The sequence below is a fragment of the Citrobacter sp. S-77 genome (assembly GCF_963864895.1).
GTDB lineage: Bacteria > Pseudomonadota > Gammaproteobacteria > Enterobacterales > Enterobacteriaceae > Citrobacter > Citrobacter murliniae.
Map to the genome: position 1 here is coordinate 3,941,426 of NZ_CAWLWU010000002.1, position 100,142 is coordinate 4,041,567.

Annotated in this window: 93 protein-coding genes and 1 other RNA gene; 51 read left to right on the forward strand and 43 right to left on the reverse strand. The window is 51.4% G+C overall.

The annotated features are described in order from the left end of the window. Window positions 1–410: 410 nt before the first annotated feature. The 5 genes from ygeW to arcC are packed head-to-tail and all read left to right on the forward strand — an operon-like array spanning window position 411 to window position 6,537. Window positions 411–1,598, forward strand: a complete 1,188-nt coding sequence (gene ygeW / locus AACS05_RS19285) for a knotted carbamoyltransferase YgeW (protein ID WP_045447173.1) — start codon at window positions 411–413, stop codon at window positions 1,596–1,598. A gap of 56 nt (window positions 1,599–1,654) precedes the next feature. Further along, complete coding sequence (dpaL, locus tag AACS05_RS19290) at window positions 1,655–2,851, forward strand: diaminopropionate ammonia-lyase (protein WP_045447176.1); 1,197 nt, start codon at window positions 1,655–1,657, stop codon at window positions 2,849–2,851. 56 nt (window positions 2,852–2,907) lie between these two features. Continuing rightward, entirely contained in the window at window positions 2,908–4,119 is a 1,212-nt protein-coding gene (locus AACS05_RS19295; protein ID WP_045447179.1) for a YgeY family selenium metabolism-linked hydrolase, read from the forward strand. Between the two features lie 52 nt (window positions 4,120–4,171). After that, window positions 4,172–5,557 carry a D-phenylhydantoinase gene (hyuA, locus tag AACS05_RS19300; protein WP_045447182.1) on the forward strand — a complete coding sequence of 462 codons (1,386 nt, stop codon included), beginning with the start codon at window positions 4,172–4,174 and terminating at the stop codon, window positions 5,555–5,557. Between the two features lie 47 nt (window positions 5,558–5,604). After that, window positions 5,605–6,537 (forward strand): carbamate kinase, encoded by a 933-nt coding sequence (arcC, locus tag AACS05_RS19305; RefSeq protein WP_045447185.1) that lies wholly within the window; start codon window positions 5,605–5,607, stop codon window positions 6,535–6,537. A gap of 38 nt (window positions 6,538–6,575) precedes the next feature. On the opposite strand, the gene yqeB is transcribed toward arcC, so the two are convergent. Then, a complete protein-coding gene (yqeB, locus tag AACS05_RS19310; protein ID WP_045447191.1) occupies window positions 6,576–8,201 on the reverse strand; it encodes a selenium-dependent molybdenum cofactor biosynthesis protein YqeB in 1,626 nt (541 codons plus the stop codon). A 47-nt stretch (window positions 8,202–8,248) separates the two neighbouring features. Next, window positions 8,249–9,019, reverse strand: coding sequence for a selenium cofactor biosynthesis protein YqeC (yqeC, locus tag AACS05_RS19315; RefSeq protein ID WP_045447194.1), 771 nt, complete (start codon window positions 9,017–9,019; stop codon window positions 8,249–8,251). A 103-nt stretch (window positions 9,020–9,122) separates the two neighbouring features. Between yqeC and mocA the strand changes: the two genes are divergently transcribed. From mocA to ghxQ, 8 genes are all read left to right on the forward strand, one after another. Continuing rightward, the gene (gene mocA / locus AACS05_RS19320) at window positions 9,123–9,713 is read left to right on the forward strand and encodes a molybdenum cofactor cytidylyltransferase (protein ID WP_045447197.1); all 591 of its coding nucleotides are present in this window, start codon (window positions 9,123–9,125) and stop codon (window positions 9,711–9,713) included. A gap of 309 nt (window positions 9,714–10,022) precedes the next feature. After that, window positions 10,023–13,121, forward strand: coding sequence for a putative selenate reductase subunit YgfK (ygfK, locus tag AACS05_RS19325; RefSeq protein ID WP_045447201.1), 3,099 nt, complete (start codon window positions 10,023–10,025; stop codon window positions 13,119–13,121). Between the two features lie 2 nt (window positions 13,122–13,123). Next, window positions 13,124–14,452 carry a putative aminohydrolase SsnA gene (gene ssnA, locus AACS05_RS19330; protein ID WP_045447204.1) on the forward strand — a complete coding sequence of 443 codons (1,329 nt, stop codon included), beginning with the start codon at window positions 13,124–13,126 and terminating at the stop codon, window positions 14,450–14,452. A 50-nt stretch (window positions 14,453–14,502) separates the two neighbouring features. Continuing rightward, the gene (gene ygfM, locus AACS05_RS19335) at window positions 14,503–15,282 is read left to right on the forward strand and encodes a molybdopterin-dependent oxidoreductase FAD-binding subunit (RefSeq protein ID WP_045447207.1); all 780 of its coding nucleotides are present in this window, start codon (window positions 14,503–14,505) and stop codon (window positions 15,280–15,282) included. Further along, on the forward strand, window positions 15,279–18,149 hold the full coding sequence (locus AACS05_RS19340) for a molybdopterin-dependent oxidoreductase Mo/Fe-S-binding subunit (protein ID WP_045447212.1): 2,871 nt from the start codon (window positions 15,279–15,281) through the stop codon (window positions 18,147–18,149). Before ygfM ends, AACS05_RS19340 begins: the two co-directional genes overlap by 4 nt. Before the next feature lie 164 nt (window positions 18,150–18,313). Further along, entirely contained in the window at window positions 18,314–19,714 is a 1,401-nt protein-coding gene (gene xanQ / locus AACS05_RS19345; RefSeq protein WP_045447215.1) for a xanthine/proton symporter XanQ, read from the forward strand. A 17-nt stretch (window positions 19,715–19,731) separates the two neighbouring features. Next, a complete protein-coding gene (gene guaD, locus AACS05_RS19350) occupies window positions 19,732–21,048 on the forward strand; it encodes a guanine deaminase (protein WP_045447218.1) in 1,317 nt (438 codons plus the stop codon). Between the two features lie 35 nt (window positions 21,049–21,083). Beyond that, complete coding sequence (ghxQ, locus tag AACS05_RS19355; protein WP_045447221.1) at window positions 21,084–22,451, forward strand: guanine/hypoxanthine transporter GhxQ; 1,368 nt, start codon at window positions 21,084–21,086, stop codon at window positions 22,449–22,451. Window positions 22,452–22,486: 35 nt separating this feature from the next. Here the strand turns inward: ghxQ and AACS05_RS19360 are convergent, their stop codons facing one another. Continuing rightward, window positions 22,487–22,975 (reverse strand): 4Fe-4S dicluster domain-containing protein, encoded by a 489-nt coding sequence (locus AACS05_RS19360; RefSeq protein ID WP_045447224.1) that lies wholly within the window; start codon window positions 22,973–22,975, stop codon window positions 22,487–22,489. Next, entirely contained in the window at window positions 22,972–24,894 is a 1,923-nt protein-coding gene (gene ygfT, locus AACS05_RS19365; RefSeq protein WP_045447226.1) for a formate-dependent uric acid utilization protein YgfT, read from the reverse strand. Before ygfT ends, AACS05_RS19360 begins: the two co-directional genes overlap by 4 nt. A gap of 434 nt (window positions 24,895–25,328) precedes the next feature. On the opposite strand from ygfT, the gene uacT reads away from it, so the two are divergent. The 3 genes from uacT (at window position 25,329) to idi (ending at window position 27,575) form a co-directional block, all read left to right on the forward strand. Next, entirely contained in the window at window positions 25,329–26,777 is a 1,449-nt protein-coding gene (gene uacT, locus AACS05_RS19370; protein ID WP_045447229.1) for a urate/proton symporter UacT, read from the forward strand. Window position 26,778: 1 nt separating this feature from the next. Further along, entirely contained in the window at window positions 26,779–26,904 is a 126-nt protein-coding gene (yqfG, locus tag AACS05_RS19375) for a protein YqfG (RefSeq protein ID WP_136345252.1), read from the forward strand. A 122-nt stretch (window positions 26,905–27,026) separates the two neighbouring features. Further along, window positions 27,027–27,575, forward strand: coding sequence for an isopentenyl-diphosphate Delta-isomerase (gene idi / locus AACS05_RS19380; protein ID WP_045447231.1), 549 nt, complete (start codon window positions 27,027–27,029; stop codon window positions 27,573–27,575). Window positions 27,576–27,618: 43 nt separating this feature from the next. Here idi and lysS read toward each other — a convergent pair whose 3' ends face one another. The 5 genes from lysS to xerD all read right to left on the reverse strand — a co-directional run bounded on the left by lysS (window position 27,619) and on the right by xerD (window position 33,707). After that, complete coding sequence (lysS, locus tag AACS05_RS19385) at window positions 27,619–29,136, reverse strand: lysine--tRNA ligase (protein ID WP_045447234.1); 1,518 nt, start codon at window positions 29,134–29,136, stop codon at window positions 27,619–27,621. Window positions 29,137–29,145: 9 nt separating this feature from the next. Next, window positions 29,146–30,244 (reverse strand): peptide chain release factor 2 gene (prfB, locus tag AACS05_RS19390; RefSeq protein ID WP_136345251.1). Its coding sequence is split into 2 segments (ribosomal slippage): window positions 29,146–30,168 and window positions 30,170–30,244, totalling 1,098 coding nucleotides; the frame shifts between segments, so codons are not numbered across the junction. A gap of 90 nt (window positions 30,245–30,334) precedes the next feature. Further along, window positions 30,335–32,068 (reverse strand): single-stranded-DNA-specific exonuclease RecJ, encoded by a 1,734-nt coding sequence (gene recJ, locus AACS05_RS19395; protein ID WP_045447240.1) that lies wholly within the window; start codon window positions 32,066–32,068, stop codon window positions 30,335–30,337. Between the two features lie 5 nt (window positions 32,069–32,073). After that, on the reverse strand, window positions 32,074–32,787 hold the full coding sequence (dsbC, locus tag AACS05_RS19400; RefSeq protein ID WP_045447244.1) for a bifunctional protein-disulfide isomerase/oxidoreductase DsbC: 714 nt from the start codon (window positions 32,785–32,787) through the stop codon (window positions 32,074–32,076). Between the two features lie 23 nt (window positions 32,788–32,810). Beyond that, window positions 32,811–33,707 (reverse strand): site-specific tyrosine recombinase XerD, encoded by an 897-nt coding sequence (xerD, locus tag AACS05_RS19405; protein ID WP_045447247.1) that lies wholly within the window; start codon window positions 33,705–33,707, stop codon window positions 32,811–32,813. A gap of 113 nt (window positions 33,708–33,820) precedes the next feature. Here xerD and fldB point away from each other — a divergent pair, with 113 nt between their 5' ends. Then, entirely contained in the window at window positions 33,821–34,342 is a 522-nt protein-coding gene (gene fldB / locus AACS05_RS19410) for a flavodoxin FldB (protein WP_045447250.1), read from the forward strand. A gap of 45 nt (window positions 34,343–34,387) precedes the next feature. On the opposite strand, the gene AACS05_RS19415 is transcribed toward fldB, so the two are convergent. Beyond that, window positions 34,388–34,795 carry a protein YgfX gene (locus tag AACS05_RS19415; protein ID WP_045447253.1) on the reverse strand — a complete coding sequence of 136 codons (408 nt, stop codon included), beginning with the start codon at window positions 34,793–34,795 and terminating at the stop codon, window positions 34,388–34,390. Then, window positions 34,776–35,042 carry an FAD assembly factor SdhE gene (sdhE, locus tag AACS05_RS19420; protein WP_045447256.1) on the reverse strand — a complete coding sequence of 89 codons (267 nt, stop codon included), beginning with the start codon at window positions 35,040–35,042 and terminating at the stop codon, window positions 34,776–34,778. The genes AACS05_RS19415 and sdhE overlap by 20 nt, the downstream gene beginning before the upstream one ends. Window positions 35,043–35,298: 256 nt before the next feature. Between sdhE and ygfZ the strand changes: the two genes are divergently transcribed. After that, complete coding sequence (gene ygfZ, locus AACS05_RS19425) at window positions 35,299–36,279, forward strand: tRNA-modifying protein YgfZ (RefSeq protein ID WP_045447259.1); 981 nt, start codon at window positions 35,299–35,301, stop codon at window positions 36,277–36,279. A gap of 78 nt (window positions 36,280–36,357) precedes the next feature. Here ygfZ and trhA read toward each other — a convergent pair whose 3' ends face one another. Together trhA and yqfB are read right to left on the reverse strand one after the other, a co-directional pair. Beyond that, window positions 36,358–37,017, reverse strand: coding sequence for a PAQR family membrane homeostasis protein TrhA (trhA, locus tag AACS05_RS19430; RefSeq protein ID WP_045447262.1), 660 nt, complete (start codon window positions 37,015–37,017; stop codon window positions 36,358–36,360). Window positions 37,018–37,180: 163 nt separating this feature from the next. Beyond that, window positions 37,181–37,492 (reverse strand): N(4)-acetylcytidine aminohydrolase, encoded by a 312-nt coding sequence (gene yqfB, locus AACS05_RS19435; RefSeq protein ID WP_045447266.1) that lies wholly within the window; start codon window positions 37,490–37,492, stop codon window positions 37,181–37,183. A gap of 51 nt (window positions 37,493–37,543) precedes the next feature. Between yqfB and AACS05_RS19440 the strand changes: the two genes are divergently transcribed. Both AACS05_RS19440 and bglA read left to right on the forward strand, forming a co-directional pair. Then, the gene (locus tag AACS05_RS19440; protein WP_045449772.1) at window positions 37,544–38,272 is read left to right on the forward strand and encodes a MurR/RpiR family transcriptional regulator; all 729 of its coding nucleotides are present in this window, start codon (window positions 37,544–37,546) and stop codon (window positions 38,270–38,272) included. A gap of 121 nt (window positions 38,273–38,393) precedes the next feature. Then, window positions 38,394–39,827, forward strand: a complete 1,434-nt coding sequence (gene bglA, locus AACS05_RS19445) for a 6-phospho-beta-glucosidase BglA (RefSeq protein WP_045447269.1) — start codon at window positions 38,394–38,396, stop codon at window positions 39,825–39,827. A 59-nt stretch (window positions 39,828–39,886) separates the two neighbouring features. On the opposite strand, the gene AACS05_RS19450 is transcribed toward bglA, so the two are convergent. From AACS05_RS19450 to AACS05_RS19490, 9 genes are all read right to left on the reverse strand, one after another. Beyond that, window positions 39,887–40,789, reverse strand: coding sequence for a transporter (locus tag AACS05_RS19450; protein WP_045447272.1), 903 nt, complete (start codon window positions 40,787–40,789; stop codon window positions 39,887–39,889). A 407-nt stretch (window positions 40,790–41,196) separates the two neighbouring features. Then, window positions 41,197–41,940, reverse strand: a complete 744-nt coding sequence (locus AACS05_RS19455) for an SDR family oxidoreductase (RefSeq protein WP_045447275.1) — start codon at window positions 41,938–41,940, stop codon at window positions 41,197–41,199. Between the two features lie 72 nt (window positions 41,941–42,012). Beyond that, the gene (gene gcvP / locus AACS05_RS19460) at window positions 42,013–44,886 is read right to left on the reverse strand and encodes an aminomethyl-transferring glycine dehydrogenase (RefSeq protein ID WP_045447279.1); all 2,874 of its coding nucleotides are present in this window, start codon (window positions 44,884–44,886) and stop codon (window positions 42,013–42,015) included. Between the two features lie 117 nt (window positions 44,887–45,003). Then, window positions 45,004–45,393, reverse strand: a complete 390-nt coding sequence (gcvH, locus tag AACS05_RS19465; protein WP_045447282.1) for a glycine cleavage system protein GcvH — start codon at window positions 45,391–45,393, stop codon at window positions 45,004–45,006. A gap of 24 nt (window positions 45,394–45,417) precedes the next feature. Next, window positions 45,418–46,512 (reverse strand): glycine cleavage system aminomethyltransferase GcvT, encoded by a 1,095-nt coding sequence (gcvT, locus tag AACS05_RS19470; protein ID WP_045447285.1) that lies wholly within the window; start codon window positions 46,510–46,512, stop codon window positions 45,418–45,420. Window positions 46,513–46,964: 452 nt separating this feature from the next. Then, a complete protein-coding gene (gene ubiI, locus AACS05_RS19475; protein WP_045447288.1) occupies window positions 46,965–48,167 on the reverse strand; it encodes an FAD-dependent 2-octaprenylphenol hydroxylase in 1,203 nt (400 codons plus the stop codon). 70 nt (window positions 48,168–48,237) lie between these two features. Then, window positions 48,238–49,416, reverse strand: a complete 1,179-nt coding sequence (gene ubiH, locus AACS05_RS19480) for a 2-octaprenyl-6-methoxyphenyl hydroxylase (RefSeq protein ID WP_045447291.1) — start codon at window positions 49,414–49,416, stop codon at window positions 48,238–48,240. Then, complete coding sequence (gene pepP / locus AACS05_RS19485; protein ID WP_045447294.1) at window positions 49,413–50,729, reverse strand: Xaa-Pro aminopeptidase; 1,317 nt, start codon at window positions 50,727–50,729, stop codon at window positions 49,413–49,415. The genes ubiH and pepP overlap by 4 nt, the downstream gene beginning before the upstream one ends. Window positions 50,730–50,753: 24 nt before the next feature. Further along, window positions 50,754–51,332 carry a YecA/YgfB family protein gene (locus AACS05_RS19490; protein ID WP_136345249.1) on the reverse strand — a complete coding sequence of 193 codons (579 nt, stop codon included), beginning with the start codon at window positions 51,330–51,332 and terminating at the stop codon, window positions 50,754–50,756. A gap of 166 nt (window positions 51,333–51,498) precedes the next feature. On the opposite strand from AACS05_RS19490, the gene zapA reads away from it, so the two are divergent. The 3 genes from zapA to AACS05_RS19505 all read left to right on the forward strand — a co-directional run bounded on the left by zapA (window position 51,499) and on the right by AACS05_RS19505 (window position 52,669). Then, the gene (gene zapA, locus AACS05_RS19495) at window positions 51,499–51,828 is read left to right on the forward strand and encodes a cell division protein ZapA (protein WP_045447299.1); all 330 of its coding nucleotides are present in this window, start codon (window positions 51,499–51,501) and stop codon (window positions 51,826–51,828) included. Between the two features lie 41 nt (window positions 51,829–51,869). Next, a non-coding RNA gene (ssrS, locus tag AACS05_RS19500) (6S RNA) lies at window positions 51,870–52,053 on the forward strand. 19 nt (window positions 52,054–52,072) lie between these two features. Further along, window positions 52,073–52,669 carry a 5-formyltetrahydrofolate cyclo-ligase gene (locus AACS05_RS19505; protein ID WP_045447302.1) on the forward strand — a complete coding sequence of 199 codons (597 nt, stop codon included), beginning with the start codon at window positions 52,073–52,075 and terminating at the stop codon, window positions 52,667–52,669. Between the two features lie 101 nt (window positions 52,670–52,770). Here the strand turns inward: AACS05_RS19505 and AACS05_RS19510 are convergent, their stop codons facing one another. The 3 genes from AACS05_RS19510 to rpiA form a co-directional block, all read right to left on the reverse strand. Next, window positions 52,771–52,830 carry a type I toxin-antitoxin system Ibs family toxin gene (locus AACS05_RS19510; RefSeq protein ID WP_136345268.1) on the reverse strand — a complete coding sequence of 20 codons (60 nt, stop codon included), beginning with the start codon at window positions 52,828–52,830 and terminating at the stop codon, window positions 52,771–52,773. 322 nt (window positions 52,831–53,152) lie between these two features. Beyond that, window positions 53,153–54,385: a phosphoglycerate dehydrogenase gene (gene serA, locus AACS05_RS19515; protein WP_045447305.1), complete on the reverse strand. Its 1,233-nt coding sequence runs from the start codon at window positions 54,383–54,385 to the stop codon at window positions 53,153–53,155. A gap of 270 nt (window positions 54,386–54,655) precedes the next feature. After that, window positions 54,656–55,315, reverse strand: a complete 660-nt coding sequence (gene rpiA, locus AACS05_RS19520) for a ribose-5-phosphate isomerase RpiA (RefSeq protein ID WP_136345248.1) — start codon at window positions 55,313–55,315, stop codon at window positions 54,656–54,658. 159 nt (window positions 55,316–55,474) lie between these two features. Between rpiA and argP the strand changes: the two genes are divergently transcribed. From argP to AACS05_RS19545, 5 genes are all read left to right on the forward strand, one after another. Continuing rightward, window positions 55,475–56,368 carry a DNA-binding transcriptional regulator ArgP gene (argP, locus tag AACS05_RS19525; RefSeq protein WP_003825477.1) on the forward strand — a complete coding sequence of 298 codons (894 nt, stop codon included), beginning with the start codon at window positions 55,475–55,477 and terminating at the stop codon, window positions 56,366–56,368. Between the two features lie 212 nt (window positions 56,369–56,580). Further along, a complete protein-coding gene (gene scpA, locus AACS05_RS19530; RefSeq protein ID WP_045447315.1) occupies window positions 56,581–58,725 on the forward strand; it encodes a methylmalonyl-CoA mutase in 2,145 nt (714 codons plus the stop codon). Then, a complete protein-coding gene (meaB, locus tag AACS05_RS19535; protein WP_045447318.1) occupies window positions 58,718–59,713 on the forward strand; it encodes a methylmalonyl Co-A mutase-associated GTPase MeaB in 996 nt (331 codons plus the stop codon). The genes scpA and meaB overlap by 8 nt, the downstream gene beginning before the upstream one ends. Window positions 59,714–59,723: 10 nt before the next feature. Beyond that, on the forward strand, window positions 59,724–60,509 hold the full coding sequence (gene scpB / locus AACS05_RS19540; RefSeq protein ID WP_045447321.1) for a methylmalonyl-CoA decarboxylase: 786 nt from the start codon (window positions 59,724–59,726) through the stop codon (window positions 60,507–60,509). A 24-nt stretch (window positions 60,510–60,533) separates the two neighbouring features. Continuing rightward, on the forward strand, window positions 60,534–62,000 hold the full coding sequence (locus AACS05_RS19545) for an acetyl-CoA hydrolase/transferase family protein (RefSeq protein ID WP_045447324.1): 1,467 nt from the start codon (window positions 60,534–60,536) through the stop codon (window positions 61,998–62,000). Here AACS05_RS19545 and srsR read toward each other — a convergent pair. From srsR to epd, 7 genes are all read right to left on the reverse strand, one after another. Continuing rightward, on the reverse strand, window positions 61,997–62,893 hold the full coding sequence (gene srsR, locus AACS05_RS19550; protein WP_045447326.1) for a LysR family transcriptional regulator SrsR: 897 nt from the start codon (window positions 62,891–62,893) through the stop codon (window positions 61,997–61,999). The genes AACS05_RS19545 and srsR overlap by 4 nt on opposite strands. A 121-nt stretch (window positions 62,894–63,014) precedes the next feature. After that, the gene (locus AACS05_RS19555) at window positions 63,015–63,761 is read right to left on the reverse strand and encodes an oxidative stress defense protein (protein WP_045447329.1); all 747 of its coding nucleotides are present in this window, start codon (window positions 63,759–63,761) and stop codon (window positions 63,015–63,017) included. A gap of 240 nt (window positions 63,762–64,001) precedes the next feature. Then, window positions 64,002–64,637 carry an arginine exporter ArgO gene (argO, locus tag AACS05_RS19560; protein ID WP_045449774.1) on the reverse strand — a complete coding sequence of 212 codons (636 nt, stop codon included), beginning with the start codon at window positions 64,635–64,637 and terminating at the stop codon, window positions 64,002–64,004. A gap of 141 nt (window positions 64,638–64,778) precedes the next feature. Further along, complete coding sequence (locus AACS05_RS19565) at window positions 64,779–65,639, reverse strand: small-conductance mechanosensitive channel MscS (protein WP_045447332.1); 861 nt, start codon at window positions 65,637–65,639, stop codon at window positions 64,779–64,781. Window positions 65,640–65,827: 188 nt separating this feature from the next. After that, window positions 65,828–66,907, reverse strand: coding sequence for a class II fructose-bisphosphate aldolase (gene fbaA / locus AACS05_RS19570; protein WP_003027029.1), 1,080 nt, complete (start codon window positions 66,905–66,907; stop codon window positions 65,828–65,830). Between the two features lie 90 nt (window positions 66,908–66,997). Beyond that, on the reverse strand, window positions 66,998–68,161 hold the full coding sequence (gene pgk / locus AACS05_RS19575) for a phosphoglycerate kinase (protein WP_045447335.1): 1,164 nt from the start codon (window positions 68,159–68,161) through the stop codon (window positions 66,998–67,000). A gap of 48 nt (window positions 68,162–68,209) precedes the next feature. Beyond that, window positions 68,210–69,229, reverse strand: coding sequence for an erythrose-4-phosphate dehydrogenase (epd, locus tag AACS05_RS19580; RefSeq protein WP_045447338.1), 1,020 nt, complete (start codon window positions 69,227–69,229; stop codon window positions 68,210–68,212). Between the two features lie 374 nt (window positions 69,230–69,603). On the opposite strand from epd, the gene AACS05_RS19585 reads away from it, so the two are divergent. The 5 genes from AACS05_RS19585 to AACS05_RS19605 are packed head-to-tail and all read left to right on the forward strand — an operon-like array spanning window position 69,604 to window position 72,658. Next, a complete protein-coding gene (locus AACS05_RS19585; protein ID WP_045447341.1) occupies window positions 69,604–70,029 on the forward strand; it encodes a PPC domain-containing DNA-binding protein in 426 nt (141 codons plus the stop codon). 24 nt (window positions 70,030–70,053) lie between these two features. Further along, window positions 70,054–70,632 (forward strand): ECF transporter S component, encoded by a 579-nt coding sequence (locus AACS05_RS19590; RefSeq protein WP_045447343.1) that lies wholly within the window; start codon window positions 70,054–70,056, stop codon window positions 70,630–70,632. Then, window positions 70,633–71,340: an energy-coupling factor transporter transmembrane component T gene (locus AACS05_RS19595; protein WP_045447346.1), complete on the forward strand. Its 708-nt coding sequence runs from the start codon at window positions 70,633–70,635 to the stop codon at window positions 71,338–71,340. Next, on the forward strand, window positions 71,328–72,005 hold the full coding sequence (locus tag AACS05_RS19600; protein ID WP_045447349.1) for an ABC transporter ATP-binding protein: 678 nt from the start codon (window positions 71,328–71,330) through the stop codon (window positions 72,003–72,005). Before AACS05_RS19595 ends, AACS05_RS19600 begins: the two co-directional genes overlap by 13 nt. Then, a complete protein-coding gene (locus AACS05_RS19605; RefSeq protein ID WP_045447351.1) occupies window positions 71,999–72,658 on the forward strand; it encodes an ABC transporter ATP-binding protein in 660 nt (219 codons plus the stop codon). Before AACS05_RS19600 ends, AACS05_RS19605 begins: the two co-directional genes overlap by 7 nt. 52 nt (window positions 72,659–72,710) lie before the next feature. Here the strand turns inward: AACS05_RS19605 and tkt are convergent, their stop codons facing one another. Beyond that, entirely contained in the window at window positions 72,711–74,702 is a 1,992-nt protein-coding gene (tkt, locus tag AACS05_RS19610; RefSeq protein ID WP_045447353.1) for a transketolase, read from the reverse strand. A gap of 279 nt (window positions 74,703–74,981) precedes the next feature. On the opposite strand from tkt, the gene AACS05_RS19615 reads away from it, so the two are divergent. Then, on the forward strand, window positions 74,982–75,740 hold the full coding sequence (locus AACS05_RS19615) for a M48 family metallopeptidase (RefSeq protein ID WP_045447355.1): 759 nt from the start codon (window positions 74,982–74,984) through the stop codon (window positions 75,738–75,740). A gap of 150 nt (window positions 75,741–75,890) precedes the next feature. Here AACS05_RS19615 and speB read toward each other — a convergent pair whose 3' ends face one another. The 4 genes from speB to AACS05_RS19635 all read right to left on the reverse strand — a co-directional run bounded on the left by speB (window position 75,891) and on the right by AACS05_RS19635 (window position 79,300). Beyond that, a complete protein-coding gene (gene speB / locus AACS05_RS19620; protein ID WP_003027056.1) occupies window positions 75,891–76,811 on the reverse strand; it encodes an agmatinase in 921 nt (306 codons plus the stop codon). A 142-nt stretch (window positions 76,812–76,953) separates the two neighbouring features. After that, window positions 76,954–78,930, reverse strand: coding sequence for a biosynthetic arginine decarboxylase (gene speA, locus AACS05_RS19625; protein ID WP_071829027.1), 1,977 nt, complete (start codon window positions 78,928–78,930; stop codon window positions 76,954–76,956). 8 nt (window positions 78,931–78,938) lie between these two features. Further along, window positions 78,939–79,070 (reverse strand): acid stress response protein YqgB, encoded by a 132-nt coding sequence (gene yqgB / locus AACS05_RS19630; protein WP_071829029.1) that lies wholly within the window; start codon window positions 79,068–79,070, stop codon window positions 78,939–78,941. Window positions 79,071–79,162: 92 nt separating this feature from the next. Further along, window positions 79,163–79,300, reverse strand: coding sequence for a hypothetical protein (locus AACS05_RS19635; protein WP_269429419.1), 138 nt, complete (start codon window positions 79,298–79,300; stop codon window positions 79,163–79,165). Window positions 79,301–79,782: 482 nt separating this feature from the next. Between AACS05_RS19635 and metK the strand changes: the two genes are divergently transcribed. From metK to ruvX, 8 genes are all read left to right on the forward strand, one after another. Then, window positions 79,783–80,937 carry a methionine adenosyltransferase gene (metK, locus tag AACS05_RS19640; protein WP_020996311.1) on the forward strand — a complete coding sequence of 385 codons (1,155 nt, stop codon included), beginning with the start codon at window positions 79,783–79,785 and terminating at the stop codon, window positions 80,935–80,937. Between the two features lie 400 nt (window positions 80,938–81,337). After that, entirely contained in the window at window positions 81,338–82,732 is a 1,395-nt protein-coding gene (gene galP, locus AACS05_RS19645; RefSeq protein WP_045447364.1) for a galactose/proton symporter, read from the forward strand. Between the two features lie 77 nt (window positions 82,733–82,809). Beyond that, the gene (locus tag AACS05_RS19650; RefSeq protein WP_045447367.1) at window positions 82,810–83,307 is read left to right on the forward strand and encodes a SprT family zinc-dependent metalloprotease; all 498 of its coding nucleotides are present in this window, start codon (window positions 82,810–82,812) and stop codon (window positions 83,305–83,307) included. 94 nt (window positions 83,308–83,401) lie between these two features. Next, on the forward strand, window positions 83,402–84,109 hold the full coding sequence (gene endA, locus AACS05_RS19655; protein ID WP_045447370.1) for a deoxyribonuclease I: 708 nt from the start codon (window positions 83,402–83,404) through the stop codon (window positions 84,107–84,109). A 76-nt stretch (window positions 84,110–84,185) separates the two neighbouring features. Continuing rightward, window positions 84,186–84,917, forward strand: coding sequence for a 16S rRNA (uracil(1498)-N(3))-methyltransferase (rsmE, locus tag AACS05_RS19660; RefSeq protein WP_045447373.1), 732 nt, complete (start codon window positions 84,186–84,188; stop codon window positions 84,915–84,917). 158 nt (window positions 84,918–85,075) lie between these two features. Continuing rightward, the gene (gene gshB / locus AACS05_RS19665; RefSeq protein ID WP_045447375.1) at window positions 85,076–86,023 is read left to right on the forward strand and encodes a glutathione synthase; all 948 of its coding nucleotides are present in this window, start codon (window positions 85,076–85,078) and stop codon (window positions 86,021–86,023) included. A gap of 179 nt (window positions 86,024–86,202) precedes the next feature. Continuing rightward, the gene (locus AACS05_RS19670; RefSeq protein ID WP_045447378.1) at window positions 86,203–86,766 is read left to right on the forward strand and encodes a YqgE/AlgH family protein; all 564 of its coding nucleotides are present in this window, start codon (window positions 86,203–86,205) and stop codon (window positions 86,764–86,766) included. Further along, window positions 86,766–87,182: a Holliday junction resolvase RuvX gene (gene ruvX / locus AACS05_RS19675; protein WP_045447381.1), complete on the forward strand. Its 417-nt coding sequence runs from the start codon at window positions 86,766–86,768 to the stop codon at window positions 87,180–87,182. Before AACS05_RS19670 ends, ruvX begins: the two co-directional genes overlap by 1 nt. A gap of 43 nt (window positions 87,183–87,225) precedes the next feature. On the opposite strand, the gene AACS05_RS19680 is transcribed toward ruvX, so the two are convergent. Beyond that, window positions 87,226–88,206: a type IV pilus twitching motility protein PilT gene (locus tag AACS05_RS19680; RefSeq protein WP_045447384.1), complete on the reverse strand. Its 981-nt coding sequence runs from the start codon at window positions 88,204–88,206 to the stop codon at window positions 87,226–87,228. Window positions 88,207–88,223: 17 nt separating this feature from the next. On the opposite strand from AACS05_RS19680, the gene AACS05_RS19685 reads away from it, so the two are divergent. From AACS05_RS19685 to hemW, 5 genes are read left to right on the forward strand one after another with little or no spacing between them, the layout of a single operon-like run. Next, on the forward strand, window positions 88,224–88,928 hold the full coding sequence (locus tag AACS05_RS19685; protein WP_045447388.1) for a YggS family pyridoxal phosphate-dependent enzyme: 705 nt from the start codon (window positions 88,224–88,226) through the stop codon (window positions 88,926–88,928). Between the two features lie 18 nt (window positions 88,929–88,946). Beyond that, window positions 88,947–89,513 (forward strand): YggT family protein, encoded by a 567-nt coding sequence (locus AACS05_RS19690; RefSeq protein ID WP_045447391.1) that lies wholly within the window; start codon window positions 88,947–88,949, stop codon window positions 89,511–89,513. Then, window positions 89,510–89,800, forward strand: a complete 291-nt coding sequence (gene yggU, locus AACS05_RS19695; protein ID WP_003027101.1) for a DUF167 family protein YggU — start codon at window positions 89,510–89,512, stop codon at window positions 89,798–89,800. The genes AACS05_RS19690 and yggU overlap by 4 nt, the downstream gene beginning before the upstream one ends. Window positions 89,801–89,807: 7 nt before the next feature. Beyond that, complete coding sequence (locus tag AACS05_RS19700) at window positions 89,808–90,401, forward strand: XTP/dITP diphosphatase (RefSeq protein ID WP_045447394.1); 594 nt, start codon at window positions 89,808–89,810, stop codon at window positions 90,399–90,401. Continuing rightward, on the forward strand, window positions 90,394–91,530 hold the full coding sequence (hemW, locus tag AACS05_RS19705) for a radical SAM family heme chaperone HemW (protein ID WP_045447397.1): 1,137 nt from the start codon (window positions 90,394–90,396) through the stop codon (window positions 91,528–91,530). The genes AACS05_RS19700 and hemW overlap by 8 nt, the downstream gene beginning before the upstream one ends. 82 nt (window positions 91,531–91,612) lie before the next feature. Here hemW and ansB read toward each other — a convergent pair whose 3' ends face one another. From ansB to trmB, 4 genes are all read right to left on the reverse strand, one after another. After that, window positions 91,613–92,659, reverse strand: a complete 1,047-nt coding sequence (gene ansB, locus AACS05_RS19710; protein ID WP_045447400.1) for an L-asparaginase 2 — start codon at window positions 92,657–92,659, stop codon at window positions 91,613–91,615. 188 nt (window positions 92,660–92,847) lie between these two features. Then, window positions 92,848–93,567, reverse strand: a complete 720-nt coding sequence (locus AACS05_RS19715; protein WP_045447403.1) for a YggN family protein — start codon at window positions 93,565–93,567, stop codon at window positions 92,848–92,850. A gap of 49 nt (window positions 93,568–93,616) precedes the next feature. Continuing rightward, window positions 93,617–93,943 (reverse strand): YggL family protein, encoded by a 327-nt coding sequence (locus AACS05_RS19720; protein ID WP_045447406.1) that lies wholly within the window; start codon window positions 93,941–93,943, stop codon window positions 93,617–93,619. Further along, window positions 93,943–94,662, reverse strand: a complete 720-nt coding sequence (gene trmB, locus AACS05_RS19725; RefSeq protein ID WP_045447409.1) for a tRNA (guanosine(46)-N7)-methyltransferase TrmB — start codon at window positions 94,660–94,662, stop codon at window positions 93,943–93,945. The genes AACS05_RS19720 and trmB overlap by 1 nt, the downstream gene beginning before the upstream one ends. A 160-nt stretch (window positions 94,663–94,822) precedes the next feature. On the opposite strand from trmB, the gene mutY reads away from it, so the two are divergent. The 4 genes from mutY (at window position 94,823) to AACS05_RS19745 (ending at window position 98,827) form a co-directional block, all read left to right on the forward strand. Then, the gene (gene mutY, locus AACS05_RS19730; protein WP_144243084.1) at window positions 94,823–95,875 is read left to right on the forward strand and encodes an A/G-specific adenine glycosylase; all 1,053 of its coding nucleotides are present in this window, start codon (window positions 94,823–94,825) and stop codon (window positions 95,873–95,875) included. Window positions 95,876–95,902: 27 nt separating this feature from the next. Further along, window positions 95,903–96,178: an oxidative damage protection protein gene (locus tag AACS05_RS19735; RefSeq protein WP_045447415.1), complete on the forward strand. Its 276-nt coding sequence runs from the start codon at window positions 95,903–95,905 to the stop codon at window positions 96,176–96,178. A gap of 94 nt (window positions 96,179–96,272) precedes the next feature. Further along, entirely contained in the window at window positions 96,273–97,358 is a 1,086-nt protein-coding gene (mltC, locus tag AACS05_RS19740; RefSeq protein ID WP_136345243.1) for a membrane-bound lytic murein transglycosylase MltC, read from the forward strand. A 212-nt stretch (window positions 97,359–97,570) separates the two neighbouring features. Beyond that, window positions 97,571–98,827, forward strand: a complete 1,257-nt coding sequence (locus AACS05_RS19745; RefSeq protein ID WP_045447421.1) for a nucleoside permease — start codon at window positions 97,571–97,573, stop codon at window positions 98,825–98,827. Window positions 98,828–98,883: 56 nt separating this feature from the next. Here AACS05_RS19745 and speC read toward each other — a convergent pair. After that, a partial coding sequence (gene speC, locus AACS05_RS19750; protein WP_045447423.1) for an ornithine decarboxylase occupies window positions 98,884–100,142 on the reverse strand: 1,259 nt, incomplete at its 5' end.

Genomic DNA, 100,142 nt, shown 5'->3' on the forward strand with positions numbered 1-100,142 from the left:
GATATTAACTCAGGCAAATTTTGCTTTGATAAGAACATAAGATTTTTATCACTTTCTAATGAAATTATGGAAGAGATATCACATTTCTATATCAATATGAGAATTACATGGGTGAATTTATCAAACTGACGAGGGATAAACTGTTCTGTTATCTTATTCCTGATAATTAGCAGCAAATAAATAACGCCACAAAAAAGCCAAACGTTTTCGTATATTCTGAACATTCAGCAACAGTCCCCAATTCGTGATCCAATCCACATATTACCCGTCAAATTAGCATTTCACTCCCTGTTAGATAATTCTGGCATGTTTATTGTTAGTCCCAGGTATAGCTGTGAAAACACCAACCATTTGGCACGTCACAGTGAAATAAACCACTTTGCCTGTCATTCCACTACCGGGATTTTATGATGAAAACTGTTATTGAGCTGATAAAGGATATCAATTCGCTGACCTCTCACCTGCACGAGAAAGATTTTTTGTTGACGTGGGAACAGACACCCGACGAATTGAAACAAGTACTGGACGTTGCTGCAGCGTTAAAAGCATTACGTGCTGAAAACATCTCGACCAAAGTCTTTAATAGTGGATTAGGTATTTCCGTATTCCGCGACAACTCCACCCGTACTCGCTTCTCTTATGCTTCCGCGCTTAACCTGCTCGGCCTTGCGCAGCAAGATCTCGACGAAGGTAAATCACAAATTGCCCACGGCGAAACCGTTCGCGAAACCGCCAATATGATCTCTTTCTGCGCCGATGCTATCGGTATTCGTGACGATATGTATCTGGGTGCGGGTAACGCCTATATGCGTGAAGTTGGCGCTGCACTCGACGATGGCTATAAGCAAGGCGTACTGCCGCAACGTCCGGCATTAGTTAACCTGCAATGTGATATCGACCACCCAACCCAGTCTATGGCTGACCTGGCATGGTTGCGTGAACACTTTGGTTCACTGGAAAACCTGAAAGGTAAAAAAATCGCCATGACCTGGGCGTATTCCCCAAGCTACGGCAAACCACTCTCTGTACCACAGGGCATCATAGGTCTGATGACCCGTTTCGGTATGGATGTCACCCTGGCACATCCAGAAGGTTACGACCTGATCCCAGATGTGGTTGAAGTGGCTAAAAACAATGCTAAAGCGTCTGGCGGTAGCTTCCGTCAGGTAACCAGCATGGAAGAGGCATTCAAAGACGCGGATATCGTATATCCGAAGTCATGGGCGCCTTACAAAGTGATGGAACAGCGAACTGAACTGCTGCGCGCTAACGATCATGAAGGTCTGAAAGCCCTGGAAAAACAGTGTCTGGCACAGAACGCACACCACAAAGACTGGCATTGTACCGAAGAGATGATGGAACTCACTCGCGACGGTGAAGCCCTGTATATGCACTGTCTGCCGGCTGATATCAGCGGCGTATCCTGCAAAGAAGGTGAAGTGACTGAAGGCGTATTCGAAAAATACCGTATCGCGACCTACAAAGAAGCCAGTTGGAAGCCTTATATCATCGCCGCGATGATCCTTTCACGTAAATATTCAAAACCTGGCGCACTGCTCGAACAACTGCTGAAAGAAGCGCAAGAACGCGTGAAATAACCCCTCGAGCCGATCGACAGGTCGGCACTCTATTTCCAGAGGCCAAAGGATAGGATATGTCCGTTTTCTCATTGAAGATTGATATCGCCGATAACAACTTTTTCAACGGCGAAACATCATCGCTCTTTTCGCAAAGCCAGGCAAAACTGGCGCGCCAGTTCCACCAAAAAATCGCTGGCTATCGCCCAACACCACTTTGTGCACTGGACGATCTGGCAAACCTTTTTGGCGTGAAGAAAATTCTCGTTAAGGATGAATCAAAACGATTCGGTCTGAATGCATTCAAAATGCTCGGCGGCGCCTATGCCATCGCTCAGTTACTGTGCGAAAAATATCATCTTGATATCGAAACACTGTCATTTGAGCATCTGAAAAATGCCATTGGCGAAAAAATGACGTTCGCTACGACTACCGACGGCAACCACGGGCGCGGTGTGGCATGGGCTGCCCAGCAACTCGGCCAACATGCGGTGATTTATATGCCGAAAGGTTCTGCTCAGGAGCGTGTGGATGCCATTCTGAACCTCGGCGCCGAATGCATCGTCACCGACATGAACTATGACGACACCGTTCGGCTGACCATGCAGCACGCTCAGCAACGTGGCTGGGAAGTGGTACAGGATACCGCCTGGGAAGGCTACACAAAAATCCCAACCTGGATCATGCAAGGCTACGCCACGCTGGCGGATGAAGCCGTTGAGCAAATGCGCGACATGGGCGTAACACCGACGCACGTTCTGTTGCAAGCTGGCGTTGGCGCGATGGCTGGCGGCGTGCTGGGTTATCTGGTGGATGTCTATAGCCCACAAAATCTGCACAGCATCATTGTTGAGCCTGATAAAGCTGACTGTATTTATCGCTCTGGCGTCAAAGGCAACATCGTCAACGTTGGCGGCGATATGGCCACTATCATGGCTGGCCTGGCCTGCGGCGAACCTAACCCACTGGGTTGGGAAATCTTACGTAATTGCGCGACCCAATTCATCTCCTGCCAGGACAGCGTTGCCGCATTAGGTATGCGCGTGCTGGGTAACCCATACGGCAACGATCCGCGCATCATCTCCGGTGAATCTGGTGCTGTCGGTTTGGGTGTTCTCGCGGCTGTTCATTATCACCCGCAACGTCAAAGCCTGATGGAAAAACTGGCGCTAAACAAAGATGCCATCGTGCTGGTGATCAGCACTGAAGGCGACACCGACGTGAAGCACTACCGCGAAGTTGTCTGGGAAGGCAAACACGCTGTAGCACCTTGATCCCCCTATTGGAACAACTCCCTGCCAAACAGGGAGTAAAAAATCTGGAGAAAATAATGGCTAAGAATATTCCATTCAAACTGATTCTTGAAAAAGCAAAAGATTATCAGGCAGACATGACTCGCTTCCTGCGCGATATGGTTGCGATTCCCAGCGAAAGCTGCGACGAAAAACGCGTTGTGCATCGTATTAAAGAAGAGATGGAAAAAGTCGGTTTCGATAAGGTTGAAATCGACCCGATGGGTAATATTCTCGGTTATATCGGCCATGGTCCGCGCCTGGTTGCTATGGATGCTCATATCGATACCGTGGGTATTGGTAATATCAAAAACTGGGAATTCGACCCATACAAAGGCATGGAAACCGATGAACTGATTGGCGGTCGTGGTACTTCCGACCAGGAAGGCGGCATGGCATCAATGGTTTATGCCGGTAAGATCATCAAAGACCTGGGTCTGGAAGATGAATACACTCTGCTGGTAACCGGTACTGTACAGGAAGAAGACTGCGACGGGCTGTGCTGGCAGTACATTATTGAACAATCCGGCATTCGCCCGGAATTTGTGGTCAGTACTGAACCGACTGACTGCCAGGTATACCGTGGTCAGCGCGGTCGTATGGAAATTCGCATTGATGTACAGGGTGTTAGCTGCCATGGTTCTGCGCCAGAACGCGGTGATAACGCCATCTTCAAAATGGGCCCGATTCTTAGCGAATTACAAGATCTGTCTCAACGTCTGGGCTATGACGAATTCCTCGGCAAAGGCACCTTGACCGTTTCTGAAATTTTCTTCACCTCCCCAAGCCGTTGCGCCGTTGCAGACAGCTGTGCCGTTTCCATTGACCGTCGCCTGACCTGGGGAGAAACCTGGGAAGGCGCACTGGACGAAATCCGCGCCCTGCCAGCGGTACAGAAAGCGAATGCTGTCGTTTCTATGTACAACTACGACCGTCCGTCCTGGACTGGCCTGGTTTACCCAACTGAATGCTACTTCCCGACCTGGAAAGTGGAAGAAGATCACTTCACCGTTAAAGCGCTTGTTAATGCCTACGAAGGCCTGTTTGGTAAAGCGCCGGTCGTTGATAAGTGGACCTTCTCTACTAACGGCGTATCCATCATGGGTCGCCACGGCATTCCGGTTATCGGCTTTGGCCCGGGTAAAGAACCTGAAGCCCATGCGCCAAACGAAAAAACCTGGAAAGCTCACCTGGTGACCTGCGCCGCCATGTACGCCGCAATCCCGTTAAGCTGGCTGGCAACAGAATAATTACTCTTCACCTAATTCCCTCCGGTTCGCCGGAGGGTTTCTGGAGTTTGCTATGCACGTATTGATTAAAAACGGCACTGTCGTTAACGCAGATGGACAAGCAAAACAGGATTTGCTGATTGAAAACGGTATTGTTCGCCAGTTGGGTCGCGATATTTCGCCGCAGCTCCCATGTGAAGTAATTGATGCCACTGGATGTTACATCCTCCCTGGCGGCGTGGATGTTCACACGCATTTCAATATTGATGTCGGCATCGCGCGCAGTTGTGATGATTTTTTTACCGGTACCCGCGCAGCCGCGTGTGGCGGTACAACAACCATTATTGACCATATGGGATTTGGCCCGAGTGGCTGCCGGTTACGTCATCAACTGGAAGTGTATCGCGGTTATGCCGCCCATAAAGCAGTCATCGACTACAGCTTTCATGGTGTTATCCAGCATATCAATCATGCCATCCTCGACGAAATCCCGATGATGGTTGAGGAAGGGCTCAGTAGTTTTAAACTCTATCTAACCTATCAATACAAACTCAACGATGATGAAGTTTTGCAAGCGTTACGCCGTCTGCATCAGTCTGGCGCACTGACTACTGTACACCCAGAAAATGACGCCGCTATTGCCAGTAAGCGTGCCGAGTTTATCGCCGCTGGGTTAACTGCGCCGCGCTATCACGCGATGAGTCGCCCTCTGGAATGCGAAGCGGAGGCCATAGCCCGCATGATTAACCTGGCGCAGCTTGCCGGTAACGCCCCGTTATATATCGTCCACTTGTCTAACGGCTTAGGCCTGGATTATTTACGTCTTGCCCGCGCAAATCACCAGCCAGTCTGGGTGGAAACCTGCCCGCAATATCTTCTGCTGGACGAGCGCAGTTACGATGCAGAAGACGGCATGAAATTTATTCTTAGTCCGCCGCTGCGCAACGTTCGTGAGCAGGACAAACTGTGGTGTGGCATCAACGATGGCGCGATTGACGTGGTCGCTACCGATCACTGCACCTTCTCAATAGCTCAGCGCCAGCATATTTCAAAAGGCGATTTCAGCCGTTGCCCAAATGGCTTACCCGGCGTGGAAAATCGCATGCAGTTACTGTTCTCCAGCGGCGTAATGAGCGGTCGTATTTCACCGGAGCGTTTTGTCGAATTAACCAGCGCGATGCCTTCACGGCTGTTTGGTCTGTGGCCACAAAAAGGATTACTGGCACCCGGTTCAGATGGCGACGTGGTGATTATCGACCCCAATAAACGCCAGCAAATTCACCATCGTCATCTTCATGACAACGCCGACTACTCTCCCTGGGAAGGATTTACCTGCCAGGGCGCAATTATCAGAACCCTATCCCGTGGTGAAACGATTTTCTGTGACGGCACCTTTACAGGCAAAGCCGGACGGGGACGTTTCCTGCGACGCAAACCGTTTGTCCCTCCCGTGTTCTAACCACTGCCAGGGATCTATACACAATCATGAATGATGAGTGAGGAAAAATGAGTAAGAAAATTGTTCTCGCCCTGGGCGGGAATGCGCTGGGCGACGATCTGGCCGGGCAAATGAAAGCGGTCAAAATTACTGCTCAGGCAATTGTAGATTTAATTGCCCAGGGACATGAGGTCATCGTCACTCACGGTAACGGGCCGCAGGTGGGCATGATTAACCAGGCCTTCGAAGCCGCAGCTAAAACTGAAGTGCATTCACCAATGCTGCCGATGTCTGTCTGTGTCGCCTTAAGTCAGGGATATATTGGTTACGACCTGCAAAACGCCCTGCGCGAAGAACTGCTCTCCCGAGGCATTCATAAACCCGTTGCGACTCTGGTCACGCAGGTCGAAGTCGACGCCAACGATCCGGCTTTTCTTAACCCGACTAAACCGATCGGTTCGTTCTTTACCGAGCAGGAAGCAGAACGACTGACAAAACAAGGCTATACTCTGAAAGAAGACGCAGGTCGCGGCTATCGTCGTGTAGTTGCCTCACCTAAACCGATTGATATTATTGAAAAAGAGACGGTGAAAGCACTGGTAGACGCCGGCCAGGTAGTGATTACCGTTGGTGGTGGCGGTATTCCTGTCATTCGTGAAGGTAACCATCTGCGCGGCGCCAGCGCCGTTATCGACAAAGACTGGGCAAGTGCACGTCTGGCAGAAATGATTGATGCAGATATGTTGATAATCCTTACCGCAGTCGAAAAAGTGGCGATTAACTTTGGTAAAGAAAATGAACGGTGGCTGGACCGTCTGTCATTGAGCGATGCTGAACGCTTTATTGAAGAAGGACATTTCGCGAAAGGTTCCATGCTACCTAAAGTGGAGGCCGCCGCGTCATTTGCTCGCTCACGTGCGGGTCGCGAAGCACTGATTACCGTGTTGAGTAAAGCGAAAGAAGGAATTGAAGGTAAAACCGGAACGGTGATTTGTCAGTAATTCAAAGGCCGGATGCGATGTCATCCGGCCAACTTGATTTAAGCAACTTCAAGCACTTCTTTCGTCGCTTTTACGCCCTGATGCATCAGCATCATCAACGCTTCCAACACTCCACCACCAATTGCTCTGGCTTTATCAGAAACACTGGTGAAATCAGCCGTTTTGCCACGAGGGTCGATATCACCGATTTTAAAACCACCGACCACAGCCAGTCCATCGTTCAGCAAGCCACGCACCATGCCCGTCAACGGCGCTTTAACTTCATGCTCGCCAATCCAGGCTATGACATCCCCCTCCTCCACCAAATCGCCTAATTTAACGTTCGAACGCATCATGCCCGCACCCGGAGCGCGAATAACCCGCCGGGTGGTATGTCCCATAATATTGCCAGGAACGCCGGTATTCTCCTGCGCACAACCAGAATAAATGACTTGCCCGAGCCAGTGTCCGCGATTTGTTTCAATCACCGCATGACAATCTACTCCTGCGGTAAAACCAGGCCCAAGTGCAATTGTCACTGGTGCCATATCAGCACGCATACCCAAATTCTGTTTCGCCAGAATGGCGTCCACCACGCAGAGCGGTTTAAGTTCATCGAGCTGCGCACAGGTGGGATCGACCATCACCGGAATAAACCCACGCTCAGTCAGCTTCGTTGCCTCCGCAGAGCTGGAGACCAGCCGAGCAGTGACACCTTCAACCGTCATTTCGCCATCAAATACGGCCTGGGCAAACGCCACGCTGCAGCGAATCACCGTCGGTTTTTCCACTTCCAGCATGATCACTTTGAAGCCCGCATGATACAGCCGCAGCGCCACCCCAGTAGCGATGTCTCCCGCCCCGCGAATCACCACTAATTGATGTCCGGAAGGATGTGAAGGTTTCATCATCAGCCCACCAGGCGCGTTATTTTTGACTTGTAAGATCTCTGCCAGCACGCTGATGGCGATCTCCTGCGGTGTTTCGGCACCGATGTTGTAGCCCACCGGCGCATGCAAACGGGCAATATGGTCTTCTGACACACCTTTCTCACGCAACTGGCGCAGGAATAGTTGAACCTTACGGCGGCTTGCCAGTAATCCAAGCCATGCGACTGGCTGTTCAATGAATTTATCGAGAACTTCACGATCCTGATTATTGGTGGCAATAAGAACAAAATTATCAGGTCGAATTTCCAGCGCCTCCACCGCTGCGCCAAACGAATCTGCATGCAGTAATGTTGTTGATGGCGGGAAAAGTTCAGGATTCAGACTTTCACGATAAATATCGGCAACGGCGATATCAAACCCCAACAGAGCCGCACTCTGGGCAATGGCCCGGTTGACATGCCCCGCGCCGATTAATACCAGCCGTGGACGCATACCATGTACGCTAATAAATACTGACATTGCACCTCCGCAATCTGACCCGACAGCATCCGCTCCGTTACGGGCCATGCGTCCATGGAATAAACGCGGCTTACGTTCCTGCAATGCCTCCAGCGACTCTTCAATCACCTTACGCTCAACCATTCCTCCACCAATCGTACCGATGATGGAACCGTCTGCACGCACTAACATTTGTGCAGAATGGCGAGGTGTAGAGCCTCGGCTATCAACAATTTGCGCTATCACAAACGGACAATTTTGCTCTTCTAGTTTTGCAGCCTCTGTGAAAATATTCATACCAACCTCAATGGATATCCTTTCAGTTACCCGGAATGCCCGGGCTGCTATTTCACAAATCTGCGCGCGATTGCAGGATTTTCTTGTATATCGCCCAGCCAGATTGCCTCTACGTCATGTTGTTGCAGTGGCTTGAGTAGCTCACTTTGTACGATCACATTCTCACATTGAGAAAAACGGTTAATAAACCAGACTCGCCGACAACCTGAAGGCACGTTTTTAAACGCGCCCAGAGGATGACGAACCAGCGAAACGAGATCGCTAAATTGCAAGGTCGACCCCGGCGTCAGCCCGGTGATGTCGGCAAACTGCGGCCAGCGATGGATATTTTCTGCGTCAATTATCGTGCCCAGTAAATGCCCACTCATCACAGCAATCACGCAACAACTGCTTTGTGGTATGCAAGGTTCGTGCTCATCCGGCGCTTTTAACGGCAATCCACGCGAGCCATCTGCCTCAACGAGAATCACATCACATTCCGGACGTTGCGCCAGCGCATCAATGACGTCTGGTGCAAACCCCTGGGCTTTCCCTGACTGCGCTTTCCAGCGGTTAAAACAAAATGAAACAGGCGACGTGAGAGACACATGAGGAAGCATTACGGGATCGCGGCAGAAAATCACAGGCCAGCAGGAATCGGGCAAAAACATATGTGTGGTCGTAGTGATTAAAACGCGCCTGCCGCTGGACTGAAATAACTGCGCCAGCCAAAAAAGCAGGCTGGTTTTTCCCCCTGCACCAACAACAGAAATGACTGCGGGGTGTTTCTTTGCGCCTAAATCAATGAATAACATTGCCGGGTCAATTATACTTTTCACGAGCCTTCTGGGACCTCTCTGAGGTAAATTAGCCCCATCACTTTATTTGTAGGAAAGTGACACAATTTTCAGGTATGACTTGCCAATAAATAATGGAAACTCTATGTCAGCCATCGACTGTATAATTACCGCTGCCGGATTATCATCAAGAATGGGGCAATGGAAAATGATGTTACCCTGGCAACAGGGAACAATTCTTGATGCAAGTATCAAAAATGCGTTGCAGTTTTGTAGTCGAATTATTTTAGTAACCGGTTATCGTGCTGATGAACTGCATAATCGCTACGTAAACAATGCCAATATCACTATTATTTATAACCCTGATTATGCGCTGGGCTTGCTGACCTCGGTGAAAGCCGCAGCCCCCTCGGTTGAAACAGCGCATTGTTTTATCACCCATGGCGACATGCCCAATCTGAACACCAATATTTTCCGAAAAATCTGGGCATTACGTAACAATGGCGCAATACTCCCTCAGCACAACGGCATACCTGGACATCCGATTTTAATGTCGAAATCGTGCCTGATGCAGGCGGTCCAGCGACCTAATGTTAGCAATATGCGTCAAGCATTGCTGATGGGTGAACACTATTTCGTCGAAATGGAAAATAAAGAAATAATTTTAGATATTGATACTCCCGAAGATTTTATTAATGCACAAAAAAGCATGCTTAAATTTAGAAAACCCAGTTAAACGATTGCGTTCAAATATTTAACCCACTCACTACGCCTTTATCATAATGATAAGGAATCACTGTTTTTGAGAAACGAGAAAAGGTGATAAAAACCCTGGCAATAATAAACCTCAGGAGTGATTTTAATTCTCATTTGGCTACTGTGAGATAATTCACAAAAAGCGTTTAACTTTCGAATCGCCTCACATTTTTTTATATTACCAGGCAAAGTTGGCAAGAGTGGTGCGATTGTTGCTCTATCCCTCTAAACCACCGGATTTCTCAATACCGGTCACTCAATGATATCTGTGTAAGCTAAGGAGAGGGTTATGGGGGATATTATGCGTCCCATTCCGTTTGAGGAACTTTTGACGCGCATATTTGATGAATACCAACAACAACGCTCTATCTTTGGTATTCCTGAGCAGCAGTTTTACTCACCCGTAGAAGGTAAATCTGTCAACGTATTCGGTGAAACCTGTGCTACCCCCGTCGGCCCTGCCGCTGGCCCGCACACGCAACTCGCACAAAATATCGTCACCTCATGGCTGACCGGCGGACGATTCATCGAACTAAAAACGGTACAAATTCTTGACCGTCTGGAGCTAGAAAAACCCTGTATCGACGCAGAAGACGAGTGTTTTAACACCGAATGGTCTACCGAATTCACTCTGCTTAAAGCATGGGATGAATACCTTAAAGCCTGGTTTGCCTTGCATCTGCTTGAAGCCATGTTCCAACCTTCCAACTCCGGTAAATCGTTCATCTTTAATATGAGCGTCGGTTACAACCTCGACGGTATTAAACAACCACCAATGCAGCAATTCATCGACAATATGATGGACGCATCTGCACATCCGAAATTCACCCAATACCGCGATACGCTTAATAAACTGCTCCTGGATGATGCGTTTTTAGCCCGCCACGGTTTGCAGGGTAAACGCGCGCAGTTACAGGCACTACCGGCACGTATCCCTACCAGCATGGTGCAAGGCGTAACCCTCTCCACTATGCACGGCTGCCCTCCACATGAAATCGAAGCCATTTGCCGCTACATGTTGGAAGAAAAAGAGCTGAACACTTTCGTGAAACTTAACCCGACTTTGTTGGGCTACACACGGGTACGTGAAATTCTTGATGGCTGCGGGTTCGATTACATCGGCTTAAAAGAAGAGTCTTTTGATCATGATCTGAAGCTGACACAGGCGCTGGAGATGCTGCAACGCCTGATGGCGCTGGCTAAAGAGAAATCGCTCAGCTTTGGCGTCAAACTGACTAACACTCTCGGCACTATCAACAACAAAGGCGCCTTGCCTGGTGAAGAGATGTATATGTCCGGGCGTGCGCTGTTCCCGCTCTCTATCAATGTTGCAGCAGTTCTGTCCCGCGCCTTTGATGGCAGACTGCCTATCTCTTATTCCGGCGGCGCCAGCCAACTGACTATCCGCGATATTTTCGATACTGGTATTCGCCCGATCACCATGGCAACTGACCTGTTGAAACCCGGCGGCTATCTGCGTTTAAGCGCCTGCATGCGTGAACTGGAAGCGTCAGATGCCTGGGGTCTCGACCACGTTGATGTTGAACGGCTGAACAAGCTGGCGGCAGACGCGTTAACCATGGAGTACACCCAGAAACACTGGAAGCCCGAAGAGCGTATTGAAGTGGCGGAAGATCTGCCGCTGACCGACTGCTACGTTGCACCATGTGTCACCGCTTGCGCCATCCAACAGGATATCCCTGAATATATTCGCCTGCTGGGCGAGCACCGCTATGCCGACGCGCTGGAACTTATCTATCAGCGCAACGCCCTGCCCGCCATTACCGGTCACATTTGCGATCATCAATGCCAGTACAACTGTACCCGCCTGGACTACGACAGTGCGCTGAATATCCGCGAAATGAAAAAAGTCGCGCTGGAAAAAGGCTGGGATGAGTATAAACAGCGCTGGCACAAACCAGCGGGTTCCGGTTCACGCCACCCAGTCGCCGTGATTGGCGCGGGCCCGGCGGGTCTGGCGGCAGGTTACTTCCTTGCCAGAGCCGGTCATCCGGTCACGCTATTTGAACGCGAAGCCAATGCGGGCGGCGTGGTGAAAAATATCATTCCCCAGTTCCGTATCCCGGCGGAGTTAATTCAGCACGATATCGATTTTGTCGCTGACCATGGGGTGAAATTTGAGTATGGCTGTTCATCGACTTTAACCGTCGAACAATTAAAAAATCAGGGCTTCCATTACATTCTGATCGCTACCGGCACCGATAAAAACAGCGGTGTAAAACTGGCGGGCGACAATCAACATGTCTGGAAATCTCTCCCCTTCCTGCGCGAATACAACAAAGGTGCAGCGCTCCACCTGGGCAAGCATGTGGCGATTGTCGGAGCTGGTAACACCGCGATGGACTGCGCGCGCGCCGCATTACGCGTACCTGGCGTCGAAAAAGCGACCGTCATTTACCGTCGTTCACTGCAAGAGATGCCAGCGTGGCGTGAAGAGTATGAAGAAGCACTGCACGATGGTGTAGAGTTCCGTTTCCTGAACAACCCGGAACGTTTTGATGCCGACGGTACCTTAACACTGCGCGTCATGTCGCTTGGTGAACCTGATGAGAAAGGTCGTCGCCGTCCGGTTGAAACCAGCGAAACAATGACGCTGCATGTAGACAGCCTGATTACCGCCATTGGCGAACAGCAGGACACTGAAGCCTTGAATGCTATGGGCGTACCACTGGACAAAAACGGCTGGCCAGATGTCGATCACAACGGTGAAACTCGCCTCGCTGACGTCTTTATGATTGGTGACGTTCAACGCGGGCCGTCCTCTATTGTCGCAGCGGTTGGAACCGCACGTCGGGCAACGGATGCCATCCTTAGCCGGGAAAACATCCGTTCACACCAGAGCGATAAATACTGGAACAACGCCAACCCTGCGGAAATCTATCTACGCAAAGGCGATATCTCTATCTCCATGGTAAATAGCGACGATCGTGACGCATTTGTCGCTCAGGAAGCCGCACGCTGCCTTGAATGTAACTATGTTTGCAGCAAGTGCGTCGATGTCTGCCCGAACCGCGCCAACGTCTCTATTCCGGTTCCAGGATTCCAGAACCGTTTCCAGACACTCCACCTCGATGCCTACTGCAACGAATGTGGTAACTGTGCCCAGTTCTGCCCATGGAATGGCAGACCATACAAAGACAAAATCACCGTCTTTAGCCTGTCGCAGGATTTTGATAACAGCAGCAACCCTGGCTTCCTGGTGGAAAATGACCGGGTGCGCGTACGTCTGAATAACCAAAGCTGGAATCTGAACATCGACAGCGAAGGGCTGTTTAACAACGTGCCACCGGAGCTAAACAATATGTGCCGCATTATCAGCCATATCCACCAGCATCATCATTATCTGCTGGGCCACGTGGAGGTGTAATCATGTTGATTCTGAAGAATGTCACCGCAGTTCAGCTACACCCGGCAAAAGTACAGGAAGGCGTCGATATCGCCATCGAAAATGATGTCATCATCGCTATCGGCGACACCCTGACGCAACGCTATCCTGACGCCCGCTACAAAGAGATGCATGGTCGAATTGTGATGCCAGGCATTGTCTGCTCGCATAACCATTTTTACTCGGGTTTGTCCCGAGGAATTATGGCGAATATCGCCCCCTGTCCGGATTTCATCTCGACGCTGAAAAATCTCTGGTGGCGGCTCGATCGCGCTCTTGATGAAGAGTCGCTCTATTACAGCGGGCTAACTTGTTCACTGGAGGCTATCAAGAGCGGATGTACCACGGTTATCGATCATCATGCTTCCCCTGCCTATATCGGAGGGTCGCTCTCTACACTGCGCAACGCATTTTTAAAAGTTGGTTTGCGTGCGATGACCTGTTTTGAAACCACCGATCGTAACAACGGCATCAAAGAGTTACAGGAAGGGGTAGAAGAAAACATCCGTTTCGCCCATCAGATTGACGACGCGAAGAAATCCGCAACGGAGCCGTATCTGGTGGAAGCACATATCGGCGCTCACGCACCATTTACTGTTCCAGATGCAGGTCTGGAAATGCTTCGCGAGGCGGTAAAAGCAACGGGACGTGGTTTACACATTCACGCAGCGGAAGATTTGTATGACGTCTCTCACAGCCACCACTGGCACGGCAAAGACCTGCTGGTACGCCTGGCGGACTACGATCTCATCAACAGTAAAACGCTGGTCGCTCATGGGTTGTATCTGTCGAAAGAGGATATCGATCTGCTTAATCAGCACGATGCGTTCCTGGTGCATAACGCCCGTTCTAACATGAACAACCATGTCGGCTATAACCATCACCTTAGCGATATCCGCAATCTTGCGTTGGGAACTGACGGCATCGGTTCAGACATGTTTGAAGAGATGAAATTCGCCTTCTTTAAACATCGTGACGCTGGTGGTTCGCTGTGGCCTGACAGTTTTGCCAAAGCCCTGGCTAACGGCAACGAACTGATTAGCCGCAACTTCAGCGCAAAATTTGGCCTTCTGGAGGTCGGTTATAAAGCCGATTTAACCATTTGCGATTACAACTCACCGACACCACTGCTGGCAGACAATATCGCCGGACATATCGCCTTCGGTATGGGTTCAGGCAGCGTTCACAGTGTGATGGTCAACGGCGTGATGGTTTATGAAGACCATCAGTTTAACTTCGACTGCGATTCCATTTATGCGCAAGCCAGAAAAGCTGCCGCCAGTATGTGGCGTCGGATGGATGCGCTGGCATAAATGACAGATCCCCTCTTCTTTCAGAGAAGAAGGGAAATTAAGGAAAGAAGATGATTGAACAATTTTTCAGACCCGACTCGGTAGAACAGGCGCTGGAACTAAAGCGCCGCTACCAGGATGAAGCTGTCTGGTTTGCCGGGGGCAGCAAACTTAACGCTACACCAACCCGGACGGATAAAAAAATTGCCATTTCTTTGCAGGATCTGGAACTGGGCTGGGTTGACTGGGATAACGGGGCACTGCGCATTGGCGCAATGTCGCGCTTACAGCCTCTGCGCGATGCACGCTACATTCCAGCGGCGCTGCGGGAAGCGCTCGGTTTTGTCTACTCCCGCCATGTCCGTAACCAGTCCACTATCGGTGGCGAAATCGCCGCCAGGCAGGAAGAGTCCGTGTTACTTCCGGTACTGCTGGCACTGGATGCTGAGTTGGTTTTTGGCAACGGCGAAACACTGTCGATTGAAAACTATCTTGCCGATCCACGCGACCGACTGCTGACTGAAATTATCATAAAAGATCCGTATCGCACTTGTGCTACTCGAAAAATTAGCCGTTCCCAGGCGGGGTTAACCGTGGTTACCGCAGCAGTTGCATTAACAGATCACGACGGTCTGCGGATCGCGCTGGATGGTGTCGCCAGCAAAACATTGCGCCTGCACGACGTAGAAAAACAAAATCTGGAAGGTCGCGCACTGGAGCAAGCCGTCGCCAGGGCGATTTTCCCCGTGGGGGATATTCGGGGTAGCGTCGCGTATAAACGCTATATCACGGGAGTTGTAGTAGCCGACCTGTATACCGACTGCCAACAGGCTGGGGAGGAAGCCGTATGATCATCCACTTGACTTTAAATGGCGCTTCCAGGGAACTAAAGGTTAATCCTGCTGAAAACGTACAAAAGCTGTTGTTTAACATGGGCATGCACTCTGTACGCAACAGTGATGATGGTTTCGGTTTTGCCGGTTCTGATGCGATTATTTATAACGGCAACATCGTCAACGCCTCCCTGCTTATCGCTGCTCAGTTAGATCAGGCAGAAATCCGCACCGCTGAATCCTTAGGCAAATGGAACGAATTAAGTCTGGTTCAGCAGGCAATGGTTGATGTCGGCGTAGTCCAGTCCGGTTATAACGATCCGGCAGCATCTCTGATTATCAGCGATCTACTCGATCGCGTTGCAGCACCAACCCGCGAAGAGATCGACGACGCGCTTTCTGGCCTGTTCAGCCGCGACGCTGGCTGGCAGCAATATTATCAGGTCATTGAACTGGCGGTTGCGCGAAAAAATAACCCACAGGCGACGATTGATATCGCCCCGACTTTCCGCGACGACCTTGAGGTCATTGGTAAGCACTATCCGAAAACCGATGCCGCTAAAATGGTGCAGGCAAAACCCTGCTATGTTGAAGACCGCGTGACTGCTGACGCCTGCATCATCAAAATGTTACGCAGCCCTCACGCCCACGCGCTGATTACACATCTGGATGTCAGCAAAGCCGAAGCTTTGCCAGGCGTCGTTCACGTTATTACTCACCTGAATTGCCCGGACATCTACTACACCCCGGGCGGTCAAAGCGCACCAGAACCTTCACCGCTCGACCGTCGCATGTTCGGCAAAAAAATGCGTCACGTTGGCGATCGCGTTGCCGCTGTTGTAGCCGAAAGCGAAGAGATTGCGCTGGCAGCACTGAAACTCATCGACGTTGAATATGACGTTCTCAAGCCGGTGATATCAATTGACGATGCGATGGCGGAAGATGCCCCAGTAGTACACGACGAACCGGTGGTTTATGTCGCTGGCGCACCAGATACGCTGGAAGAAGACAATAGCCATGCAGCCCAGCGTGGCGAGCATATGATCATTAACTTCCCAATCGGTTCACGCCCACGCAAAAATATCGCGGCCAGCATTCATGGCCATATCGGCGATATGGACAAAGGTTTCGCCGATGCCGATGTGATCATTGAGCGAACCTATAACTCAACTCAGGCTCAGCAGTGCCCTACTGAAACTCATATCTGCTTTACCCGTATGGATGGCGATCGTCTGGTGATCCACGCCTCTACTCAGGTACCGTGGCATTTGCGCCGTCAGGTAGCGCGCCTCGTCGGTATGAAACAGCATAAGGTTCATGTCATTAAAGAACGCGTTGGCGGCGGCTTTGGTTCCAAACAGGACATTCTGCTGGAAGAAGTATGCGCATGGGCAACTTGCGTGACCGGACGTCCGGTTCTGTTCCGCTACACCCGCGAAGAAGAGTTTATTGCCAACACCTCGCGGCACGTAGCGAAAGTCACCGTTAAACTGGGGGCGAAAAAAGATGGTCGCCTGACGGCAGTGAAAATGGATTTCCGCGCCAATACAGGACCTTACGGAAACCATTCACTCACCGTACCGTGTAACGGACCGGCCCTGTCGTTGCCGTTATATCCGTGCGATAACGTCGATTTCCAGGTCACCACCTACTACAGCAACATTTGCCCAAACGGTGCTTATCAAGGTTACGGCGCGCCAAAAGGTAACTTCGCCATCACCATGGCGTTAGCAGAACTGGCGGAACAGTTGCAGATTGACCAACTGGAAATTATTGAGCGTAACCGGGTACACGAAGGGCAAGAACTGAAGATCCTCGGCGCTATCGGCGAAGGCAAAGCGCCAACCTCCGTCCCTTCTGCCGCCAGTTGCGCATTGGAAGAGATCCTGCGACAGGGACGTGAGATGATCCAGTGGTCTTCGCCGAAAGCGCAGGAAGGTGACTGGCGTGTGGGGCGAGGCGTCGCCATTATCATGCAGAAATCGGGGATACCAGATATCGATCAGGCTAACTGCATGATCAAACTGGAATCTGATGGTACGATTATTGTCCATTCCGGCGGTGCAGATATTGGCACCGGCCTGGATACCGTGGTGACAAAACTGGCGGCAGAAGTGCTACATTGTGCGCCACAGGACGTACATGTTATTTCTGGCGACACCGACCATGCGTTATTTGACAAAGGCGCATATGCCTCGTCCGGCACCTGTTTCTCCGGGAATGCAGCACGTATGGCGGCGGAAAATCTGCGCGAGAAAATCCTCCTCCACGGAGCCAACATGCTGGGTGAACCACTGGAAGATGTCCAACTGACCACTCCGGGCATCGTCCGCGGGAAGAAAGGAGAAGTCAGTTTCGGAGAAATCGCTCATCAAGGAGAAACCGGTACTGGCTTTGGTTCACTGGTGGGAACCGCCTGCTATATCACACCTGATTTTGCCTTTCCGTATGGGGCAAACTTTGCCGAAGTTGCCGTAAACACCCGTACGGGTGAAATCCGTCTGGATAAATTCTACGCTTTGCTGGACTGTGGCACACCGGTCAACCCAGAGTTAGCGCTGGGTCAGATCTACGGCGCCACCATGCGTGCTATCGGTCATAGCTTGAGTGAAGAAATCATTTACGACGCCGAGGGTCACCCATTGACACGCGATTTGCGAAGTTATGGTGCGCCAAAAATTGGCGACATTCCGCGTGATTTCCGCGCCGTTCTGGTACCAAGTGACGATAAAGTCGGCCCATTCGGTGCTAAATCGATCTCAGAAATTGGCGTAAATGGCGCAGCTCCGGCGATTGCAACTGCTATTCACGATGCCTGCGGCGTCTGGTTGCGCGAATGGCATTTCACTCCGGAGAAAATACTCACCGCACTGGAAAAAATATAAACCATAACTGGCCGCTCCGGCGGCCATTTTCCCTGTTTTATAGATAACTAAATAGTGACTGCGAAAATGAGATAAGCCGTTCTCAAGGCGTCCTGCGCCCCAAATTCGTGGGAATTTATTTTACTGATTCAGATGATCAAATTTACTTTAAAAGGAGTGAAGGGATGTCTGATATAAACCGTGCAGGCTCCGACCTTATATTTGAACTGGAGGACCGCCCTCCCTTTCATCAGGCAATCATTGGCGCAATTACTCATCTACTGGCAATTTTCGTTCCGATGGTGACACCCGCGCTAATTGTGGGTGCGGCATTACAGCTTTCCGTAGAAACCACTGCCTATCTGGTTTCCATGGCGATGATCGCTTCCGGCATTGGCACCTGGTTACAGGTAAACCGTTATGGCATCGTGGGTTCCGGTTTACTCTCTATTCAGTCAGTCAATTTTTCATTTGTTACGGTCATGATTGCTCTGGGCAGCAGCATGAAAAGCGACGGTTTCCACGAAGAATTAATCATGTCGTCGCTACTTGGCGTCTCCTTCGTGGGCGCATTTCTCGTGGTCGGTGCTTCATTTATTCTCCCTTATTTACGCAGAGTGATTACTCCCACCGTCAGCGGTGTCGTCGTGTTGATGATTGGCTTAAGTCTGATTAAAGTCGGCATCATTGATTTTGGTGGCGGCTTTGCCGCCAAAAGTAGCGGCACGTTCGGCAGTTACGAACATCTTGGCGTCGGATTGCTGGTTCTGATTGTGGTTATCGGTTTTAACTGCTGCCGCAGTCCGCTTCTGCGCATGGGCGGTATCGCCATTGGTTTATGCGTTGGCTATATCGTTTCGTTATGCCTGGGCATGGTTGATTTCAGCAGCATGCGCAATCTGCCGCTCATCACCATCCCACATCCATTCAAATACGGATTTAGTTTCAGCTTTCATCAGTTCCTGGTTGTCGGCACGATTTATCTACTTAGTGTGCTGGAAGCGGTAGGCGATATCACCGCCACAGCGATGGTTTCCCGCCGCCCGATTCAGGGGGAGGAATATCAGTCGCGTCTGAAAGGAGGCGTGCTGGCGGATGGACTAGTCTCTGTCATTGCCTCCGCGGTCGGTTCATTGCCATTAACCACCTTTGCACAGAACAACGGCGTGATTCAGATGACTGGCGTCGCCTCACGTTATATTGGACGGAGCATCGCGATAATGCTGGTGATCCTCGGGTTATTTCCAATGATCGGCGGCTTCTTCACCACTATTCCCTCAGCGGTTCTGGGTGGCGCAATGACGCTGATGTTTTCCATGATTGCAATTGCCGGTATCCGCATCATTATCACCAACGGATTAAAACGACGTGAAACATTGATCGTCGCTACCTCTTTGGGTTTGGGTCTTGGCGTTTCATATGACCCCGAGATTTTTAAAATCTTACCCGCCTCTATTTATGTATTAGTTGAAAATCCTATTTGTGCCGGAGGGTTAACCGCAATTGTTTTAAATATCATTCTCCCAGGAGGCTACCGACAAGAAAACGTTTTGCCAGGTATTCCCTCAGCGGAAGAGATGGATTAACAGTAAAGGAGTTAATGATGTCAGGCGAACACACGTTAAAAGCAGTTCGAGGCAGTTTTATTGATGTCACCCGTACGGTTGATAACCCGGAAGAGATTTCCTCTGCGTTGCGATTTATCGAAGATGGATTGTTACTGATTCGCCAAGGGAAAGTGGCATGGTTTGGCGAGTGGGAAGAGGGAAAATATCAAATCCCTGACTCCATTCGTGTCCGCGACTATCGCGGCAAGCTTGTAGTCCCGGGCTTTGTCGACACGCATATCCATTATCCGCAGAGTGAAATGATCGGCGCCTATGGCGAGCAGTTGCTGGAATGGCTGAACAAACACACCTTCCCCACCGAGCGTCGTTATGAAGATTTAGAATACGCACGCGAAATGTCGGCGTTCTTCATCAAGCAGTTATTACGTAACGGCACTACCACGGCGCTGGTGTTTGGTACTGTTCATTCGCAGTCGGTGGATGCATTGTTTGAAACCGCGAGTCATATCAATATGCGAATGATTGCCGGCAAGGTAATGATGGATCGCAACGCGCCAGATTATCTACTCGACACGGCAGAAAGCAGCTATCAGCAAAGTAAGGAGCTAATCGAACGCTGGCACAAAAATGGCCGCCTGCTGTATGCCATTACGCCACGTTTCGCCCCCACCTCAACGCCCGAACAGATGGCGATGGCACAACGCCTGAAAGAAGAGTATCCCGATACGTGGGTACATACTCATCTGTGTGAAAACAAAGATGAAATTGCCTGGGTGAAATCACTTTATCCTGAACACGATGGCTACCTGGATGTTTATCATCAGTACGGTCTGACAGGTAAAAACTGCGTCTTTGCTCACTGCGTCCATCTGGAAGAAAAAGAGTGGGACCGCCTGAGCGAAACAAAATCCAGTATCGCTTTCTGTCCGACCTCCAATCTTTATCTTGGCAGCGGCTTATTCAATTTACAAAAAGCATGGCAGAAAAAAGTGAAAGTCGGCATGGGAACTGATATTGGCGCAGGAACCACCTTCAACATGCTGCAGACGCTGAACGAAGCGTACAAAGTGTTGCAGTTACAGGGGTATCGCCTCTCAGCTTATGAAGCGTTTTATCTTGCCACCCTGGGCGGTGCGAAATCATTGGGGCTCGACAACCTGATCGGCAACTTTATGCCAGGTAAAGAAGCCGATTTCGTGGTGATGGAACCGACAGCAACGCCGCTTCAGCAACTGCGCTATGACAACTCTGTTTCTTTAGTCGACAAATTGTTCGTGATGATGACGTTGGGCGATGACCGTTCTATCTACCGCACCTACGTTGATGGTCGTCTGGTGTACGAACGCAACTAATAATAAAACCTTAACATCCTCGTGAGGACATCATTATGTCTGGAGACATCCTACAAACACCGGACGCACCAAAGCCCCAAGGCGCGTTGGATAATTATTTTAAAATTACAGCTCGTGGCAGTACCGTTCGTCAGGAAGTGCTGGCGGGTTTGACCACCTTTCTGGCCATGGTTTATTCCGTTATCGTGGTTCCCGGCATGCTAGGAAAAGCGGGGTTTCCTCCTGCGGCAGTTTTTGTCGCCACCTGTCTGGTCGCAGGTTTCGGCTCCCTGTTGATGGGGTTATGGGCTAATTTGCCGATGGCGATTGGCTGCGCCATCTCACTGACCGCATTTACCGCATTTAGCCTGGTGCTCGGGCAACAAATTAGCGTGCCTGTCGCGCTGGGCGCGGTCTTTCTGATGGGCCTCATCTTCACTGCCATCTCCGTAACGGGTATTCGTACCTGGATATTGCGTAATTTACCAATGGGTATTGCACACGGTACAGGTATCGGTATTGGTCTGTTCCTGCTGCTGATTGCCGCCAACGGCGTCGGTATGGTCATCAAAAATCCGATTGAAGGCTTACCTGTGGCGCTTGGTACGTTTACCTCTTTTCCGGTGCTGATGAGTTTGCTGGGATTAGCGGTTATCTTCGGTCTGGAAAAGCGCCGCGTTCCAGGCGGGATCTTGCTGGTCATTATCACCATCTCGATCATTGGCTTAATTTTCGATCCAACGGTGAAATACCACGGTCTGGTAGCCATGCCCAGCCTGACTGGCGAAGATGGAAAATCCCTTATATTCAGCCTTGATATTATCGGTGCGCTTCAGCCAACCGTGCTCCCGAGTGTACTGGCACTGGTGATGACCGCAGTGTTCGATGCCACTGGCACCATCCGTGCGGTCGCTGGTCAGGCGAATCTTCTGGATAAAGACAATCAGATTATTAACGGAGGTAAAGCACTAACCAGCGATTCAGTAAGCTCGATATTTTCAGGCCTGGTAGGCGCAGCCCCTGCAGCTGTCTATATCGAATCTGCGGCTGGGACTGCTGCCGGCGGCAAGACAGGTCTGACAGCGACTGTTGTAGGCTTTCTATTCCTGTTGATTCTGTTCTTATCACCGTTGTCGTTTCTGATCCCCGGTTATGCCACAGCCCCCGCACTGATGTACGTTGGTCTGCTGATGTTAAGTAACGTCTCGAAACTGGACTTCAATGACTTTATTGATGCTATGGCAGGACTGGTTTGCGCGGTATTCATCGTCCTGACCTGCAATATCGTTACCGGTATCATGCTGGGCTTTGTAACGCTGGTGGTGGGCCGCGTCTTTGCGCGCGAATGGCATAAACTGAATATCGGTACTGTTATCATTACCGTCGCCCTGGTCGTGTTTTACGCAGGTGGTTGGGCAATCTAAGAGAAGCTCCGCGCCATACAAGCGCGGGGGTTTTATTAGAGAAGATTCTCGCCGCTGGCAGCAATACGCTGCTGGCGGATCCGCTTAAGTTCTCCCTCCGTCATCAACTGTAACGCCTGTGTCGGGCAGGACTCGACACAGGCAGGCCCTTCAACCCGATGTTCGCAAAGATCGCATTTCACGATCAATGGACGTACATTTCCCGGCAACATCTGAATGGTGATCATGCCAAACGGGCATGCACAGGCACAACTCTGACAACCAATACAACGGTCGGCGTTTGCCTCCACTAGCTGCTCCCCCATGGTTAGCGCCTGTACCGGGCAAGCCCCTACACACGGTGCATTTTCACACTGGTGACACATCACCGGTGCGCTTACGCTATCCAGACGCTGTACCTTTAAGCGCGGTAGAAAAAAACTGGCATTCAACTCCAGTTCTAACGGATGAGCAACCACGCAAGCCACTTCGCAAGTGCGGCAACCAATGCAGTCATTTTGATTGACAATAATTAACGATTTCATTGCGATGCCTTCGTATCAAACATAGCTAACATATCGCGCGCCGCCTGCCTTCCTGCCGCCATTGCGGTGACCACCAGGTCTGCGCCATGAACGGCATCACCACCCGCAAAGACTTTTTTCAGATGCGTTTGGGTAGATAAATGTCCCGCGGCGCCGGCTTTAATCAGGCCATATTTATCGAGTTTAATACCGCTACCTTGCAACCACGGCATCGCATGCGCCTGAAAACCAAATGCCATAATCAGGACATCGGCGGGCAGCTCAAATTCAGAACCAGCCACCGGGCAAGGACGACGTCGACCATCTGGCCCCGGTTCTCCCATTGCGGTGCGGATCAAACCAACCGCAGTTAAGTGCCCGTCATCATCACAGGCGATATATTGCGGCTGAACATTAAACTGGAATTCAACCCCTTCTTCGCGTGCATTGACTACCTCTTTGCGGGAACCAGGCATACTGACTTCATCACGACGATAAGCACAAATCACGCTGGCGGCATTCAGACGAATGGAGGTACGCAGGCAATCCATTGTCGTATCTCCGCCACCCAGCACCACAACCCGTTTACCTGCAACATCCGTCTGCGGATACTCTTCAGATTCAGGCAGCCCCATCAACTGGCGGGTATGCGCAGTAAGGAACGGCAATGCCTGAATCACACCGGGTGCATCTTCATTCGGCAACTCCGCACGCATCATGCCGTAAGTACCAACACCAAGGAAAACGGCATCATATTCCGCCGTTAAATCGCTAAAGGAAATGTCGCGGCCAATTTCACAGTTGAGATGAAAGTCGATCCCCATCGCCGTGAAAATCTCCCGCCGTTGGCTTAATACCGTTTTGTCCAGCTTGAAGGACGGAATACCAAAAGTCAGCATACCGCCGATTTCGGGATGCCGATCAAACACATCCGCATGCACGCCAGCACGCGCAAGAATATCGGCACAGCCCAGCCCTGCGGGCCCTGCGCCAATCACCGCCACTCTTTCCATGCGAGGTATAACCTGGCTGACATCGGGGCGCCAGCCCATCGCCAGCGCGATATCAGTGATGTAACGTTCCAGATTACCGATAGAGACTGCGCCGGTGTGATCTTTCAACGTACATGCCCCTTCACAAAGCCGGTCCTGTGGGCATACCCTGCCACAGATTTCTGGCAAGGAGCTGGTCTGGTGGCAACGTTCTGCCGCTTCGATAATCCGTCCTTGTTGCACCAGTCGAATGTAGTCTGGAATGGCGTTATGCAGCGGACAATGCCAGTTACAGTTAGCTTTTTCGGCGCACCAGACACAGCGGTCACTTTCATAAGCAGCTTGTTGTTGATCCAGCCCACAATAAATTTCGCCAAAGTGCGTTTTCCGCTCGCTCGCTGAAATTTTATCTGCACCTTTGCGCGGATTAACAGGGAGTAACGCCGCGCGGCGGGATGATGGTAGTTCCTCTGCTGCTTTTCCCTCTGCGGTTCTACGCTGACGCCTCATTTTTATCTGCTGTAACCCTTTGCCATCCATCAGCCGTAACGCCTGCGTTGGGCAAACTTCAACACAAGCTTGCGCGCCAGAATCTCGCTGAAAACAAAGGTCGCATTTCAATGCGACCACGTTATTCATCTCAATGACACCAAAGGGGCAAGCGATTGCGCATCTTTTACAACCAATACACTTTTGTTCATCCAGCTGTACGCTATCTGGTTGAAAAGTTAGAGCATTAACGGGACAAGCCGTAACGCAAGGGGCATTATTGCAATGATGGCAAGCAACGGGATTTGCGGCCAGTCCTTTCCCAACAACATGGAGACGAGGTCGAAAATCACTCTGACTCTGTGGCCAGTTTTCATGATTATGCGCCACCGCACAGGCAATTTCGCAGGCATGACAGCCTATACATTCCGCAGCATCAGCAGCGATAAACTTATTCATTCGTATCCCTTTCACTTGATGAGTTTTTGTCTTCTCAAATGTTGCGATGCAATAAACGGGCATATATTAGGTAGCGTATCTGTATTAATTGCAATTTTGGAACTTAGATCAAATTATTGCGCCGCAATCTATGCCGCTTTCATTAATTGATCATCGTAACCAAAAATAGGGACTTCAGGATTAAAAGTAATAAATGCGAGAGCTCGGTATGCCAGAATGATTAAAGAAATATCAATATGAGAAAATTAGAGATAATTTCACTACCCATTTATTTTCTCATCTATTCTGTTTAACTACGATTATGTGATTACCTCCGCATTTCCACCTTATAACCTCGCCTCCTCGCTAAAACTGGCATCCCACGAGCATGTCTTTATTCAGTTTTATGAAGGTAAACGGTTGCTTTTTAATTTGGCGAGCTTAAGGAGAGACGCATGAGCGCCATAGATTCTCAACCTCCCTCATCTTCAGGGCTAGAGCGCCCCACTGATGAAGTTGACCGCATATTATCACCAGGAAAGCTGATCATACTCGGTCTGCAACACGTGCTTGTTATGTATGCAGGTGCGGTCGCTGTACCGCTGATGATTGGCGACAGGCTTGGCCTCTCCAAAGAGGCTATCGCAATGCTCATAAGCTCCGATCTCTTTTGCTGCGGTATCGTCACGTTGTTGCAATGTATCGGCATCGGTCGTTTTATGGGCATTCGCCTGCCCGTCATTATGTCGGTGACCTTCGCTGCCGTGACACCGATGATTGCCATCGGGATGAACCCAGATATTGGTCTGCTGGGGATTTTTGGCGCGACCATCGCAGCGGGTTTTATCACCACATTATTAGCACCGCTCATCGGCCGCTTAATGCCATTGTTCCCACCGCTGGTTACTGGTGTGGTAATTACCTCTATCGGTCTTAGTATCATTCAGGTTGGCATTGACTGGGCCGCAGGCGGTAAAGGTAATCCGCAATATGGTAATCCCGTCTATTTGGGGATCTCCTTCGCCGTTTTAATTTTCATCTTGCTCATCACTCGCTATGCGAAAGGATTTATGTCCAACGTCGCCGTATTACTGGGGATTGTATTTGGTTTTTTCCTGTCGTGGATGATGAACGAAGTTAATCTGTCCGGATTATATGATGCGTCGTGGTTCGCGATTGTCACGCCAATGTCGTTTGGCATACCGGTGTTCGATCCCGTCTCTATTCTGACCATGACCGCTGTGTTAATCATCGTGTTTATTGAGTCTATGGGGATGTTCCTGGCCCTGGGGGAAATCGTCGGTCGAAAACTCTCTTCACAAGATATTATTCGCGGGCTGCGCGTAGATGGCGTCGGGACAATGATTGGAGGTACGTTTAACAGCTTTCCGCATACTTCATTTTCGCAAAACGTCGGTTTGGTCAGCGTAACGCGCGTTCATAGCCGCTGGGTGTGCATTGCTTCTGGCATCATTTTGATGTTATTCGGCATGGTGCCAAAAATGGCGGTGCTGGTGGCTTCTATTCCGCAATTCGTTCTTGGCGGCGCGGGGCTGGTGATGTTCGGCATGGTGCTGGCAACCGGGATTCGTATTCTGTCGCGTTGTAACTACACCACCAACCGTTACAACTTGTATATCGTCGCAATCAGTCTTGGCGTGGGTATGACCCCGACACTTTCTCATGACTTCTTTTCTAAGCTGCCGGCCGTACTGCAGCCCTTACTACATAGCGGCATTATGTTGGCAACCTTTAGCGCCGTTGTACTGAACGTCTTCTTTAATGGCTACCAGCATCATGCCGATCTGGTTAAGGAATCTGTTACTGATAAAAATTTGAAAGTCAGAACAGTCCGTATGTGGCTTCTGATGCGCAAGCTAAAGAAAAATGAGCATGGAGAATGATATGAATCTTTTAATACGCGCAATATTCAGTCTGCTGTTGCTCTTTCTGATTTCTATTCCTGTCATTTCTGACTGCGTTGCAATGGCCATTGAAAGCCGTTTCAAATATATGATGCTGCTTTTTTAATTACCTTTCCCTGTCGGCATCCGCATTGCTACCGTCGGATGCCGATAAACACTCACATGGTTAATCATTTCACTCTTCTGTTATCTATAATGACGAGTGACTAGAATTAAATGTGAGAAATCATGCAAACGGAACATGTCATTTTGCTGAATGTAAAGGGAATTCCCTCGGGTACGCTGGAAAAATATACCGCGCACACGGCTGATACCCCATTACATCTGGCATTTTCATGCTGGCTTTTTAACCGTGAAGGCCAACTATTAGTAACCCGCCGCGCATTGAGTAAAAAAGCGTGGCCCGGCGTGTGGACCAACTCGGTTTGTGGTCACCCACAGCAGGGAGAAAGTAATGAGGAGGCGGTGATCCGTCGTTGTCGCTTTGAGCTGGGTGTGGAAATAACGCCTCCCGTGTCGATCTATCCTGATTTCCATTACCGCGCCACCGACCCGAATGGCATCGTCGAAAACGAAGTGTGCCCGGTTTTTGCCGCACGAATTACCAGTGAATTGCTGCCAAACAGTGATGAAGTGATGGATTATCAATGGTGCAATTTATCGCGTGTTTTGCGTGGAATTGATGCTACGCCATGGGCGTTCAGTCCGTGGATGGTAATGCAGGCGACGAATAGCGAAGCGAGAAATATGTTGTCTTCTTTCGCGCAGCAAAAGTAAAAAACCCCGACAAATGCCGGGGTTGCGTGCTTTCGCGTAATGCTTATTTTACCGGACGCATAGCCGGGAACAGGATCACGTCGCGAATGGTGTGGCTGTTAGTAAACAGCATAACCATACGGTCAATACCAATACCCAGGCCAGCTGTCGGCGGCAGACCGTGTTCCAGAGCGGTTACGTAGTCTTCATCGTAGAACATCGCTTCGTCATCACCAGCATCTTTGGCGTTAACCTGATCCTGGAAACGCTGCGCCTGATCTTCTGCATCATTCAGCTCGCTGAAGCCGTTACCGATTTCACGTCCACCAATGAAGAATTCGAAGCGGTCAGTGATTTCCGGGTTTTCGTCGTTACGACGCGCCAGCGGAGACACTTCTGCCGGATACTCAGTAATGAAGGTCGGTTGAATCAGATGCGCTTCCGCAACTTCTTCAAAGATCTCAGTTACGATACGACCCAGGCCCCAGCTCTTCTCAACCTTGATACCGATAGATTCAGCAATAGCTTTAGCTGAGTCGAAGTTGTCCAGATCCGCCATATTGGTTTCCGGGCGGTATTTCTGAATCGCTTCGCGCATGGTCAGTTTTTCGAATGGTTTACCAAAGTCGAAAACTTCATCGCCGTAAGGCACTTCAGTCGTACCCAGAACGTCCTGTGCCAGCGTACGGAACAGAGATTCGGTCAGTTCGATCAGATCTTTATAGTCCGCATAAGCCATGTAGAGTTCCATCATGGTGAACTCTGGGTTATGGCGAACGGAGATCCCTTCGTTACGGAAGTTACGGTTAATTTCGAACACACGCTCAAAGCCGCCAACCACCAGACGCTTGAGGTACAGTTCCGGCGCAATACGCAGGTACATGTCCAGATCAAGCGCATTATGATGGGTGATGAACGGACGCGCTGCGGCACCGCCTGGGATCACCTGCATCATCGGAGTTTCAACTTCCATAAAGCCGCGACCAACCATGAACTGACGAATGCCCGCCATGATCTGTGAACGCACTTTAAAAGTATTGCGGGATTCATCGTTGGAGATGAGATCCAGGTAACGCTGACGATAACGCGCTTCCTGATCCTGCAAGCCGTGGAATTTATCCGGCAGCGGACGCAGAGCTTTGGTCAGCAAACGCAGTTCGGTGCAATGAATAGACAGTTCACCAGTTTTAGTCTTGAACAACTTACCTTTAGCACCGAGGATGTCGCCCAGATCCCACTTTTTGAACTGCTCATTGTAGACGCCTTCCGGAAGATCGTCGCGTGCAACGTACAGCTGAATACGCCCACCAACGTCCTGCAGCGTAACAAAGGATGCTTTACCCATAATGCGGCGGGTCATCATACGACCAGCAACAGATACCTCGATGTTCAGCGCTTCCAGCTCTTCGTTTTCTTTCGCGTCGAAGTCAGCGTGCAGTTGGTCTGAGGTATGATCGCGACGGAAATCGTTCGGGAACGGGATCCCCTGCTCGCGCAGGTTGGCCAGCTTCTCACGGCGCGTTTTCAGTTCATTGTTAAGGTCGGCTACCGCGTCAGCGCCCTGTGCGTGTTGTTCAGACATTTTGGTTCCTCATAACCCTGCTTTCAAACTTGCTTCGATAAATTGATCCAGGCTGCCATCCAGCACCGCCTGCGTGTTGCGGGTTTCAACCCCGGTACGCAGGTCTTTGATGCGGGAGTCATCAAGGACATAAGAACGAATCTGGCTACCCCAGCCGATATCGGACTTGGTGTCTTCCATCGCCTGTTTCTCGGCATTCTTCTTCTGCATTTCCAGTTCATAAAGCTTTGCTTTCATTTGCTTCATGGCCTGGTCTTTGTTCTTGTGCTGGGAACGGTCGTTCTGGCACTGCGTCACTATCCCGGTAGGGATGTGGGTGATACGCACCGCAGATTCCGTACGGTTAACGTGCTGACCGCCCGCCCCGGAGGCACGATACACGTCAATACGCAGATCCGCCGGATTGATGTCGATATCGATATCATCGTCGACTTCCGGATATACAAATGCAGAGCTGAACGACGTATGGCGGCGACCGCCGGAATCGAACGGACTTTTACGTACCAGACGATGCACACCGGTTTCAGTACGCAGCCAGCCGTAAGCGTAATCGCCAGCAATTCTGATGGTCACGGATTTAATACCCGCCACTTCACCTTCAGATTCTTCAATAATTTCTGTTTTAAAGCCGCGTGCTTCAGCCCAACGCAGATACATACGCATCAGCATGCTTGCCCAGTCCTGGGCTTCAGTACCACCAGAGCCAGCCTGAATATCGAGATAGCAGTCGGCACTGTCGTATTCGCCGGAGAACATGCGGCGGAATTCCAGCTGCGCCAGTTTATCTTCCAGCGTATCGAGTTCAGCAACGGCTTCGTTAAAGGTTTCTTCGTCGTCGGCTTCTACAGCCAGCTCCAGCAGGCCGGAAACATCTTCCAGGCCCTGGCTCATCTGGTCGAGCGTGTCGACAATGGCCTCAAGGGAGGAACGTTCTTTGCCCAGCGCCTGAGCGCGATCTGGTTCATTCCAGACGTCTGGCTGTTCCAGCTCGGCGTTTACTTCTTCCAGACGCTCTTTCTTGGCATCATAGTCAAAGATACCCCCTAAGAACGTCAGAGCGCTCCGTAAGGTCCTGAATGCGGTTATTTACCGGATTAATTTCAAACATGGTCTGATTTCTTTTATTGGACTAGTCAAAATGCGGTGATAAGAGCGGGATTGTACCCAATCCACGCTCTTTTTTATAGAGAAGATGACGCTAAATTGGCCAGATATTATCGATGATGATTTGCAGGCTTCGGTTACCGCGAAACTCGTTGATATCCAGCTTATAGGCAAGCGTAACTTCACGAACGCCGTTGTCCGGCCAGCAACTGGTATCAACATTAAACGCAATACCGTCGAGCAGTGGCCCTCCGTCAACGGGTTCCACCATCACCTTCAAATGACGCTCGCCGACCAGGCGTTGCTGAAGCAAGCGAAAACGCCCGTCAAACAGCGGCTCCGGGAACATTTGTCCCCACGGTCCGGCATCACGCAACATTTGCGCGACCTCCATGGTCATTTCCGCTGCACTCAACGGGCCATCCGACACGACTTCCCCCTGCAGTAAAGCTGGGTCGAGCCATTCAGTCACCAGCTCACCAAAGCGCTGCTGGAATCGTTCAAACTGTGCTTCCTCCAGCGATAAACCAGCCGCCATAGCGTGGCCGCCAAACTTAAGGATCATGCCCGGATAGAGAGTATCCAGCCGCTCCAGCGCATCACGCATGTGCAGTCCCTGAATTGACCGACCAGAACCTTTAAGTGTGCCGTCACCGGCAGGTGCAAAGGCGATTACAGGACGATGAAAACGCTCTTTTATGCGCGACGCCAGAATCCCTACCACACCCTGATGCCACTCAGGATGATACATTGCCAATCCACCGGGCAACGCCTCACGACTACGCTCAAGCTTCTCGCACAACGTCAGCGCTTCCGTCTGCATACCCTGCTCAATTTCTTTGCGCGTCTGGTTGAGTGCATCCAGTTCATTGGCAAGCACTCGCGCCTCGCCAATGTTATCGCACAGCAATAGTGCAACACCGACGGACATATCATCCAACCGACCAGCCGCATTCAGGCGTGGACCCAGCGCAAAACCTAAATCGCTGGCGGCCAGCTTTTGCGGATCGCGGTTCGAAATCTCAAGCAGCGCCTTAATACCAGGACGACATTTTCCTGCGCGAATACGGCTTAACCCTTGCCACGTCAGGATGCGGTTATTCGCGTCCAACGGCACAACGTCGGCAACCGTGCCTAATGCCACCAGATCAAGCAAATCCGCCAGGTTTGGTGGTGCGATACCGCGTTCATCAAACCAACCTTTATCACGCAGGAAGGTGCGCAGTGCCAGCATCAGGTAAAAGGCAACTCCAACACCCGCCAGCGATTTCGACGGGAATTCACAGTCGTGCAAGTTAGGGTTGATGATGGCTTCTGCATCCGGCAGGGTATCCCCAGGCAGGTGGTGATCGGTCACCACCACCGGTATCTTCAACGTTCTGGCATGTTCAACACCAGCGTGGGAGGAGATGCCATTGTCGACAGTCACAATCAGTTGGGCGCCCCGGGCATGAGCCTGATCCACCACTTCCGGGCTTAAACCATAACCGTCTTCAAAGCGGTTGGGCACCAGGTAGTCAATGTTGCTACAGCCTAATGCACGCATAGCCAGGATGCTCAGCGCCGTACTGGTCGCGCCATCAGCGTCGAAATCCCCCACTACAATAATGCGAGTTCCCTCGCGAAATGCGTTATAGAGGATCTCAACCGCTTTTTCGACGCCGTTCAAATGCTGCCACGGCAACATCCCTTTCACGCTACGCTCAAGCTCCTGGGCACTGCATACACCACGACTGGCGTACAAACGACGTAGCAAAGGCGGTAATTCTGCAGGCAGTTCGGCTGTCTCGTCGGCTTCACGTCGACGAAGTTGTATCTGTTGTTTCACGCGAATTATTTACCGCTGGTCTGTTTTTGGTGCGCATCCAGGAACGCTTTCATCTCTTTTGGTCCCTGGTAGCCTGGAACAACATAGCCGTTGCTCAGGACAATCGCCGGAGTTCCACTCACGCCAAACTGCACGCCCAGCGCGTAATGGTTAGCAATATCCACATCGCAGGTCGCCGGTTTCACACTCTTGCCTGCCATAGCATCATCAAAGGCTTTGTTTTTGTCTTGCGCGCACCAGATAGACTTCATGTCCTGCTCGGCCTGGCTTTCCAGTCCCTGACGCGGGAAGGCCAGATAGCGCACGGTGATCCCCAGCGCATTGTAGTCTTTCATCTCTTCATGCAGCTTGTGGCAGTAGCCGCAGGTGATGTCGGTGAAAATGGTGATAACGTGTTTTTCCTGCGGCGCTTTATAGACGATCATCTCTTTTTCCAGCGCGTTCAGATGTTTCATCAGCAGCTGATTGGTGACGTTCACCGGACTTGCGCCACTTACGTCGTACATCGGTCCCTGAATAATATGCTTACCGTCTTCAGTGACGTACAGCACACCACTGTTGGTCAGTACGGTTTTCATTCCCGCAACTGGGGCGGGCTGAATTTCGGTGCTTTGTACGCCCAGCTTAGTTAATGACTGGCGAATCGCCGCATCGTCTGCATGCACCATGCCTGAAAACGCCGTAGCCAGCAGGGTGAGCATCATAAAACGTTTTTTCATAACCTATCCTTTCCTGTCAGCACTCACGCTCGCGGGTGATGCTGTTGATGTAATTGACGCAAGCGCTCCGTTGCGACATGAGTATAAATCTGTGTGGTTGAGAGATCGCTATGCCCAAGCAGCATCTGCACCACGCGCAAGTCAGCGCCATGGTTGAGCAAATGCGTAGCAAAAGCATGCCGCAACACATGTGGTGACAGCTTTTCGCTGTCTATCCCCGCTAACACAGCATAGTGTTTAATACGATGCCAAAAGGTCTGACGGGTCATTTGTTGTGCACGCTGGCTGGGAAATAACACGTCAATCGAGACGCCATTCAGCAACCACGGACGACCATGTTCCAGATAAGTTTCCAGCCAGTACACAGCCTCTTCACCCAGTGGTACGAGCCGCTCTTTGTTACCTTTACCGATCACGCGCACCACGCCCTGACGTAAGCTAACATCACTCATTGTCAGCCCCACCAGTTCTGAAACGCGCAAACCCGTCGCATACAATACTTCCAGCATGGCTTTATCACGTAGCTCCAGCGGCTGTTCAATCAGCGGAGCCTGCAACAACCGTTCTACCTGTGCTTCACTGAGATCTTTCGGCAGACGCTGCGGCAGTTTAGGTGAGGCGAGCGAGGCGCTGGGATCATCGTCGCGAAATTTTTCGCGGTACAAATGCTGAAAAAAACGCCGCATTGCACTCAATAATCGCGCGGAACTGGTGGCTTTATACCCGCCATCCATCCGCTCGGCCAGCAGTGCCTGCAGGTCATCACTTTGCGCTGTCGCCAACGATACACCACGATGGTGTAGCCATTCGACAAGCATGGTCAGATCGCGACGATACGCACTTAACGTATTCTCCGCCAGATTTCGTTCCAGCCACAGGGCATCAAGAAATTGCTCGATGCGCGCCAGATCCTGTTCCACTCGCGCCCCTTATATCATTCTCACTTTTGATGCATTATGCCTCATTGTGCCGCGATTGCGGCGATTCTGATACACTACCCGCAACGCTACAGCAGAATTGAGATGTTTACGTAATGAACATGGGTCTTTTTTACGGTTCCAGCACGTGCTACACCGAAATGGCAGCAGAAAAAATCCGCGATATCCTTGGTCCCGAGCTGGTGACATTACACAACCTCAAGGATGATTCCCCGACCTTAATGGAGCAGTACGACGTGCTCATTTTGGGTATCCCAACCTGGGATTTCGGTGAAATTCAGGAGGACTGGGAAGCGGTCTGGGATCAGTTGGATAACCTCAACCTGGAAGGCAAAATTGTCGCGCTTTACGGCATGGGAGATCAACTGGGGTACGGCGAATGGTTCCTGGATGCGCTGGGTATGCTGCATGATAAACTCGTCACCAAAGGCGTAAAGTTTGTCGGCTACTGGCCAACAGAGGGCTATGAATTCACCAGCGATAAACCCGTCATTGCCGATGGGCAGTTGTTTGTTGGTTTAGCGTTGGATGAAACCAACCAGTACGATCTCAGCGATGAACGTATCCAGGCCTGGTGTGAACAAATTCTCGGAGAAATGGCCGAGCACTGGTCCTGAGTTGCTTCTGACTGACGGTTAAGGTCTGTAGCCTTACCGTCAGTGTTATTTCTGCGGCGCCTGTTGCAACATTAACCGCCGTAAATCCCGCCACTCAGCGTCATCCATACTGTCCGCCGCCAGCCACAGATGCTGACGTTTTCCGGCCTCTGAACGCAATCGCAACATCATGCCTGTTTTAATCATCCAGGGTGCGCTGACAATAGTCCACTCTTGCCCTTGCCAGCGTAGACGACCATCCATCAAGAGTCTGATCTCTCCCTGACAGGCGTTAATACGACGCTGGCTGCGCACGCTGTCGAACACTACAAGAGAGAGCAACACCAGCCATAATGGGGTGTAGCTCAATGGCCAGGGCATCAATAAAATAAGCACCGCGACCAGCCCGTGAATAAGTAACGAAAGCCACTGTGCGCGCCATGAAACGCGTAAATCAGATTGCCACTGGACCACGTTCCCGATTCCGTGTCTGGATGAGCCGTACCATCTGCTCCAGCTGTGGATCAGCCGGTTTCCCATGATTCATCAACCAATTAAATAAATCCGGGTCATCACATTCCAGCAGACGGATAAAGATCCGTTTTTCGTCGTCACTCAAGTTGTCATACTCGTGTTCGAAAAACGGCATAATTGAAATGTCCAACTCACGCATGCCGCGACGGCATGCCCAATGAATACGTGCTTTGTTGTTAATATCCATGTTCTTCTCTCTGTCTCACGAAAACGAAGTACTCGGCTATTGTAACGTGTTTTTCACGCTCTTTTGCGGGAATATCAGTAATCGGAAGCACGAACGCAAAATAAAACCACATTAAGTTAAAGGGTTCACCATTTTTGGATGTCTCTTCGCAAAGCTTAATATATGGCACAAATAGGGTGTTTAAACCGCTTGCAATGGGCTATAGCTCTTTTACCATTAGTCATTATTACTGCGTTAAGCAAATCAGGACATTATTATGGCTTTTACATCTTTTCCTCCTCGCCAGCCTTGTGCGTCAACTCGTTTGCCTCTGACGCTGATGACGCTTGATGACTGGGCTCTCGCCACCATTACGGGTGCCGACAGTGAGAAGTATATTCAGGGTCAAGTCACTGCGGATGTCAGTCAGTTGACCGAGCACCAGCATGTGCTGGCAGCTCATTGTGATGCCAAAGGCAAAATGTGGAGCAACCTACGTTTGTTCCGTCACGGTGACGGATTTGCGTGGCTTGAACGCCGCAGTCTGCGCGACACTCAGCTTACTGAGCTGAAAAAATACGCCGTTTTCTCCAAAGTGGTGATTGCCCCTGACGACGAGCGCGTTCTGCTGGGCGTCGCTGGGTTCCAGGCACGTGCAGCGCTGACCGGCCTCTTTAATGAACTACCGGGCAGCGATAAACAGGTAATTACCGAAGGCACATCCACGGTATTATGGTTCGAACATCCAGCCGAACGTTTCCTGCTGATCGTCGATGTCGCAACGGCAGAAATGCTCGTCGAGAAACTTCGCGGCGAAGCAGAGTTAAATAACAGTCAACAGTGGCTGGCGCTGGATATCGAAGCAGGAATTGCGGTGATTGATTCCGTCAACAGCGGGCAGTTTATTCCGCAGGCTACTAATCTACAGGCTCTGGGTGGGATCAGCTTTAAAAAAGGCTGTTATACCGGCCAGGAGATGGTCGCCCGTGCTAAATTCCGCGGCGCCAACAAACGTGCGCTTTGGTCGCTGGCAGGCGCCGCCAGTCGGGTGCCGGAAGCCGGTGAAGACCTGGAACTAAAAATGGGTGAAAACTGGCGCCGTACGGGTACCGTTCTCGCTGCGGTGCAACTGGCAGATGGTCAGTTGTTGGTACAGGTTGTGATGAATAACGACATGGAAGCCGACAGCGTGTTCCGCGTTCGTGACGACGCCAAAACATTGCATATTGTACCGCTGCCGTATTCGCTGGAAGAATAAAAGAATAATGCCTGCTGGCACGCAGACTTATGGCCTACTATCCCGTAGGCCAGATGTGGCGTTAGCGGCCATCCGGCATTAAGCCTGCCCCACGTACAAGTAAATTGCCAGGAAGTGGCAAACGCTGCCCCCCAGCACAAACCCGTGCCAGATAGCATGGTTGTATGGGATACGTTTGCAGACGTAGAAAATGACGCCCAACGAATAAATCACGCCGCCTACCGCCAACAACGTCACGCCGCCTACCGCCAGTTTTATCGCCAGTTGATATACCACAATCAGTGATAGCCAGCCCATTGTCAGGTAGGTCACCAGCGACAGGATCTTAAACCGGTGGGCGATGGTCAGTTTGAACAAAATACCGAGCAGAGCAAGGCTCCAGATAACAACCATCAGCCCTCGCGCCAGCGGTGAATCCAGGCCCACCAGCAGAAATGGCGTATAGGTCCCGGCGATCAGCAGATAAATAGCGCAGTGGTCGAATTTTTTCAGCCAGACCTTCGCTCTCTGATGCGGAACCGCGTGATACAAGGTTGAGGCGAGGAACAGCAGGATCATACTGCCGCCATACAGGCTATAGCTGGTAATGGCCATAGCGCTGGCATTGGTATCCACCGCCTGAACCAGCAACAGCACCAGTCCAACGATCCCAAACACCAGCCCGATACCGTGACTGATACTGTTGGCTATTTCCTCAGCCAGCGAATATCCCTGCGCGATTAATGGTTTCTGAACCATAAGTTACTCCGGAGAAACGAACACTTTCGTGATTGCGCCTCTAGCGTAACTGAGAATGGTTCCAGTGAACACCTGTTAGCTAAAATATTTACCAGATAATAAATAATTAATATAAATCATATAATTAGTTTTTATTTTTCAGCTAACAGCCGTACCAAAACACTCAAAGACATTTAAAATCAATCACATAAAATTGCGTTTGATGCGGATAGATCTCTGCAATCACGCGCTTAAGCTCATCAAGCGTCATATTTTCCTGCCGGGCATGTTTTTCCGTCAGCGTATCAAGTGTGATAGTCGATGTACCGACAACTTCGATAGTGCAGAAATAGCCGTCATCTTCGAAGCGCCCAACTCGCAGGATGTCGCCCGTTTTGAAATGTGATTCGGACTCATCGCGTATAGTGATTGTTTTGCGTCCGGCCAGAATGTCATCCTGGAAACGCTGAAAAAAAGTGATGTCATTTGGCTGCATGTTATTATCCCTGTAAATGAAGTCTGATGAGTGAGTTTTGCCATTGTGAGTATGTTCTCCCACGCCGCCATCGCCAGTCTCAACAATCTTGAGATGCTGGTCTACAACTATGTCATCAAGAACCGTGACAAAGTCATGTACATGACCATCCGCGAACTGGCCGACGCTGCTGGAGTCTCCACCACCACCGTACTGCGCTTTTGTCGTAAACTGAAGTGTGAAGGTTACTCGGAGTTCCGCGTACGCTTTAAATTATATTTAGAACAGAATGAACCACAACAGAGTAATTTTGGTGCCAGCGAAATTATCAGCTTCTTTAAAGGCGTGAATAACGACGAGTTTGATAATCTACTCAATCAAGCTGTCGATATTATATTATCTTCCGAACGTATTATATTTGTTGGCGCAGGTACCTCAGGAGCCTTAGCAAAATATGGTGCACGTTTTTTCTCTAATGTAGGAAAATTCAGCAACCATATTGATGATCCTTATTTCCCGGTTACCAATGATATGGCCCGAAACGCACTGGCAATCGTCCTTTCCGTTTCCGGTGAAACAGAAGAGATCCTGCGTTTCGCCAGCCAGTTCAGCCTGCACAACTGTAAAGTGCTCTCTGTCACCAGCCATGAACACTCACGACTGGCGAAGCTGGCTGACTTTAATCTTTCCTGGCACGTCCCGCAGACCCGAATTGCGGGCGTATATGATATTACTACACAAATCCCCGTCATTTATATTCTGGAATCACTCGGACGAAAACTGGCGAAAAAATTAGTGTAAAAAAAACAATCTGTTTTTTTGATGTAACAAATCACATTGGCGCTATTTTGTTATATCGTGACATTTATCTTTCCTTTGTTAGACTCAAAATCAGATTGTATTAATTTGAGACTGAGCGCAGATGAAAAAACTTACCTTACCGAAAGATTTTTTATGGGGCGGCGCGGTTGCGGCGCATCAGGTTGAAGGCGGCTGGAACAAAGGCGGCAAAGGGCCCAGCATTTGTGACGTACTCACCGGCGGTGCCCACGGCGTTCCGCGCGAAATCACCCAGGACGTTGTACCAGGCAAATACTATCCGAATCATGATGCGGTCGATTTTTACGGTCACTACAAAGAAGACATTAAGCTGTTTGCCGAAATGGGCTTCAAATGCTTTCGTACATCCATCGCCTGGACCCGTATATTCCCGAAAGGCGACGAAACCCAACCGAACGAAGAAGGACTGAAGTTCTACGACGACATGTTCGATGAACTGCTTAAGTACAATATCGAGCCAGTCATTACCCTCTCCCACTTCGAAATGCCTCTACATCTGGTACAGCAATACGGTAGCTGGACCAACCGCAAAGTTGTCGATTTCTTTGTTCGGTTTGCTGAAGTCGTCTTTGAACGCTATAAGCATAAAGTCAAATACTGGATGACCTTCAATGAGATAAACAACCAGCGTAACTGGCGCGCTCCATTGTTCGGCTATTGCTGCTCAGGCGTGGTGTACACCGAGCATGAAAATCCGGAAGAAACCATGTACCAGGTACTGCATCACCAGTTTATTGCCAGTGCACTGGCGGTGAAAGCAGCGCGTCGCATCAATCCACAAATGAAAGTCGGTTGTATGCTGGCGATGGTCCCACTGTATCCTTTCTCCTGTAAGCCGGAAGATGTGATGTTCGCGCAGGAATCAATGCGTGAACGCTATGTCTTTACTGATGTTCAACTTCGCGGCTATTACCCGTCCTATGTGCTTAACGAATGGGAACGTCGTGAATTCACCATCAGAATGGAAGATGGAGATGAGCAGATCCTGCGTGAAGGCACCTGCGATTATCTTGGCTTCAGCTACTACATGACCAACGCCGTGAAAGCGGAAGGCGGCAGCGGAGATGCGATTTCCGGTTTCGAAGGCAGCGTGCCTAACCCACACGTCAAAGCCTCCGACTGGGGCTGGCAGATTGATCCAGTAGGTCTGCGCTATGCTTTATGCGAATTATATGAGCGCTATCAAAAACCCCTGTTTATCGTAGAAAATGGCTTTGGCGCATACGACAAAGTAGAAGAAGACGGCAGCATTAACGACGATTACCGTATCGACTACCTACGAGCCCACGTTGAAGAGATGATGAAAGCCGTTACGTATGATGGCGTGGATCTGATGGGATACACGCCGTGGGGCTGCATCGACTGCGTCTCTTTCACTACCGGCCAATACAGCAAACGCTATGGCTTTATCTACGTGAACAAGCACGATGACGGTACCGGCGACATGTCGCGTTCGCGCAAGAAGAGTTTTAACTGGTACAAAGAAGTAATTGCCAACAACGGTGAGAAGCTTTAACCACACAGGATAAAACGTACTTACCTGCGTGATGCCAGGTAAGTACGTAAACAAAGAGATCACCAGGTTTTACCGATTTTAAATTCCCAACGTACATTTTCCATTTTGGTCGCCGATTTGGCTTCTTGCATTACAGGGAAGAATGAACCAAAACCAAGCCATACATTTATTGAATCAATAGCAACATTAAAAGAGGGGCCGATAGCCCACTCGGTGGTACCTGAATGATTATTTATCACATGGCCCGTTGAGAGTTCCCGGGTACCTGAATCATTATGGCTATATGTACTCTCCACTCCAATATCCCACGGCATTTCGCTACACATATAGCGGAGTTGGGTATTCCATTGAAACTCATTTCCACGTTTAACCTCCTGATTTCCCCGTTCAAACGGACCCTGGAATATAAAATCCATATCACCTTTAATATTCGGGGTAAAAAACGTCGTTAAAGAAACTGATGCCCGAGCACCCCACGCCCCATTACCGGGTAAATGGTTATCTCCATCCTGTCCTGTCGGTAGCAACACCGCGCCACCAACTGTTAGCCAAAATGGCGCCCCCGCCCGCTGGCTCAATAATGCATAACTCAGACCAACTGACTGATCGCCTAACCCTTCTATGTGTTCGGGAGACATATTGTCGCGTCGATTGTTAATATAAGACCCAACAGTCACACCTTCGAGCCTGTCAGTAAAACCGTAACGAATTTTAAGTAGCCATATTTGTGAGTAGATATCAGGGCTTCCACTGCCTTTTATTTGATCATCCTTATCACGGAATGAACTGTTTACTGCTGTCAGTAACATTCCCTGCGGGAGTAACGCTCCTCCTGAAATTGCTGTATTAACAGGAGCACCTAACAACTTACTGGGGGGTGATGGCTTATCCATTATTTCCGCCCCCAGTGAATTCATAGATACAAAACATATTATTAATGATAATAAATTTAATCTCTTCATCATTCCTTCCTGAAATGAAAAATAAAAACACCGAAATAACCTCACAATAAATACATTTGAATCACTTATGGAATTTAATACGCTATAAATCAAAGAGGATTTAAAACCAAGCGAATTTAATGTACTGGAAATTATGCGGGAAAATTGAGATACAAATTCCGATTTAAGAGTTTATATGCTTCGCTGAAAGAGAATTTATTTACTTCCGTATCTCTGTCGCCAGATTCGGTATTTTCTCAGAGGGCTAATACTGGATGGCGTCCTTGTAAATGCAAATTATCAGGAAAACCAATTCATGGCACTGCCGGTTCAACACCTGTGGAGAACGGCAGTCCGTTGCATAAATCTACGGAACGGGTTGCGAACCTGTGGTCCGATTAGCGCAACGCCGTCCGGCAATGAACACATTACTTCCCTCCTGCCAGCTCCAGAAAACTCCCCGTAACATAAGATGCTTTCTCACTTAACAGCCAGGCGATCGCCTGAGCGACCTCTTCCGGTTGCCCGCCACGCTGCATCGGTAACATAGACTTCACACGATCAACTCTGCCTGGCTCACCGCCAGAGGCATGCATTTCGGTGTAGATAAGGCCAGGACGCACGCAATTCACACGTATCCCCTGTGCCGCCACCTCAAGTGCCAGACCGGTGGTGAGCGTATCTACCGCCCCTTTCGACGCAGCATAATCGACGTACTCAAAAGGGGCGCCAAGCCGCGATGCTGCCGAGGAGACATTAACAATTGCCCCACCCTGACCACCATGTTTTAAAGACATCCGCTTTACGGCCTCCCGACAACAGAGGAAATATCCAGTGACATTAGTAGCCAGTACACGATTAATACGCTCGGCGGATAAGTTTTCCACAGTACTCTGTTCAAACAAAATCCCGGCATTATTCACCAGTGCAGTTAGTGGTTCTCCTTCGCGGTCGATGGCTTCAAACATCGCCATAACCTGATTTTCATTACTGATATCTGCCCGCAGGGTAAACGCCTTACCACCCGATGCGATAATGCTATTCACGACTTCTGTTGCGGCAAGAATATTGTGGTGAAAGTTAACCGCGACCGTGTAGCCCTCTTCTGCAAGTTGCCGCGCAGTGGCGCGCCCAATACCGCGACTGCCGCCTGTCACTAATGCGATTGCCATTTCGTATTCTCCAGAAATAAAAAAGCCGGGTGGCGCATGCGCTTACCCGGCCTGTCGTTCATGCCTCAGGTATTACTGATATTCGCTCATCGGCACGCAGGAGCAGAACAGATTACGGTCACCGTAAACGTCATCAAGACGCTTCACTGTCGGCCAGTATTTATTCGCAACACCTGTCGGGAACACCGCTATTTCGCGGCTATAACCGTGATTCCACTCAGCAACCAGTTCGTTCTGCGTGTGCGGAGAGTTAACCAGCGGGTTATCTTCCAGTGACCACTCGCCTGCTTTCACGCGATCGATCTCTGCGCGGATTGCAAGCATCGCATTAATAAAGCGATCCAGTTCCACTTTACCTTCAGACTCCGTTGGTTCCACCATCAGCGTACCCGCCACCGGGAAAGACATAGTCGGCGCATGGAAGCCGTAGTCGATTAGGCGCTTAGCAATATCCAGTTCACTGATGCCGGTTTCTTCTTTCAGTGGGCGAATGTCGAGAATACACTCGTGCGCCACACGGCCATCGCGGCCGGTATACAGTACCGGATAGGCATCTTTCAGACGGCTGGCAATGTAGTTGGCATTCAGAATCGCCACCTGGCTCGCCTGTTTCAAACCTTCTGCCCCCATCATGCGGATATACATCCAACTGATTGGCAGAATAGATGCGCTGCCGAACGGTGCAGCAGAAACTGCGCCCTGACGGGTGAGCATACCTTCAATCTGTACAACACTGTGCCCCGGTACAAACGGTGCGAGGTGCGATTTAACACCAATTGGTCCCATACCCGGACCACCACCGCCGTGCGGAATGCAGAAGGTTTTATGCAGGTTAAGGTGCGATACATCCGCGCCGATAAAGCCCGGCGAGGTGATACCGACCTGGGCGTTCATGTTCGCGCCATCCAGGTAAACCTGACCGCCATACTGATGCACAATCTCACACACTTCACGGATGGTTTCTTCATAGACGCCGTGAGTGGACGGATAGGTCACCATAATGCAGGAGAGGTTTTCGCCCGCCTGCTCAGCTTTGGCACGCAGATCAGCCAGATCGATGTTGCCGTTTTTATCACAAGCCACTACTACCACCTGCATACCCGCCATCTGCGCGGAAGCAGGGTTAGTACCGTGAGCAGAGGCCGGGATTAGACAGATATCACGATGCCCTTCGTTACGACTTTCGTGATAATGACGAATAGCCAGCAGGCCCGCATATTCGCCCTGTGCACCGGAGTTCGGCTGCATACAAACGGCATCATAACCGGTCAGTTTTACCAGCCAGTCGGACAGCTGACCAATCATTTGCTGGTAGCCTTCCGCCTGTTCCGGGGGGCAGAACGGATGCAGTTCAGCGAATTCTGGCCAGGTAATTGGGATCATCTCGGCGGCAGCGTTCAATTTCATGGTACAGGAACCCAGCGGGATCATCGCCTGGTTCAGCGCCAGATCTTTACGCTCCAGCGAATGCATATAGCGCATCATCTCGGTTTCGCTATGGTAGCGATTAAATACCGGATGGCTCAGGATCGCATCATCGCGCAGCATGCTGTCCTGAATAGAACGGCTGTCGAGGGCCACGTCTTTATCCAGAGCATCAATGTTCAGACCGTGGCTGTCGCCCAGCAGGACACTGAACAACTGCACGACATTTTCACGGGTGGTGGTTTCGTCGAGCGTAATACCTACCGCGTTATGAATATCACTGCGCAGGTTGATTTCTGCCGCTTCAGCGCGCGCCAGTACGGCAGCTTTGTCGCTTACTTCTACGCACAGGGTGTCGAAGTAGTGTGCGTGACGCAACTTCAGCCCTTTCTGTTGCAGACCTGCCGCCAGAATATCGGTCAGGCGATGGATACGATTCGCAATGCGTTTCAGTCCAACCGGGCCATGATAAACGGCATACAGGCTGGCGATATTTGCCAGCAGAACCTGCGAGGTACAAATGTTGGAGTTCGCTTTCTCACGGCGGATATGTTGCTCGCGAGTCTGCATCGCCATACGCAGAGCAGTGTTACCCGCTGCATCTTTCGATACGCCGATAATGCGGCCTGGCATGGAGCGTTTGTATTCGTCTTTTGCCGCAAAAAATGCCGCATGCGGGCCGCCATAGCCCATCGGTACGCCAAAGCGCTGTGCAGAGCCAAACACAATGTCAGCGCCCTGTTTGCCCGGAGCAGTCAGCAGCACTAACGCCATAAAATCAGCCGCAACGCTGACCACGACTTTACGGGATTTCAGTTCAGCAATCAGTTTGCTGTAGTCGTGAACTTCACCGGTGGTACCAACCTGTTGTAACAGAACGCCAAACACATCCTGATGATCCAGCGCTTTTGCCGCATCATCAACAATGACATCAAAGCCAAAGGTTTCCGCACGGGTGCGAACCACATCCAGCGTTTGCGGATGAACATCAGAAGCGACAAAGAAACGGTTGGCATTTTTTAGTTTGCTGACGCGTTTTGCCATCGCCATAGCTTCCGCTGCGGCAGTGGCTTCATCCAGCAGAGAAGCGGAAGCCATATCCAGACCGGTCAGATCCAGCGTGACCTGCTGGAAGTTCAGCAGCGCTTCCAGACGACCCTGGGAAACTTCTGGTTGGTACGGCGTATAGGCGGTGTACCAGCCTGGGTTTTCCAGCATGTTGCGCAGAATAACCGGCGGCAATTGCACGGCGGTATAGCCCATGCCAATGTATGACGTGAAGCGCTTGTTACGTCCGGCAATGGCTTTTAATTCAGCCAGCGCAGCGTATTCGGTCGCCGCCTCGCCCACCTGCGGCGGGGTTGCAAGCTGAATGTCTTTCGGCACAATCTGGCCGATCAGCGCGTTTAAGGACTCGGCGCCAACCGCATTCAGCATCTCTTGCTGCTGCGCGGCGTCCGGTCCGATGTGGCGTTCAATGAAAGCGCCGCTGTTTTCAAGCTGGCTTAACGTCTGTGTCATGGGCGATGGTTCCTGAAACGTGCAGTGAATCGTAGGTGTATCTACTTACCTGAATACACGAAATAATTCTCGTTGCAGGACACAACGGCTTCCTGCAACGTGAAGAATGAAGCGTATTTACTCGTCTTCTAACAGTGCTTCATATGCAGTCGCATCCAGCAGCGACTCAATTTCGCTTTCATCGCTGGCCTTGATCTTAAAGATCCAGCCACCGGTATATGGCTCGCTGTTCACCAGTTCCGGGGAATCACTGAGCGCGTCGTTAACCGCAACAATTTCACCGCCCACCGGCGCATAAATGTCGGAAGCCGCTTTTACGGATTCTGCAACAGCGCAGTCATCGCCTGCGCTGACAGTCGCGCCAACTTCTGGCAGATCAACAAAAACCATATCGCCCAACAGCTCCTGAGCGTGTTCGGTGATACCAACGGTGTAAGAGCCATCAGCTTCTTTGCGCAGCCATTCGTGTTCTTTACTGTATTTCAGTTCTGCTGGTACGTTGCTCATCAATCAATCTCCAAAAAGGATGAATCACGCGACGGCTTTGCCGTTACGCACAAAAATAGGTTTAGTCACTTTTACCGGCATTTCACGGTTGCGGATCTGCACTATCGCTGTCTCGCCGATGCCTGCTGGAACGCGCGCCAGCGCGATGCTGTAGCCCAGCGTTGGAGAGAATGTACCGCTGGTGATAACTCCTTCCTGCAGGTTGCCCTGAGCATCAGTGAAACGCACTGGCAGTTCATTACGCAGTACACCTTTCTCCGTCATCACCAGGCCAACCAACTGTTCATGACCTTTTTCACGTTGCATTTCCAGCGCTTCGCGGCCAATAAAGTCACGGTCAGCAGGCTCCCACGCAATAGTCCAGCCCATGTTGGCCGCCAGCGGAGAAACACTCTCATCCATTTCCTGGCTGTACAGGTTCATACCTGCTTCCAGGCGCAGCGTATCACGTGCCCCCAGCCCGCAAGGCTTAACACCGGCTTCCACCAGCGCGCGCCAGAAATCCGCCGCTTTTTCATTCGGCATGGCAATTTCATATCCCGCTTCGCCGGTATAACCAGTGGTTGCGATAAACAAGTCACCAGCCTGCACACCGAAGAAAGGCTTCATGCCCTCTACCGCATGACGTTGTTCTTCATTAAACAGCGTGGCTGCTTTTGCCTGCGCATTTGGCCCTTGCACCGCAATCATCGACAGGTCGTCACGAACGGTAATGTCGATGGCATAAGGTTCAGCGTGTTGGGTAATCCAGGAGAGGTCTTTTTCGCGGGTGGCGGAGTTTACAACGAGGCGGAAGAAGTCTTCAGTGAAGTAGTAGACGATCAGGTCATCTATCACGCCACCCGAAGCGTTAAGCATACCGGAATAAAGGGCTTTGCCGGTTTTCGTCAATTTCGCGACGTCGTTTGCCAGTAGATAGCGCAAGAACTCCCGGGTGCGGCTTCCGCGCAGATCGACGATGGTCATATGCGAAACATCAAACATACCAGCATCGGTGCGGACAGCATGGTGCTCATCGAGCTGAGAACCATAATGCAGGGGCATCATCCAGCCATGGAAATCAACCATGCGCGCGCCACATAGCGTGTGTTGTTCGTACAAAGGAGTCTGTTGAGCCATCTTTTCCTCGTTGAATAAGCGGGGCTACCAACTCTTTCGTGGTGAAATCTTCGCCACGAAACCCAGCACCGCAGCCGCTCCGGGGGCTGCGACGCAAACGTTCTCTTTGCCTTGAACTTACCACCGAAATAGACGCTAAACCATAAGTCAAAATTAACCATCACATTAGCTTATGACTAAAAATGACAGGATCTGCATCAGAATAAAAAACCACATAAAGGCCATTAAATCAGCGCAATTGATATGAACATGTTGAAATAATCAGCATCAATCCATATTAAATATGGAAAAAATGTTAAAAATGGCGTTATGAGAAAATAGTAATATTAAAAAAACTAATGCGAAAAAAGGTGTGGAATTAGATTATTTCAAATGAGATAAGTGTCCCGGCGCGCAGGCCGGGAGAGGAAAGTGTGACGGGTCTCAAACTCTTAAAATTGTCCTTTCGGACGTTAACGTAGCCACTCAGGAAGGTCGTTTAATCCCATTGCCTGACGGAGGAGTTGTGGTTTTACGCCAGGGAGGGTATCAGCCAGTTTCAGACCAATATCACGCAGCAGTTTCTTCGCCGGGTTTTCTCCGGCAAACAGTTCGCGGAAACCTTGCATACCAGCAAGCATCAGCGCCGCGCTGTGCTTACGGCTACGCTCATAACGACGCAGGTAGAGATGCTGGCCAATGTCTTTCCCCTGGCGTTGCAGGCGCTTAAGCTCATCAATCAGCTCTGCGGCATCCATAAAGCCAAGATTAACCCCCTGGCCCGCCAGCGGATGGATGGTATGCGCCGCATCGCCAACCAGTGCCAGACGATGGGCGGCAAACTGGCGAGCATAGCGCCCCGTCAACGGGAACGTCTGACGTTCGCTTTCGAGTTGGCATAACCCCAGACGATTATCAAAGGCAATGTTCAGCGCCTGGTTAAACTCTTCAACGCTTGCCTGCTGCATACGCTCAGCTTCCTGCGGCGAGAGTGACCAGACAATGGAGCACAGATGCGGGTCACTGAGCGGTAAAAATGCCAGAATACCCTCACCATGGAATGCCTGGCGAGCAACAGCACCATGTGCTTCCTGCGTACGAATAGTCGCGACCAGCGCATGATGCCGGTAATCCCAGAAGGTCAGCGGGATATCTGCTTTATTACGCAGCCAGGAGTGAGCGCCGTCTGCACCAATCACCAGGCGTGCGGTCAGCATCGATCCGTCCTTCAGGGTCAGAAAAGCATCGTTCTCACCCCATGCCACCTGCTGCAGTTCTGCCGGGGCCATAAGCGTAATATCCGCCGACTGCTGTGCCTTTTGCCACAATGCGTAATGGACCACCGCGTTTTCTACGATGTGTCCCAAATGGCTGTACCCCATGCTTTGGTCATCAAATTCGATGCGCCCAAAACTGTCTCGATCCCACACTTCCATACCGTGATAACAACAGGCACGGCGGGCGACGATGTCTGACCATACGCCAAGACGGGTAAGCAGTTTTTCGCTGGCAGCATTAATTGCCGACACACGAAGCTGAGGAGGAGCATCCGTCGCCAGAGGGTGTGGAACATGTTGTTCTAACACTGCAACGCGTAACCCGCTGCCCTGCAAACCGCAGGCAACCGCCAGTCCTACCATGCCGCCACCAACAATTGCTACATCAACACTTTGCACTGTTTGCTCCTGAAAACGGGACGATCAAATACCGTAGGCCAGATAAGGCCTACTGGTCTACAGGCCATCATTAACGCGCAACCCACCCCAGGGTCCGCTCTGCCAGCGCATCTCGCGCGGGGGTAAATAATTCCATCGCCATTAATCCGGCATTACGCCCAACGATCAACGGAGCCCAGCGATTGGCAAACAGATACACCAAGCTATTCGTCACGCCAATCGTCGCTTCACGGTCAGTCTGACGACGTCGCTGATAACGTGACAACACCGCATAATCGCCTATATCTTCGGCGGTGCTATGTGCCTGAGTCAGCGTTTCAGCAAGACTCATGACATCACGCATTCCAAGGTTAAAACCTTGTCCGGCAATCGGATGAAGCGTTTGTGCAGCATTGCCGACCAGAACAGTACGATGGGTCACTGCCTTCACTGCTGTGGTTAATGAAAGCGGATAGGCACTGCGTTTACCCGCTTGCGTAATATGACCCAGCCGCCAGCCAAATGCTGTTTGCAGTTCACGGCAAAACCGTTCGTCGGACCAGGCCAAGATCTCATCACGCCGCTCAAGCGGATGACACCACACCAGCGAGCATCGGCCATCTGACATCGGCAACATTGCCAGCGGGCCATGTTGCGTAAAGCGCTCAAACGCCCGTCCGTTATGCGGAACGGAGGTTGTGACGTTGGCAATCACGGCCAACTGTTCGTAAGGTTGCTGTTGCCACTCAACACCGCACGCGGTAGCCAGCGCAGAGCGAGTACCGTCAGCCGCTACCAGCACGCGACCGGTAATCACTTCGCCATTCTCCAGCGTGACCTCAACGCATTCCTGGGTGCGCGACACGCTGGCAACCCGATCAGGACAATGCAGCGTAACACCACGCGCTTTGCGCAACAGTGCGAACAAACGCAGCCCAACATCATGCAGTTCCACCACCTGACCCAGTGCCGGTATACGGTATTCGTGCGCATCAAGCGTAACAAACCCGGCATGTCCACGATCGCTGACGTGTACTGTTTTAATCGCCGTTGCGCAATCGGCTATTGCCTGCCAGACGCCAATTCGCGCCAGCTGTTGACAGGTACCTGCCGCTAGCGCAATCGCCCTGGCGTCAAACCCCGGATGACAATCGCCCTCTGGATCGCTCACTTCAATCAGATGAACCGGTAGCGTCCCATGGGTAAGCTGAGAAATGGCCAGCGCCAGCGTCGCGCCGACCATACCACCACCAACGATAATTACGCTCATTGCAGTCGCGCCGCAGCCATTAAGGCTTCAATCTCATCCGCCCTCTTAACCACACCAGAAGTAAGGTTTTCATTACCGTCTTCGGTAATGAGGATGTCATCTTCAATACGAATACCGATACCGCGATAAGCGGGCGGTACGTCGGCGTCAGGTGCGATGTACAGCCCTGGCTCTACGGTAAGCACCATCCCCGGTTCAAGAATACGTGAGCGATCCTGACCATAAACACCAACGTCGTGTACATCCAGCCCCAACCAATGGCTAAGACCATGCATAAAGAAAGGACGGTGTGCGTTATCGGCTATCAGTTGGTCAATTTCACCATGCAGAATACCGAGCTTCACCAGACCGGTAATCATGATACGTACCACTTCACCTGTGACCTCCTGGATGGAAGTACCGGGGCGATACAGACGCAAGCTGGTTTCCAGCGATTCCAGCACAATGTCATAGATTTCGCGCTGTGCAGGGGTGAATTTGCCGTTTACCGGGAAGGTACGCGTAATGTCGCCTGCGTAGCCTTTGTATTCACACCCGGCGTCAATCAACACCAGATCGCCATCGCGCATTTCACTTTCATTTTCGGTGTAATGCAGGATACAGCCGTTTTCGCCACTGCCGACAATGGTGTTGTAGGACGGGTAACGCGCACCATGACGGGTGAATTCGTGGTGAATTTCCCCTTCAAGTTGGTATTCAAACATCCCTGGACGACATTTTTCCATCGCACGGGTGTGCGCAAGAGCAGTGATTTCTCCGGCGCGACGCATCACTGCGATCTCTTCTGGCGATTTAAACAGGCGCATCTCATGCACCATTGGGCGCCAGTCAATAATAGCCACCGGCGCTTTCAGATTTTGTCTGGAACCTTTACGCAATTTTTCCAGTGCAGTGAAGACTATCTCATCTGCATACGCATATTCGCCTTGTGCGTGGTAAACCACGTCCAGACCATTAAGCAGTTGGTGCAGTTGCTGGTTGATTTCGCTGAAGGCTAACGCCCGGTCAACGCCCAGTTTCTCCGGCGCAGCATCCTGCCCCAGACGACGGCCAAACCAGATCTCTGCGGTAAGGTCACGTACCCGATTGAACAAAACGCTATGGCTATGAGTGTCATCACTTTTAATCAGCACCAGCACAGCTTCAGGTTCGTTAAAACCAGTGAAATACCAAAAATCGCTGCTCTGGCGATATGGATATTCACTGTCCGCACTGCGCGTCGCTTCAGGGGCGGCGAAAATCAGTGCGGCGCTGCCGGGTTGCATTTGTGCCAGTAAAGCCCGGCGGCGACGGAGATACTCTTGCTGCGTCATAACACTCTCCTTGGCGTTTCGTTCTTAGTGCAAAGTCGGTTTACGTACTTCTGGTGCAGTCGGCTGCTGACGTGTAAATGTGTCATGACATAGCAGAGCCGCAACACGCACATACTCAATGATCTCTTCGAGCGACATTTCCAGCTCTTCCTGATCTTCGTCTTCGTCGTATCCCAACTGAGCAATATTACGCAGATCGTCGATAGCTTCGCCGGTTTCGCCGGTCACTTTATCGAGCTTAGGTTGGGTGACACCGAGACCAAGCAAAAAGTGGTTTACCCAACCTGCCAGCGCATCGGCACGTTCGAAGACGCTGACATCGTCTCCCTCAGGCAGATAAAGCTGAAAAAGAAAACCGTCGTCTTCCAGGGCATCACTGGTGGCTGAGTGCATTTTAACCAGAGCCTGGGCCAGCTCATGACCAAAGGCCAGGCCTTCATTCGTCAGGTCGTGCAACAGCGGCTGCCATGAGCTGTCGTTGTTACCGCCGCAAATCATCCCACTGATCAAACCGTGCATTTCGGCAGGGGTCAATCCAGCCCCTTGTTGGTTCAAAAACTGGCTAACTTCGTTGTAACCAGGCATTTCGTTCTGTATAGACATAAGCATTCGTCATCAAAGGGAGGATATTCATGATATGCTACCACTTTGGACCCTGGTGGACCAGAAAAGGGCTTGTATCTTGATACCAGGGTAGCTATAGTGTCGCCCCTTCGCAGACCCAAGGTCTGGAGACGAAGGCAGCGCAGTCAATCAGCAGGAAGGTGGCATGTCTGCACAACCCGTCGATATCCAAATATTTGGCCGTTCACTGCGAGTGAATTGCCCGCCTGAACAAAGGGATGCGTTGAATCAGGCTGCGGACGATCTGAATCAGCGATTGCAAGATCTGAAAGTTCGCACTAGAGTCACAAATACTGAGCAGTTGGTTTTCATCGCCGCGTTGAACATCAGCTATGAGTTAACTCAGGAAAAAGCGAAGACGCGTGACTACGCGGCGAGCATGGAACAGCGTATTCGGATGCTGCAACAAACCATTGAACAGGCGTTGCTTGATCAGGGTCGCATTACCGAAAAAACGCCCCAAAACTTTGAATAACACTTTTCGGTTTACTGTGGTAGAGTGACCGTGAAGACAAAATTTCTCTGAGATGTTTGCAAGCGGGCCAGTCCCCTGAGCCGATATTTCATACCACAAGAATGTGGCGCTCCATGGTTGGTGAGCATGCTCGGCCCGTCCGAGAAGCCTTAAAACTGTGACGACGCATTCACCTTGAACCAAGGGTTCAAGGGTTACAGCCTGCGGCGGCATCTCGGAGATTCCCTTCTACCTGGCTACAGCCATGACACTACTTCCTGAACTTCCATTATCCCGGCAAGAAATTCGTCAACTGATCCGTCAGCGTCGCCGTTCGCTTACTTCTGAACAACAAATCCAGTTCGGTCAGCAGGCTGCGACCAGAATGCTGAGCTATCCCCCTGTTGTACTGGCACACACCGTAGCGGTTTTTCTCTCCTTTGATGGTGAACTTGATACCCAACCGCTGATCGAACAGCTCTGGCGGGCTGGCAAGCGTGTCTACCTTCCGGTTCTGCATCCGTTCAGCCCCGGTAACTTACTGTTTCTGCACTATCATCCGCACAGCGACCTGGTGACAAACCGGTTAAAAATCCAGGAACCTAAACTGGATGTACGCGACGTATTGCCGCTGTCGAAACTGGATGTACTTATCACACCGCTAGTCGCATTTGATGAAGACGGACAGCGTCTGGGAATGGGCGGAGGTTTTTACGACCGCACATTACAAAACTGGCAGCAATATAAGATCCAGCCCGTGGGCTATGCACATGATTGCCAGTTAGTCGAAAAACTACCGGTCGAAGAGTGGGATATCCCACTGCCTGCGGTGGTGACGCCGTCAAAAGTGTGGGAATGGTAAGGGTGACAAAAACCAAATTACCTGGATTGACTTTGCTGATTCTTTAACCTAGTTTAGTGAGTAAGGGTAAGGGAGGATTACTCCTCCCCTGTGACTGACTGTTAATAAGCTGCGAAACTTACGAGTAACAGTACAATCAGTATGATGACTGACTTCATCATAACCCTTCTCCTTTAAGCCCTCCCTTCGGTGAGGGCTTTTACCGTTTCAGCCCCATGCTGCCCCGCTATCGTAAATTGTCACTGTATTGACACAATGCGCTATACAGCCTTTACTCTCCTTCTGCGGCAAGCTTCGCAAACGCTCTTGTGAATGATGTAAGCGGTAGAAAAGTTAACAGTATTGAGAAAAGGGGTTGTCAGGGAAGAGACGATGGGAGAAGTGATGTCAAAGCTAAAATGCAGCGATTGCCCCTTTTTGACCAAGCAGCGGCAACGCTGTATTAACAACAAGCAGGCCGCAGCCTGCTTGTCAAAAGCATAATTAGTACAGCATGCGCGCGCGAATTGTTCCTGGAATGGCTTTCATCGCCAGCAGCGCTTTCTCCGCCACATCTTCATCCGCCTCGATATCAATAACCACATACCCCACCTGCGCGGAGGTTTGCAGATACTGCGCGGCAATGTTAACGCCCTGCTCAGCGAAGATTTGGTTCAGCGCGGTCAATACGCCCGGACGATTTTCGTGAATGTGCATCAGGCGACGACCACCATGCAGCGGCAGCGAAACTTCCGGGAAGTTGACAGCAGACAGCGTAGAGCCGTTGTCGGAATACTTCGTAAGCTTACCTGCCACTTCCAGACCGATGTTTTCCTGCGCTTCCAGCGTTGACCCACCAATGTGCGGCGTCAGGATCACGTTATCAAAATCGCACAGCGGAGAGGTGAATGGATCGCTGTTGGTCGCCGGCTCTGTTGGGAATACGTCGATTGCTGCCCCTGCCAGATGTTTAGTTGCTAACGCATCGCATAACGCTGGAATATCGACCACCGTTCCGCGAGCAGCGTTGATCAACAGCGCCCCCGGTTTCATCAGTGCAATCTCTTTTGCGCCCATCAAATTTTTCGTTGATGCATTTTCCGGTACGTGAAGACTCACCACATCGCTCATATTCAGCAGATCGGAAAGATGCTGTACCTGTGTAGCGTTACCAAGAGGTAGTTTATTTTCGATATCATAGAAATAGACATGCATCCCCAGCGACTCCGCCAGAATGCCCAACTGGGTACCAATGTGGCCGTAACCGATAATCCCCAGTTTTTTACCACGCGCCTCAAAAGAGCCGGTAGCCAGTTTATTCCAGACGCCGCGGTGCGCTTTAGCATTGGCCTCCGGAACGCCGCGAAGCAGCAGCAACAGCTCGCCAATAACCAGTTCGGCAACAGAACGCGTGTTAGAGAATGGTGCGTTAAACACAGGGATCCCGCGTTTTGCCGCTGCGCTCAGGTCAACCTGATTGGTACCGATACAGAAGCAGCCAATCGCAACCAGTTTCTCTGCGGCTTCAATAACATCTTCAGTCAGATGGGTACGGGATCGCAGGCCAATGAAGTGGGCATCACGGATGGACTCTTTCAGTTGTTCTGTGTCCAACGCGCCTTTATGAAACTCGATGTTGGTGTAACCTGCCGCACGAAGGCTTTCCAGTGCTTTTTGATGCACGCCTTCAACCAGCAGAAATTTAATCTTGTCTTTCTCCAGCGATACCTTTCCCATTTACCCGACCCTGTCTTTTTTGTTCAAACTGATGTGTTGTGTGTGGGATTTTCATCCTCCTCTTCAACATATCAAAAAATAATATTGCGGCAATATGAACGTTTGCGTCGTCGTTCTGAAGAAGTGTCATTCAGTGGGAAATGTCAGAGTAAAATACTGGTGATAACTTTTTCTTTGGAGGGATCGGCAGGACAAGATTGAAAACGTGACAGATGTCACCAAATTTGCCCTGCCAAAATTTTTTTAACGGTAGAAGACTCTCCCGTCAGATCATTTTACGATAGTTTTCACGCCATCAGCCGTGCCAATCAGCGCCACATCGGCGCCACGATTGGCAAACAAACCTACGGTCACAACGCCTGGAATCGCATTAATGGCGTTTTCCATAGCAACGGCGTCGAGGATCTCCAGGCCGTGCACGTCGAGGATCACATTACCATTGTCCGTCACCACGCCCTGGCGGTATTCAGGACGCCCACCCAGTTTCACTAACTGGCGAGCAACCGCGCTACGCGCCATCGGGATAACTTCTACCGGCAGCGGAAAGTTACCGAGAATATCGACTTCTTTAGACGCATCAGCGATGCAGATAAATTTCTTCGCCACTGAAGCAATAATTTTTTCACGGGTTAACGCCGCACCGCCACCTTTAATCATCTGCATGTGGCCGTTAATTTCATCAGCACCATCAACATATACGCCGAGGCTATCCACTTCGTTAAGATCGAACACGTGGATGCCGAGGCTTTTGAGTTTTTCAGTCGATGCGTCCGAACTGGACACCGCGCCTTCAATCTGGCCTTTCATTGTGCCCAGCGCATCAATAAAGTGTGCGGCTGTTGAACCTGTACCTACGCCCACAATGGTGCCGGGTTGTACATACTGAAGTGCCGCCCATCCTACTGCTTTTTTCAGTTCATCCTGCGTCATGATCGTTTCGCCTGTGGTGTGAAAATTCACGCGCATTATAGAACATTGCGCAGAAAAATGTCCCCACACCCGCTCGCAGGCGGCGGATTTCGTCTTTACCCAACCAAAAATTGTGTCATAGTGCAGAACACGCAAAAATTTCAGGAGTACGTCAGAGCAATGAAACGTCCGGACTACAGAACACTACAAGCACTGGATGCGGTTATTCGTGAACGAGGATTTGAGCGCGCTGCGCAAAAGCTGTGCATCACGCAATCCGCGGTTTCACAACGCATAAAACAGCTTGAGAATATGTTCGGACAACCGTTGCTGGTGCGCACCGTACCGCCTCGTCCTACTGAACAGGGACAAAAGCTGCTGGCGCTTCTGCGCCAGGTTGAGCTGCTGGAAGACGAGTGGCTCGGCGATGAACAAACCGGCTCTACCCCGCTGTTGCTCTCTCTGGCGGTGAACGCCGACAGCCTGGCGACATGGTTACTCCCGGCGCTGGCACCAGTGCTGGCAAACTCACCGATTCGCCTGAATTTACAGGTTGAAGATGAAACGCGCACCCAGGAACGCCTGCGTCGCGGTGAAGTGGTCGGTGCGGTGAGTATTCAACATCAGGCGCTGCCAAGCTGTCTGGTGGATAAGCTAGGCGCGCTTGACTACCTGTTTGTGGGATCAAAGCCTTTCGCCGAGCGTTATTTTCCTAATGGCGTCACCCGCTCAGCCCTGCTGAAGGCGCCGGCGGTGGCGTTTGACCACCTTGACGATATGCACCAGGCCTTCCTGCAACAAAACTTCGATCTTCCGCCTGGCAGCGTTCCATGCCATATCGTTAACTCGTCCGAAGCCTTCGTACAATTAGCGCGCCAGGGCACCACCTGCTGCATGATCCCGCACTTACAGATAGAAAAAGAACTGGAAAGCGGTGAGCTTATCGACTTAACGCCGGGCTTATTCCAGCGCAGGATGCTGTACTGGCACCGCTTTGCACCGGAAAGCCGCATGATGCGCAACGTCACTGACGCACTGCTGGCATACGGGCACAACGTGCTGCGCCAGGATTAACCCTTTCATTTCATTGCCGGATGACGCTTCGTTTATCCGGCTTAACACCTCTCATATTATCTCCGTCATTTCTTTGAAATTCATCACAAAATAAAACACACCACGCGGCAAAAAACGACGCCCTGTTGGCTATTTTTTGCTGGCGACAAGCCCAATGAAAAAGCTCACCGTATTCGCAAAGATTCAACTAATTGCGTAATACGGAGCAAAAAATGGCAAACGTACAGGAGTGGCAAACACTCGCCAACAAAGAACTCAGCCGACGGGACAAAACCGTCGAATCGCTGGAACGACAAACGGCGGAAGGGATTTCCATCAAGCCGCTGTACACTGAGGCTGACCTCGATAATCTGGAAGTAACAGGCACACTCCCCGGCCTGCCGCCTTACGTACGTGGCCCGAGAGCAACCATGTATACCGCGCAACCGTGGACCATTCGGCAGTACGCCGGTTTCTCCACCGCTAAAGAGTCCAACGCTTTTTACCGCCGTAACCTCGCCGCGGGTCAAAAAGGGCTTTCCGTCGCCTTTGACCTTGCCACCCACCGGGGCTATGACTCAGACAATCCACGTGTAGCAGGCGACGTTGGGAAGGCAGGCGTAGCTATCGATACAGTAGAAGACATGAAAGTCCTGTTCGACCAGATCCCGCTCGATAAGATGTCAGTGTCGATGACCATGAACGGCGCGGTGCTGCCAGTGCTGGCGTTTTATATTGTGGCCGCAGAGGAGCAAGGTGTATCACCGGAGCTACTCACCGGTACCATCCAGAATGACATTCTGAAAGAGTACCTGTGCCGTAACACCTATATTTACCCACCGAAACCTTCAATGCGCATTATCGCCGACATCATCGCCTGGTGCTCAGGCAACATGCCGCGTTTTAATACCATCAGCATCAGTGGTTACCACATGGGCGAAGCCGGAGCCAACTGCGTTCAGCAGGTGGCGTTTACGCTGGCTGATGGCATTGAATACATCAAAGCCGCACTCTCTGCCGGGCTAAAAATCGACGATTTCGCCCCACGTTTGTCATTCTTCTTCGGCATCGGCATGGATCTGTTTATGAACGTCGCCATGCTACGCGCCGCGCGCTATCTGTGGAGCGAGGCAGTCAGCGGTTTTGGCGCGACAAACCCGAAATCATTAGCCCTGCGCACCCACTGCCAGACTTCCGGCTGGAGCCTGACCGAACAGGATCCTTATAACAACGTAGTCCGCACCACTATTGAAGCGCTCGGCGCCACACTTGGCGGCACGCAGTCTTTACACACCAACGCCTTTGATGAAGCGCTCGGTCTGCCTACTGATTTCTCCGCACGTATTGCACGTAATACGCAGATCATTATTCAAGAGGAGTCGGAAATCTGCCGTACCGTTGATCCGCTGGCCGGATCGTATTACGTCGAGTCGTTAACCGATCAAATCGTCAAACAGGCGCGCGCGATCATTCAACAGATTGATAAGGCGGGCGGGATGGCGAAAGCGATCGAAGCCGGATTGCCGAAACGCATGATCGAAGAAGCCTCTGCCCGTGAGCAGTCGCTGATCGACCAGGGCAAGCGCGTCATTGTTGGGGTTAACAAGTACAAACTGGATAAAGAGGATGAAACGTCGGTACTGGAAATTGACAACGTCAAAGTGCGCAACGAACAGATCGCGTCTCTGGAGCACATCCGTGCCACCCGCGATGATGCCGCAGTCAAAGCGGCGCTAAACGCGCTCACCCACGCCGCGCGGCATAATGAAAACTTGCTTGCCGCTGCAGTCTGCGCTGCCCGCGTTCGCGCCACGCTCGGGGAAATCTCCGACGCACTGGAAGCCGCCTTTGACCGTTATCTGGTGCCAAGCCAGTGCGTCACTGGCGTGATTGCGCAAAGTTACCACCAGTCCGATAAATCCGCCTGCGAATTTGATGCCATCCTTGCGCAAACCGAACAGTTCCTGGCAGACAATGGTCGTCGCCCACGCATTCTGATCGCCAAAATGGGGCAGGACGGCCACGATCGCGGCGCGAAAGTGATCGCCAGCGCCTATTCCGATCTCGGTTTCGATGTCGATCTCAGTCCAATGTTCTCCACCCCGGAAGAAATAGCCCGTCTGGCGATCGAAAATGATGTGCATGTGATCGGCTCATCTTCACTGGCGGCGGGTCATAAAACCTTGATCCCGGAACTGGTCACCGCACTCAAAGGCTGGGGACGAGAAGATATCTGCGTGGTGGCTGGAGGTGTTATCCCGCCGCAGGATTACGCTTTCCTGCAAGAGCGCGGCGTGGCGGCCATATATGGCCCCGGCACACCAATGCTCGACAGCGTCCGCGATGTATTAACCCGTATCAGTCAACATCATGATTAACACCACCACGCTTGAAGACACCATCCAGCGCTTGCGTATGGGCGATCGCACCACACTCGCTCAGGCCATGACGCTGGTGGAGAGCCACCATCCGCGACATCAGGCGCTAAGCACGCAATTGCTGGACGCCATTATGCCATTCACTGGTAACGCCCTGCGTCTGGGAATTACCGGCACTCCTGGCGCGGGCAAAAGTACCTTTCTGGAAGCGTTCGGCATGTTGCTGATCCGCCAGGGACTGCGGGTGGCAGTGATTGCCGTCGATCCCAGCAGTCCGGTCAGCGGCGGCAGCATTCTTGGCGATAAGACCCGGATGACGGAACTGGCACGCGCAGAGGCAGCGTTTATTCGCCCGGTCCCCTCCAGTGGCCATCTGGGGGGAACCAGTCAACGCGCACGTGAGTTAATGCTGTTGTGCGAAGCGGCGGGCTTCAACGTGGTAATTGTTGAAACCGTTGGTGTTGGACAGTCCGAAACTGAAGTGGCCCGCATGGTCGATTGCTTTATCTCGCTACAAATCGCCGGTGGCGGGGACGATCTGCAGGGGATCAAAAAAGGCATCATGGAGATGGCAGACCTGATTGTCATCAACAAGGACGACGGTGAAAACCGGGCCAACGTCGCCATCGCCCGCCATATGTATGAATCTGCCCTGCATATTCTGCGCCGTAAGTACGACGAGTGGCAGCCGCAGGCTCTGGCCTGTAGCGCACTGGAAAAACGAGGCATTGAGGAAATCTGGCAGGCGATAACCGACTTCAAAACATCTCTTACCGCCAGCGGCCGACTGGAAAAAGTTCGCCAACAGCAGTCTGTGGACTGGTTACAAAAACAGGCCGAAGAAGAGGCGCTTCACCTGCTGTTTGCGCGCGCTGATTTCGACCGTTACTTCCAGCAAACGCTACAGTCGGTCAAAAACCATGATCTTTCGCCGCGCACCGGCCTGCGGCATATCAGCGAATTTATCCAGCATCATTACTTTGAATAAAGAGAACATTATGTCTTATCAATACGTCAACGTTGTCATCATCCAGAAAGTCGCGGTCATCGAATTCAATTATGCCCGCAAGCTCAATGCGCTGAGTAAAGTGTTTATCGATGATCTGATGCAGGCGCTGAGCGACCTCAACCGCCCGGAAATTCGCTGTATTATCCTGCGCGCGCCGAGCGGGGCAAAAGTGTTCTCTGCCGGGCATGACATTCATGAACTCCCCGCCGGACGTCGCGATCCGCTCTCTTATGACGATCCACTGCGCCAGATCACCCGCATGATCCAAAAATACCCAAAACCCGTGATCTCCATGGTCGAGGGCAGCGTCTGGGGCGGTGCGTTTGAGATGATCATGAGTTCCGATCTGATCATCGCCGCCGAAACCTCCACCTTCTCGATGACGCCGGTCAACCTCGGCGTACCGTATAACCTGGTGGGTATTCACAACCTGACCCGCGATGCGGGATTCCATATCGTCAAAGAGCTGATTTTTACCGCCTCCCCTATTACGGCGCAACGCGCAATGGCGGTCGGGATCCTTAACCATGTGGTCCCTACTGATGAACTGGAAGATTTCACTCTACAAATGGCACACCACATCTCGGAAAAGGCGCCACTGGCAATAGCCGTTATCAAAGAAGAGCTACGCGTGCTGGGCGAGGCGCACACCATGAATTCAGATGAATTTGAGCGGATCCAGGGCATGCGCCGCGCAGTTTATGACAGTGAGGACTATCAGGAAGGGATGAATGCGTTTATGGAAAAACGCAAACCTAACTTTGTAGGCCATTAATCACACGGGGGAAAGGAGATCGCCATGAAACGGATGAGTGCCGAAAAAGCGGCAGAGATTATCCAGCACGATGATATGGTCGCGTTCAGCGGCTTTACGCCAGCAGGTTCACCAAAAGCGTTACCTGCTGCGATTGCCCGACGTGCCAGCGAGCTGCATCAGGACGGACAGTCCTTTCAGATCCGCCTGCTGACCGGGGCGTCCATTAGCGCGGCCGCTGACGATGCGCTATCAGAGGCTGATGCTGTTTCCTGGCGCGCCCCTTATCAAACCTCTTCCGGCCTGCGTCAGAAAATTAATCAGGGTCAGGTGAGATTTGTCGATCTCCATCTGAGTGAAGTCGCTCAGATGGTAAATTACGGTTTTTTTGGCGATATCGATGTTGCCGTCATTGAAGCCTCCGCTATCGCACCGGATGGTCGGATTTGGCTTTCCAGCGGAATTGGCAATGCGCCAACCTGGCTGCTGCGAGCAAAAAAAGTGATTATTGAGTTGAATCACTATCATAATCCACGCGTGTCAGAGTTGGCCGACATTGTTATTCCGGGCGCTCCGCCGCGCCGTAACAGCGTTCCCATCTTTCATACTATGGATCGCGTAGGCAGCCAGTGCGTTCAGATTGACCCGAAGAAGGTTGTCGCCGTGGTGGATACTGAGCTTCCCGATGCCGGAAATGCATCGGATAAAACCAACCCAGTCTGCCAGCAAATTGCTGATAATGTAGTGGCCTTTCTGCTGACAGAAATGGCGCACAAACGTATCCCGCCTGAGTTCCTGCCGTTACAAAGCGGCGTCGGCAATATTAACAACGCGGTGATGGCACGACTTGGTGAGAACCCGGATATCCCGCCTTTTATGATGTACTCAGAGGTGTTGCAGGAGTCCGTTGTACATCTGCTGGAAACGGGAAAAATCACTGGCGCCAGTGCCTCAAGCCTGACGGTTTCCGCAAATTCACTGGAGAAGATCTACGACAACATGGATTTCTTCAGCAACCGGATTGTGCTTCGTCCGCAGGAGATCTCCAATAACCCTGAGATCATCCGTAGACTTGGGGTGATCGCGCTAAACGTCGGGCTGGAGTTTGATATCTACGGTCATGCCAACTCCACGCACGTCGCAGGAGTGAACCTGATGAACGGCATTGGCGGCAGCGGTGATTTCGAACGCAATGCCTATCTGTCTATCTTCATGGCTCCGTCCATTGCCAAAGGCGGAAAAATTTCAACAATCGTCCCCATGTGCAGTCACGTTGATCACAGTGAACATAGCGTAAAAGTGATCGTTACCGAGCAAGGAATCGCCGATCTGCGCGGGTTATCACCGTTGCAACGGGCGCACACAATTATCGAAAACTGCGCGCATCCCCTTTATCGTGACTACCTGCACCAGTATCTGGAGAAAGCGCCTGGTGGGCATATCCATCACGATCTCAGTCATGCGTTTGATCTGCACCGCAACTTAATAGAGAGTGGCTCAATGCTGGGTTAATTTGCCATGCCGTCACGATCTTCAACAATGTGCTGTAGCATTGTGGCGGTATAGCGATGATTTTTCAGCGAATAGAGAAATTCCTGCATGTACATTGGACTACCGGGCGCATCGAAATATTTCAGCGTCGCCGGATTCACCAGTCGCCAGGCAAAATGGGGAATCACTGTCAGAAACTGCCCGCGCTCGACTGCGCTTATCTTGGCCATAAAGCTGTATGGACGGTAGATGATTGTCGGATGGATCCCACACGGGCGCATATATGCATCGATCATCGCCTCAAAGTTAGCCCGATTCTGAAAGCGCATTTGCAGCCAGGGTAACTCGCGCAGCAGATCCTGCGGCTGTTTTTCTTCATAACGTCGGGAAACCAGAAACCCCAGGCGCAGCGGTGGCAACTCGCTGACCGTCATATTTTCCAGTCCTTGCACACGAGGTGAAACGTGCTGAGGTGAAATAATAAAGTCCAGTTGCCTGTCGAACAGATTATCAATTACCCCATTCTCACTGAACTCAACAGCCTGAGCGGTCACGCCATCGTACTTGTCGCCAAGGCTAATCAGTTGGTCAAAAATAATGGTGGGATAGGTATTGTCGATGCCGATGACGACATCTCGCGAGCGACGAGAGGAATTATTAATTTCATTATCAATAGCAGATAGACGTTGATAGACGGGAAACAGTTTCTGATACAGCTCCTGCCCCGCTTTGTTCAGACTGATGTTGTTATCTTTCCGGGTAAACAACGTATAGCCGATTTGCTCTTCCAGTGCGGCAATGCTTTTACCAAAGGGCGATGCGGTCATGTGTATTTTTTCTGCTGCTCTGGCGATGTTATTGGTTTGCGCCAACAGAATAAAATTCCGCATCTTTTTCGAGATAAAAATATCCATAGTCACCTCATAAAATCACTATGGCATATCCTCATGCAGACAAATAAAAGACTCGCGACGCGGTCTCACTTTTACAGTTGTTCACAGAAAAAGCCCGGCTGATTAGCCGGGCCTGAAATGGTTATTGCGTCTTTGTTGGTGTTGCCGTTGGCTGGCTCGCTGCAGGCTCTATCTGAAAGACCACATCCACCTGATCGTCAAACTGAATGACCGGTTGTTCGTAGGTTTCCTGAGCTGATGGCGCAGGTGCCGCGTCAGCTTTCATCATCCGTACCATTGGGCTCGGTTGATAGTTAGAGACATGGTAACGCACGCTATAAACCGGGCCCAGCTTGCTGTTGAAGCCGGCAGCCAGCTCCTGTGCCTGATGAACAGCATCATCAATAGCCGCTTTACGCGCTTTGTCTTTGTAGGCATCCGGTTGGGCAACGCCCAGCGATACCGAACGGATCTCATTCAGACCTGCTTTCAACGCGCCATCCAGCAGTGCGTTAAGTTTATCCAGCTGACGCAGTGTGACTTCAACGGTACGCACCGCGCGATAGCCTTTGAGTACGCTTTTACCGTTCTGGTAATCGTAGTCTGGTTGTGTACGCAGGTTTGCTGAGCTGATGTCCTTCTTCGCTATCTGATTCTGCTCAAGGAAGGAAAGATATTGCGCCACACGATCGTCGGCCTGTTTCTTTGCTGATGCAGCGTCCTTCGCTGCCACGTTGACTTCGATCGCCAGAGTTGCGATATCAGGCGTTGCATCTACGCTTGCCGTTCCTGAAGTCACGATGTGCGGTCCGTTCGGCAATTCATTTGCCTGTACCGATAGTGCACTGAATCCGACTAATGCCGCCAGGGCCATCACTTTGAACTTCACTCTCGTTCCTCCATGTTACATTAATTACCCCGAAACTCAGGGCACATGCAGGCAAGCTTAGCGGATCTCAGCCTGTTGTCCATCAGACAACACTTAGAGTCTGGCCCATCAGGTGTCCTTGTTACAGCCAGTCTGGGCACAGACAACGCGGAAAAACAGGAGCTTATACATAGTAAGTGAGGATGTTGATCACTGCCCATGGTCAAAATGGCAAATAGAATAACCTAATGGGCCAGACTTTTAGTTGAACAGGGCGTGAACATGCCCAACCCCCTCTTTCGCCAGTTGAAAAGCGATAAACCACATCACTAATCCCACCAGCGTATTAATGATACGCTGAGCTTTAGCCGTGCGCAGTCGCGGCGCCAGCCAGGCTGCCAGCAGCGCCAGTCCGAAGAACCACAGGAACGATGCGCTAACGGTTCCCAGCGCAAACCAACGCTTAGGCTCAACGTCCAGTTGACCGCCCAGACTTCCCAACACCACAAAGGTGTCCAGATAGACGTGGGGATTGAGCCATGTCACTGCCAGCATGGTGGCGATAATCTTCCAGCGCCCTTGCTTCATTACCTCAGCACTGGCCAGTTCCAGATTGCTGCTCATTGCTGTTTTTAACGCCCCGAAACCGTACCAGAGTAAGAACGCCACGCCCCCCCAAGTCACCAGAGCCATCAGCCATGGCGACTGCATCAGCAATGCGCTACCGCCAAAAATTCCTGCGCAGATCAACACTAAATCGCTGATGGCGCAGAGTAAGGCAATCATGATGTGATACTGGCGGCGAATGCCCTGATTCATTACGAATGCGTTTTGTGGGCCAAGCGGAAGTATCATGGCTGCGCCAAGCACAAGCCCTTGAAAATAATACGATAACACGTTAATCATCCCGAACTGTTTCTCTTAGGAGCAGACTATAGCGCGGGAATATCATTAGCGGAAATTGATAATTTTAATTGGTGATAAGAGCAGCTAATAACGATAATTTAAAGAAAGGCCGGCAAACCGGCCTTGTACTGATTACTCTGCTGCGTTCTCTTTAACACGCTTGAAATTCACGTCCATCTGCGGATACGGGAAACTGATACCATTGGCATCAAATTCGCGCTTGATGCGTTCCAGCACATCCCAGTAGACGCTTTGCAGATCGCTGCTATTGCTCCAGACACGCACCACAAAGTTAATGGAGGACGCACCCAGTTCATTCAGGCGCACCGTCATTTCGCGATCTTTCAGGATACGATCGTCAGACTGGATGATATCGGTAAGGATTTTTTTCACCTGATCAATATCAGAGTCATACGCCACGCCAATGATAAATTCGTTACGGCGAACCGGTTCACGTGAGAAGTTAATGATATTCCCGCCGATAATCTTACCGTTCGGAATAACAACAATCTTGCCGTCTAAGGTACGCATGGTGGTTGAGAAAATCTGCACGTTGAGCACGGTTCCGGCGACACCGCCGAGATCAACATACTCACCAGCGCGAAAAGGACGGAACATCACCAACAACACACCAGCGGCAAGGTTAGACAGTGAACCTTGCAAGGCCAGACCTACAGCTAAACCCGCGGCACCGAGAACAGCAATCACCGAGGCCGTTTGCACCCCAACGCGCCCCAGAGCGGCGATCAGCGTGAATGCAATAATACCGTAGCGTACCAGTGCAGAGAGGAAGTCAGCAACGGTCGCATCAATTTGACGCGCAACCATCACACGGTTAATGGTGTTAGAGACAACACGCGCCACAATCATCCCGATGATGATAATAGCGATAGCCGCAACGATGTTAACGGCATAACTCAGCAGCAGAGCCTGGTTACGTACCAGCCAGGTGCCCGCACCATTTATGCTGTCGACAACATTCAAATCTTCCATTCAATATTCCTTTTATACTTACCCAATTGGGAGAACTAAAGCCGCCCCACAGGAGCTGGCAATCAGACAAGGTTAAACAAAAAACGTCATTGTTGCCAAATTGATCACAAAATTTTTGTCGTCAGCATATTGTAATCATAAAAAAGGCCCGCGTTTGCGGGCCTCATGTCACGTTGAGCAGGGGTCAATTACAGAACGTCAACCGCGTTCAGCTCTTTGAAAGCCTGTTCCAGACGGGTGATCATCGTTGCCTGACCAGCACGCAGCCATACGCGCGGATCGTAGTATTTTTTGTTCGGCTGATCTTCGCCTTTCGGGTTGCCCAGCTGGCCCTGCAGGTAAGCTTCGTTCGCTTTGTAGTAGTTCAGAACACCTTCCCAGGTAGCCCATTGGGTATCGGTATCGATGTTCATTTTCACTACGCCGTAGCTTACGGAGTCTTTGATTTCCTGAGCAGTCGAACCGGAACCACCGTGGAATACGAAGTTCAGGCTGTTGTGCGGCAGGTTATGTTTCTTAGAAACATAGTCCTGAGAGTCGCGCAGGATAGTCGGGGTCAGAACCACGTTACCCGGCTTGTACACGCCATGTACGTTACCGAAAGAAGCCGCGATGGTGAAACGCGGGCTGATTTTGCTCAGCTCGGTGTACGCGTAATCAACGTCTTCCGGCTGGGTATACAGTGCAGAAGCGTCCATGTGGCTGTTGTCCACGCCGTCTTCTTCACCACCGGTGCAACCCAGTTCGATTTCCAGGGTCATGCCCATTTTGGACATACGCGCCAGGTATTTGGAGCAGATTTCGATGTTCTCTTCCAGAGACTCTTCAGACAGGTCGATCATGTGAGAAGAGAACAGTGGTTTACCGGTTGCAGCAAAGTGTTTTTCACCCGCGTCCAGCAGACCGTCGATCCACGGCAGCAGTTTCTTCGCGCAGTGGTCAGTGTGCAGGATAACCGGAACACCGTAGTGTTCAGCCATCTGGTGAACGTGATGCGCGCCAGAGATAGCACCCAGGATTGCAGCACCCTGAGGAACGTCAGACTTCACACCTTTACCGGCGATGAAAGAAGCACCACCGTTGGAGAACTGTACGATTACCGGCGCTTTAACTTTTGCAGCGGTTTCCAGAACGGCGTTGATGGAGTCGGTACCTACGCAGTTAACGGCTGGCAGAGCAAAGTTGTTTTCTTTTGCTACCTGGAAAACTTTCTGTACGTCATCACCAGTGATTACGCCCGGTTTTACGAAATCAAAAATTTTAGACATGTTGCGAGTCCTGTATCTTCGGCCTTGGAAAGGGGGCGCGCTCTAAAAGCGCGCTAAAAATTGGGCAGGTTATCCCTGCCCATTAGTGTCTTACTTTTTAGCACGCTCTTCGAGCATTGCTACTGCTGGCAGTACTTTACCTTCCACGAATTCGAGGAATGCGCCGCCACCAGTGGAGATGTAGGAGATTTTGTCAGCGATGCCGAACAGGTCGATAGCTGCCAGAGTATCGCCGCCGCCTGCGATAGAGAACGCTTCGCTGTCTGCGATGGCGTTAGCCACAATTTCAGTCCCTTTGCGGAAATTCGGGAATTCGAACACACCTACCGGACCGTTCCACAGAATGGTTTTTGCATTCTTCAGGATTTCAGCCAGTTGCTGTGCAGATGCGTCACCGATATCCAGGATCTGCTCGTCTTCTTTCACGTCGTTAACGGATTTCAGCGTAGCAGGTGCGGTTTCAGAAAACTCGGTCGCAACACGAACGTCAGCCGGAACCGGAATATCACAGATAGTCAGCAGGCGTTTAGCTTCATCAACCAGGTCTGCTTCGTACAGGGATTTACCCACGCTGTGACCCTGCGCGGCAACGAAGGTGTTGGCGATACCACCACCCACGATCAGCTGGTCAGCGATTTTAGACAGGGAATCCAGAACGGTCAGTTTGGTAGAAACTTTAGAACCACCGACGATGGCAACCATCGGACGAGCAGGTTCTTTCAGAGCTTTACCCAGCGCATCAAGCTCAGCAGCCAGCAGCGGGCCAGCACATGCTACGTCAGCGAATTTCGCGATACCATGAGTAGAAGCCTGAGCACGGTGAGCAGTACCGAAAGCATCCATTACGAATACGTCACACAGTGCAGCGTATTTTTTGGACAGTGCTTCGTCATCTTTCTTCTCGCCTTTGTTAAAGCGAACGTTTTCCAGAACCACCAGCTCACCGGCAGCAACATCAACGCCGTCCAGGTAATCTTTCACCAGGCGAACCGGGTTAGACAGTTTGTCTTTCAGGTAGTTAACAACCGGCAGAAGAGAGAATTCTTCGTTGTACTCGCCTTCGGTAGGACGACCCAGGTGGGAAGTTACCATCACTTTTGCACCCTGCTTCAGGGCCAGTTCGATGGTCGGCAGGGAAGCACGGATACGCGCGTCGCTGGTTACTTTCCCTTCTTTAACTGGTACGTTCAGATCCGCACGGATAAAAACACGTTTACCAGCAAGATCCAGATCGGTCATCTTAATTACAGACATGGTGAATCCTCTCGTTGATTCTTAAAGTTTTGCAAGCGCTCACGCGCCTTACCTGAAACCAATAGCAGCCATAGCTAACGTTGTGTCGAGCATACGATTAGCAAAGCCCCATTCATTATCGCACCAGACCAATGTTTTGATCAGGTGAGCGCCACTTACGCGCGTTTGAGTACCATCAACGATGGCGCTGTGCGGGTCGTGGTTAAAATCTACAGAGACCAACGGTAATTCCGTATAGTCAACTATACCATGAAATGCACCTTGTGCTGCTTTTTGCAGCAACTGGTTGACTTCACTGGCTTTTACAGGTTTTTTCACCGTCACACTTAAGTCGATCGCCGTCACATTTATGGTCGGTACACGTACCGCAATCGCCTCAAAACGATCGTTAAATTGCGGGAAAATTCGCGTGATACCTGCTGCCAGTTTGGTATCGACCGGAATAATCGACTGGCTGGCTGCTCTCGTGCGGCGCAGGTCAGGATGGTAGGCATCAATAACCTGTTGATCGTGCATCGCAGAGTGGATCGTCGTGACAGTACCAGACTCAATGCCGTAAGCATCATCCAGCAATTTAATGACGGGAATTATGCAATTCGTGGTGCAGGAGGCGTTGGAAACGATCCGGTGTTCAGCGCGCAGCTGTTCCTGATTAACGCCAAACACAACGGTTGCATCGATGTCGTGACTACCTGGATGTGAAAAGAGCACTTTTTTGGCGCCAGCGGCGATATGCGCCTCGCCGTGTTCGCGGCTACCGAAGACCCCCGTACAGTCCAGCACAACGTCAACACCCAGTTCGCGCCATGGAAGCGCATCGAGTGTTCGCTCATGCAGGATGCGAATCGCGTCGTCGCCAACAATGAGCTGGTCACGCTCCTGGCGAACATCCCAGGCAAAACGTCCATGGCTGGTGTCATATTTCAACAAATGCGCCATGCCAGCGGCATCCGCCAGTTCGTTGATTGCCACCACGGTGATTTCCGCCCGACGCCCGGATTCGTACAAAGCACGAACCACGTTACGTCCGATGCGACCGAAACCATTAATCGCTACGCGTACGGTCATAGGTCTCCTGCAAGGATTTCTCAGAAACGATGTGGCTGACAGAGTAATGCAGCAAACCGCTCAGGAAAACCTTACCTGTCGCAAACTGCGACTGATTGATTAATTGTCGAACATTTAATCGACTGAAACGCTTCAGCTAGAATAAGCGAAACAAGGAATAAAAGGAATGATTGTCCAGCAACAGAACGCAGTTATCTGACTTACGTCACATTTTAAAGCCCTTCATCGCTAAATTTATTCCATATCCCAGAATTGTGAATAAGCGTAGCAAGATAATTTCGTTGCCGTATCACAAATCCTGATTTATATCAGAAAGCTCCCTTACCTGCGTCTATATTATCAGCGCTACGTCCGAGTCTCGGAGTCCCCAATCTATGGCCACATTTTACCCCCACTCATCTGAAGCTCGCTTCCACGCGTTGCGTTTATTACCCGGTCAGGAAGTTTTTGCCCAACTGCACGCTTTTGTACAACAGCATCAGCTCCAGGCTGCCTGGATAGCCGGTTGTACCGGGAGTCTGACCAACATAGCCTTACGCTATGCAGGGCGCGAAGAAACTACATTAGTGACCGGAACATGGGAAGTCATCTCCCTGAACGGTACGCTTGAGCTCACCGGAGAGCACCTTCATCTCTCGGTATCCGACCCACAAGGCGCGATGCTGGGAGGCCATATGATGGCTGGCTGCACCGTGCGTACCACGTTGGAACTGGTTATTGGCGAGCTGACAAGTCTGGCGTTTAGCCGTCAGCCCTGCGCAGTTTCCGGCTATGACGAACTGGTTATCTCATCCCGCTAACGCTTCACTTTAAAGAGGTCTTTTATGGCGCGTCGCCAATTTTCCAGCCAGTCACTGGTACTGATTGTCATTGCTATAGCGATCAATATGGTCGGAGGACAGCTAATCAGTATGTTGAAACTGCCTATTTTTCTCGACTCCATTGGCACCTTAATCAGCGCGGTGCTGTTAGGCCCGATTGTAGGGATGCTGACAGGATTACTTACCAATCTGCTCTGGGGTTTATTGACCGATCCTATCGCCGCAGCCTTTGCTCCCGTAGCAATGGTTATCGGACTGGTTGCCGGATGGCTGGCGCGGGCAGGATGGTTTCGTACCTTACCGAAAGTGGTGGTCAGTGGCGTGATTATTACCCTGGCCGTCACAATCGTCGCCGTACCTATCCGCACCACTCTTTTTGGTGGTGTCACCGGCAGCGGTGCCGATTTATTTGTCGCCTGGATGCATTCCGTCGGTCAGAACCTGGTGGAGTCCGTTGCCATCACCGTCATCGGTGCGAATCTGGTCGATAAAATTCTGACGGCGGTGATCGTCTGGATACTGTTGCGTCAGCTTCCGTTGCGCACAACGCGTCATTTTCCAACGATGTCTGCAGTGCGTTAAATGCATCCGTTTACCTCGTTGACCTTATGGGCGTTTGCCGCCTGCTCGACGTTACTGCTACCGGCAGGAATACCGCTTACCGTTTACAGCCTGGCGATGTTTCTCTGTTTGCTGAGCATAAAAGCAACGCGCCCCCGGGCGAAATATGTGGTCTGGCTGATGCTCCCCTTAGGGTTTGGGCTGTGGCTGGTACACGGAGGATGGTTGACGGAGTGGATCAGCGGTCAACCACGCACGCCAGAACGCTGGGCCGGAGCCGTCACGCTGTGGCTACGGATCCTGGCGATTGTATCAACGTCACAGATGTGGATGCAGTACGTACCGGTATCGCGGTTTATTCGCGCCCTGTTCGCCTCCCGCCTGCCCCCCGGCGTCGCCTATCTGTTCGCAGGTCCGCTACTGGTCGTCGAGCAGCTCAAACGGCAGTTGGCGATCATTCATGAGGCTCAACGTGCTCGCGGCGTACCGCTGGATGAGCGCTGGTATCAGCGCTTGCGTGCCATACCTGCACTTATTGTGCCGTTAACACATAATGCGCTAAACGATCTGGTTGTACGCGGCGCAGCGCTGGACATGCGGGCATTTCGCCTGCACCGCAGACGAACCACGCTTTGGGCACCAGAAGACAGTACATTACAGTGCATCGCCCGGTACACCATGGTGTTCGCCATGCTGACAGAAGCAGGAGTGTGGATATGGTTACGCTAGAGCAGTTTCGCTATATCCCAACACACGCCACGCGTCCGCCAGCCTGCTTTGACTTTCACTACTCAGCGCCTGGCATGATCGCGATTTTTGGGGATAACGGCAGCGGTAAAAGTACGCTGGCACAGCTGATGGCGGGCTGGTACCCGGATTTTCTTCCCGGAGAAATTGAGGGCAAAGGTACACTGCTGGGTAATCCCGTCGGGGAGGTGTCGCTCGTGGAGCAATCCTGCACCATCCAGCTTGTGCAGCAATCGCCTTATTTACAGCTTTCAGGGTGTACTTTCAGCGTAGAGGAGGAGGTGGCATTCGGCCCGGAAAACCTCAGCCTGGACGAAGCGGAGATAATGCGCCGAATTGACAAGGCACTTACGCTGACTGAATGTCAATCACTGCGTCATCGCCATCCAGCTACGCTTTCAGGCGGCGAAACTCAACGGGTTGTCATTGCCAGCGCCCTCGCGATGCAACCTAAGATATTAATACTGGATGAGGCTTTCAGTCGTCTGACGTCACAGGCCACCGACATGCTGTTGGAGCGCTTGCAACAATGGGCACAGATACAACATTCATTGGTCGTACTTTTCGAGCGTAATCACTCCCCTTTTCTGAGCCAGTGCCAGCGGGCCTGGCAATTGCGCAACGGAGCTTTATTCCCCTTATGTTAACGCTGAATCAGGTCACCTATCGCTGGCCAAACGCTAATGAAGACTGTTTGCGCGATGTTTCGTTAGTGCTTAGAGAAGGTGAATGGCTGGCGCTAACTGGCGATAATGGTGCAGGCAAATCCACGCTGCTGCGTGTAATGGCAGGGCTTTTGCCTCCCTCATCGGGTGAGATTACCCTGCAGAACATGCCCATTGCGCAACTAAAAAACCGTGAACGAGCCAAAATTCTCGGGGTACTGTTTCAGGAAGCAGAAAATCAAATTTTTCACAGCAAGGTAGCTGAAGAAGTGGCCTTTGGCTTACGGTTACAGAAGCGCCCTGCAACGGAGATTGCGCAACGCACCACAGCAGCACTGCAATTATGCGGGTTAGAGGACGTCGCCGACGCACATCCACTGGATTTGCACACAGCGCAGCGACGTATGGTCGCCGTCGCCAGCCTGGAAGCCCTCGCCCCCTCCATTTTACTGCTTGATGAACCCAGCCGGGATTTTGATACGCACTGGCTGAGCATATTTGAAAACTGGCTTTCAGTATGCCGCAAGAGGGGAACCAGCGTTGTCGCAATCAGTCATGACGCTGCCTTCACACAGCGCCATTTTGCCAGCGTAGTGCGTCTTGAATCCGGTCAATTAATCACGGAACTGCCCTGATGAGCAAAAAAAACGGGCCGCCTGAGCGACCCGTTTACCGTTGTAATCAGAATTACAGCAGCGCTTTCGCTTTCGCGACCACGTTGTCTACGGTGAAGCCGAACTCTTCAAACAGCAACTCTGCCGGAGCAGACTCACCAAAGGTGGTCATACCGACGATAGCACCGTTCAGGCCCACGTATTTGAACCAGTAGTCCGCAATACCCGCTTCGATAGCAACGCGAGCAGAAACGGCTTTCGGCAGTACAGATTCACGGTAAGCCGCGTCCTGTTTGTCGAATGCGTCAGTGGACGGCATGGAAACCACACGCGCCTTCACGCCTTCTGCGGTCAGTTTGTCCCACGCAGCAACAGCCAGCTCAACTTCAGAACCGGTAGCAATGAAGATCAGCTCCGGCTGACCTGCACAATCTTTCAGTACATAACCACCGCGAGCGATGTTCGCCAGTTGCTCTTCGGTACGTTCCTGCTGCGCCAGGTTCTGACGGGAGAGGATCAGCGCGGTCGGGCCATCCTGACGCTCAACGCCGTATTTCCACGCTACTGCGGATTCAACCTGGTCACATGGGCGCCATGTGCTCATGTTCGGGGTAACACGCAGGGAAGCAACCTGCTCTACGGGCTGGTGAGTCGGGCCATCTTCACCCAGGCCGATGGAGTCGTGGGTATAGACCATTACCTGACGTTGTTTCATCAGCGCAGCCATACGTACCGCGTTACGGGCATATTCCACGAACATCAGGAAGGTAGAGGTGTACGGCAGGAAACCACCGTGCAGAGAGATACCGTTCGCGATAGCGGTCATACCGAATTCACGTACACCGTAATGGATGTAGTTACCGGCGGCATCTTCGTTAATCGCTTTAGAACCAGACCACAGCGTCAGGTTGGAAGGCGCAAGGTCAGCAGAACCACCGAGGAATTCCGGCAGCAAAGGACCAAACGCTTCGATTGCATTCTGCGATGCTTTGCGGCTGGCGATTTTCGCCGGGTTAGCCTGCAGTTTAGCAATGAACTCTTTCGCTTTCGCATCGAAGTCAGACGGCATTTCACCGTTAATACGACGGGTGAATTCAGCCGCTTCCTGAGGGAAGGCTTTCGCATAAGCAGCAAACTTCTCGTTCCATGCAGCTTCTTTTGCCTGGCCTGCTTCTTTCGCATCCCACTGAGCATAGATTTCAGACGGGATTTCGAACGGCGCGTATTTCCAGCCCAGTTGTTCACGGGTCAGTGCGATTTCAGCGTCGCCCAACGGTGCGCCGTGAGAATCGTGCGTACCTGCTTTGTTTGGAGAACCGAAGCCGATGATGGTTTTGCACATCAGCAGAGACGGTTTGTCAGTCACTGCACGAGCTTCTTCTACTGCGCGTTTAATCGCATCAGCATCGTGACCATCTACGCCACGAACTACGTGCCAACCGTAAGCTTCGAAACGCTTCGCGGTATCATCAGTGAACCAGCCTTCAACGTGACCGTCGATGGAGATGCCGTTGTCGTCGTAGAACGCAATCAGTTTACCCAGTTTCAGCGTACCGGCCAGGGAGCATACCTCGTGAGAGATACCTTCCATCATGCAGCCATCGCCCATGAAAGCGTAGGTGAAGTGATCAACGATGTCGTGGCCTGGACGGTTAAACTGCGCCGCCAGTGTTTTTTCAGCGATAGCCATACCAACCGCGTTAGCGATACCCTGACCCAGCGGACCGGTAGTGGTTTCCACACCCGCGGTATAACCCACTTCCGGGTGACCCGGAGTTTTTGAATGCAGCTGACGGAAGTTCTGCAGTTCAGACATCGGCAGATCGTAGCCGGTGAGGTGCAGCAGGCTATAGATCAGCATAGAGCCGTGGCCGTTGGACAGCACGAAGCGGTCACGGTCAGCCCAGGATGGGTTATTCGGGTTGTGGTTCAGGAAATCACGCCACAGGACTTCGGCAATGTCAGCCATCCCCATCGGGGCGCCCGGGTGACCGGATTTGGCTTTCTGTACTGCGTCCATGCTCAGCGCACGAATAGCATTGGCAAGCTCTTTACGTGAGGACATTTTGACTCCAGATCGGATAATGAAGGCCATACCCTTAACGACTTGACGACAGCGCGTTTTGGGCTACGCCGGAAAAAAGTGCCAACAATGTAACCCAAGCCGCGTGTCATGTACATGGAGCATCCTTTTACCGCTTCAGAAATCTCCGGATCATGCTCGTAAGTTGCGCAATCTTCTCGCATGCTTATTGTTCTTTTCTTTATACTTAGGCCGAGCGTCGGTTTATCTGCAAGCCACGCATTTTTTAGAATAATCCTGACTTTGTGCGGAAGAGAAAAAATGAAAATTCGCGCTTTACTGCTTGCTATGAGCATGGCTACGGCATTGACCGGTTGCCAGAATATGGACTCCAACGGACTGCTTTCTTCAGGTGCGGAGGCTTTTCAGGCCTACAGCCTGAGCGATGCCCAGGTTAAAGCGCTGAGCGATCAGGCCTGTAAGGATATGGACAGCAAAGCGACCATCGCCCCGGCGGGCAGCGAATATGCGACGCGTTTAAGTAAAATTTCCGCTGCGCTTGGCGATAATATCAACGGCCAGCCGGTAAACTACAAAGTCTACATGGCGAAAGATGTGAACGCCTTTGCCATGGCAAACGGCTGTATCCGCGTCTATAGCGGTCTGATGGATATGATGACCGATAATGAAGTTGAGGCGGTCATTGGTCACGAAATGGGTCACGTCGCGCTGGGTCACGTGAAAAAAGGTATGCAGGTTGCGCTGGGAACCAACGCCGTACGTGCCGCGGCGGCCTCTGCGGGCGGGATCGTCGGCAGCCTGTCACAATCACAATTGGGCGATCTGGGTGAAAAACTGGTGAACTCACAGTTCTCCCAGCGTCAGGAGTCCGAAGCGGATGATTACTCGTATGATTTGTTGCGCAAACGTGGCATCAGCCCGGCAGGGTTAGCAACCAGTTTTGAGAAGCTGGCGAAACTGGAGGAAGGACGTCAAAGCACGATGTTTGACGATCATCCGGCATCAGCAGAACGAGCTCAACATATTCGCGATCGCATGAGCGCGGATGGGATTAAGTAGTTTTAGCCTTATTCTGCGATGATATCGGACGTTATTGGCGAAGCCAGTTTGGACACGGACAGCGCACAGCCACCGGAGCGTACACGCAGTACGTGAGGATGGCGAGCACTGCCCGGGTTCAAAATGGCGAGCAAAATAGTCCGATACCGGTTACTCGCCCTTTTTCGCTGCCTGGATGTAAAGCATTTCCAGAGCCAGCGTAGCCGCCGCCAGCGCGGTGATCTCGGACTGGTCATAGGCCGGAGCGACTTCTACGACGTCCATCCCAACGATGTTCAGATCCTTCAGACCGCGCACCAGCTTGATTGCACGATCGGAGGTCAAACCGCCGATCACCGGCGTACCGGTTCCCGGAGCAAACGCCGGATCAAGACAGTCGATATCAAAAGTCAAGTATACCGGCATATCACCCACAATCTGCTTAACCTGCGCAATGATGTCATCAACGCTACGATCGTTCACCTGGCAGGCATCCAATACGGTAAAGCCGTTGTCTTTGTCGAACTCAGTGCGGATCCCGATCTGTACCGAATGGTTCGGATCGATCAGACCTTCGTTCGGTGCGGTATAGAACATGGTGCCATGATCGAATTCGCAGCCGTTGGCGTAGGTATCGGTGTGAGCATCAAAATGTACCAGCGCCATTTTACCGAAGTGCTTAGCGTGGGCGCGCAGCAGCGGCAGAGTGACGAAGTGGTCACCGCCGAAGGAGAGCATACGTTTACCCGCGGAAAGCAGTTTCTCTGCATGCGCCTGCAGCTTTTCACTCATTTCACGAGCATCACCGAACGCATAAACCAGATCGCCGCAGTCCACTACGTTCAGGCGCTCACGCATATCGAAGTTCCACGGGAAGCGGTTATGTTCCCAGGCGAGGTTGGTGGAAACCTGACGGATCGCTGCCGGGCCATGGCGGCCACCCGCACGACCGGACGTTGCCATATCAAAAGGGACGCCGGTAATCACCCAATCGGCGTCGCTGTCGTATGGCATGAAATTCATTGGCAGACGCAAAAAACCAAAGGCGTTAGAAACCAGGGAGTTGTCGTATTGATGACCTAAGGTGCTCATGTACTGACCTCTTTTAAAATCGGTGAAAAAAAATCCCCTCCGCGTCGTTAAGCCCGACGAGGAAGGGATTGATTTACGTAGCTACTTATATGGGCGAATTATCGCCGTTAATTTGTCCCGGTTCAAGCGAACCGGGACAGCCTTACTCGTCTTCCAGGTATGTGTATCCGTAAAGACCTGCCTCGAACTCTTCGAGGAACTGCTGTTGCAGCGCATCATCCAGATCGGTCTGTTTGACCTGGTCACGGAAGTGCGTCAGCAAAGTATTTGGATCCAGCTGTACGTACTGCAGCATGTCCGCCACGGTATCCCCTTCGTCAGATAGCTCAACTTCCACGCTGCCGTCCGGGAAGACAAACACGTCAACCGCTTCGGTATCACCGAACAGGTTGTGCATGTTGCCGAGGATTTCCTGATACGCACCCACCATAAAGAAGCCCAGCATCGGCGGGTTCTCTGGATCGTACTCCGGCATCGGCATGGTGGTGGCAATACCATCCCCATCGATGTAGTGGTCGATAGCGCCGTCAGAGTCACAGGTGATATCCAGCAATACCGCACGACGCTCAGGCACTTGATCCAGCCCTTCCAGCGGCAAAACCGGGAACAGTTGATCGATGCCCCACGCATCCGGCATTGACTGGAACAGTGAGAAGTTGACGTACACTTTGTCCGCCATACGCTCTTGCAGTTCATCAATGATTGGACGGTGCGCACGGTTTTGCGGATCTAACTGTTTTTGCACCTCGTGGCACATGCTTAAATACAGTTGCTCCGCCCAGGCGCGCTCCTGCAGGCTGAACGTACCGGATGAATAGCCAACATGAATGTCGTGCAGATCCATCTGGCTGTCGTGCAGCCATTCACGCAGCGAACGACGGGTACCTGGTTCGTGCATTTCCTGCCAGGTTTCCCACATACTCTGCAACGCACGTGGAGCATCTTCAACCGGTGCGGTCGGCTCGGTATATTCGTTACGCTCCACACCAATAATGTTAGACACCAGTACGGTATGATGCGCGGTTACCGCACGGCCAGACTCGGTGATCACCGTCGGGTGCGGCAATCCGTTTTCTTCACAGGCGTCGCCAATCGCCCAGATGATATTGTTGGCGTACTCGTTCAACCCATAGTTGACCGAGCAGTCAGACTGCGAGCGCGTACCTTCATAATCCACGCCCAGACCGCCGCCCACATCGAAGCACTGAATATCAACACCCAGTTTGTGCAGTTCAACGTAGAAACGTGCAGATTCACGTACGCCGGTCGCGATATCGCGAATGTTCGCCATCTGCGAACCGAGGTGGAAGTGCAGTAACTGCAGGCTATCCAGACGCCCTGCTTCACGCAGCGTTTCAACCAGTTGCAGAACCTGCGTTGCCGCCAGACCGAACTTGGATTTTTCGCCGCCGGAGGACTGCCATTTGCCAGAACCTTGTGATGCCAGACGCGCACGCACGCCCAGACGCGGGATCACATTCAGGCGCTCAGCTTCATCCAGCACGATAGCGATTTCAGACATCTTCTCGATGACCAGATAGACCTTGTGGCCCATCTTCTCGCCAATCAGTGCCAGACGGATGTATTCACGGTCTTTGTAGCCGTTACAGACGATAACGCTACGGGTCATACCCGCATGGGCCAGAACAGCCATCAGTTCGGCTTTCGAACCCGCTTCCAGCCCCAGTGGCTCACCGGAATGGATCAGCGATTCAATCACGCGGCGGTGTTGGTTGACCTTGATCGGGTAAACAAGGAAGTAGTCGCCTTTATAGCCGTAAGATTCCCGCGCGCGTTTAAACGCGGCGTTAATTGAACGCAGACGGTGTTGCAGGATCTGCGGGAAGCAGAACAATGCAGGCAGGCGCTGGCCTTGCGCTTCACGGGCTTTCACCAGTTTAGCGAGATCGACGCGCGCTTCCGGTACGTCAGGGTCCGGGCACACGCTAATGTGTCCTAACTCATTGACGTCATAGTAGTTATTACCCCACCAGGCAATATTGTAAGTACGCAGCATCTTGCTGGCTTCCTGGGAACTCATTGCAACCTCCTGCATGGAGCGTAGTACACCCTGTCCGCCTGCTGACGAAGGCGAACCCATAGAAATGTCGTCAGACATAGCGAACCTCAGATTTTATTAACAAGTGTAAAACAGTTGACTACTATCGCAATCCGAAGACGCGATAACAACCCATAAACAGGCAGATTTTCCAGCAGATAGTGCTGACGCTCCGACTGTGCGACCGGTTTCTTTTTCATTTCATTGTAAACACGTAACCGAACTTAAAGATGACGGTTCGGCGAAACCACGAGAAAACTCTTGTTTTAACAAGAGCGCCCTTGTTCAGTCCTTAGTTGCCGTTACCGGCTCTGGAGTCCTGAGAAGCGCCGAGATGGGTATAACATCGGCAGGTATGCAAGATGCAGATTGCGGGGGACATATGTACACCAGAACGGTGTGACAGATTCAGCAGAATACAACGGTTCATTATCTCGTATCACCTCCATGGTCGCTCCATAAAGAACGAACCCACAAGCCAAAGCTAAAGTTTTAACCCGGCTGGAAGTGGCAACACGATGAAAACGTCGTGTGCTTTTTGTCTACCCTAAATAATTCGAGTTGCAGGAAGCCAATGCATATGCAACTTGAACTATGACGGATATTTGAGCCGCGCGTCGCGTTTTATACCGACAACAGTGCGAAAAAGCAAAAGATAAATGCACGCATTGCCAGCACCGTCAGGAAAAATTTCCAGTTACATTTTCAGTGCAATACGACTTTACTCAAAAAAAGCTGGAAATCGTGCGGAGAAGTAACCTAAAATAGACGTCCAGAAGTTAATCCATCTATACCGATTAACACTCAGACTGCCAGTGTCAGTAATATGCAGACTCATGGTAGAATCTTCTACACATGACTATTCCACGCAACAGTTTGAGCTAACCAAATTCTCCTTAGGTGAAATTAAATATGGCAAAACACCTTTTTACGTCCGAGTCCGTATCAGAAGGGCATCCTGACAAAATCGCTGACCAAATTTCTGATGCTGTTCTGGATGCAATCCTCGAGCAGGATCCGAAAGCACGCGTTGCCTGCGAAACCTACGTCAAAACCGGCATGGTTTTAGTTGGCGGTGAGATCACTACCAGCGCATGGGTAGATATCGAAGAGATCACCCGTAACACCGTTCGCGAAATTGGCTACGTGCATTCCGACATGGGCTTTGATGCTAACTCTTGCGCTGTCCTGAGTGCTATCGGTAAACAGTCCCCGGATATCAATCAGGGTGTTGATCGTGCCGATCCGCTGGAGCAAGGCGCGGGTGACCAGGGTCTGATGTTTGGTTATGCAACCAATGAAACCGACGTGCTGATGCCAGCTCCCATCACCTATGCTCACCGTCTGGTTCAGCGTCAGGCTGAAGTACGTAAAAACGGCACGTTATCCTGGCTGCGCCCGGATGCAAAAAGCCAGGTCACTTTCCAGTATGACGATGGCAAAATCGTCGGTATTGATGCAGTAGTTCTGTCTACTCAGCACTCAGAAGACATCGATCAAAAATCACTGCAAGAAGCGGTGATGGAAGAGATCATCAAGCCAGTACTGCCGACCGAGTGGCTGACTGCTTCGACCAAATTCTTCATCAACCCAACCGGTCGTTTTGTTATCGGCGGCCCGATGGGCGACTGCGGTCTGACAGGTCGTAAAATCATCGTTGATACCTACGGCGGCATGGCTCGTCACGGCGGCGGTGCATTCTCTGGTAAAGATCCTTCTAAAGTTGATCGTTCCGCAGCCTACGCTGCCCGCTATGTAGCGAAAAACATCGTTGCCGCAGGTCTGGCTGACCGTTGTGAGATTCAGGTTTCCTACGCTATCGGCGTAGCTGAACCAACCTCTATCATGGTGGAAACTTTCGGTACTGAAAAAGTACCTTCTGAACAGTTGACCCTGCTGGTTCGTGAGTTCTTCGACCTGCGTCCGTACGGCCTGATTCAGATGCTGGATCTGCTGCACCCGATCTACAAAGAAACCGCCGCTTACGGTCACTTTGGTCGCGAACATTTCCCATGGGAAAAAACTGACAAAGCGCAACTGCTGCGTGATGCTGCCGGTCTGAAGTAATTCACCGGCAACAGACAGCAAATTAGGACCAGCCTGAAGGCTGGTCTTTTTTTTTGCCTTCGCCTCGCCCACAACTCAGCCCACTGGCAATGCGTTTTACACGTGACTTTCACTACAAATGAAAGCGATTACATTCAGTTAATATCAACTCACACTGAATTCACATTGCCTTATTTCTATAGTTTCAATACTGTTACATATTTTTTCAGCATCGTCTTAATTCCAGGCAATCACTCACCAAACACCATTATTAAAAATCTTTATTTTCAATAAGATAATACATAATCAATATGAATGTTAGTGTAAGCGATTACACTAATGTGATGAAAATCGCATTTTTTTACTCCGTACTCACCTACCCTTAACATCAACAAAACTAGCTACCCAACCGGAGGGCATCATGCCTGACAATAAAAAACAGGGGCGTTCCAACAAAGCCATGACATTTTTTGTCTGCTTTCTTGCAGCCCTGGCAGGATTACTTTTTGGCCTGGATATCGGTGTTATTGCCGGTGCTTTACCTTTCATTACCGACGAGTTTCAAATTTCCGCACACACTCAGGAATGGGTGGTGAGTTCCATGATGTTTGGTGCAGCCGTAGGGGCTGTCGGCAGTGGCTGGCTCTCCTTCAAGCTGGGGCGTAAAAAAAGCCTGATGATCGGCGCCATCCTGTTTGTCGCAGGGTCGCTGTTCTCCGCAGCCGCACCGAATGTTGAAGTGCTGCTCCTCTCCCGCGTACTGCTGGGCCTGGCGGTTGGCGTCGCGTCCTACACCGCACCGTTGTACCTGTCCGAAATTGCGCCGGAAAAGATCCGTGGCAGCATGATCTCCATGTATCAGTTGATGATCACCATCGGGATCCTCGGCGCCTATCTGTCCGATACCGCATTTAGCTATAGCGGTGCATGGCGCTGGATGCTGGGCGTAATTATCATCCCTGCTCTGCTGCTACTGGTTGGCGTGTTCTTCCTGCCGGACAGTCCACGCTGGTTCGCCGCCAAACGTCGCTTTGTTGATGCCGAACGGGTGCTGTTGCGCCTGCGAGATACCAGCGCAGAAGCCAAGCGCGAGCTGGATGAAATTCGTGAAAGCCTGCAGGTGAAACAGAGTGGCTGGGCTCTGTTTAAAGAGAACAGCAACTTCCGTCGCGCGGTATTCCTCGGCGTGCTGTTACAGGTGATGCAGCAATTCACCGGGATGAACGTCATCATGTACTACGCGCCAAAAATCTTTGAACTGGCGGGTTACACCAACACCACTGAGCAGATGTGGGGCACCGTTATCGTTGGCCTGACCAACGTACTGGCTACCTTTATTGCCATTGGCCTGGTTGATCGCTGGGGCCGTAAGCCAACGTTGATCCTCGGCTTTATCGTCATGGCCGTTGGTATGGGCGTGCTGGGTACCATGATGCATGTGGGTATACATTCTGCTGCTGCCCAGTACTTCGCAGTGTTGATGTTGCTAATGTTTATCGTTGGCTTCGCAATGAGTGCCGGTCCGCTGATTTGGGTACTGTGTTCTGAAATTCAGCCGCTGAAAGGCCGCGATTTCGGGATTACCTGTTCTACTGCAACCAACTGGATTGCCAACATGATTGTCGGCGCAACCTTCCTGACGATGCTGAACTCGCTGGGAAGCGCCAATACCTTCTGGGTCTACGGTGGTCTGAACGTCCTGTTCATCTTCCTGACCTTGTGGCTGATTCCGGAAACCAAAAACGTTTCTCTGGAACACATTGAACGTAACCTGATGAAAGGCCGTAAACTGCGCGAAATCGGCGCACACGACTAATCATCTGAGGCTTCCTCCCCCACCGGGGGAAGCCTCCCTCTTGCAGTCCTTTTCCTGTCCCATTATCCTCTGGCGTTATGAAAACCTCCCGTCTACCCATCGCTATCCAGCAAGCCGTAATGCGCAGCCTGCGGGAAAAACTCGCCCAGGCAAACCAAAAGCTGGAACGTAATTACCCGGAACCAAAGCTGGTTTATCAACAACGTGGCACCGCAGCGGGTACGGCGTGGCTGCAAAACTATGAAATCCGCCTCAACCCGGTACTGTTGATGGAAAACGTCGAGGCGTTCGTTGAAGAGGTCGTTCCTCATGAACTGGCGCATTTGCTGGTCTGGAAATACTTTGGCCGCGTACCGCCACACGGTAAAGAGTGGAAATGGATGATGGAGAATGTGCTGGGCGTACCGGCCAGACGCACGCATCAGTTCGAACTTCAGTCAGTACGACGCAATACTTATACCTACCACTGTAAGTGCCAGGAGCACCAGCTCACTGTCCGTCGCCACAATCGCGTTGTTCGTGGTGAAGCGACTTATCGCTGCGTCCACTGCGGTGAACCGTTGGTTGCCGAATAATCCTGCGAATTATCAGGAACTTTTCTGATCCTGCTGATTGCATACAGGAACAACTTTCGCTACGTTGCGCGCTCGATTTGACACGGAGTTCGTGATGTACCGTAATCTCTCTTTTGCCGTGGCGTTGCTGGCCACAGCGCTATCTGGTCCGGTTTTAGCCGAAGGCATCAACAGTTTTTCACAAGCGAAAACGGCAGGAGTAAAAGTTAACGCCGATGCGCCTGGCGATTTCTACTGCGGATGTAAAATTAACTGGCAGGGAAAAAAAGGGGTCGTTGACCTGGCCTCCTGCGGCTATAAAGTGCGAAAAAATGAAAATCGTGCCAGCCGTATTGAATGGGAACATGTCGTGCCAGCCTGGCAATTTGGTCATCAGCGCCAGTGCTGGCAAGACGGCGGACGTAAAAACTGTGCCAAAGATCCGGTCTATCGCAAAATGGAAAGCGATATGCATAACCTGCAACCGGCGGTGGGTGAAGTGAATGGCGATCGAGCTAACTTCATGTACAGCCAGTGGAACGGCGGTGAAGGTCAGTACGGACAGTGCGCCATGAAGGTCGACTTTAAAGAAAAAGTGGCCGAGCCGCCTGTACGCGCTCGTGGTGCCATTGCTCGTACCTATTTTTATATGCGCGACCAGTACAATCTGACGCTTTCCCGCCAGCAAACCCAGCTTTTTAATGCCTGGAATAAGCAATATCCGGTGACGGACTGGGAGTGTGAACGCGACGAACGCATCGCTAAGGTACAGGGTAACCATAACCCATACGTGCAACGCGCTTGCCAGGCGCAAAAGAGCTAACCTACACTAGCGTCAATATTTTTAACCCATGCCCTGACCTTTAAGTTGCTCTGGGCCATGACGCGGATGGTTAACTATGCGCATTCCTCGCATTTATCACCCTGAACCACTCTCTTCCGGCAGCCAAATTTCATTGTGTGAAGATGCCGCCAACCATATCGGCCGCGTGCTGCGTATGGGCGCAGGCCAGGCGCTACAACTGTTTGACGGTAGCAATCAAGTATTTGACGCCGAAATCACCCATGCCAGCAAGAAAAGTGTGGATGTGAAAGTACTTAGCGCTGAGCATGACGATCGTGAATCACCGCTGCATATCCATCTTGGACAAGTTATGTCTCGCGGCGAAAAGATGGAATTTACTATCCAGAAATCGATTGAACTGGGTGTAAGCCTCATTACGCCACTTTTTTCTGAGCGCTGCGGCGTTAAACTGGATAGTGAACGCCTGAACAAGAAGCTCCAGCAGTGGCAGAAAATAGCTATTGCTGCCTGTGAACAGTGCGGTCGTAACCGGGTACCTGAAATTCGCCCGGCGATGGATTTGGAAGCCTGGTGCGCCGAACAGGATGAGGGATTGAAGCTAAACCTTCATCCTCGCGCCAGCGCGAGCATCAACACTCTGCCGCTACCCGTAGAGCGCATCCGGTTGCTGATTGGCCCGGAAGGTGGGTTGTCGGCAGATGAAATTGCCATGACCGCACGTTATCAGTTTACTGATATCCTGTTAGGACCTCGCGTTCTGCGTACTGAGACAACTGCGCTCACCGCCATTACCGCGCTACAGGTGCGTTTTGGTGATCTGGGCTAAGACCGCCCTATTAGGCGTAATTGTCGCAGCTAGTTTGAACACGGACAGCGCACAGCAACCGGAGCGTACACGCAGTACGTGAGGATTGCGAGCACTGCCCAGGTTTAAACTGGCAAGAAAAATAGCCTAAGAGGTTGGGCTTTTAACGGAGAAGAACAATGATCAAGCTCGGCATCGTGATGGATCCCATCGCAAGCATCAACATCAAGAAAGATTCCAGCTTCGCTATGCTGCTGGAAGCACAACGCCGTGGTTACGAACTTCACTATATGGAGATGGCCGATCTTTATCTGATTAACGGTGAAGCCCGCGCCCGTACGCGTACCCTGAGCGTAGAGCAGAACTACGACAAATGGTATGAGTTCAACAGCGAGCAGGATCTGCCGCTGGCAGACCTGGACGTCATTCTGATGCGCAAGGATCCGCCGTTTGATACCGAGTTTATCTACGCGACCTATATTCTGGAACGCGCAGAAGAGAAAGGGACACTGATCGTTAACAAACCGCAGAGTCTGCGCGATTGTAATGAAAAGCTGTTCACCGCCTGGTTTGCCGACCTGACCCCGGAAACGTTGGTCACACGCAACAAAGCACAACTGAAAGCCTTCTGGCAGAAACACAGCGATATCATTCTTAAACCGCTGGACGGCATGGGCGGAGCGTCTATCTTCCGCGTGAAGGAAGGCGATCCGAACCTGGGCGTAATTGCTGAAACGCTGACCGAGCACGGCACCCGCTACTGTATGGCACAGAACTACCTGCCGGCGATTAAAGACGGTGACAAACGCGTGCTGGTGGTTGATGGCGAACCCGTTCCGTATTGCCTCGCACGTATTCCACAAGGTGGAGAAACCCGAGGCAATCTGGCCGCCGGTGGTCGTGGCGAACCTCGTCCGTTAACCGACAGCGACTGGGAAATTGCGCGTCGCATTGGTCCCACCCTGAAAGCCAAAGGCTTGATTTTTGTGGGTCTGGATATCATTGGCGATCGCCTGACGGAAATTAACGTCACCAGCCCGACCTGTATTCGTGAGATTGAAGCAGAATTCCCGGTATCCATTACCGGTATGTTGATGGATGCTATCGAGGCACGTCTGCAGAAATAAAGCGTTTAATGCCGGATGACGACGCTAAAGCGTCTTATCCGGCCTACGTTTTTCGCCTCCTACAAACCGGAAAAGCGCTACTTTCCGGCAAAAGACGCCTTACATGAGTGACAATTAAGGGCTTTCCCCACATACTGCACACTGTTGCTTTTTTGAACCAGGAAACAGAACCTCTGACAATGAATTTACAGCATCACTTTCTTATTGCCATGCCTGCTCTCCAGGATCCGATTTTCCGCCGTTCCGTGGTGTACATTTGTGAGCATAATGAAAACGGCGCGATGGGGATTATTATCAATAAACCCCTGGAAAATTTACAGATTGAAGGGATACTGGAAAAACTGAAGATTACACCAGAGGCGCGTGACCCGGCTATTCGTCTGGATAAAGCCGTGATGCTTGGCGGCCCACTGGCAGAAGATCGTGGGTTTATTCTGCATACCCCGCCTTCGCGCTTCGCATCCAGTATTCTTATTTCAGATAACACCATTATCACGACTTCCCGCGATGTATTAGAAACCTTAGGTACACAGGAACAACCCTCCGAAGTACTGGTCGCGCTAGGTTATTCGTCCTGGGAAAAAGGTCAGCTGGAGCAAGAATTGCTGGATAACGCCTGGCTCACAGCCCCCGCCGATCTCAACATTTTATTTAAAACACCGATTGCTGATCGCTGGCGCGATGCAGCGAAACTTATCGGGATAGATATTCTGACCATGCCTGGCGTGGCAGGGCATGCATAATGAGCGAAACATTACTCTCCTTTGATTTTGGTACCAAAAGTATTGGCGTGGCTATTGGTCAGCGCATTACCGGTACAGCCAGACCGCTGCCCGCCATCAAAGCACAGGATGGCACGCCGGACTGGAGTTTGATTGAGCGCCTGCTTAAAGAGTGGCAGCCGGATGAGGTCATTGTCGGCCTGCCGCTGAATATGGATGGCACTGAGCAACCCCTTACCGCACGCGCACGCAAGTTCGCCAACCGAATTCACGGTCGTTTTGGCGTAACTGTGACACTTCACGATGAACGCCTCAGCACAGTGGAGGCGCGCTCCGGTCTGTTTGAGCAGGGTGGATACCGTGCGTTGAATAAAGGCAAAGTGGACTCCGCCTCTGCCGTCGTTATTCTCGAAAGTTATTTCGAGCAGGGTTACTAAAAGGTCATCGTTTCATTTTGCTCCAGCATAAACCCTCAGCCCATTACAGCCTGCCCTGCGCCTGACGCTGCTGCAGGCTCTGAGCGAAAGTCTGCATACCTGCCAGTTGCCCGGTTTGTATAACACCGGGGAGCTGGTGGTTTTTCCCCTCGCGGATCAGATTGCCGACAGCCGGAGTATTTACCAGCAACTCAAATAACGCCACTCGCCCTCCCTGCTTATCTTCTTCCAGCTTTTGCGAGAGCACCGCCCGTAAGCTACCCGCCAGTTGATTACGAACCGGATCTTTCTCCTGCGCGGGAAAAGTATCCACCAGCCGCTCCACCGCCTGCGCCGCACCACGCGTATGTAGCGTTGCCAGCACCAGATGCCCGGTTTCTGCGGCGGTTAACGCCAGGCGGATGGTTTCGCTGTCGCGTAGTTCTCCCAATAAAATAACGTCGGGATCTTCACGCAACGCAGCTCTTAATCCTGCGGCAAAAGAGCTGCAATGCGCCCCCATCTCGCGCTGTTGGATCAAACAGCGCTTGCTGGTATAGCGATATTCAATAGGATCCTCCAGCGTCAGAATATGTCCTTCAACGTTCAGATTAAGGTACTCCACCATCGCCGCCAGTGTTGTAGACTTCCCGCTCCCCGTGGCTCCCGTCACCAAAATCAGCCCATTTTCACTATGTAGCAGTTCAGATATAAGGTCAGGTGTCTGCAATGCCTCCAGGTTCGGACAGGCGGCCGGCAGCAACCTCAGGGCCAACGAAGTCCCTTGTTGGTGGGCAAATGCACTGGCGCGCAGACGACGAGAGTCCGCCAGCGCAATGGCAAAATCAATCTGTCCACTTTCCCGCCACTGTACCTGTTGTTGATCGCTGAGCCAGCCCATCAGCAGCTGTTCCACATCTGGCGCAGTAAACGGTGCAATTTCTATCCTCCCCCGTATGCGCCAGCGCGCAGGCCATGCATTGCACAGGTGTAGATCCGACACGTTATGCTTTACACTAAGGGCCACTATTTCTTCCATATTCATATGAACATCCTCGGAAAATGAACGATATCGCGCATAACCTGGCACATGTCCGGGACAAAATCTTAGCCGCCGCGACGCGTTGCGGGCGGTCTTCAGAAGAAGTTACGTTGCTTGCAGTAAGTAAAACCAAACCTGCGAGCGCCATCGAAGAAGCCATCGCCGCAGGGCAGCGTGCCTTTGGCGAAAACTATGTTCAGGAAGGTGTGGACAAGATCCGCTACTTCAAAGAAAGCGGCGTAGAGGGTCTGCAATGGCACTTTATCGGCCCGTTGCAGTCCAACAAAAGTCGTCTGGTGGCTGAGCATTTTGACTGGTGCCATACGATAGATCGTCTGCGTATCGCTACCCGTCTAAGTGAACAGCGCCCGACAGACTTACCACCGCTGAATGTTCTGATTCAGATTAATATCAGCGATGAGAACAGTAAGTCAGGCATTCAACTTGCTGAACTTGATACCCTGGCCGCTGAGATCGCCGCACTGCCACGCATTACCCTGCGTGGTCTGATGGCGATCCCGGCGCCAGAGTCAGATTATGTAAGGCAGTTTGAAGTTGCACAGCAAATGGCTGTAGCATTTGCCGGGCTGAAAACGCGCTACCCAAATATCGACACGCTCTCACTGGGAATGTCTGATGATATGGATGCTGCCATCGCGGCGGGTAGCACGATGGTACGCATTGGCACTGCTATTTTTGGTGCTCGTGATTACACAAAAAATTAAGGAAAACTAAGGAACACCATGAATACGTTGACCTTCCTGCTCTCAACGGTAATTGAGCTGTATACCATGGCGCTGCTATTGCGCGTGTGGATGCAGTGGTCCCGCTGTGATTTTTACAACCCGTTCTCACAGTTCATTGTGAAAATCACGCAGCCCATTATTGGGCCGTTACGCCGTATTATCCCTCCGATGGGACCAATCGACAGCGCCTCGTTAGTAATCGCGTTAATTCTCAGTTTTATCAAGGCAATAGTGCTATTCAAAGTGGTCACATTCCAGCCGATTATCTGGATCGCCGCCGTACTTATTGTTCTGAAAACCATTGGGCTGCTGATTTTCTGGGTGCTGTTGGTCATGGCCATCATGAGCTGGGTCAGCCAGGGTCGTAGCCCCGTGGAGTACGTGCTGATTCAACTGGCGGACCCACTGTTGCGTCCTATCCGTCGCATACTGCCAGGCATGGGCGGAATCGACTTTTCCCCGATGATCCTGGTACTGCTGCTCTATGTCATCAACATGGGGATTGCAGAGGTATTACAGGCGACAGGTAATATGCTGCTGCCGGGGCTGTGGATGGCGTTATGAGTGCCGTAACACCCTGCGATGACGGTCTGGTTTTACGGCTCTATATTCAGCCTAAAGCCAGCCGGGACAGTATTGTGGGTTTACATGGCGACGAAGTAAAAGTCGCCATTACCGCCCCGCCGGTCGATGGCCAGGCAAACAGTCATCTGGTTAAATTTCTCGGTAAACAATTCCGCGTGGCGAAAAGCCAGGTTGTTATTGAGAAGGGCGAGCTTGGCCGTCACAAACAGGTTAAAATCATTCATCCGCAACAAATCCCGCCAGAAATTGCGGCACTAACTGATTAGGTATCCCATGCAAAAAGTTGTCCTCGCAACCGGCAATGCCGGTAAAGTGCGTGAGCTCGCCTCTCTCCTGAGCGATTTCGGGCTTGATGTTGTCGCCCAAACAGATCTGGGCGTTGACTCCGCTGAAGAGACCGGCCTGACTTTTATTGAAAACGCCATTCTGAAGGCGCGTCATGCTGCGCAAATCACCGGACTGCCGGCAATTGCCGATGACTCGGGTCTGGCTGTCAACGCCCTGGGCGGCGCACCAGGCATCTATTCCGCTCGCTATTCAGGAGAAGATGCTACCGACCAACAGAATCTGGAAAAGCTGCTGCACACCCTGCGGGATATCCCTGAAGAGAAACGTCAGGCACAGTTCCATTGCGTGCTGGTGTATATGCGCCATGCGGACGATCCAACGCCAATTGTTTGTCACGGAACCTGGCCGGGCGTGATTACCCGCGAGCCTGTCGGAAACGGCGGTTTTGGCTACGACCCGATCTTCTTTGTACCGTCTGAAGGTAAAACCGCGGCAGAACTGACTCGTGAAGAGAAAAGCGCCATCTCCCACCGCGGACAAGCGCTGAAGCTGCTGCTGGATGCCCTGCGTAATGGTTAAGCTTCCACCACTGAGTCTTTATATTCACATCCCGTGGTGTGTGCAGAAATGCCCCTACTGCGATTTCAATTCGCATGCGCTGAAGGGTGAAGTTCCCCATGATGACTATGTTCAGCATCTGCTGAGCGATCTGGATGCCGACGTTGCGTACGCACAAGGTCGTGAAGTAAAGACGATTTTTATTGGTGGTGGCACGCCAAGCCTGCTCTCAGGGCCGGCAATGCAAACGCTGCTGGATGGTGTGCGCGCACGCCTGAATCTGGCGGCTGATGCAGAAATCACGATGGAGGCGAATCCCGGTACAGTAGAAGCCGATCGCTTTGTCGATTATCAACACGCTGGGGTGAACCGTATCTCCATAGGTGTGCAGAGTTTCAGCGCAACTAAACTTGAGCGCCTGGGACGTATACACGGGCCGGAAGAAGCCAAACGCGCCGCCAATCTGGCGAACGGTCTGGGGCTTCGCAGCTTTAATCTTGATCTGATGCACGGCTTGCCGGATCAGACCCTGGAAGAGGCCCTGGGCGATTTGCAGCAGGCGATCGCGCTCAACCCGCCTCATCTATCATGGTATCAGCTCACCATTGAACCCAATACTCTCTTTGGCTCACGCCCTCCGGTATTACCGGACGATGACGCGCTGTGGGATATTTTTGAGCAGGGCCATCGGTTGCTGACCGCCGCCGGGTATCAGCAGTATGAGACATCAGCCTATGCTAAGCCGGGTTATCAGTGTCAGCACAATCTGAACTACTGGCGTTTTGGCGACTATCTTGGTATTGGCTGCGGAGCTCACGGCAAAGTCACTTTTCCAGATGGACGCATCCTGCGCACCACCAAAACGCGACACCCGCGCGGATATATGCAGGGGCGCTACCAGGAAAGCCAGCGTGATGTGGCGCAGACCGACAAACCATTCGAGTTCTTTATGAACCGTTTTCGTTTACTTGAAGCCGCGCCGCGTGCTGAATTTACCCAATATACCGGGCTTACCGAAGACGTTATTCGTAAAGAGATTGATGAGGCTATCACGCAGGGGTATCTGACAGAGAACGAAGAGTTCTGGCAGATTACCCGACACGGTAAGCTGTTTTTAAACTCTCTGCTGGAATTGTTTTTAGCGGAATAACACTGAAAATAGCCAGGCCTGATGGCGCTGCGCTTATCAGGCCTGGGGGCTCAGAGACGATAAGCGCAGCTATCTTTATAGATTAATACTGATTAAACATCGTCTGGATCTGTTGCGGATCTTTGGTTTGCGTCAACGCCAGTTGCAACAGCACACGTGCTTTTTGCGGGTTCAGCGAACCTGAAGCGACAAATCCGTATTTCGCATCATCGATTTCAGCATCCTGCGTGGTGGCACCTGTTGGTACACGGGAAGAACGCACAACCACGGTACCTTTATGCGCGGCAGTCGCCAGGGTATCGAAAATCGTTTTATACAGGTTACCGTTACCTACACCCGCACTGACGATCCCTGCATAACCTGCGTCTACCAGCGCTTTTGCCGGCAGATCAGAAGCATTAGCGTAGTTGTAGATAATCCCCACTTTCGGCAGTTCTGTCAGCTTAGACACATCGAACGGCGTAGAAGTAGTGTGCTTACGGGCAGGCGTACGCTGGTAGTCAATTTTGCCGTTATGGATGTATCCCAGCGGGCCGTAGTTAACGGATTTGAAGGTAGCAACATCAGTGGTATTGGTTTTGGTCACATCACGACCATCCAGTACGGTGTCATTCATCACCACCAGCACGCCACGGTTTGCAGAGGCTTTATCTGCCGCCGTTACCACCGCGTTATACAGGTTAAACGGACCATCGGCGCTCATTGAAGTAGATGGACGCATTGCACCTACCAGTACCACCGGTTTGTTGCATTTGACTGTCAGGTCGAGGAAATATGCGGTTTCTTCCATGGTGTCCGTACCATGCGTGACTACGAAACCGTCGGTTTTATCACATTCAGCATTGATCTTCTTCGCCAGCGTTAACCAGACTTCATCGTTCATATCCTGGGAGCCGATATTCACAACCTGCTCGCCTTTGACCACAGCGATATCTTTCAGTTGCGGCACCGCATCTACCAGATTTTCTACACCGACTTTGCCTGCCGTGTAGTTGGATTTTGTTGCGGAATCACCACCGCCAGCAATCGTTCCGCCAGTGGCTAAAATGGTGATGTTAGGTAATGCCAGCGCCGCGCCGCTGAATCCCATAACCAGTGCAGCAAGTGCCGTTTTCCTGAAAAACTCCATGTTATTTCTCCAGTTACTTGAATTTGCCGCATTATGTCTATCTCACAGATGAATAATGTGACATTGTCCAATTAACCAGATTTATATTTCCATGAAATTGTCGTTCTTAGAGGTGGATATCAAAATAACAGGAAAATACAAAATAAAACGGCACAGAATGTTTCTGTACCGTTAAAGAGAAGTGAATGTTATTTCAGACCGTTAACTAATGCCTTACGGTCATCTTCCAGCGTTACGACGCGCGCGCAAACATCTTTGCCAAACTGCTGGAAATCTTGTTCCTGATTCTTCCATTCGTTCTGAATTGACGTTTGCAAGCCACCGAGGCTACCGAGCACGCCCTGCAACGGGTTACCGCCGCCTTTGAGCACGGCTTTCGCTCCCATTTCGTTAATGCTGTCTTGCAAAATGCCGCCCATCGCCTGGTTCACCAGCTGTTGCCCGTCAGCGCGGACCTGATCTATCGCCTTATAATGGAAGGTCAGACCGTCGGAGCGATGCTCGATTATCCGGTTCATCTGCTCTTTCAACTGAGCATCAAGCTTGGTTAAACGACCGCGCATATTACTGCTTTCGCCCACTTCTTTGGCGATGATTTTATCCAGTGCCACGCGACCTTTCTCAACGCGCGCTCTGGCACCTTCGTCAATCCACGGCAGACTGCTACGCAACGCCGCCTGATAATCTTTCGCCTGCTCACGCTGCGCAGCGCTCAGGGTGTATTGTTTACCGTTGAAGGTGACATTGCCGGTCGGCGTAATAACCAGATCGCCGTTTTCACCTTTCACCTGCACCGTTTGCGGACTTAAAATCACATCGTCTCGTGGAGTGACGCTGCACTTGTAATCAGCATGTGCGGCCATCGCCGTGAACGTTAGGAGTGCCGCCAGCAGCGTTTTGCGCATCATATCTATCCCTCAATACAAATCGGGCCGGCATTTGCCGACCCTTTGCTACTTAGTCCCACCAAACATCGAAAAGTTCGCTGGTACGCACGTCTTCAAGTTTATGCTCTTCCAGCCACTTACGGACAATCGCCTGATGTTCTTCAGTACATTTGCCAATTTCCTGCAGGCAGATCAGACCTTCCCAGGCCAGATAGCCGCTGCCGTCAAAGGCCAGTTTGTTCGGCTCGATAACTTCATTGATAAGGTCATCAACGATTTTATCAACCTGCTCTTCAGATGTGCCTTCCGGGAAACGCCATGCAACCGAAAATCCTAATTCCTGGAATTCGTCGATATGCATTTTTTTACGCAGACGACGGCTACGGTTCTTTGCCATTATTTCACCCTCTCGAACATTAAGTCCCATACGCCATGGCCAAGACGATGACCACGTTGTTCAAATTTGGTTACCGGGCGCGATTCCGGGCGCGGTACATAATCGTTACTCTCTGACTGGTTTTTATATCCGTCAATGGAGGACATCACTTCAAGCATGTGTTCCGCATAGGCTTCCCAGTCGGTCGCCATGTGGAAAACGCCGCCCAGTTTCAGCTTGCTTTTAACAAGCTCAGCAAATGGTACCTGAACGATACGGCGTTTATTATGACGTGCTTTATGCCACGGGTCAGGGAAAAAGAGCTGAACCATTGATAAAGAATTGTCAGGAATCATTTTGTGCAGTACTTCAACGGCATCATGGCACATCACGCGCAGGTTCTCGACACCCTCTTCATGAGCTGAGGCCAGACACGCGCCGACGCCCGGAGAGTGCACTTCAATGCCGAGGAAATTCTGTTCCGGACGAGCTTTAGCCATGGCCACCAGCGAAGCGCCCATACCAAAACCAATCTCAAGTGTCACTGGCGCTTCACGGCCAAACAGCGCGGCAAAATCCACAGGCTCTTCGCTAAACTCAACGCCCATCACCGGCCAGTAGTTTTCCAGCGCGTGTTCCTGCCCTTTGGTCAGTCGCCCCTGGCGACGAACAAAACTACGAATCCGGCGCAGAGGGCGGCCGTTTTCATCAAATTCCGGTGAAATGACGTCGTTCTTCATAAAAGTTTAGTCTGCTGTGTTTGAGTTCTGAAAACGGGCATTATCCAAAGTTAGTTGCCGGATGCAAGTAAAGGAAGAAAGTGAGCAGCGGAAAGTTCCGGTTTACACCCCGTTGCCGCTGTGCTGCAATCTTGCCCCCAGTCATTATGAAACGGTAACCATGCAAGCGTCTCAATTTTCAGCTCAGGTATTGGGCTGGTACGACAAATACGGACGGAAAACGCTGCCCTGGCAAATTGACAAGACGCCTTACAAAGTATGGCTCTCTGAGGTCATGCTGCAACAAACGCAGGTTGCGACAGTTATTCCTTATTTTGATCGCTTTATGGCGCGCTTCCCGACGGTTACTGACTTAGCACAGGCACCGCTGGATGAGGTCCTTCATTTATGGACCGGTCTGGGTTATTACGCCCGTGCTCGTAATCTCCATAAAGCCGCTCAGCAGGTAGCGACACTACACGGCGGAACGTTTCCGCAAACCTTTGATGAAGTAGCAGCCCTGCCAGGCGTCGGGCGTTCTACCGCTGGCGCGATCCTTTCGCTTTCTCTGGGTCAGCATTTTCCGATTCTCGACGGCAACGTTAAACGCGTGCTGGCTCGCTGTTATGCTGTCAGCGGTTGGCCAGGTAAAAAAGAGGTCGAGAAAAAGCTCTGGGATTTGAGCGAACAGGTTACGCCAGCTAAAGGCGTTGAGCGGTTTAATCAGGCAATGATGGATTTAGGGGCGATGGTCTGTACGCGTTCGAAGCCCAAATGTTCCCTGTGCCCGCTAGAAAATGGCTGTGTGGCTAGTGCCAACACAAGCTGGTCACTTTACCCCGGTAAAAAACCCAGACAGACATTACCAGAACGTACAGGCTATTTTTTACTGGTGCAGCATGATGATCAGGTATTGCTTGCGCAGCGCCCACCAAGCGGTTTATGGGGCGGATTGTACTGTTTTCCGCAGTTTGAAGATGAAGATGGGCTACGTCAGTGGCTGGCGCAACGGCACATTAACGCAGATAATCTGACTCAACTTAATGCGTTTCGCCACACCTTTAGCCATTTCCATTTAGATATTGTGCCTATGTGGCTTCCCGTGTCTTCATTCACCTCATGCATGGATGAAGGCAATGCGCTCTGGTATAACTTAGCGCAACCGCCGTCGGTAGGACTGGCGGCTCCCGTGGAGCGTTTGTTACAGCAATTACGTACCGGTACGCATGTTTAACGTGTCGGTTAATAGAGAGGATTTTTTATGAGCAGAACGATTTTTTGTACTTTCCTGCAACGCGATGCAGAAGGTCAGGATTTTCAGCTGTACCCAGGCGAACTGGGAAAACGCATTTACAACGAGATTTCGAAAGAAGCGTGGGCACAGTGGCAGCATAAGCAAACCATGCTGATTAACGAAAAGAAGCTGAATATGATGAACGTCGAACACCGTAAGCTGCTGGAACAGGAAATGATTAACTTCCTGTTTGAAGGTAAGGACGTGCATATTGAAGGCTATACGCCGGAAGATAAAAAATAAGCATCTCTTGCTGACAATTTCGTAGGCCGGATAAGGTGCTCACAACACCCTCCGGCAAAACGATACAACAACAAACACAACACGCACTCCCGGAATGATGAAAAAATTTCTCGCGCTTGCCGTTATTGCGCCGTTGCTCATCTCCTGTTCCAGTTCGACCAAAAAAGGCGATACCTATAACGAAGCCTGGGTCAAGGATACCAACGGTTTTGATATTCTGATGGGGCAATTTGCTCATAACATTGAGAATTTGTGGGGATTCAAGGAAGTACTGATTGCGGGTCCGAAAGACTACGTAAAGTATACCGATCAGTATCAAACCCGCAGCCACATCAACTTTGATGACGGAACGATAACCGTTGAGACCATCGCCGGGACAGATCCCGCCGGACACCTGCGTCGGGCGATCATCAAGACATTGCTAATGGGCGATGATCCCGGATCTATCGATCTCTATTCCGATGTCGATGATATCAAGATTTCCAAAGAGCCGTTCCTGTATGGGCAGGTGGTTGATAATACCGGTCAGCCCATTCGCTGGGAGGGGCGTGCAACAAACTTCGCGAATTACCTGCTACAAACGCGACTTAAGAGCCGCAGCAACGGCCTGCGCATCATCTATAGCGTGACGATCAATCTGGTGCCAAACCACCTTGATAAGCGAGCACATAAATATATCGGCATGGTACGGCAGGCATCGCGGAAGTACGGTGTCGACGAATCGCTGATTCTGGCAATCATGCAGACCGAATCGTCCTTTAACCCGTATGCTGTCAGTCATGCCGATGCGTTGGGGTTAATGCAGGTAGTACAACACAGCGCCGGGAAAGATGTATTCCGCTCTCAGGGGCGTTCGGGTACGCCAAGCCGCAGCTTCCTGTTTGATCCGGCCAGTAACATCGACACGGGTACAGCCTACCTGGCGATGCTCAACAATGTCTATTTGGGCGGTATTGATAATCCGACCTCGCGCCGCTATGCGGTGATCACCGCCTATAACGGCGGGGCGGGTAGCGTGCTGCGCGTTTTCTCCAGCGATAAGATTCAGGCCGCAAATATTATCAACAGCATGTCCCCGGGGGATGTTTATCAAACCCTGACTACGCGACATCCATCCGCAGAATCACGTCGTTATCTTTACAAGGTTAATTCCGCACAGAAAACCTATCGTCGACGTTAACATCGTCCTCTCCTGACACCTCCGCTAACGGATGTCAGGAGAGCAAAAGTGTTAACTCCGTCACTCTTTTACCTTGCAATTAGAAATTGTTTGCAAATATTTGTCACAGCTAACAAAAAAAGAGTGTCTCTCATTGATAGAATCACATCATATTGCAACGGCAAATGTGCCTTTTAAAACATTCATCCGCATTACGGTGTGAGGAAATTAACATGAATCTTAAGCTGCAGCTGAAAGTCCTCTCCTTTCTGCAGTTCTGCCTGTGGGGTAGTTGGCTCACGACCCTCGGCTCTTATATGTTTGTCACCCTTAAATTCGATGGTGCATCCATTGGCGCAGTGTATAGCTCCCTGGGGATTGCCGCCGTATTTATGCCAACGCTGTTAGGGATCGTGGCTGACAAATGGATCAGTGCAAAATGGGTTTATGCACTTTGCCACCTGGTCGGCGCAGGAACACTGTTCGCCGCCGCCGAGGTCACCACGCCAGGGGCCATGTTCTTTGTAATCTTGCTTAACTCACTGGCCTATATGCCAACGTTAGGGCTAATCAACACTATCTCTTACTATCGCCTGCAATCTGCCGGAATGGATATTGTCACCGACTTCCCACCAATTCGTATCTGGGGCACCATCGGCTTTATTCTGGCCATGTGGGCGGTAAGCTTCTCTGGCTTTGAACTGAGTCATATGCAGCTTTACATCGGCGCGACATTATCCGTGGTACTGGTACTGTTTACCCTGACGCTGCCGCATATACCGGTTGCCAATCAGCAAAAAAACCAGAGCTGGACGTCAATGCTCGGCCTGGATGCATTCGCGCTGTTTAAAAACAAGCGTATGGCTATTTTCTTCATCTTCTCAATGATGCTGGGTGCAGAGCTGCAAATTACCAATATGTTCGGCAATACCTTCCTGCACAGCTTCGATAACAACCCACTGTTCTCCGGTAGCTTTATCGTTGAACACGCCTCGGTGATGATGTCGATTTCGCAGATTTCTGAAACCCTGTTTATCCTGACCATCCCGTTCTTCTTAAGCCGTTACGGTATCAAGAACGTCATGCTTATCAGTATCGTGGCGTGGATGCTGCGCTTCGGTCTGTTTGCTTACGGCGATCCGACTCCGTTCGGTACCGTGCTGCTGGTTCTGTCGATGATTGTTTACGGTTGTGCTTTCGACTTCTTCAACATCTCGGGTTCCGTATTTGTGGAAAAAGAAGTGCGACCTGAAATTCGCGCCAGCGCACAGGGTATGTTCCTGATGATGACCAACGGCTTCGGCTGTATTCTGGGCGGTCTGGTGAGCGGTAAAGTGGTTGAGTACTATACACTGAATGGTATTACTGACTGGCAGACCGTGTGGCTGATCTTCGCAGGTTATTCACTGGTTCTGGCATTCGCTTTCGTGGCACTGTTTAAATACAAACACGTTCGCGTACCGGCTGGCTCCCAACCCGTCGCGCATTAATCTTCATTTATTGGAAAAGGTCACCTGTCGGTGACCTTTTTTTTGCCGGATGGCGCTTACTTCAAGACGTAGCCAAACAGACGCTTAATTCCGTCAGCATCGGTCTCACTGTAGACCCCTTGCAGCTCCGGCGAGAATCCTGGGAGCAGGTTAACGCCCTCTTCCAGCGCCAGAAAATAACGCTGAACCGCCCCACCCCATACTTCTCCCGGTACCACGCACAGTACACCAGGAGGATAAGGCAGTGCGCCTTCTGCCGCAATGCGACCCGCGGCATCACAAATACGCACCAGCTCAACGTCACCACGGATAAAGGCACTGTGGGCGTCCTGCGGATTCATCGCCACGACCGGCAAACTCTCCTGACGGAACATCGCCTTTTGTAGATCCTTCACATCAAAGCTGACGTACAGATCGTGCATCTCCTGGCACAGCTCACGCAGCGTGTAATCCCGATAGCGTACCGGGTATTTGTTGGTGATGGTAGGCAGCACATCAGCCAACGGCGTGTCGTCCTCAATATGCTGTTCAAACTGCGCCAGCATAGCCACCAGTTGCGCCATTTTCTCTGCGCTTTCTGCAGGCGTCAGCAGGAAAAGAATTGAGTTGAGGTCGCATTTCTCCGGCACGATGCCATTTTCGCGCAGATAATGCGCCAGAATCGTTGCCGGGATGCCGAACTCGGTATATTGCCCGGTCTGCGCATCAATGCCAGGAGTGGTCAGCAACAGTTTGCAGGGATCGACAAAATACTGGTCGCACGCGTAACCGGAAAAACCATGCCATTTCGCGCCCGGTTCAAAGCTAAAGAAGCGACGCTCGCTGGCGATGGTTTTCGTCGGATAGGTTTCCCACGGTTTGCCATCGATCACGGGGGGAATAAAGGGCTGGAGCAGCTTACAGTGGGCAATGATAGCTTTACGTGCCTCAATCCCCATCTCCACGCATTCTGCCCACAAACGACGCCCGCTCTCTCCTTCATGGATTTTAGCGTTAACATCCAGCGCGGCAAATAACGGATAAAACGGGCTTGTAGAGGCATGCAGCATAAACGCGTTGTTCAGACGTTTGTGCGGGCAGAAACGCGCCTGACCACGAATATGGTTATCTTTTTTGTGGATCTGCGAGGTTTGCGAGAACCCGGCCTGCTGCTTATGCACCGACTGGGTAACAAAAATCCCCGGATCGTTAGCATTAAGCTCCAGCAACAACGGCGATCCATCGGCCATCATCGGAATAAACTGCTCATATCCGACCCAGGCAGAATCAAACAGGATGTAATCACACAGACTGCCAATCTTGTCGATCACCTGCC

Bases quoted from the DNA above. Each gene is read 5' to 3' on its own strand.
- ssnA (WP_045447204.1), top strand. From the start codon at position 13,124: ATGTTGATTCTGAAGAATGTCACCGCAGTTCAGCTACACCCGGCAAAA.
- gcvT (WP_045447285.1), bottom strand. From the start codon at position 46,512: ATGGCTCAACAGACTCCTTTGTACGAACAACACACGCTATGTGGCGCG.
- pepP (WP_045447294.1), bottom strand. From the start codon at position 50,729: ATGACGCAGCAAGAGTATCTCCGTCGCCGCCGGGCTTTACTGGCACAA.
- AACS05_RS19440 (WP_045449772.1), top strand. From the start codon at position 37,544: ATGTTCTCCCACGCCGCCATCGCCAGTCTCAACAATCTTGAGATGCTG.
- AACS05_RS19340 (WP_045447212.1), top strand. From the start codon at position 15,279: ATGATCATCCACTTGACTTTAAATGGCGCTTCCAGGGAACTAAAGGTT.
- tkt (WP_045447353.1), bottom strand. From the start codon at position 74,702: ATGTCCTCACGTAAAGAGCTTGCCAATGCTATTCGTGCGCTGAGCATG.
- epd (WP_045447338.1), bottom strand. From the start codon at position 69,229: ATGACCGTACGCGTAGCGATTAATGGTTTCGGTCGCATCGGACGTAAC.
- scpB (WP_045447321.1), top strand. From the start codon at position 59,724: ATGTCTTATCAATACGTCAACGTTGTCATCATCCAGAAAGTCGCGGTC.
- rsmE (WP_045447373.1), top strand. From the start codon at position 84,186: ATGCGCATTCCTCGCATTTATCACCCTGAACCACTCTCTTCCGGCAGC.
- hemW (WP_045447397.1), top strand. From the start codon at position 90,394: ATGGTTAAGCTTCCACCACTGAGTCTTTATATTCACATCCCGTGGTGT.
- AACS05_RS19685 (WP_045447388.1), top strand. From the start codon at position 88,224: ATGAACGATATCGCGCATAACCTGGCACATGTCCGGGACAAAATCTTA.
- idi (WP_045447231.1), top strand. From the start codon at position 27,027: ATGCAAACGGAACATGTCATTTTGCTGAATGTAAAGGGAATTCCCTCG.
- AACS05_RS19715 (WP_045447403.1), bottom strand. From the start codon at position 93,567: ATGATGCGCAAAACGCTGCTGGCGGCACTCCTAACGTTCACGGCGATG.
- AACS05_RS19565 (WP_045447332.1), bottom strand. From the start codon at position 65,639: ATGGAAGATTTGAATGTTGTCGACAGCATAAATGGTGCGGGCACCTGG.
- AACS05_RS19490 (WP_136345249.1), bottom strand. From the start codon at position 51,332: ATGTCTATACAGAACGAAATGCCTGGTTACAACGAAGTTAGCCAGTTT.
- fldB (WP_045447250.1), top strand. From the start codon at position 33,821: ATGAACATGGGTCTTTTTTACGGTTCCAGCACGTGCTACACCGAAATG.
- AACS05_RS19615 (WP_045447355.1), top strand. From the start codon at position 74,982: ATGAAAATTCGCGCTTTACTGCTTGCTATGAGCATGGCTACGGCATTG.
- serA (WP_045447305.1), bottom strand. From the start codon at position 54,385: ATGGGAAAGGTATCGCTGGAGAAAGACAAGATTAAATTTCTGCTGGTT.
- ygfT (WP_045447226.1), bottom strand. From the start codon at position 24,894: ATGAATAAGTTTATCGCTGCTGATGCTGCGGAATGTATAGGCTGTCAT.
- pgk (WP_045447335.1), bottom strand. From the start codon at position 68,161: ATGTCTGTAATTAAGATGACCGATCTGGATCTTGCTGGTAAACGTGTT.
- mltC (WP_136345243.1), top strand. From the start codon at position 96,273: ATGATGAAAAAATTTCTCGCGCTTGCCGTTATTGCGCCGTTGCTCATC.
- AACS05_RS19680 (WP_045447384.1), bottom strand. From the start codon at position 88,206: ATGAATATGGAAGAAATAGTGGCCCTTAGTGTAAAGCATAACGTGTCG.
- speB (WP_003027056.1), bottom strand. From the start codon at position 76,811: ATGAGCACCTTAGGTCATCAATACGACAACTCCCTGGTTTCTAACGCC.
- AACS05_RS19735 (WP_045447415.1), top strand. From the start codon at position 95,903: ATGAGCAGAACGATTTTTTGTACTTTCCTGCAACGCGATGCAGAAGGT.
- metK (WP_020996311.1), top strand. From the start codon at position 79,783: ATGGCAAAACACCTTTTTACGTCCGAGTCCGTATCAGAAGGGCATCCT.
- AACS05_RS19690 (WP_045447391.1), top strand. From the start codon at position 88,947: ATGAATACGTTGACCTTCCTGCTCTCAACGGTAATTGAGCTGTATACC.
- AACS05_RS19605 (WP_045447351.1), top strand. From the start codon at position 71,999: ATGTTAACGCTGAATCAGGTCACCTATCGCTGGCCAAACGCTAATGAA.
- yggU (WP_003027101.1), top strand. From the start codon at position 89,510: ATGAGTGCCGTAACACCCTGCGATGACGGTCTGGTTTTACGGCTCTAT.
- arcC (WP_045447185.1), top strand. From the start codon at position 5,605: ATGAGTAAGAAAATTGTTCTCGCCCTGGGCGGGAATGCGCTGGGCGAC.
- AACS05_RS19450 (WP_045447272.1), bottom strand. From the start codon at position 40,789: ATGAAGAGATTAAATTTATTATCATTAATAATATGTTTTGTATCTATG.
- gcvP (WP_045447279.1), bottom strand. From the start codon at position 44,886: ATGACACAGACGTTAAGCCAGCTTGAAAACAGCGGCGCTTTCATTGAA.
- fbaA (WP_003027029.1), bottom strand. From the start codon at position 66,907: ATGTCTAAAATTTTTGATTTCGTAAAACCGGGCGTAATCACTGGTGAT.
- AACS05_RS19635 (WP_269429419.1), bottom strand. From the start codon at position 79,300: ATGAACCGTTGTATTCTGCTGAATCTGTCACACCGTTCTGGTGTACAT.
- srsR (WP_045447326.1), bottom strand. From the start codon at position 62,893: ATGGATATTTTTATCTCGAAAAAGATGCGGAATTTTATTCTGTTGGCG.
- AACS05_RS19455 (WP_045447275.1), bottom strand. From the start codon at position 41,940: ATGGCAATCGCATTAGTGACAGGCGGCAGTCGCGGTATTGGGCGCGCC.
- AACS05_RS19745 (WP_045447421.1), top strand. From the start codon at position 97,571: ATGAATCTTAAGCTGCAGCTGAAAGTCCTCTCCTTTCTGCAGTTCTGC.
- mutY (WP_144243084.1), top strand. From the start codon at position 94,823: ATGCAAGCGTCTCAATTTTCAGCTCAGGTATTGGGCTGGTACGACAAA.
- AACS05_RS19505 (WP_045447302.1), top strand. From the start codon at position 52,073: ATGACACTACTTCCTGAACTTCCATTATCCCGGCAAGAAATTCGTCAA.
- lysS (WP_045447234.1), bottom strand. From the start codon at position 29,136: ATGTCTGAACAACACGCACAGGGCGCTGACGCGGTAGCCGACCTTAAC.
- AACS05_RS19700 (WP_045447394.1), top strand. From the start codon at position 89,808: ATGCAAAAAGTTGTCCTCGCAACCGGCAATGCCGGTAAAGTGCGTGAG.
- AACS05_RS19650 (WP_045447367.1), top strand. From the start codon at position 82,810: ATGAAAACCTCCCGTCTACCCATCGCTATCCAGCAAGCCGTAATGCGC.
- meaB (WP_045447318.1), top strand. From the start codon at position 58,718: ATGATTAACACCACCACGCTTGAAGACACCATCCAGCGCTTGCGTATG.
- ygfZ (WP_045447259.1), top strand. From the start codon at position 35,299: ATGGCTTTTACATCTTTTCCTCCTCGCCAGCCTTGTGCGTCAACTCGT.
- mocA (WP_045447197.1), top strand. From the start codon at position 9,123: ATGTCAGCCATCGACTGTATAATTACCGCTGCCGGATTATCATCAAGA.
- xanQ (WP_045447215.1), top strand. From the start codon at position 18,314: ATGTCTGATATAAACCGTGCAGGCTCCGACCTTATATTTGAACTGGAG.
- dpaL (WP_045447176.1), top strand. From the start codon at position 1,655: ATGTCCGTTTTCTCATTGAAGATTGATATCGCCGATAACAACTTTTTC.
- AACS05_RS19595 (WP_045447346.1), top strand. From the start codon at position 70,633: ATGCATCCGTTTACCTCGTTGACCTTATGGGCGTTTGCCGCCTGCTCG.
- yqgB (WP_071829029.1), bottom strand. From the start codon at position 79,070: ATGAAAAAGAAACCGGTCGCACAGTCGGAGCGTCAGCACTATCTGCTG.
- zapA (WP_045447299.1), top strand. From the start codon at position 51,499: ATGTCTGCACAACCCGTCGATATCCAAATATTTGGCCGTTCACTGCGA.
- trhA (WP_045447262.1), bottom strand. From the start codon at position 37,017: ATGGTTCAGAAACCATTAATCGCGCAGGGATATTCGCTGGCTGAGGAA.
- AACS05_RS19590 (WP_045447343.1), top strand. From the start codon at position 70,054: ATGGCGCGTCGCCAATTTTCCAGCCAGTCACTGGTACTGATTGTCATT.
- argP (WP_003825477.1), top strand. From the start codon at position 55,475: ATGAAACGTCCGGACTACAGAACACTACAAGCACTGGATGCGGTTATT.
- ubiH (WP_045447291.1), bottom strand. From the start codon at position 49,416: ATGAGCGTAATTATCGTTGGTGGTGGTATGGTCGGCGCGACGCTGGCG.
- ansB (WP_045447400.1), bottom strand. From the start codon at position 92,659: ATGGAGTTTTTCAGGAAAACGGCACTTGCTGCACTGGTTATGGGATTC.
- scpA (WP_045447315.1), top strand. From the start codon at position 56,581: ATGGCAAACGTACAGGAGTGGCAAACACTCGCCAACAAAGAACTCAGC.
- yqeB (WP_045447191.1), bottom strand. From the start codon at position 8,201: ATGAATATTTTCACAGAGGCTGCAAAACTAGAAGAGCAAAATTGTCCG.
- ghxQ (WP_045447221.1), top strand. From the start codon at position 21,084: ATGTCTGGAGACATCCTACAAACACCGGACGCACCAAAGCCCCAAGGC.
- endA (WP_045447370.1), top strand. From the start codon at position 83,402: ATGTACCGTAATCTCTCTTTTGCCGTGGCGTTGCTGGCCACAGCGCTA.
- ruvX (WP_045447381.1), top strand. From the start codon at position 86,766: ATGAGCGAAACATTACTCTCCTTTGATTTTGGTACCAAAAGTATTGGC.
- rpiA (WP_136345248.1), bottom strand. From the start codon at position 55,315: ATGACGCAGGATGAACTGAAAAAAGCAGTAGGATGGGCGGCACTTCAG.
- speA (WP_071829027.1), bottom strand. From the start codon at position 78,930: ATGTCTGACGACATTTCTATGGGTTCGCCTTCGTCAGCAGGCGGACAG.
- AACS05_RS19720 (WP_045447406.1), bottom strand. From the start codon at position 93,943: ATGGCAAAGAACCGTAGCCGTCGTCTGCGTAAAAAAATGCATATCGAC.
- gcvH (WP_045447282.1), bottom strand. From the start codon at position 45,393: ATGAGCAACGTACCAGCAGAACTGAAATACAGTAAAGAACACGAATGG.
- galP (WP_045447364.1), top strand. From the start codon at position 81,338: ATGCCTGACAATAAAAAACAGGGGCGTTCCAACAAAGCCATGACATTT.
- uacT (WP_045447229.1), top strand. From the start codon at position 25,329: ATGAGCGCCATAGATTCTCAACCTCCCTCATCTTCAGGGCTAGAGCGC.
- AACS05_RS19545 (WP_045447324.1), top strand. From the start codon at position 60,534: ATGAAACGGATGAGTGCCGAAAAAGCGGCAGAGATTATCCAGCACGAT.
- bglA (WP_045447269.1), top strand. From the start codon at position 38,394: ATGAAAAAACTTACCTTACCGAAAGATTTTTTATGGGGCGGCGCGGTT.
- AACS05_RS19360 (WP_045447224.1), bottom strand. From the start codon at position 22,975: ATGAAATCGTTAATTATTGTCAATCAAAATGACTGCATTGGTTGCCGC.
- yqfB (WP_045447266.1), bottom strand. From the start codon at position 37,492: ATGCAGCCAAATGACATCACTTTTTTTCAGCGTTTCCAGGATGACATT.
- ygfM (WP_045447207.1), top strand. From the start codon at position 14,503: ATGATTGAACAATTTTTCAGACCCGACTCGGTAGAACAGGCGCTGGAA.
- ygeW (WP_045447173.1), top strand. From the start codon at position 411: ATGAAAACTGTTATTGAGCTGATAAAGGATATCAATTCGCTGACCTCT.
- ygfK (WP_045447201.1), top strand. From the start codon at position 10,023: ATGGGGGATATTATGCGTCCCATTCCGTTTGAGGAACTTTTGACGCGC.
- gshB (WP_045447375.1), top strand. From the start codon at position 85,076: ATGATCAAGCTCGGCATCGTGATGGATCCCATCGCAAGCATCAACATC.
- AACS05_RS19670 (WP_045447378.1), top strand. From the start codon at position 86,203: ATGAATTTACAGCATCACTTTCTTATTGCCATGCCTGCTCTCCAGGAT.
- yqfG (WP_136345252.1), top strand. From the start codon at position 26,779: ATGAATCTTTTAATACGCGCAATATTCAGTCTGCTGTTGCTCTTTCTG.
- AACS05_RS19295 (WP_045447179.1), top strand. From the start codon at position 2,908: ATGGCTAAGAATATTCCATTCAAACTGATTCTTGAAAAAGCAAAAGAT.
- hyuA (WP_045447182.1), top strand. From the start codon at position 4,172: ATGCACGTATTGATTAAAAACGGCACTGTCGTTAACGCAGATGGACAA.
- sdhE (WP_045447256.1), bottom strand. From the start codon at position 35,042: ATGGATATTAACAACAAAGCACGTATTCATTGGGCATGCCGTCGCGGC.
- dsbC (WP_045447244.1), bottom strand. From the start codon at position 32,787: ATGAAAAAACGTTTTATGATGCTCACCCTGCTGGCTACGGCGTTTTCA.
- AACS05_RS19600 (WP_045447349.1), top strand. From the start codon at position 71,328: ATGGTTACGCTAGAGCAGTTTCGCTATATCCCAACACACGCCACGCGT.
- trmB (WP_045447409.1), bottom strand. From the start codon at position 94,662: ATGAAGAACGACGTCATTTCACCGGAATTTGATGAAAACGGCCGCCCT.
- AACS05_RS19585 (WP_045447341.1), top strand. From the start codon at position 69,604: ATGGCCACATTTTACCCCCACTCATCTGAAGCTCGCTTCCACGCGTTG.
- guaD (WP_045447218.1), top strand. From the start codon at position 19,732: ATGTCAGGCGAACACACGTTAAAAGCAGTTCGAGGCAGTTTTATTGAT.